This window comes from Streptomyces griseicoloratus (genome assembly GCF_014534645.1).
Taxonomy (GTDB): Bacteria; Actinomycetota; Actinomycetes; order Streptomycetales; family Streptomycetaceae; genus Streptomyces; species Streptomyces griseicoloratus.
The window spans coordinates 1-115,343 of record NZ_JACVQF010000215.1; the positions used below are offsets into that span (position 1 = coordinate 1).

Consider the following 115,343-nt stretch of genomic DNA (forward strand, 5'->3'; position numbering starts at 1 on the left):
ACTGGCCCTAACAAAGCCTCTGGACGTGGCGGTAGGTGATCAGGCAGACGGCGAGGCCGAGGAAGGCCTCGTGGATGTCGTCGCGTCTTTCCCAGCGGATGCGCAGGCGGCGGAAGCCGTGCAGCCAGGAGATCGTCCGCTCGACGACCCAGCGGAAGGTGCCCAGGCCGGTGCCGTGCGGCTGGCCACGTTCGGCGATCACCGGTCGGATGCCCCGCTCGCGAAGGAGCCGGCGGTACTTGTCATGGTCGTAGCCGCGGTCGGCGAAGAGCATGTCCGGGCGGCGTCGTGGCCGGCCGACGACTCCCGCGACCGCTGGAATCTTGTCGAGCAGGGGCAGGAGCTGGGTGACGTCGTTGCGGTTTCCGCCGGTCAGCGACACCGCGAGCGGGATGCCCTGACCGTCGGTGATGATGTGGTGCTTGCTGCCCGGTCGTGCGCGGTCGACCGGGCTGGGTCCGCTTTTGGGCCCCTGCGTGCGGCCCGGACGTGGGAGGAGTCGATCACCGCCCGGGACCAGTCCAGCTGGTTCTTCGACCGCAGCTTGTTCAGCAGCAGCTGGTGCAGCTGGTCCCAGACGCCGGCCTCGTTCCAGGCCGCCAGGCGCCGCCAGCACGTCATGCCCGATCCGAAGCCGAGCTCCTGGGGCAGGTACTCCCACTGGATACCCGTGTGCAGGACGAACAGGATGCCGCACAAGGCCTGACGGTCGGGCAGCCGCGGCCGTCCCTCAACCTGCTTCGGTGCCGGTTCGGGCAGCAACGGCTCGATCAGCGACCACAGTTCGTCCGACACGATCCATGGCCGCGACTGACGCTTCCCCATGCCCCCATCAACGAGCGACCAAGCCGACAGTCACATGATCAACCCGCTTTTGTTAGGGCCAGTTAAGCGTGTAGGGCTCCCTGACCGAGCAACTGGTGACCACGAACCTCAAGCCCTTGTCGGCCTTGAGCAGGATCCCGCCGCGACGCATCGCGCGAAGCCAGGTCGGACGCCATCCGGCCTGCGTGACCTCGCAGTCGATGGACACAGTCTCGGACACGTCGACCGGGAACTCATCCTCGATGAACTCCTCGGTGTCCCTGAACAACCGGGACGAGTCGCTCGCGCTCTTCGCCAGCGGCACCGACGTGCCGAAGACCTCGCGCCACTTCTTGTTGGCGGACGTCTGGCCTTCGTCCGCGATCGCCTCGAGGCATCGGTTGTACGCCTTCTTCGCCTTCGGTTGGAACTGCGCCTTGACGTAAACCCGCTGCCGGCTGCCCAGCGCCAGGTAGTACTCCTGCTCTGGCTGATCCTTGAGGAACTCGAAGAAGTCGCGGGCCATGAGGTCGAACGAGCCTGTGCCCGCTGCGTCGTAGTCGTCGGTCTGGTCGAAGAAGTTGTAGACGAGGGTGTCGATGAGCAGGCCGCCCATGTTCACGCCGTTCGCGTTCTTCCAGGCCCGTGCCATCCGGGCGAGGTGGCGCATGTTCGTCGAGGTGCGGTCGTTGCACTCCTTGGTCGCGGCGATCTCCTCGCGCGGCTTGGTGACCTTCCAGCCCTCAGCGTTCGTGTCCGGGTAGTCGAAGCTGCCGTCGTCGTTCTCGAATGCTGGCTGGACCTCGAACTTGAAGGCGTTGGACGTGAACCGCACTCGGACGACACACTGGTCGACGCGGATCTCAGTGTTCTTGTACCTCGCCTTGAGGTCGTTCCGAACCCTCTCGAGAATTCTCCGCGGGCCGGTGTCCCCGTCGTAGCTTGACCGGATCTTGGGCGGGAGGATGAAGATCATGTCGAGGTCGGACACTCCCTTGATCGCGGTGTGCCGGCCGAACGATCCGACCATCAGCTTGTAGTCGGTGCAGCCGTCCTTGTCGCGGAAGTCCTTGTTGAGCGCCTTCGTGATCTCGTCCCGCCGTGAGGCGACCGTCGTGGCCGTCTCCCCGACCTTCAGGTTCTTCAGCAGTGTCTCGAAGATTTCTGAGGTCTTCATCGTCATGCCTCGCCTCCGCCGAGCCGGAGCGCCTCCGGGAGGAAGAGGTCGATCTCGCGCGAGGTGAACGTCATCTCCTCGTTGTTCTGCAGCCCGCCTTGGGCGCGCGCGAACGCCCTGCTGCTCGTCCTGGGCGCGTCGGCGTAGGCGTCGCGCGCGGCCTGCTGCAGCTCGTTCCGCCGCTCTCGGCCCTCCGCGTTGGAGACGGTGCCGGACATCAGGTCGGCGACGAGGGAGATGTAGGACTCTCGGACGTCCCACAGCCGAGACGCGATGCCGCGGTGGGCCTCGGACTCCTCCTCGAACTTGAAGGTCTTCGTCCCAAGGCTCATCCAGCTGACCAGAAGCGCGATAGAAGAGGTCGCGAGGCTCGTCAGCACTGCGTTGCCGAGCAGGCCGACCACCGCGGCAAGGAAGGTGCCCGAGCTGATCGCGGTGAGAGCAATGAGGACGCCCTGCTGCCACCGGTGCTTGGTGAAGCAGATGTCCGCCTGCTTCTCATGGGTCTTGTGGCTGTAGACCACGCGCCCAAAGGACTCTCGTATCTGCGCCAGAAGGTACGGGTCGCGGTCGGGCACCGCGTCGCTCTCGGGTGTCAATTCGTTCCTACTCGGTCGAGGGCTGGCTCCTGGATATGCGCCTCAAGGTCAGGTGCACGTCTTCTGAGTATGGCGGCGACCACTGACACTCCGACCGACTCGAGCTATCTCCCATTCAGGCCGCGCTTGACCCTGCTCGCGCTGCGGCCCTCTCCTGCTTCGCGCAGGTAGCGGAGAGCAGCGGACACGGTGCCGCGGAGCCGCTCGCCATCCTTCTCCGCGGCGGTCCCGCGAAGCTCCTGGCTCCTGGCCCGGGCGAGAGCGGGGCTCGGAGCAACTGGTGCTGATCCGGGCGGACCGGGGCGGGACCTGGCAGCTCGCCGACGCCTGTGCCGCGTGCACGGTCGCGATTCCGCAGGCGGCGACCACCCCGGAGGCCCCTGCTTCGTGCGACAGTACAGGCCACGAGTCGTCGGCGGCCGACGCCTCCTGTGCTGGAAGAGCCCGGTGAGTGGATCGAATCGTTGTGAGCAGCGCCGTATCGCGGCTGTGGCAGGGACCCGGGGAACCGGCCAGAGGTTCGATGCGCGCGGTATCTGCTCTGGCGGTCGCGGTCCCGTGGTGCCAGTGCGGGCGGTGCGGACGGCCCGGTGAGGTAGAGGGTTGTCGTGGCCACGATCCGGGGGCAGCCAGAAGGAAGCGGGAAGCAGGTTTACTTCGCGGGCCGCCTGATCGAGGTCGGCGACGACCAGCTCCAGGGCTGTGTAGACCAGGTCGCCGCCAGCGGCTATGCAGCGGATGGCGTTCACGTTGGTTCTGGCCCGTTTCGCCACGACAGCTTGGAACCGCAGGCGGTCGCCCTCGTATCCGTAGGCGTCGAGCAGCAGACGCAGGCGTCCGCATGCGGAGGTGGTTCACGGCTGCGGCGGGGACCAGGGCATCGGCACCACGCACGGGCCCGGGTGCGGATCTTCTTCCAGTTGAAGTACTACCTGAACGGTTCCCCGACCACGGCGCACACTCACGTCAAGCATGCTTGGACAGTCCACCAGGGGTGACCTGCTCAACCAGCGACCTGCTGGCCAAGGCCCACAAGACGCCGACATCCGGCACAGCCCGTTTCGGGACCTGGGCGCGCCCATGCCGTTCTCGCGCGTGACCTTCGCTGCCGCAAGGCCGATACTGCCGACAGCAGGGATCCCGACCAAGCCGCACCCGACCGTCCGACGGACCTGAAGAGCCGTCACCGAAGTCAGCATTGAGTCAGCATCAGTACCGCCAGAACCCGCTCCGAGCCGTCACGGAGCGCCAAGATCGAAAATCGCTTCCACCCACTCTGACCAGCAAAGACGCAGGTCACTGACTGGCCTGCTAGGCTTCCCAGGAGGTACCCATGAGGATGCTCATCAACGTCCCGGAGACCGTGGTCGCCGACGCGCTGCGCGGTATGGCGGCGGCCCATCCCGAGCTGGCCGTGGATGTCGAGAACCGGGTGATCGTGCGGCGGGACGCCCCCGTGGCCGGGAAGGTCGCCCTGGTGTCCGGTGGCGGTTCCGGGCACGAGCCGCTGCACGGCGGATTCGTCGGGCCCGGGATGCTGTCGGCGGCCTGTCCGGGTGAGGTGTTCACGTCGCCGGTGCCGGACCAGATGGTGCGGGCGGCCGCCGCCGTGGACAGCGGCGCCGGAGTGCTGTTCGTCGTCAAGAACTACACCGGTGACGTCCTGAATTTCGACATGGCCGCCGAACTGGCCGAGGACGAGGGCATTCAGGTCGCGAAGGTACTGGTCAACGACGACGTGGCGGTGACGGACAGCCTGTACACGGCGGGCCGGCGCGGTACCGGGGCGACGCTGTTCGTGGAGAAGATCGCGGGGGCGGCCGCGGAGGAGGGCCGGCCGCTGGAGCGGGTGGAGGCGATCGCCCGTCAGGTCGTCGAGAGCTCCCGCAGTTTCGGCGTCGCGCTCAGCGCCTGCACCACGCCGGCCAAGGGCAGCCCCACCTTCGACCTGCCGGCCGGGGAACTGGAGCTCGGCATCGGCATCCACGGCGAGCCGGGGCGGGAGCGGCGGCCGATGATGACCTCCGGTGAGATCGCCGAGGCCGCCGTCGACGCGATCCTCACGGACCTCAGCCCCCGCAACCCCGTTCTGGTCCTCGTCAACGGCATGGGCGCGACCCCGCTGCTGGAGCTGTACGGCTTCAATGCCGAGGTTCAGCGTGTACTCGGCGAGCGCGGGGTCGCCGTCGCCCGCACCCTCGTCGGCAACTACGTCACCTCCCTCGACATGGCGGGGGCGTCGGTCACCCTGTGCCAGATCGACGAGGAACTGCTCGGTCTGTGGGACGCGCCGGTGAAGACGCCGGGTCTCAGGTGGGGCATGTGAGAGCCGACGGGTAAGCGACCACCACGTACCTACCAGGCAAGGAGACCCAGTGCTCGACGCCGATTTCTTCCGCCGTTGGATGACGGCGACCGCCGCGTTGGTCGACCGGGAGGCGGAACGGCTCACCGCCCTCGACTCGCCCATCGGCGACGCCGACCACGGCAGCAATCTCCAGCGCGGGTTCACCGCGGTGACGGCCGCGCTGGAGAAGGAGGCACCCGACACGCCCGGCGCGGTCCTGATCCTCGCCGGGCGCCAGTTGATCTCGACGGTCGGCGGAGCGTCGGGGCCCCTGTACGGGACGCTGCTGCGCCGCACCGGCAAGGCGCTCGCAGACGCCGCCGAGGTGAGCCCGGAGCAGCTGGCCGAGGCACTGCGGACGGGGGTGGACGCCGTCAGGACGCTCGGCGGTGCCGCACCGGGTGACAAGACCATGATCGACGCCCTGGTGCCCGCCGTGGACGCCCTCGGCGAATCGTTCGCCGCGGCCCGCGACGCCGCCGACGAGGGCGCCCGGGCCACCACGCCGATGCAGGCGCGCAAGGGCAGGGCCAGCTATCTCGGCGAGCGCAGCATCGGGCACCAGGACCCGGGTGCCACGTCGTCGGCCCTGGTGATGACCGCACTCGCGGAGGCCGCCGGTGAGTGACGGGAAGCTGGTCGGAATCGTGCTGGTGTCGCACAGCGCGGAGGTGGCGGCGTCCGTGGCCGACCTCGCGAAGGCGCTGTCGGGCGGCGGCACCGCGGTGCTCGTGGCCCCGGCGGGCGGCACCGAGGGGGGAGGATTCGGCACCAGTGCGGAGCTGGTCCGCGCGGCTGCCGCGTCCGTCGACCGGGGCGCCGGGGTCGCCGTCCTGACGGATCTCGGCAGTGCGGTGCTCACCGTCAAGGCGCTGCTCGCCGAGGGCGACGAACTCCCGGACAACACCCGTCTGGTCGACGCGCCCTTCGTCGAGGGGGCGGTGGCCGCGGTGGTCACGGCGGCCACGGGCGCCGACCTGGCGGCCGTGGAGGCGGCGGCGGTGGAGGCGTACTCCTACCGGAAGGTGTAGCGGCCTCCTGCCGGAAGGGGTGGCGGGCTCCTGCCGGAAGGTGCGGCGGGCTCGCGGCGGGGCCGGCGGCGTACGCGTGCCGGGACGGTGACGGTGCCGCCCCGGGGACGTGCCGGGCGGGTCAGTCCTCGTCGAGGAAGCGCCGGGCGAGCCGCTCCCCGAGCCGTTCGGCCGCGGCTCGGTCGTCGATGGGTCTGACCCGGCTGTCCTTGAAGACGATGTAGGTGACGCCGGAGGGGGTGCCGCCCCGGCGCGGATCGGGGCGGACGCCGAGGGCGCGCGCGGCGGCGTGGGACGCCTCGCCGATGACGTCGCGCGGGCCGACGTCGCCCACGACGGCGTACCGCAGCCGGTCTCCGCGGACGACGGCCGCCACCGATCCGCCCCGGATCCCGTCCTCGCGGTGGTCCCAGATGCCGCTCGGCTGGGGGACGACGATGTAGGGCAGGCGTTCGGCGTCCAGCGGCCCGCCGTCGGACCCGGGGAAGGCCGTGGCTGCGGTGAAGTACGGGTCGGTGCGGCTGTTGCACAGCCGGCCGGGCCGGCCGTCGCAGTCGATGTCCATGTCGGCCTTCCAGAAGACGGCGTCCTTGGCGCCGCAGACCGGGATGTCCGCCCGCAGCCCGGCGTCGCTGCGGTAGCGCCCGCGCGAGACGGGGCGGCAGTCGCGCACCTTGGCCAGCAGGTCGGCGGCGCGGACGGGCTCCTCCCGCCCGTCCTTGGCCGGCTTGTGTGCCTCCGGACCGGTCCTGACCCGGGACTGCGGGCCGGGCACCGGTGGGGGCGGGGCGTCGGGAAGTGTGGTGGGGGCGAGCAGGGCGGCGCCCGCCGCGACCAGCGTCAGCTGAACACGCACGTGATGGCCTCTCCTGGGGGACGGTGACGGACACTCGGCCGATCTGTCCCCGTATCGGAACACGCGCTCACCGCTGAAACGCTGGAACGATTGCATCCCCCGCGTGTCCCGGGCAGGGGCCGGCGTACGGGATGCGGCCGCCCGGCCGCCGGGCCGGCGCGGTTCCAGCGACGACAGCGTTCCGCGCCAGCGGCCCGAACTCCCCCGAGTGCGAGGGGATTTCGACCGGGCGGACGTTCAGCATACGTAACCCTCGGGGGTGGTCACCAACGCACGCCCTCTTGATGTGATCGCGTCATGGGCGTCATATTGGTCCGGACCATTGTCGTCCTGCCGTCGTCCCCAGGGAGGCAGAGCCGTGCGAGGCGTTCCCTCTCCCGCCGCACCCGCCGCTCGTCCGCACCTGCGCCGCTGCGCCCTGCTCTGCGGAGCACTCGCCCTGGTCGCCTCCTGCGGCTGGGGCATGGGCGGGGACGAGGAGAGCGGCCCGCTCCCGGCGGCGCCGCGGGGCGTCACCGCCGCCGCGGGGAGTGCGACGAGCGTGCACGTCATGTGGAACGCGATCGACGGCGCGGAGGCGTACGAGGTGTATCGCGGCTCCACAAAGGTGCAGGAGGTGCCGTCCTCCGACCACATGGTGGATGTCACCAGGCTCCGCCCGTCGACCACGTACGTCTTCACCGTCCGGGCCCGCGGCGCCGGCGGACGCCTCGGGCCGCCCAGCGAGGAGGTGCGGGCGACGACCCCCGCGGCCGCCGCGGCCGACCGGTCCGCCCCGACGCGCCCGCCGGGGGTCCGCGGCCGGGCGGCCGGGGGCCGGGCGGTCCAGCTCACCTGGTCGGCGGCGCGGGACGACCGGGGCGTGGTGTCGTACGACATCTACCAGGGCGACACGAAGATCCACAGCGTCGGCGGCGGACAGACGGCCACCGCCGTCGGGGGCCTGCGGCCGGGCACCCGCTACGTCTTCACGGTCCGGGCCCGCGACGCCGCCGACAACCTCTCCCCCGCCAGTGCCGCCGTCCGGCTCACCACCCCGGGCACCGACGACGGCCGTGCCACCGCGCCCACGGGGCTGCGGGCCACCACCCACCGCGCCGACGAGGCGTACTACATCGACCTCGCCTGGGTCCCGCCGCGCACGGACGGTGTGGTGACCGAGTACCAGATCCACCTCGACGGCCGCCAGGCCACCTCACTCGTCTACGGCGGCGACGCGCCGCGCGACCGGGCGGAGTACAGCTTCTACGCGGGCCAGGAGCCCGGCGTGACGCACCGGGTGCGGATCCGCGCCAAGCTGCCCGACGGCACCTGGGGCGGCTTCTCGGCGGAGCGGACGGTGACGACGGGCGAGCGGCGGTGACGTCCCGCCGGGCGTCCGCCGGGCCCCGGGACGGGTCACCTGCCCGGTGGCGCTCGGCATGCGGGCCCGGCCGCGGCCCTGTTGGCTGCCTCTGAGGCAGCACGGCCGTTTTCCGATCTCGGCGGCACCCGGGATGTACCGCCGACCGTGCCGCCGGAGGGCAGTCCACATGCGCAAGTCATCGCCACTCCTCCGCTCCGGCCCAGCCGCGGCAGCCGCGGTCGCGCTGCCCCTCGCCCTGACCGCCGGCACGGCCTCCGCCGGACCCGGGATCTCCGTGAGCACCACCGGGTCCACGGTGTCCGTCACGACCACCGCGTGCGCACAGCTCCACGGGAGCTGGGGCAACGCCTCGCTGCTGACCACCGGTCAGGCGTCCTTCACCCAGGGCCGGCAGGTGGCCCTGTCGGGGACGAGTGCCGGCCAGTCCGCCACCTGGTCCGGCGTGAGCCCGGGCACCTACACGGTGATCGTGGTGTGCTCCGACAACAGCACCGCCGGCACGCAGACCGTCCTGGTCTCCCCGGGGCCCTCCCCGGCGGCGGCCCGGCCCGTCCCCACCACGCCGGCCTCGCCCCGCGGCGTCCTGGGCGGCGTCGGCGGTGCCGTGGAGGACCACGGCACGGTCACCCTCGTGGCGGGCGGGACCCTGGTCGGGACCGGTGTCGTCGCCGCGGCCTGGTTCCTGAGGCGCCGCTCGAAGCCGTACCGGTCCTGAGCAGCACCCCCGCCGGCGTCAGGGCAGCTCGGCGAACTCCTCCAGGGCGTGCCTGAGCCACTGCGTCCAGAACGTCTCCAGGTCGATGCCGGCCCGCAGCACCAGGTGCCGCAGCCGGTCCTCCGGGCCGTCCTTCCCCGGCGGGAAGTCCCGCTCCTCGATCTCCTCGTACTCCGCCAACTGCCGCTCGTGCAGCTCCAGATGGCGCCGCAGGTCCGCCTCGATGCCCTCGGTGCCGACCACCGCCGCGGCGCGCAGCCGCAGCAGCATCACGTCGCGCAGCGGTTTGGGGTCGTGGGCGGCGGCCGTCCAGCGGGCCAGTTCCGCACGGCCCGTGGGCAGCACCTCGTAGCTCTTCTTCTGCCCGCGGGCCGGCTGCTCCGCCGGGAGCGCGCGGATCAGCCCCTCGGCCTCCAGTTTTCCCAGCTCGCGATAGATCTGCTGGTGCGTCGCCGACCAGAAGTAACCGATCGACTTGTCGAACCGGCGGGTCAGTTCCAGCCCGGACGACGGCTTCTCTAGCAGGGCGGTGAGGATCGCGTGCGGGAGTGACATGGGCTCATCCTAGGGACGGCCTCCGACGCCGGTGCCCGGCCCTAGAGAGCCGCCGCCAGCTCCGTGCCCTGCTTGATGGCGCGCTTGGCGTCCAGCTCGGCGGCCACGTCGGCGCCGCCGATGAGGTGCGCGGAGCGGCCGGCGGCGACCAGTTCCTCGTACAGGCCGCGGCGCGGCTCCTGGCCCGTGCACAGCACGATCGTGTCGACCTCCAGCACCGTGCTCTCCTCGCCGATCGTGACGTGGAGCCCGGCGTCGTCGATCCGGTCGTAGCGCACGCCCGGGACCATGGTGACGCCGCGGTGCTTGAGCTCGGTGCGGTGGATCCAGCCGGTGGTCTTGCCGAGGCCGGCGCCGACCTTGGAGGTCTTGCGCTGGAGCAGGTGCACGGTGCGCGGCGGGGCGGGGCGCTGGGGCGCGGCGAGGCCGCCGGGCGCCCGGTAGTCCATGTCGACGCCCCACAGGCGGAAGTACGCCGCCGGGTCCTCGTGCGCCTTGGCGCCGCCGTCGGTGAGGTACTCGGCGACGTCGAAGCCGATGCCGCCCGCGCCGAGGATCGCGACCCGGTCGCCGACGGGGGCGCCGTCGCGCAGCACGTCGAGGTAGCCGAGGACGCTCGGGTGGTCGACGCCGGGGATCTCGGGGACCCGTGGGGTGACGCCGGTGGCGACCACGACCTCGTCGTAGGCGTCCAGGTCGGCGGCGGTGACGGGGGTGTCGAGGCGTACGTCGACGCCGTGCTCGTCGAGCCGCGTGCGGAAGTAGCGCAGCGTCTCGTCGAACTCCTGCTTGCCGGGGACCTTGCGGGCGACGTTGAGCTGGCCGCCGATCTCGCTCACGGCGTCGAACAGCGTGACGTCGTGGCCGCGCTCGGCGGCGGAGACCGCGCAGGCCAGGCCGGCCGGCCCGGCGCCGACGACCGCGACGCTCTTGCGCAGCCGCGTCGGGGAGAGGACCAGCTCGGTCTCGTGGCAGGCCCGGGGGTTGACCAGGCAGGAGGTGAGCTTGCCGCTGAAGGTGTGGTCGAGGCAGGCCTGGTTGCAGCCGATGCAGGTGTTGATGGCCTCGGGGCGGCCGGCCGCGGCCTTGGCGACGAAGTCGGGGTCGGCGAGCATCGGGCGGGCCATCGACACCATGTCGGCGGTGCCGTCGGCGAGCAACCGCTCGGCCAGTTCCGGGGTGTTGATGCGGTTGGTGGTGACGAGCGGCACCTTCACCTCGCCCATCAGCCGCCTGGTCACCCAGGTGTACGCACCGCGCGGCACCGAGGTGGCGATGGTGGGGATCCGCGCCTCGTGCCAGCCGATGCCGGTGTTGATGATGGTCGCCCCGGCGGCCTCGACGGCCCTGGCGAGCGTGATCACCTCGTCGAGCGTGGAGCCGCCGGGGACCAGGTCCAGCATGGACAGCCGGTAGACGACGATGAAGTCCTCGCCGACCGTCTCGCGCACCCGGCGGACGATCTCGACGGGGAAGCGCATGCGGTTCTCGTAGGAGCCGCCCCAGCGGTCGGTGCGGTGATTGGTCCGCGCGGCGGTGAACTCGTTGATCAGGTAGCCCTCCGAGCCCATGATCTCGACGCCGTCGTATCCGGCCTCGCGGGCGAGACGGGCGGTGCGGGAGTAGTCGTCGATCGTGCGCTCGACCTCGTCGTCGGTCAGCTCACGGGGCACGTGGGGGCTGATCGGCGCCTGGAGCGGGCTGGGTGCGACCAGGTCGGCGTGGTAGGCGTAGCGGCCGAAGTGCAGGATCTGCAGGGCGATCCGGCCGCCCTCGCGGTGCACGGCCTCGGTGACGGTCCGGTGCCGCTCGGCCTCCTCCGCCGTGGTGAGCTTGGCGCCGCCCGGGTAGGGCCGGCCCTCCTCGTTGGGCGCGATGCCGCCGGTGACGATCAGGCCCACTCCCCCGCGCGCCCGGGCGGCGTAGAACGCGGCCATGCGCTCGAAGCCGCGCTCGGCCTCCTCCAGGCCGACGTGCATGGAGCCCATCAGGACCCGGTTGGGCAGGGTGGTGAAGCCCAGGTCGAGCGGGCTCAGCAGGTGGGGGTAACGGCTCATCGGGCCCTCCGTGCGCGGTGACGTGCCTCTGTTGTAGAGGACGACCACCACCTTTTGCAACTAGTTGCAAAAGGTGGTGGCGCGCACGGCGGGCTCGTTCAGCGGCTCGCCAGCCGGACGTGCAGTTCCCGTTCCTGGTCCCCGGAGGCCATGCTCAGGTCCTGCACGGTGAACAGGGAGTCCAGGGTGGTGCGGAACCGCTCGATCGCCCAGTAGCCCCCCTGCGCGTCGGCGTCCACGGACGCCTGGAGCCGGGTGGGGCCGCACTCCCCCTCATGGGCGTCGGCCACGTCGAAGGTGCCGAGCCACACGGTCGGGCGCACCTCGTCGTACTCCCGGGGCACGTCGTCGGCGCACCGGTCGGACGAGAAGCACGCGCACAGGGCGTCGAAGACGATCCGGGCGTCTTCCTTGCTGCATCCGCTCAGCTCCACCGACACGGACTCCGGGTGCTCCGGGTGCAGTCGCTCACCTTCCATCGTGATCGCTCCTCTCGTGGCCGCGGCGCGGCATCACGAGCGCGCGCCGTACCACGGACGTACCCGTGGAGAACGACCCCATACCCGCAGAAAAGCAGCAGAACAGCGCAGTACGGCACCAGCTCGGCCGAGCACCGGCCGCGCGGCCCGGGCCGGGGTGCCTCAGCCGCGGGTGAGGCGGTAGGTCTTGCTGTCCGTCAGCACGCAGAAGCCCGGCGAGACGACGATCACGCGCAGGGTGCCGGTACGGCGGTCGTAGTCGATGCCCTCGGCCTCGAAGGCCCCGGAGCAGGCGCTGCGCAGCGGCAGCTGCCGCAGGGCGGTGACCCGGCCGGTGACGTCGGCGGTGCCGCCGGGCGCCGCGGAGAGGTCGATCCTCAGCAGCGGCTTGGTGATGCCGAACAGGGTGCCGGCGGGGTCGTCGGAGGAGCACAGCAGGGTGGTCGCGTCGAGGAAGTCGCACCCCTGGACGTCGCGCACGGCGCGGTCGAGGCGGACCGTGGCCGCCTGCGGGAGGTTCGCCGAGGGCGAGGTGGCCGGGTTGACGCCCGGCGTCGGGAAGACCAGCAGCCGGTTCATGGTGCCCCACTCGCCGGACAGCATCCACTGGCCGTCCGGTGAGACGGCGACCCAGGAGTTGTTCAGCGCCTCCCCCGCGCTCAGCGTGTGGACGTACTCCGACCAGCGCCCGTCCGGCGCCTGCACGCGGAACATCTTGGCGTTCCCGTCGTCCCGCTGGTACGGCTCGATGTAGTGGCCGTCGTAGGAGGTGTCGGGGTCGCCGACGTGGTTCCAGCCGCGGCCTGCGACCCCCAAGGGGATGGTGCCGATCCCGGTGTAGCGGTTGGGGCTGCCGGCCGGGACCTCGACCGAGGCCAGGCCCTGGCTCTCGGTGAGCGGGTCGGCCCGGTCGGAGCCCACCTCGGTCCAGGTGTCGGCGGCGGCGCCGGCCGCGGCGGGCGGGGCGGTGGCGAGAACGGCGGCGAGGGCAAGGGCGGCGAGTCCGGTCAGGGCCGCGTGACAACGTTGCCGGGCGCGCAGGGGCATGGACGGGCTCCTCGATGCGGAGGGGGACGGCACGGGCGGCGCGGTGGCCGCGGGGCGTCAGTGTGGACCGCCAGCTAGGGTCATGTACAGACCAAATCAGGGCTCCTCGGCGGGCCGCGCGGAGCGCTCGGCGCCGCGCCGGGAGATGCTGGAAGGAGACGACAAGGGCCTCGGGGAAACGGTCCTGGACACGGTGGAACGCGGTAGAACAGGGTCAGTCGGCATCGCAAGGGCGTGCCGCGCGGATCGGCGAAGGCGGGGCGTGGGATGAGTGCAGCCAGGTCTGCCGGGTTCGAGGGCGACGGGCCGCCGCACGCGTCGGCGGGGCCCAGCGGGCTGCTCGACGTACTGCGCGTTGCCTCGGTCGTCCTGGACGCCGAGGGGCGGATCGTGCTGTGGAGCCCGCAGGCCGAGGAACTGTTCGGCTACTCCGCGCGTGAGGCCCTGGGCGAGTACGCCGCCCGGATCATGGTGCACGAGCAGCATCTCGACCTGGTCGTGAAACTGTTCGCGGACGTCATGCACACCGGCCAGAGCTGGGCGGGCGCCTTCCCGATCCGCCGCAAGGACGGCGGCACCCGGCTGGTGGAGTTCCGCAACATGCGTCTGATGGACGACCGGGGCGACGTCTACGCGCTGGGTCTCGCCGCCGACCAGACGACCGTGCGCCGGCTGGAGCGGGACATGGCCCTGTCTGCGCGGGTGATCAGCCAGTCCCCGGTCGGCCTGGCCGTCCTGGACACAGGTCTGCGCTACGTGTCGGTCAACCCCGCGCTGGAGCGGATCAACGGCGTGCCGTCCGAGGCCCACCTCGGCCGCACGGTCCGCGATGTGCTGCCGATGCTCGACGCCGACGCGCTGGAGAGCCAGGCCCGCGAGGTGCTGGACACCGGTGAGCCGGTCATCGACCGTTCCATGATCGGCCGGACCCCCGCCGATCCGGAGGACGACCACGCCTGGTCGGTCTCGCTGTACCGGCTGGAGGACGCCCTCGGTGCCGTGCTGGGGGTGGCCGTCTCCATCGTGGACGTCACCGAGCAGTACCGGGCGAGCAGGGAGGCCGAGGCCGCGCGGCGCCGGCTCGCCGCCGTCGCCGACGCCTCCACCCGGATCGGCACCACGCTGGAGCTGGACCGCACGGCGCACGAGCTGGCCGACGTGGCCGTCCCCGGTCTCGCCGACATCGCGGCCGTGGACCTGCTGGAGGCCGTGGTGAAGGGCCGGCGCAGCACCCTGGGCCCGGCCGAGCACGCGGTGATCCGGGCCCTGGCCGTCCACGCGGACGACGCCCCGGAGGCGATGCGGGCGGCCGATCCGCCCGGACAGGTCGCCCGGTACGGGCCCGAGCGGCTGGTAACCGAGTGCGTGCGCACCGGGCGTCCGGTGATGGTGCCGCGGGTGACGCAGGAGGACCTGTCCCGCATCGCGCGCTCGCCCGAGGCCGCCGAGTTGCTGGGGCGGGCCGGGGTCCACTCCTACCTGGCCGTTCCCCTGATCGCCCGGGGCGAGGTGCTCGGGGCCCTGGACCTGAAACGCATGCGCAATCCGCTGCCGTTCGGCGAGGACGACCTGCTGCTGGCCAGGGAGCTGGCCGCCCGCGCGGCCCTGCAGATCGACAACGCCCGCTGGTACCAGAACGCCCGGGACGCCGCCCTCACCCTCCAGCGCAGCCTGCTGCCGAGCCATCCCCCGGTGACGGGCGGGCTGGAGGTCGCCTCCCGCTACCAGCCCGCCGAGGCCACGAGCGAGGTCGGCGGCGACTGGTTCGACGTCATCCCGCTGGAGGGCTGCAAGACGGCGCTCGTGGTGGGCGACGTCATGGGCAGCGGCATCACGGCGGCGGCGTCCATGGGGAGGCTGCGTACGGCGACGAACACGCTGGCCTCCCTCGACCTCGACCCCGCGCTCGTGCTCGAACACCTCGACCGCACCGCGACCGGGCTGGACCAGGCCATCGCCACGTGTGTCTACGCCGTCCACGACCCGCGCCGGCGGGAGTGCCGGATCGCCAATGCCGGCCACCTCCCCCCGGTGCGCCTCCGCGCCGGCCGGCCTCCGGAGCTGCTCGACCTGCCCACCGGGGTGCCGTTGGGGGTGGGCGGTGTCGCCTTCGCCACCACCACCGTCGGCCTGGACCCCGGCGACCGGCTGGTCTTCTACACCGACGGGCTCGTCGAGACACGGCAGCATCCGCTCGACGAGCGGCTGAACGCGCTCCTGGAGGTGCTGGACGGCCCGGACCGCCCGCTGGAGGAGGTCTGCGACCTCCTGCTGCGCACCCTGCACGAGCCGGAGAACTCCGACGACGTGGCCCTGCTGATCGCCCGGGCCACGCCGCCCGCATAGGTACCGCGTCCTTACCGGCGGACGCCGATCACCACGTGCGCGTACAGCTCCTCGGAGACGGCGAGGCGGGCCGTCAGGCCGCTGCGGGCGAAGGCGTCGAGCGCCGCCGGCGCCTGCCGCTCGCTCGTCTCGACCAGCACGCATCCGCCGGGTGCGAGCCAGCCGGGGGCCTCGGCGGCGACCCGGCGCAGCACGTCGAGGCCGTCGGTGCCGCCGTCGAGGGCGACCAGGGGTTCGTGGTCCCGGGCCTCGGCGGGCAGCAGGGCGACCTCGTCGGTGGGGACGTAGGGGACGTTGGCGGCGAGTATGTCGACCCGGCCGCGCAGCGTGCGGGGCAGTGCGTCGAACAGGTCGCCGGTGTGCACCCGGCCGCCGGCGGCGGCGAGGTTGCCCCGGGCGCAGCGCACGGCGGACGGGTCGACGTCGGCGGCGTGCAGCTCGGGCCGGCCGAGCCCCGCGGCGAGGGCCGCACCGACGGCTCCGGAGCCGCAGCACAGGTCGACGACGAGGCCGGCGCCGGGCGCGTGGGCGAGGGCCTGGGCCACGAGGAACTCGGTGCGGCGGCGGGGGACGAAGACGCCGGGCTCGACCGCGATGCGCAGGCCCCGGAACTCCGCCCAGCCGAGGACGAGTTCCAGGGGCAGGCCGGTGACCCGGCGGTCCACGAGGGCGGCGAGCTCCTCGGGGGTGCGGGCGGCGGCGAGGATCAGCTCCGCCTCGTCCTCGGCGAAGACGCAGCCCGCGGAGCGGAGCGCGGCCACGACGCGGTCACGCGAAGACGCGGACGGGGCGGACGACGATGGAGCGTGAGAGGAGGAGGTGGAGGACGAAGCGGGAGACGGTGAGGACATGGAAGCCGAGAGCCTTTCGGGAACCGAAGGGCGCTCTCGCGGTCACCTGTCGACGGCGACCGAACTGCCGTGAGGTGAGAGCACCCTGACCGACACAGCGGTAATGGGTCTCACCCCCTCGACGTCCGACGGCCGGGACGATCCGCGGCCGACGGTCACACTACCCCAACGATCAGACCGCGACGGTCTCTTCCGCCTCCTCCTCCGCTTCCTCGCGTGCCGCCTCAGCCTCTACGGGGGTCCGCTCGTCCGGCCTCGCGTGCCTGGGCCGGGCGGCCGCGGGCGCCGTGACACGCTCGCGGAGGGCGGCGACGGCCATGACGACCAGGCCGAGCAGCAGCCAGGCGGCCAGCGTCCAGACGTTGCGGCCCAGACCGTCGCCGTCGAAGTAGAGCAGGCTGCGGGCGCCCTCGACGAAGCCGGCACCGTTCCAGAAGGCGTGCAGCGTGCCGAAGAAGCCGTTCTGCAGCTCGGGCCGGAACAGGCCGCCGGAGGTGGTGAAGTTGAGCATCACGAACAGCACCATCATCGCGAGCGTGGTCCACCGCTTGAGGAAGGTGTGCAGGCCCACACCGATGAACAGGATGCCCGCCGCGTAGAGCCACGCCATGCCCCACAGGCCGGCCAGGTCGTGGTGCGCGAGGTGGAAGACGGGTCCGGCGAGCAGGGCACCGATGCCGCTGACCACGACAGAGACGCCGAGCGTCAGCAGCGCCCGGATCCGCATCGGCTGGGCGGACCCGGCGGCGCCGAGCGCGGCCACGGAGGCGTAGGAGCCGATGCTGACCGCGATGAGCAGGAAGAACAAGCCCTGTCCGGTGGGGTCGTCGTCGACCGGGGTGGCCACGTCGGTCACCTTCAGCGGGACGCCCTGCCGCTCGGCGAGGGGGGTGAAGACCTTCTCGGCGGCCATGGCGCCCATGTCGGAGGCGGCGGTGGCCACGACGACCTCGGGCGCGTCGGCGCCGGGGACGTAGGCACCGGTGATGTCGCGGGCCTTCAGCAGGTCGACGGCCTCGGCCCGGGTCGCGACGGTCCGTACGTCGAGTGCGTCACCGGCCTCGTCCTTGACCGACTGGGCGAGCACCTTCACCTCGGGGCCGGAGCCGACGACGGCGACCGGAAGGTGGTTCGGCTCGGGGGTGACGAAGGCCCCCATGTACGCGAGCCCCATGCCGACGCACATCAGCAGCGGGGTGATCAGGTGCGTGAGCACGTGGCGCAGGGCGTGCGACCTCATCGCTCACATCCTCCAATGGTTGGCTTATACAACTTCTTCTTCAAGTTGTACTATACAACCGACACTGTGAGGGAGGACCCGTGACGACAGCCGAGATGCGCGATGGGACGACCGTCACCCCCGGCGGCTCCGCGGCGGACACGGCCGTGGAGACCATCCAGCGCGAGATGACGGTCTTCGCCCGCCGCGCCCGCGCCTCGGCGGGGCGCATGCATCCCGAGCTGACCCTGGTGTCGTACACGCTGCTCGGCCACCTGGAGGAGCGGGACGGCTGCCGTGCCACCGACCTGGCCGCCCACTACGCGCTGGACAAGTCCACCGTGAGCCGTCAGGTGGCGGCCCTGGAGCGCACCGGCCTCGTCGAGCGGCGCGTCGACCCGGAGGACCACCGCGTCCAGGTGCTGCACCTGACGGAGGCGGGGCGGCGCATCCTGGCCCAGGTCACCGAGAGCCGGCGGACGGCGTTCCGGGAGCGGCTCGCCGACTGGCCGGAGGAGGACCTGACGCGCTTCGCCGCGTATCTGGAGCGGTACAACGCGTGGCCGGGGCCGGGGACCGGTGAGGGCTGAGCCGCCAGGGGCGGCCGCGGCCGTCGCGCCGGGACACGTACGGTTGTCCGCGTACGCACCGATGACGCCGGCCGCGAGCAGTTCGGTCTCCGGCCGGCCCGAAAGGCACCACCGCATGAACATCACCCGAGGCTTCACCGGGCGCCCGCGCGCCGCCCGGCCGGGGCTGCCGCCCGGGCAGTACGACGCGGGCGAGGACTGGCCCGTGCTGTCCGCCGAGGTCACGCCCGACCTGGCACCCGACGACTGGTCCTTCCGCATCGGCGGGCTGGTGGCCGAGCCCCGCGCCTGGGACTGGGCCGAGGCCGGCCGGATGCCCGGGTCGGCGTACTCGGGCGACATCCACTGCGTGACGGGCTGGTCGAAGTTCGGGGTGCGGTTCGGGGGCGTGTCCCTGGACGCCTTCCTGGACGCGGTGCGGCCGCTGCCGTCCGCCACGCACGCCGTCGCCTACGCGCACACCGGCTACACGGCGAACCTCCCGCTCGCCGACCTGACCGGCGGACGCGCCTGGATCGTCCGGGAGTACGACGGGCGGCCGCTCGCTCCCGAGCACGGCGGCCCGGCGCGGCTCGTCGTACCGCACCTGTACTTCTGGAAGAGCGTCAAGTGGATCGCGGGCCTGGAACTCCTCGACCACGACGAGCCGGGCTTCTGGGAGCAGAACGGCTACCACGCGCGCGGCAACCCCTGGGAGGAGCAGCGGTACTCCGGTGACTGAGACGGCGACCGAGACAGTGACCGAAACAGCGACGCCCACGTCCGGGGGGTTCGCTCCGCCGACGCGGTTCGCCGTGCCCGGGCGGATCGAGGTGAGCGGCCGGGTGGCCGGCAGGTGGCAGACGGCCACGCTCACCGAGATCCGCCGCGAGACGCCGCGCGCCGCCACGTTCCGCTTCGCCGTGCCCGGCTGGGCGGGGCATCTGCCCGGCCAGCACCTGATGCTGCGGCTGACCGCCGGCGACGGGTACGTGGCGCAGCGCCACTACTCGCTGGCGTCCGCGCCCGACGACTCCGGGCACATCGAGCTGACCCTCGACCACGTCGCCGGCGGCGAGGTCTCGGGGTGGTTCCACACGGTGGCGCGGCCCGGCGACCGGATCGAGGTGCGGGGGCCGCTGAGCGGCTTCTTCGCCTGGCCGGGCGACCGGCCCGCCCTGCTGCTGGGCGCCGGCTCCGGGGTCGTCCCGCTGATGTCGATGGTGCGGCACCACCGGGCGCGGGGGCTGACGGCGCCGCTGCGGCTGCTGGTGTCCGCGCGCAGTCCCGAGGAGCTGATCTACGCGCGGGAGTACGGCGCGGAGACGACCCCCGTGTTCACCCGGAGCGCTCCGGACGGCACGCCCGTGGGGCGCCTGACGGCCGCGCACCTGGCACCGCTGCTGGCCGATCCGCCCGCCGGCGGCTGGGAGGCGTACGTGTGCGGATCCAACTCCTTCGCCGAGCACGCCTCGCGGCTGCTGGTGGCAGCCGGCCAGCCCGTGGACCGAATCCGCATCGAACGCTTCGGCTGACCCCACGGCCCGCTCCCGTCCCGAGTCCCCCCACCGCCCTGCCGGGCACCTGCCGACCCGGCGCGGCACAACCCGGCCGGCGCGGCACGACCGCCCGGCCGACGGGGCACGACCGCCCGGGGGGCGGCACGATCGTCCGCCCGCCGGCGCCACGATCGTCCCACGGCTGCGGGACAGAGTCCGACGGTGTGGGACGGACGCCCCGCCGACACGTTGACGGCCGCGCCCGGCAGTACGGGCGGCCCCTGGCGGCATGAGACAGGCGCCCGGCAGCGAAGCAGAACGGGCACTCGGCAACGCGACGCAGCCACCCGACCTCACGCCCGCCGCGACGACGCGCAGCGGCTGGACGCCCCCGCAAGACGGGCGGTAACGGCACGAGACAGGCCGGCGACGCGGAGCGAGCACCCGCAGCACCCTCCCGACAGGTGCCCGGCATCGCGCCGCCGCGACGACGCGCAGCCACTCGACGCCCGCGCTCGACGGGCGGCCGGGCGCACGAGACGAACCGGCGACGCGAGAGAAAACCCGACGACGCACGCTGGGCGGCCGACAGCCCGAAGCGCCCGCAGCGCGAGGCAGTCGGCCGGCAACGCGCCCGCCACGACGACGGGCAGCCACTCGCGGCCCGCGCTCGACGGGTGGCCGGGCGCACGAGACGAAACCACCACCGGCCCCCGGCCCGCACCACCGGGTGCCTCCCTCACGTTGCCCTGGGTGAGGGGTGTGGGGGGAGAGTCGCCCACCTTGCAACGGGTACCAGATGTGTGCGGGCACTCGCGCGCGCGTGGCGTGGCGCGGAGGGAGCGGCGGTCCCGGTTTCGCAGGGCGTCGCCCGGCCCTCCGGTCGCGGTGATCGCGAGGAGGTCGAGATGCGAACCCGGGTGCGCGGCTGGCGGTGGCGGCGCAATCCGCTGCGACGCCGGTCGGACGTCGTCGAGGCGTGGACGGTGCTGACCGTCGCGCTCCTGCTTTTCGTGGGAGCGCCGGTGCTGGGAGCCGTCTCCGCCTGGTGGGCCCACGGCCAGGCGCGGGAGGTCGCGGCGGAGCAGCGGGCCGACCGGCACCGCGTCGGCGCGACGGTGGTGGGCAGGACCCCCGACACACTTCCCTCGGTGCAGTCGGGGGGCCCGCACTCGTACCGCGCGACGGTGCGCTGGAGCGAGCCGGGCGGTGCCGAGCGGACCACGACGACGCGGGTCGCGGCCGGCACGCGCCAGGGTGACGTGGTCGACGTCTGGCTCGACTCGCGCGGCCGGAGCGTGGCGCCGCCGACGAGCGACTCCGCCGTCTGGCAGCACACCGTGACCATCGGCGCGTGTTCCGCCCTCGGCGCCTCGCTCGCGGTCCTCCTCGCGAACAGCGTCGTACGCCGCACGGCCCTGCGGCACCGGCTGGCCGAGTGGGAGCGCGAGTGGGCCAGCACCGAGCCGCAGTGGACGCACCGCCGGGCCTGACGCGCCGCGCGCACCCGCCCGGTGCCGCGTCTCCGCGTCCGGTGACCCGACCACCTGTCCCTGACGCCGACCGCTCAGTCGTCCCCTTGCCCGGGCCGGAGACCCGGCCCGCTGCCCTGACCTGCGGTACGCCGGATCAGCGTGCCCGGAGCCACGCGGCCGGCCCCAGGTGAACCCGGCGGAGACCTGGCGAGTCCTCCGACCACTCACGTACGGTGTGATCACCTGATCTTCCTCGCACCGTCCCGTCCCGACTGTCTCTCCGTAAAGGCGGTTCTCGATGGCCCTGTTCGACCTCCCTCTCGACGAACTGCGCGCCTACCGCAGCGAGTCCACCGCACCCGAGGACTTCGACGCGTTCTGGAGCAAGACCCTCCAGGAGGCCCGTGAGTACGACCTGGACGCCCGCTTCGAACCGGTCGACACGGGCTTGTCCACGGTGCGGGTGTACGACGTGACGTTCGCCGGGTTCGGCGGTCACCCGGTGAAGGGCTGGCTGGTCCTGCCGGCGTCGGCCGAGGAGCCGCTGCCGCTGGTCGTGGAGTTCGTCGGCTACGGAGGCGGGCGCGGCCTGCCGCACGAGCACCTGCTGTGGGCGTCGACGGGCCGGGCGCACTTCGTGATGGACACGCGCGGACAGGGCAGCGCCTGGGGCGGCGGCGGCGGTACGGCGGACCCGGTCGGCGGCGCGCCCGCCTACCCCGGGTTCATGACACGGGGCATCGACGCCCCCGAGAACTACTACTACCGCCGCGTCTTCACCGACGCCGTGCGCGCGGTCGAGGCGGCCCGCTCGCACCCGCTGACCGACGCGTCGCGCACGGTGGCCCTCGGCGGGAGCCAGGGCGGCGGCATCACGATCGCGGTCGGCGGCCTGGTGCCGGACCTGACGGCGGTCGCACCGGACGTGCCGTTCCTGTGCGACTTCCCGCGCGCGACGACGCTCACCGACCGGCACCCGTACCGGGAGGTCGGCCTGTACCTCAAGACGCACCGCGGCCGCACCGAGGACGCCCTGCGCACGCTGTCCTACTTCGACGGCGTGCACTTCGCGGCGCGCGGCCGGGCCCCCGCGCTGTTCTCCGCGGCCCTGGAGGACCAGACCTGCCCGCCCTCGACGGTCTTCGCGGCCTTCAACGCCTGGGCGCACGACGACAAGTCGATCGAGGTGTACGAGTTCAACGACCACGAGGGCGGCGGGCCCTTCCAGCAGGCGGCCCGGATGCGCTGGCTGCGGTCGTACGCCTGAGCCGCGGGGCGGCGGGCGGACGGCGGTCTTCGGCCAGTCGCCGTCCGCGGCCCGCGCCGGGCCCGTCGGCCCCGCGGACCGGCACGGCGCCGCGCCGGGCGGGTGCGCCGGAGGCGGGCGCGGTCCGGTTTCGGCCGAACCGCCGGTCCGCCCTTCACAACTGGTTTAGACCAATGGTACTCCTGGTGGCGCACCGAGCCCGCACGGCTACCGAACGTCACCACCAGGAGGCGCGGCATGGCCCGCACCACCCCGTACGACCACCCTCTCGCCGACACGCAGCCCCTGTACCGGCGGATCGCCGTGGAGCTGCTCGGGGAGCTGAACGACGGAACCATCCGGCCCGGCGGGCGGCTGCCGGGCGAGCGCCGGCTGGCGGAGCACTTCGGGGTCAGCAGGGAAACCGTGCGGCAGGCCCTGGAGGTGCTGCGCCGGGACGGCCTGGTCGCCACCGACCGGAGGGGCACCCACGCGACCCTGCCGGGACCGCCCGACCGGGGCCTGTCCCTCGCCTTCCCGGTCGGCGCGCGGGCGGCGGTCCCGGGCTCCGTCGACCGGGCCACGGTCACCTGGGAGCCCCCGTCGCCGGAGCACGCCGAGGCGCTGGGCCTGGCGCCGGACCGGCCGACGCTGGTCCACCGCTACGAGTCCGCCACCGCCGACGGGCGCGGCCGGCGCACGGCCGTCACGTCGTTCTCCGCCGTGGCGCTCGCCGAGGTGGAGGAGCTGGCCCGCTACCGCCACCGCGCCGACGGCGCCGCCTCGGCGCAGCTGCGTCAGGCCTACGACTGGATGCGCAGGGCGGGCCTGACCCTGCATCACCGCGACACGATCAGCCGGCCGGCGAACGCCCCGTCGGTGCGGGTCACTCGGCGGGTGCACGACCAGTACGCCCGCCCCCTGGAGATCACCGACCTCGTCCTGGACGCCCAGCAGGACGCGCTGGTCTACGAGTTCACGCTGCCGGCGGCGGGCTGAGCCACCCGCGCACGGCCGGGCACGGGGCGTCCGGCGGCGCCGCTAGGGGCTTTCCGGGGACCCCGTACCGGCCCGGCGTGCGCGGCGCGGTCCGCCGGCTCGGACCGGGGGTGCCTTGCGGGCGACGACCAGCCGGACGCGCGGACTGCCGTCGGGCCGCCGCCCGAACTCCGGCAGGGCGTACAGGTCCACCCGGAATCCTGCACGCACCAGCTCCCGGCCCACGTCGCCGAGGCGGAACGTCCGGTAGTACATGACGAACGGGGGCCGCCACAGCGCGTTGCGCACCCGCATCACCGCGTCGAAGCCGAGCAGCGCCCAGTACGCCGGGGAGCCCGGGCGCGGCGGCGCGACGACGGGGAAGGCGAAGCAGCCGCCCGGGCGCAGCACGGAGTGCACCTGAGCGAAGAGCCCGGGCAGCTCGCGGGGCAGGAAGTGCCCGAACGCGCCGAAGCTCACCGTGAGGTCGAAGGCGGGTGCGAACGGCAGGGCGCGGGCGTCCGCGCGCACCCAGGAGACCGCCGGCCCCCCGGGCAGGGGCCGGGCGCGCTCGCGCGCGACCGCCAGCATGCCCGCGCTGAAGTCGACTCCCGTCACGCTCCCGCGGCACACCCGGGCCAGCACGTCCATGCCCGCTCCGGTGCCGCAGCACAGGTCGAGGCCCGCGTCGAACGGCCCCAGCCCCGCCAGTGCCGACGCCACCGCGTCCAGCACCGGGTCCGGCGTCCGGTACGGGGTGTGGTCGAACTTGGGGGCGAGCAGGTCGTAGCCGCGCTCGACCGACGACAGCGCCTGGACGGCGAGTTCGCGCAGACTGGGGCCTTCGGGGCTGAACATCGGGTCAGCCTAGAGGAGCCCGTCGCTTCAGCACCGTGAGCACGTGTTCGCACCACCGCACGTTCTCCCGCTCCAGGGTGATCCCGGCCGACAGGGTGAGGTAGGGGCCGACGCGGTCGGCGTCGCGCAGGTACTCCTCCTCGGTGCGGCCGTCGAGGAGGCGTTCACGGACGCGCTCGTACCGGGCGAGCTTCCCCACGGCCCACGCTCTGCGTTCCTCGACCAGCGCGCGGACCGCCTCCGGGTCGACGCCGTCCATGGCCTGGATCTTGATCAGGAACTCGTCGCGGATGGCGGTGGGACGACGGGTCGGCTCCGCCGCGAAGGCGTTCAGGTGCTCCCGGCCGGCCTCCGTGAGCGTGAACAGCCGCTTGTTGGGCCGGCGTTCCTGCTGCACCGTGCGTGCCTCGATCAGTCCGTCCGCCGCGAGGCGCTCCAGCTCGCGGTAGAGCTGCTGCGGCGTCGCGGGCCAGAAGTTGGCGAGCGAGACGTCGAAGACCTTGGACAGCTCGTATCCCGAGGCCTCGCCCTCCAGAAGGGCGGCCAGCACGGCGTACTTGAGAGACATGTCGACACGCTAGCAAGAGATGACTACTCTACTCCGCACCTATTCAATTAGTTCAATAAGGAGATGCCGATGCGCACGTTCCGCGCGGCCGTCGAGGCGCACGACCTCGACGCCGTCGAAGCACTGCTGGCCGAGGACGTGGTCTTCACCAGTCCGGTCGTCTTCAAGCCGTACCGCGGCAAGGCCGTCACCGCGGCGATCCTGCGCGGCGTCGCGCGCGTCTTCGAGGACTTCCGCTACGTGCGGGAGATCGGCGACCCCGACGGCCGCGACCACGCGCTGGTCTTCGCCGCTCGCGTGGGAGACCGCGAGATCACCGGGTGCGACTTCCTGCACCTCGACGAGGACGGCCGCATCGACGAGCTGACGGTGATGGTCCGCCCGCTGTCGGGCGCGCAGGCGCTGGCGGCGGCCATGGGCGCGCAGTTCGACCGGATCGCCGAAGAGGCGGCGGCGCGTTCGCAAGGGTGATTCCGCCGGACCCGCGGAAGACGGAACAAGCGCGGCACCGACCGCGTTGAAGAGGGCGGGACGGAGGTGACGTCCCGCCCCACCGCCACAACACCGCCCTCGGTGGTACAGTGCGGTCAGCACCTGTGTACGCCCCGTTTCCGGGCGCCGGTGCCGTTTCCCTTCGGTTCGCTGATCCGCCCGTCCTGCTGCGACCGGCGCGGTCCGCTTCCCAGCACGACCTCGTGAGCGGGGTTCTCCCCGCTGTTCCCGAGGTGCTGTTCCCGCCGTGCGCAGGCGTGGTCGTACGAGACCGCCCGCGCGGCTTCCCTTCCTCCTTCCGCATGTCCCATGCCCGCGTCCCCGAGAGGACCGATCACCATGACCACCACACTCGAACACCCTCCCCTCCGGCAGTCCCCGCCCGAGATCGTCACCGGCGTCCTCGACATCGACGCGGGCGGGAGGGGCCACCTGCGCGGCGAGAGCCTCCTGCCCGGACCGTCCGATCCTCCCCTCTCCCCCGCGCTGATCCGCCGCCACGGCCTGCGCAAGGGAGACCTGGTCGAAGCGGTGCGCGACGAGCGGCGCACGCTGACGGACGTCGTCCGGGTCGACGGCCGCACGCCCGGCCGGCTGCGCGGCCGCCGGCACTTCCGGGACCTGACGCCCCTGCACCCGCACGACCGGCTCCGGCTCGAACACCCGGCGGCCGGCCTCACCGGCCGCGTCATCGATCTGATCGCCCCCGTGGGCAAGGGCCAGCGCGGACTGATCGTGGCCCCGCCGAAGACCGGCAAGACCGTCCTCCTCCAGCAGATCGCCGCCGCCGTCGCCGGGAACCACCCCGAGTCCCGGCTGATGGTCGTGCTGCTCGACGAACGGCCCGAGGAGGTCACCGACATGCGGCGCTCCGTGCGGGGCGAGGTGTACGCCTCGACCTTCGACCGGGCGCCGCGGCAGCACATCGACCTCGCCGACCTGGTGATCGAACGGGCCAAGCGGCTCGTCGAGGCCGGCGAGGACGTCGTCATCCTCCTCGACTCCCTCACCCGGCTCTGCCGGGCGCACAACAACGCCGCCTCCTCCGGCGGACGGACGCTCAGCGGCGGTGTCGACGCCGGTGCGCTGCTCGGGCCCAAGCGGTTCTTCGGCGCGGCCCGGCAGGCCGAGGAGGGCGGCTCGCTCACCGTCGTGGCCACGGCCCTGGTCGAGACCGGCTCCCGGGCCGACGACTTCTACTTCGAGGAGCTGAAGAGCACCGGCAACATGGAGCTGCGGCTGAGCCGGGAAGTCGCCTCGCGCCGTGTCTTCCCGGCCGTGGACCTCACCGGCTCCGGCACCCGCCGCGAGGAACTGCTGCTCTCGGCCGCCGAGTCGGCCGCCGTACGCGGACTGCGGCGGGCGCTGTCCTCCCGCGACGGGCAGTCCGGCGTGGACACGCTGCTGGAGCGGATGCGCCAGAGCCCCGACAACGCCACGTTCCTGCGCCGGGTCCAGCCCACGCTGCCGGCCGGCTGACGGGCCGTCGGCCGACGGGCGGCCGCCCGTGGCGCATACGGCATCCGGGTGCTCGCGGGCGCGGCTCGGCCCGGGCAGCGGGGCGTTCACGGGGCACGTTCCTACGTTTGCGATATGACTAACAGATTTTCATCTCGCACGGTTCTGTCCACCTGTGTGTTCTGCGCGGCGGGCCTGCTGGCGCTCGCACCCGCCGCCACCGCCGGCCGTACGGAACGGCCGGACCCCGGTACACCCGGCGGACCTCGGGCCATGGCGCCGCCCCCGTCCCTGCTGTACCGCTCCGGCACACAGGTCCGGCTCCACCCGGGGTCGCCGGAGGTCCCGGATGTCTCGGCCCTGTCCTGGGTGGTGGCCGACGCCGGCACCGGCGAGGTGCTGGCCGGGCACGACGCGCATCGCAGACTGCCGCCCGCCAGCACCTTGAAGACCCTGTTCGCGCTCACCGTGCTGCCGGTCCTCCCGGGAGGCATCCCCCATGAGGTGAGCGCGGAGGAACTGTCCGGCGTCGGCCCGGGCAGCAGCCTGGTCGGCGTGGTCGAAGGCCACACGTACCGCGTCTCGGACCTGTGGAACGGCGTCTTCCTCAACTCGGGGAACGACGCCGTCCACGTGCTGGCCTCCCTCACCGGCGGCTGGGAGGCCACGGCCGCCCGGATGCAGGCCGAGGCCCGCGCTCTCGGGGCCCGCGACACGTTCGTGCGGTCGCCCGACGGCTACGACGCACCGGACCAGGTGTCGTCGGCGTTCGATCTGGCGGTGTTCGGCCGGGCGGGGCTGCGCAACCCGGACTTCGCGCGGTACTGCGCCAAGGTCGACGCGCTGTTCCCCGGCTCGGACGGGGAGGTGTACGGGATCCGGAACACCAACCGGCTGCTGACCGGCGCGGACGGTGTCGAACCGTACCCGGGGCTGATCGGCATCAAGAACGGCTACACCAGCAACGCCGGGCACACGCTGGTCGCCGCCGCCCGCCGGGACGGGCGCACCCTGGTGGTGACCGTGATGAACCCGCAGTCGGGCGGCCGCACGGCCGTCTACGAGGAGGCCCGCGCGCTGCTCGACTGGGGTTTCGAGGCGGCCGGGCGGGTCGACCCGGTGGGTTCGCTGGACGCCGGGCGGGCCCGGGCACGGTCGGGTCCCGAGGCCCTGCCCACGACGCCGAAAGCGGCCGAGCCGTCCGGGGACACCCCGGGGTGGCCGGAGACGGGAGCCATCGCGGGCGCCGCCGGGCTCGGCGCCGGCGCCATGGCCCTGGCCCTGCGGCTCGTGGCCGGCCGCGCGGAACGGGACTGACCCGCCGGCAGACGACCGCGGAACCGGTCCCGTGGCGGCACCGGCGGTCCCGTGGCCGTGGCTCGACGGCACCCGGCAGGTGGGGCGAGCCGGTCGCGGGACGGTGGGGCTGGCTACACCCCGCTTCGGGGGCAAACGCCATTCTGTTGACGGAAAGCCGTTCCCATACTGGAGCGCATGGCCAATCCAACGGTGCTCACGGAGAATCCGTCCACGCGCGAGCGGGAAAAGGGAAGCGACTTCTCGGAGCTGTCACGACGCATAACCGAAGCGGGGCTTCTCCGGCGCCGCCCGCTCTACTACACCGTGCGTTTCGCCTCCGTGGCCCTCGCACTCGGCGCAAGTGCCGCCGCCTTCCTCGCACTGGGCGACGACTGGAGCCAGCTGATCGTCGCCGCCGCCCTGGCCGTGGTCTTCGGACAGCTCGGGCTGGCGGCCCACGACCTGGCTCACCGGCAGGTCTTCTCCCGCCGGCGCCCCAGTGAGATCGGCGGTCTGCTGGTGGCCAACCTGCTGCTCGGCATGAGCTACGGCTGGTGGATGAACAAGCACACCCGCCACCACGCCAATCCCAACCACGAGGGAAAGGACCCCGACGTCGCCCCCGACATTCTGGTCTGGTCGCGGCGTCAGGCCCGCAAGGCGGAGGGAATTCCCCGTTTCATCGGAAAACACCAGGCCGCGTTGTTCTTTCCGCTGCTGACCCTGGAAGGTCTCAATCTGAGTTTCAGCAGCTTCAAGGCCCTGCGCAGCCCGTCGATGAAACGCCCCTTTTTGGAGGGGACGCTGCTCGTCGCCCATTTCGTGCTGTACTTCGGCGGCCTGTTCGCGGTGCTGTCGCCCGGCAAGGCGCTCGCCTTCATCGCGGTGCACCAGGGGCTGTTCGGGATCTACCTCGGCTCGGTCTTCGCGCCCAACCACAAGGGCATGCCGATGATCGAGGAGGGCACGCGGCTCGACTTCCTGCGCCGCCAGGTCCTCACCTCGCGCAACGTCAGGGGCGGCGCGCTCATCGATGCCTTCATGGGCGGGCTCAACTACCAGATCGAGCACCACCTCTTCCCCAGCATGCCCACGCCGGCCCTCGGCAAGGCCCAGGTGATCACCGAGCGGTACTGCGCCGAACTGGGCATCCCGTACCACCAGACCGGGCTGCTCGCCTCGCACCGGGAGGCGCTGCGTCATCTGCGGAGCGTCGGGGAGCCGCTGCGCGAGGCACGCTGACGGCGCACGGCCCGGGTGCCGGGCGGCGGAACCGGCGGCCGCGTCACATCCAGAGCGCCTCCGCCAGCGCGACGCCCGCGAACGCCGCCCCCAGTCCCGCCGCCACGCTCGCCGTGACGTTCACGGCGGCGTGCAGCCGGGCGCCCGTCTCGGCCAGCCGCAGCGTCTCGTAGGAGAAGGTCGAGTACGTCGTCAGCGCTCCGCACAGGCCGGTGCCCAGGAGGAGCAGCAGCCGGGAGTCCGCGGCGCCGGCGACCGCCGCGCCGGTCAGCAGCCCGAGGACCAGGGAGCCGACGACGTTCACGGTGAAGGTGCCCCAGGGGAAGACGGAGTCGTGCCGGGACTGCACCGCACGGTCGGTGAGGTAGCGCAGCGGGGCGCCGACCATGGCCCCCGCGACGACCAGCAGCCAGTTCACGACGGCTCCCCGCCTTCGTGTGCACCGGAGCCCGGTGTGCGGCCGGCACGGCGGACCACCTCGCACTCGTCGAGGACCACCAGGCCCTCGGTGACGAGCTCGTCGAGCTGCGGCACGAAGGCCCGTACGCGCTCCTCCGTGTCGACGATCACGATCGCCACCGGCAGGTCCTCGCTCAGCGACAGCAGCCGTGTGGTGTGCACGAGGGACGAGGCGCCGAACCCCTCGACGCCGCGGAAGACGCTGGCGCCCGCGAGGCCCGCGGCACGGGCCCGGTGGACGACCTCCGAGTACAGGGGCCGGTGGTGCCAGGTGTCGTTCTCGCCGATCAGGACGGTCAGGCGCAGTGCTCTGCCGGCCGGCCTCGTCATGGCTGCCTCCTCCGGTTCAGGACACGGCGGGCCGCCCATGCGGCGAGCCACACCGCCGCGAGCGCCGCGAGCGGGGTCGCGGCGAGGTAGGCCATGGCCGTACGGATGTGGCCCGCGGCGAACAGCTGCCGGCCGTCGACGGCGTACGTCGAGAAGGTGGTGAAGCCGCCGAGCACCCCGGTGCCGAAGAAGGGCCGTACCAGGCGGTGGGCGGCCCACACGTCGGTGATCAGCACCATGAACACGCCGATGACGGCACAGCCGACGACATTGACCCAGAAGGTCGTCCAGGGGAAGCCACCCGTCCGGGTGGGCCACCACAGGGAGGCCGCGTACCGCGCGCAGGCGCCCGCGGCTCCGCCGAGGGCCACGACCGCCACGACCGGTGCCTGTCCGCGCCAGTCGGGGCGCCGGGCGGCGGCGGGCCGGACGCCGGGGCTCTGGATCTCCGGGGCTGTCATGGTCGTACGTCTCCTACTCGCCGGGCATGGGGGTGCCCCCGTTCGCAAGTAGGGACCGTTGGCGGCACCTGTGCCGCGGTTCGGGTACGGCGGGCCCCACCGCCGCGCCGCGAGGTGGTCGCGGCCGCAGAACAGGGTAGCGCCGGGCGTGGGGCCGGGGCACTTCGGGGCGGGGCGCCGGAGCCGCGGGAGGCCCCGGCGCCTACCAGCCCTTCTCGAACATCCGGGCGACCTCGGCGATGCGCACCTCGTCGCGCCGGTAGTACGTCCGCCGGCGGACCCGCAAGGTGCGGAGCAGGCCGAGGTCCACGAGCAGATCGAGGTGGGCCTGCGCCACCCGCGGGGGCACGCCGAGTTTCGCGGCGACGTGGGCGGTGCGGACGCCGTGTGCGACGGCGTCCGCGCGGCGCTGCTGCGGGAAGTGCGCGAGCGGATCCTTCAGCCACTCCAGGATCTCCAGCCGCGTGCCGCTCACGGGAGTCCTCAGCATCTCGCCCTCCCTTCGCCGGGGGCGTCCCCGTACCCCCCTGGGCTCCACGGTCCCGCAGCCGGGGCCTGCCCGTCCCGGACTCCGCCGCCCTTGGCCGGTACCGGACCGGCCGCGCCCTTCCGGGGCGTCAGCGGTGGCGGAACCACGCCGTCGCCGGCAGTGCCCTGTCGTCGTAACCGAACAGGGCCTGGTTCTCCCAGCCGTTGCCGGAGGCCGGGTCGGCCGGGTCCCAGCCGTTGCCGGGGACCGCGGTCCAGGTCGCCTCCCAGTAGAAGACACCGAGTCCGCGGCCGTCCGGCACCGCCTCCACGATGTTCGCCACCGTGTTCATCCACGCCGTCTGCCCCGCCGTGGTCGCCGGGTAGCCGGGGACCAGTTCGGCGGCGGTGTCGATGATGTTCTCGTGCGCGTCCTCGCTGTCCAGCCGGAACGGATAGGCCGTCTCGGCGACGAAGACCGGCTTGCCGTAGCGGGCGGCCGCGTCGTCCAGGGTGGTCTGGAAGTCGGACAGCGGACCGTGCCAGTAGCCGTAGTACGACAGACCGATGGCGTCGAACCGCACGCCGTGCGCGACCGCGTTGTCGAACCACCAGCGGGTGCCCGCCAGGTCGCCGCCCTTGGCGAGGTGCAGTGCGACGGGTGTCGACGCGTTGACCTTCTTGACCGCGTCGTATCCGCTGTTGATCAGTCCGGCGAGCCGGGGCCAGTCGTCCGTGGAGCCCTCGCTCCACAGCATGCCGCCGTTGATCTCGTTGCCGACCTGGACCATGTCGGCGGCGGTGCCCTGCGCCTTCAGCGCGCCGAGCACGTCGTACGTGTGGTCGTACACGTCCTTCTTGAGCTGGTCGTAGGAGTGTCCGGCCCAGGCGGCGGGCTTGCTCTGGGCGCCCGGGTCGGCCCAGGTGTCCGAGTAGTGGAAGTCGACCAGCAGCTTCATGCCCTGCGCCTTGACCCGCTTGGCCGTCGCCAGCACGCGTGCCTTGTCGTTGTAGCCGTCGGCCGGGTTCACCCAGACCTTCAGGCGGGCGTAGTTCATGCCGGCGGACTTCAGGATCGCGAGCGCGTCGCCGCCCGCCCCGGAAGCGGTGCGGTAGACGCCGCCCCTGGCCTCGCTCTTGGCGAGGGAGGAGACGTCCGCGCCCTTGACCGGCACTCCGGCGGTGCCCTTCGTCAGGGTCAGGTCGTCCACGTTGATCCAGTTGCCGGCGTTCGCGTCACTGGTGACGCTGACGGTGCACTGGTTGTTCGTCACCTGGACCGGCACGACGATCCGGATCCACCCGGTGGCGGAGACCGGCAGGTCGGTGCGCTGCTCGGCGCCGCCGCAGTTCTTCAGCGCGAGGTACGCGGAGTTCTGACCGCCGCCGGAGCGGACCCAGGCGGTGAGCCGGTAGGAGCCGTTGGCGAGCCCGGACAGGTACTGGTAGGTCTCGACCCGGTAGGCGGAGGAGGACCAGTGGCTCAGGCGGTGGTCTCCGCCGTGGCCGCCGGCCTCGACGTACGAGGCGCCCGTCGAGCCGTACTCCGACCAGCCGCTCGGGGTGGCGGTGCCCGTGCCGTCCGCCTCGAAGCCGCCGTTGGTGAGGGTGCTCGCCGCGTGGGCGGCCGGGGCGGGCAGGGCGGTGAGGGCGAGCCCGGCCACGAGCGGCGGCAGCAGGGCCTTGAGCGTGCGTCTGGGATGGAACATCGTCGTCCGTCGTCCCTTCGACGTTCGGGGTGAGGAAGTGCCGCCTCCCACGGCCTGCGCGAGAGACGGCCCCCTCCGCCCGCGGCTCGTGTGCTCGCACGGGCGGAGGGGAGTCGAGTCGTGGCTCAGCCGTCGAGGCGTACGACCCGGACGGCTCCCGCCGGGACGGCGAGCCGGCCCGCGGCGCGCTCGCCGGTGAGCAGCTCGGTGCCGTGCGCCTCCAGCGGCACCTTGGCGTCCGAGGCGGTGTGGTTGATCGCGAACAGGAAGGTGCCGGACTCGCCGGTGCGGCGCACCACTTCCACGTCGCGGGGCAGGTCGTCGCGCGGGGCGATCCCCGCGTCCTCGGCCGCCCGGCCGAGGATCGCGTCCAGGCCCTCGGGTCCCAGGCGGGTGGAGACGTACCAGGCGGTGCCCTCGCCGAGGCGGTGCCGGGTGACGGCCGGCCGGCCCGCGGTCAGGCCGTCGGCGTACGTCCACACCGGCTCGGCGCCCCGCGGCACGACGAACTCCGTCCAGACGTCACCGCTCAGTTCGGAGCCGTCCGGGCCGGTGACGCGCACCCGCTCCCCCGCCAGCAGGGGCGAGAACTCCTCGACGGTGAGCCCGAGCACGTCCCTGAGCGCGCCGGGGTGGGCGCCCTCGTGCACGGCGTCGTGCTCGTCGACGATGCCGGAGAAGTACGACACGACGAGGGTGCCGCCCCCCTCGACGTACTCCCTGAGGTTGTTCCCGGCCGCCTCCGTCATCAGGTACAGCGCGGGGACGACGACAAGGGGATGTGCCGACAAGTCGGCTTCCGGGTGGGCGAAGTCGACCGTGAGGTGACGGTCGTACAGGGCCTCGTAGAAGGCGTCGGCGCGCTCGCGCGGGTCGTGGTCCTCGCTGGGGCGCCACTGGAGGGTCTGCGCCCACCAGGAGTGCCAGTCCCAGAGCATCACCGCGTCGGCCTCGGTGCGGGTGCCCCGGAGCGGGGCCAGCGAGTCGACCGAGGCGCCCAGCTCCACGACCTCGCGCCACACGCGGGTGTCCGTGCCGCCGTGCGGGAGCATCGCCGAGTGGAACTTCTCGGCGCCGCGCCGGGACTGCCGCCACTGGAAGAACATGGCTCCCTCGGAGCCGCGGGCCACGTGGGCGAGGGAGTTGCGGGCCATCTGGCCGGGGGCCTTGGCGGGGTTGCGGGGCTGCCAGTTGACGCCCGAGGTGGAGTGTTCGAGCAGCAGCCAGGGGGCGCCGCCGGCGACCGAGCGGGTCAGGTCGGCGGCCATCGCGAGGTTGACGTGGGTGCGGCGGCCGTCGGTGATCAGGTAGTGGTCGTTGGTGACCAGGTCGACCTCACGGCCCCAGGCCCAGTAGTCCACCGAGTCGCACTGGCTGAGCGCGGTCATGAAGTTGGTGGTGACCGGTACGCCGGGAGACAGGCGGTGCAGGATGTCCCGCTCCATGCGGAAGTTCTCGCGCATCGTGGCGTCGGCGAAGCGCCGGTAGTCCAGCGCCTGGGCCGGGTTGCCGACGGTGGGCGTCAGGCGCGGCGGGTTGATCTGGTCGAAGTCCGCGTACCGCTGGCCCCAGAAGGCCGTGCCCCAGGCCTCGTTGACGGCGTCGACGGTGCCGTACGTCGTGGCCAGCCAGCGGCGGAAGTGAGCGGCGCAGGAGTCGCAGTAGCAGGCCGAGACGGGGACGCCGTACTCGTTGTGGACGTGCCACAGCGCCAGGGCCGGGTGGGTGCCGTAGCGCTCGGCGAGCCTGGTGGTGATGTCCGCGGCCGCGGCGCGGTAGTCGGCGTTGCTGTGGCAGATCGCGGCGCGGGAGCCGAACTCGTAGCGCACGCCCTCCGCGGTCACCGGCAGGGCCTCGGTGTGGGCCCGGTAGAACCAGGCGGGCGGGGCGACGGTGGGGGTGCCGAGGTCGACGCGGATGCCGTTCTCGTGCAGCAGGTCCAGGATCCGGTCCAGCCAGCCGAAGTCGTGGGAACCCGGAGCGGGCTCTAGCAGGGCCCAGGAGAAGATCCCGACGCTCACCATCGTGACGCCGGCCTCCCGCATCAGCCGGACGTCCTCCCGCCAGACACTCTCCGGCCACTGCTCGGGGTTGTAGTCCCCACCGAAGGCGAGCCCGGTGAGGCCCCTGGGGGTGGTCTCCGGCATGGATGGTCTCCCGTTGTGATCGATCAATTGGGAACGTGCACACACGCTGTCGGCGGTGCGAGGCCAACATAACCGCACAGCAACAACCATTGACAAGTGTCCGGGATGTTTCTCTACTGTGAACGCTCACAGAAGCATGGCAGGTCCTCGCAGCAGGCGGGGACCCAGGTCAGGGGAGAGATCCATGCCGTACACGAAGCGCCGCCGCCTCGTGACTTCCGCCGTCGCCGTCGCGCTCGGCGCCACCACCCTCGCCGCCTGCGGCTCGTCGGACGAGGACGGCGACACCCAGGCCGGGCCCGTGTCGCTGACGTACTGGACCTGGACGCCCGGCATGGACAAGGTCGTCGACCTGTGGAACAAGGGCCCGGGCAAGAGGGAACAGATCACCGTCACGGTGAAGAAGCAGGCGTCCGGCGACACGCTGGTCACCAAGATCCTCACGGCGCACAAGGCGGGCAAGGCGCCCGACCTGGTCCAGGCCGAGTACCAGGCGCTGCCCACACTGGTCAGCAACGACGCGCTGGCCGACATATCGGGCGAGGTCGGCGACGCCAAGGGCAAGTTCGCCGAGGGCGTGTGGCAGCAGACCACGCTGGGCACGGACGCCGTCTACGCCGTGCCGCAGGACATCGGGCCCATGATGTTCTACTACCGCGAGGACCTGTTCAAGAAGTACGGCCTCAAGGTGCCGAACACCTGGGAGGAGTTCGCCGAGACCGCGCGCAAGCTGAAGAAGGCGGCCCCCGACAAGGACCTCACCACCTTCTCCGCCAACGACTCCGGTCTCTTCGCCGGTCTCGCCCAGCAGGCCGGCGCCGAGTGGTGGACGACCGAGGGCGAGAAGTGGAAGGTCGGCATCGACGACGAGGCGACCCGGAAGGTCGCCGACTTCTGGGGCGGCCTCGTCAAGGAGGGCGCCATCGACAACCAGCCGATGTACACCCCGGCCTGGAACAAGGCGCTCAACACCGGCCGGCAGATCGCCTGGGTCAGCGCCGTGTGGGCGCCCGGCACGCTGACCACCGCCGCACCCGACACCGAGGGCAAGTGGGCCATGGCCCCGCTCCCCCAGTGGTCGGACAGCGAGAACCGCACCGGCAGCTGGGGCGGCTCGTCCACCGGCGTCACCACCGACTCCAAGAACAAGGACGCGGCCGCGAAGTTCGCCGCCTGGCTGAACACCGACGCCGACGCGCTCAACGCGCTGGCCAAGGAGGGCGGCATCTACCCGGCCTCCACCTCGGCCCAGCTCAGCGGCGCCTTCACCAACCCGCCGGAGTTCTTCGCCAACCAGCCGGACTTCTACACCAAGGCCGCCGAGATCGCGAAGACGACGGCACCGTCCGCCTGGGGTCCGAACGTCAACGTCGCCTACACGGCCTTCAAGGACGCGTTCGGGACCGCCGCCAAGACCAGGTCGGACTTCGCCTCCGCCCTGGAGACGATGCAGAAGGAGACGGTCGCCGACCTGGAGAAGCAGGGCTTCGAGGTAGCCCGGTGACCGGCACGACGGCACGCCGGAGGCCGTACGGGGTCAAGGGCGCCCCGTATGCCTTCCTCCTCCCCGCGACGGTCCTGTTCCTGCTGTTCTTCGCCCTGCCCATCGGCTACGCGGTCTGGCTCAGCTTCCGCAAGGTGGAGGTGTCCGGGCTGGGCCTGGGCTCCGGCGCCCGCAAGGAGGTCTGGGCCGGCCTGGAGAACTACACCGACGCCCTCACCGACAGCGAACTGCTGGACGGCGCGCTGCGCGTTCTCGGCTACGGCTGCATCGTCGTGCCGGTGATGCTGGGGCTCGCGCTGCTGTTCGCGCTGATGCTCGACTCGGAGAAGGTGCGGTTCACGCCCGTCACCCGGCTCGCGATCTTCCTGCCGTACGCCATCCCCGGCGTGGTGGCGGCGCTGCTGTGGGGCTTCCTGTACCTGCCCGACGTCAGCCCCTTCTACTTCGTCCTGGACCGGCTGGGGCTGCCGCAGCCCGACCTGCTGGACGGCGGGCCGCTCTACCTCGCCCTGTCGAACATCGCGGTCTGGGGCGGCACCGGCTTCAACATGATCGTCATCTACACCTCGCTGCAGTCCATCCCGGCCGAGGTGTACGAGGCGGCCAAGCTGGACGGCGCCACGCCGTTGCAGATCGCGCTGCGCATCAAGATCCCGATGGTGGCGCCCTCCCTGGTGCTGACGTTCTTCTTCTCGATCATCGCCACGCTCCAGGTGTTCAGCGAGCCGACCACCCTCAAGCCGCTCACCAACTCCGTTTCCACCACCTGGAGTCCGCTGATGAAGGTGTACCAGGACGCCTTCGGCAAGGGCGACATCCACGCGGCCGCCGCCCAGGCCGCGATCATCGCGCTCGCCACGCTGGTGCTGTCCTTCGGGTTCCTGCGGGCGGCTAACCGGCGCAGCAAGCAGGAGGCAGCACGATGAGTTCCCTTGCCGTCCGCAAGGCCCGGCCGGCGGCGGGCACCACGCCCGGCACCGCGCAGGGGCCCCCGCTGCGTCGCCGTGTCGCGCTGCTGCCGACGCTCACGCTGCTGCTCGGCGCGGTCTACTGCCTGCTGCCGGTGGCCTGGGTGGTGATCGCGGCCACCAAGTCCGGCCGGGAGCTGTTCTCGACGTTCACCTTCCTGCCGGGCACGGGTTTCGCCGACAACGTCAGCGACCTGAGCGCCTACCGGGACGGCGTCTACTGGCAGTGGATGGGCAACTCCGCCCTGTACGCCGGTCTCGGCGCCCTGCTGTCCACGGTCGTGTCGGCGTTCAGCGGCTACGCGCTGGCGACCTACCGCTTCCGGGGCCGGGAGACCCTCTTCAACGTGCTGCTCGCGGGCGTGCTGATGCCGCCGGTGATCCTCGCCGTGCCGCAGTACCTGCTGCTCGCCGAGGCGGACCTGACGGACTCGTACCTGTCCGTGCTGCTCCCGCAGATCCTCTCCCCCTACGGCGTCTACCTCGCACGGATCTACGCCGCTGCGGCCGTGCCCGCCGACGTGGTGGAGGCCGGGCGGATGGACGGGGCGAGCGAGTGGCGGATCTTCACCCGGATCGCGCTGCCGATGATGGTGCCGGGGATGGTCACGGTGTTCCTGTTCCAGTTCGTGGCCGTGTGGAACAACTTCCTGCTGCCGTACATCATGCTCAGCGACGACGAGAAGTTCCCGATCACGCTCGGCCTGCACACGCTGCTGGAACAGGGCGCCAACACGCCCGCCCTGTACACGCTGGTGATCACCGGGGCGTTCCTCGCGGTGCTGCCGCTGGTCGCCCTCTTCCTGGTCGTCCAGCGCTTCTGGAGCCTCGACCTGCTCTCCGGGGCCGTAAAGTCATGACCATGAGCAACACGGGGGGCCGGCGCCGACCGCCGACGATCCACGACGTGGCCCGCGAGGCGGGGGTCTCGCGGGGCACCGTCTCGCGGGTGCTCAACGGCGGGCACTACGTCAGCCCGGCAGCGCAGGAGGCCGTCAACGCCGCGATCCGCAAGACGGGTTACGTCGTCAACCGGCACGCCCGCTCGCTGATCACCGGGCGTTCGGACTCGGTCGGCTTCCTGCTGACGGAGCCGCAGGAGCGGTTCTTCGAGGACCCCAACTTCAACGTCCTGCTGCGCGGCTGCACCCAGGCGCTGGCCGCGCACGACATCCCGCTGCTGCTGATGCTGGCCGGGACGCGGGACGAACGGCGGCGCATCACGCGGTACATCACGGCGGGGCACGTCGACGGGGTCCTGCTGGTCTCCAGCCACTCCGGGGACCCGGTCGCCGAGGAGCTGCGCGCGGCGGGCGTGCCGCTGGTGGCGTGCGGCAAGCCGATCGGGCTGGGGTCGAAGGTGAGCTACGTGGCGGCCGACGACCGGGACGGCGCCCGGGACATGGTGCGGCACCTGCTGTCGCTGGGGCGCCGGCGGGTGGGCGTGGTCACCGGCCCGCTGGACACCCCGGGCGGTGTCGAGCGCCTGGCCGGCTACCGGGAGGTGCTCGACGAGGCCGGGGTCGGGTTCGACGAGCGGCTCGTCGTCTCCGGCGACTACAGCAGGGCCAGCGGCGAGGCGGGCGCGGAGCGGCTGCTCACGCAGGCCCCGGACGTGGACGCCGTGTTCGTCGCCTCCGACCTGATGGCGCAGGGCGTGCTGGCGGCCCTGCAGCGGGCGGGGCGGCGGGTGCCGGAGGACGTGGCCGTCGGCGGGTTCGACGACTCCCCCGCCGCGGTCGCCGCGAGCCCGGAGCTGACCACCATCCGGCAGCCCTGGGACCGCATCAGCGCGGAGATGGTCCGGGTCCTGCTGGCCCAGATCGGCGGCGAGGACCCGGCAGCGGTGATCCTGCCGACGGAGCTGGTACGACGGAAGTCGACCTGACGAAGCCGAAATCCCTGCCGGACGCCATCGCAAGGCCACCGGCAGCACGCGAGGCGATCCCAGCACGCCGAGCCGATCCGCCACGGCCCGGGGCGCCTGACCGGCGCTCCGGGTACGGGCCACACCCCCGACGCCCCAGACGCACCGAACACCGGCCGCGCCGCCCGCTGGCCGGTGCAGACGGCCACAGGGAGGCGACGGCCCTTCCGAGCGCCACTGCCCGCCAGGGCCCGGGCGCGCTGACCGGCGGTCCGGGTGCGGGCGCACCGGGTGTCCACCGCGCGGTGCCGGTGCCCGGCAAAAGAGGCTCCGAGCGGCGCCGGCCCCCTGGGTGCCGGTGCAGGCGGGCCGTGAGGCCGCGGCTGCGCCGGTCCGAACAGCAATGAGGACGTCCGCGGCCACGGTGCGGCGGCGTCACGTGCATGACCCCGCCGCACGGCGCGCCGGCGGCGAACGCCCTCCGTCCGGACCCGGGCACGCTGACGGCCGTCCGGGGGCCGGTGGGACTTTCGGCCTCGGTGTGCGAGAGGGCCTGTCGTGGCCGGCGGGGGTCTCCACGTTGGCTGCCCTGCGCACTAGTTGCACGGTCAAGGAAATGTCGTTTCGGTGTTACCGTGCAGGTATGGCAGTGAAGACAGCCGATGCCCGGCTGGAGGAACGGTGGCGCGGCATCCTCGCGGTGCACGCGCGCACGATGTGCGAGATCGACCGCGCACTGCACCCGCACGGCCTGGGCGCGAGCGACTTCGAGGTACTGGACATCCTCGCGACCGCGGCGCCCGAGGAGGGCGACCAGTGCCGGGTGCAGAACCTGGTCGGCCGTGTCCACCTCAGCCAGAGCGCGCTGTCCCGGCTCATCGCCCGGCTGGAGAAGGACGGGCTGGTGGAGCGGTCCATCTGCGCCGAGGACCGGCGCGGCGTCTGGGTCGCCCTGACCCGCAGGGGCCGCGACCTGCACGCCGAGGTGCTGCCGCTGCAGCGGGCCGTGCTGGCCCGCATGCTGGGCGACGATCGCGGCGACGCCTAGCGCCCGCCGGCCGGCCGGACGCTAGGGACGGGCCAGCAGGGTGCGCACCCCGTCCGAGGTGAGGGTCAGGCGGTGCTCGGAGCCGGCGTCGATGGACAGCGACAGGTCCTCGGCCGGCCACTGCGCGGCGAGTGCGCCGAGCGGCACCACACGGTAGCGGGAGACGAACGGCAGCAGGCCGGCCATCTCCAGCTCCGAGGTGAACACGGGCACCACCTGTCGGCCGCCCTGCTGTTCCAGTACCGGCAGTGCGAGCATCGCGGGATCGGCGGCGTCCTGGTCGCTCGCGTCGTCGGGCACCGGCACGAGCACGTCGCTGCTCGCGAGCGTGTCGAACGCCGCCGTGTCCTCCGTGTTCTCGGCGAGCGCGTCCAGAGCCCGCTGGGCGGGCGTGACGTTGTTGTCGTTCGCGGGTGTGTCCATGGCAGGTTCCCTGGTAGCAGCGGTCGTGCGGCCCGCCCGGACATGATCGGCGCGGGCGCGGTCCAGCCTCGCGTACCCGGTCGTTCCGTGGGCAATCCTGTTCGACGCGGGACTCTGTGATCGTCCGCACGCGACCGGTTCGTACCGGTATGGCCGGAATGTGATTACCGAGGCTCGGCGGTTACCCGGATGGTCCGGAACGTCCCACCGGGGCCGACACACGGACTGGGAGATGCACTCATGCCCCGCACCACGAGCGCCCGAGAGGTGGTCGACGCCATCAAGGACGTCGACTTCCCGGCGGGCAAGGACGAGCTGATCGAGGCGGCGCGCCGGTCGGGCGCCTCGCAGGACGCCGTAGCGGCGCTGCGCGGCATTCCGCCCGAGAGCTACGCCAACCGCGAGGAGGTGGCCCGGTCGGTGCGGGTGGACCCCGCCTCCGACCTCGGCACGTCTCCCGCGCAGCGGGCCGAACAGGCCCGTGCGGGCGGCAAGCCAGGCCAGTCGCAGCATCTGCGCGAGGTGCCGAAGCCGCCCGTCGAGGAGGAACTGGACCGCTGACTCGCCAGAGTGTCTCCACCAGGAAAGCCGGGAACGCAACCTTTCGGTCAATCAACCCGTCTCAGCCAATACCGGAACATGCGCATCCTGGGGGGACACCATGCGACGCAGCAGAACGGCATGGGTGGCGGTCGTACTCACGGGCACCGCCCTCGGGGCGGCCACGATCTCGGCCGACGCCGCCCCGGCCGCTCAGGCCGCCGCGGCCGCACGGAGCACGACGTGCCCGAGCGGCTGGGGCAGCCTCGACAAGACCCGGGCCACGGCGACGACGGTCCCGGTGCAGAACGTCAGGACCGGTCGCCACGCGTGCTTCGACCGGCTGGTCGTCGACGTGCCCGGCGCGCGGGCCGGCCGGCTCGGTCACACCGTCCGCTACGTCGACCGGCTCCACCAGGACGGCTCGGGCCGCCCGATCCCGGTCGCCGGCGGTGCCGTGCTCGAAGTACGGGTCGCCGCGCCCGGCTACCGGCCCGAGACCGGCGCCCCCACGTATCCCGGGCAGGTGGGCAGGCCGCTGCCGCACGTCGACCTCGCCGGGTACCGCACTTTGAGGGACGCCCGGTTCGCCGGCAGCTTCGAGGGCGAGACGCAGATCGGGCTGGGTGTGCGCGCCCGGCTGCCCTTCCGGGTGCTGACGGTGGACGACCGTCTCGTGGTCGACGTCGCCCACACCTGGGGTACCGCACGCTGACGCTTCGGTGGCCGCGCTCGCCCGGCTCGCGGCCCGAGGCGGGGAGCCCGGACCTGCGCAATTGATCACAGTCGCGCCCACTTGATCGATCACCGAGCGCGGTGGGGTTAGCATATGAGCGCCGCCTAGCTCGAAAGATAGAGACGTGACTGTCAACGACGACTCGTTCACCAACTGGAAGCACCGCGAGGAGATCGCGGAGTCGATGATCCCGATGATCGGGAAGCTGCACCGCGAGCGGGACGTCACCGTCCTGCTGCACAGCCGCTCCCTCGTGAACAAGTCGGTGGTCAGCATCCTCAAGACCCACCGGTTCGCCCGGCAGATCGCCGGCGCGGAGCTGTCGGTCACCGAGACGCTGCCCTTCCTGGAGGCCCTGACCACGCTCGACCTCGGCCCCTCCCAGATCGACATCGGCATGCTCGCCGCGACCTACAAGGCCGACGACCGCGGCCTGTCGGTCGCGGAGTTCACCGCCGAGGCCGTCGCCGGGGCCACGGGCGCCAACAAGATAGACCGCCGCGAGCCGCGCGACGTCGTCCTGTACGGCTTCGGCCGCATCGGCCGGCTCGTCGCCCGCCTGCTCATCGAGAAGGCCGGCTCGGGCAACGGCCTCAGGCTGCGCGCCATCGTCGTCCGCGGCGGTGGTGAGCAGGACCTGGTCAAGCGGGCCTCGCTGCTGCGCCGCGACTCCGTGCACGGCCAGTTCCAGGGCACGATCACCGTCGACGAGGACAACAGCACGATCGTCGCCAACGGCAACGCGATCAAGGTGATCTACGCCGACGACCCGACGAAGGTCGACTACACGGCGTACGGCATCAAGAACGCGATCCTCATCGACAACACCGGCAAGTGGCGCGACCGCGAGGGCCTGTCGAAGCACCTGCGCCCCGGCATCGACAAGGTCGTCCTGACCGCGCCGGGCAAGGGCGACGTCCCCAACATCGTCCACGGCGTCAACCACGACACCATCAAGCCGGACGAGCAGATCCTGTCCTGCGCCTCCTGCACCACCAACGCGATCGTCCCGCCGCTGAAGGCCATGGCCGACGAGTACGGCGTGCTGCGCGGTCACGTGGAGACCGTCCACTCGTTCACCAACGACCAGAACCTGCTGGACAACTACCACAAGTCCGACCGCCGTGGCCGTTCCGCGCCGCTGAACATGGTCATCACCGAGACCGGTGCCGCCTCCGCCGTCGCCAAGGCGCTGCCCGACCTCAAGGCGAAGATCACCGGCAGCTCGATCCGGGTGCCGGTGCCGGACGTCTCGATCGCGATCCTCAACCTCCAGCTCGCCCGCGAGACCACCCGCGAGGAGGTCCTCGACCACCTCCGCGAGGTGTCGCTGACCTCGCCGCTCAAGCGCCAGATCGACTTCATCAGCGCGCCCGACGCGGTCTCCAGCGACTTCATCGGCTCGCGCCACGCCTCGATCGTCGACGCGGGCGCCCTGAAGGTGGAGGGCGACAACGCGATCCTCTACCTGTGGTACGACAACGAGTTCGGCTACTCCTGCCAGGTCGTCCGTGTCGTCCAGCACGTCTCCGGGGTGGAGTACCCGACGTACCCGGCCACGGCCGTCTGACCGGGCTGAGCCGCACCGCGTGAGGGGCGGTGGGGGCGACGGACGCCGTTCGGCGCCGCGGTCGCTCCCACCGCCCCTCGCTCATGCAGGACTCATGCCGGGCCGTCGGCCCGCGTCACATCGTTCAGTTGCCCCTGCGGGCGGCGGCCGACCCGACCGGCGCACCGCTGATCGTGAACTGCGAGCCCGGTTCGATCAGCACGTCGCCCTGGGCCGAGCCGGTGATCGTGACGTTCGTCAGGGTGGCGCTGCCGCGGGCGCCGCCCATCGCGAGGATGCCGGAGCCGTTGTTCGACTTGTCGATACGGACGTCGGTGATCTTGACGCCGGGTGTCGCACCGCCTCCCGTCTTGAACTGGATGCCGTCGTAGGTCGAGTCGTGGATCTCGGTGTCCCGGATGGTGACGCCCGGGATGTCCTGGCCCTGTGCGAACAGGGTGATGGCGCCGAACTCCTGGGCCTCGCCCCAGAACGCGCCGCCCGTCCGGTGCAGGGCGTTGCCCGCGATGAGGGTCTGGCCGGAGAAGGGCAGCGGGTCGTGGTCGGTGGCGAGCATGATGCCCGGGTAGTTCATCGTGTCGGCGACGACGTTGTTCTCGATGGTGTTGCCGTAGCCGCCGTACACCGCGATGCCGTTGGCCCGCCACGGCAGCTGGATGGTGTTGTTGCGGAAGTGGTTGTCGTGGCCGATGTCCACGGAGGTGTCCTTCACGTACTTGCTGGCCCACACCGCGAGCGAGTCGTCACCGGTGTTGCGGAAGGACGAGTTGTACACGGTGGAGTTGCGGGTTCCGTTGGCGAAGTTGATGCCGTCGGCATAGGTGTTGCGGATCCGTACGCCGGTGAACTCCAGCCCGTCGCCGGGGCCCCACAGCTCCGGGATGTTCGAGTAGTCGCGGCCGGCCCAGACGCCGACGTTGGCGTGCTCGATCCACACGTTGCTGATCTTCGTGTCCTTGCCGAAGCGTCCGTTGAGGCCGACGCCGCCCTCGTGGTTGCCGTCGCCGCCGCGGATGGTGCCCGAGCCGAAGATGGCGATGTCGGAGATCCGGGTGTTGTGGTCGATGTCGAAGCCGAAGTTGCCCTCGTGCGGGTGGTTGATGCCGCCCGCCTCGTGCGGCGGGGTCAGGGTGTAGAGCTGGGAGTGCCACATGCCCGCGCCCCGGATGGTGACGTCCCGGATGCCGACCTGGTTGAACTGGCCGCGGTTGTGCGGGTCGTCGGTGAGGATCTTCTGCTCCTGGCGCCACTGTCCGGCCGGGATCCACACGCAGGAGATCTGGCCGTTCTGGTCGGCGGTGACCGCCCGCTGGATGGCGTCGGTGTCGTCGAGTCCGTCGCCCGGTACGGCTCCGTACTCGGTGATGGAGGTGCAGTCCGCCGGCTTGGCCGCCGGGGGCGCGACCTGCTCCAGGTCGACCAGGTCGATGACGTAGAAGGCCGCCGAGTCGCCCGCGTCGCGCTGCAGGCGGAACCGGGTGCCCTGCGGGTAGGTCTGCGACAGCAGCGCGTGGGACTCGTCGAAGAGCCGCCGTGCGTCGCCGCCGGGCCGGTTGGTGAGCCCCTCGGGGTCGTCGGTGTTCCCGTAGAGCCAGCTGTGCTTGGACGACAGGGTCAGCTTCCGTACGAACGTGCCGTCGGCGTAGAGGCTGATCGTGGCCTCCGCTCCCCCGCCGCCGGGGGCGTCGGGGACGGAGTTGCGCACGACGATGGAGTTGGCGGGCGTGGTGGAGGTGAACTCGACGTACTGACCGGTGGAGTCGAGCCGGACGGACTTGCGGCCGGAGGACTCGGTGCCGAAGTTGGTGTGCCCGAAGGTCCTCTTGGCGTCGGTGGTCAGCAGGGTGCCCTGGTAACGCCCGTCCTCCGCCTCGTACTCGGTGTACGGCACGGCGGCACCGCGTCCGACGACGACCGGCTTGGCGAGGACGTTGTTGTCCTCGTTGGTCTCGGTGACGACGCCGGTGGCGTCCGCGGTGGCGGTGAGGGTGACTCCGCCGCCCGTCGCCGTCCAGGTGCCCTCTATCGGCACGTTGACCGTGGCGTCGGGCGCGACCTGGCCGGTCGTGCCGTTCAGCGTGGTGGTGCCGGCCTGGATCCGGGTCACCGAGCCCGCCGGCGCGGCGGTCGTGCCGCGGTTGTGCACGGCGACGGTGAAGGAGACGGGCGCGCCCACGGCCGGGTTGGCCGGGTTGGTGGTGATGGCGCTCACCTCCAGGTCCGGACCCGGTGCCCGGCCGACGACCAGCCGGTCCGCGGCGGTACGGCTGTTGTTGGTGTCGTCCAGTTCGGCGACGGTGTCGCGGGGGTCGGCCACCGCGGCGACGGCGTAGCTGCCGGCCGGGCGGGTGCCGGTGGAGACGGCGACCGTGGCGGACGCGCCCGGGTCGAGGGCGGGTACGGCGGCACTGCCGGCCACCGTGCCCTCCACGCTCACGTCGGCGGTCGTCGCGGCCGAGCGCGCGGTGCCGGCGTTGCGGACCGTGGCGTTCACGGTGACCGGGTCCCGCTCGGAGGGGGCGGCGGGTGACCAGTCCAGGCCGGTGACCGTCAGGTCGGGGGCGGGGGCGGCGGTGCCGACGACCTGGAACTCGGCGACCTGGCCGCCGGGTGCGCCGGTGTTGGAGAAGAACCTGAGCCGTACGTCGGCGGCCCGGCCGCTGACCGGGATGGTCACCGAGTTGCCGGTGGCCGGGCTGAAGGCGTAGTCGGCGCGGTCGCGCAGCGTGGTGAAGCCGCTCGCGGACTGCGCCCGGCCGAGGACCTGGATGCCTTGCGTGCGGGCCGACCACACCTGGTCCGGGTTGAGCTTGACCACCACGGCACTGACGTCCGCGTCGGCGCCCAGTTTGACGGTGAGGTCCGCGGGGTGGCCGGCGGCCTCCCAGTAGGTGGAGGTGGAGTCGTCGGTGGCGTTGGCCGCGACGTAGGTCTGCACGGACGAGGTGGCCTCGACCGGCTTGTTGCGGGCCAGGTTGGTGCCGGTGGGCGGCGGCTCGGTGCCGCCGTCCTCGCCGTACACCTCCAGCTCGGAGAGCTGAGCGGCGTTCCAGCCGGTGTTGCCGGTGACGTGGACGCGCACGTACCGCGCGTCGGAGGGGGAGGCCAGGTCGACGGCGACGGTGTTGGCCTGCGCCGGGTTGAACGCCCGTGCGGCCGAGGCGGAGAGCGTGCGGAAGGTGGAGCCGTCGGTGCTGCCCTGGAGGGAGAGCGTCTGGCTTCGGCTCTCCCAGCCCGTGGGCAGCTTGAGCACCACCCGCTCGACGTCGCGGGCCTCGCCGAGGTCGACCTGCACCCACTGGGGGAAGGAGCCCACCGGGCCCTCCCAGTAGGACGCCTGGACGCCGTCGGTGGCGTTGCCCGCGGGGTACGCGCCGTGGGAGCCGCCTGCCGTGGCCGGGCGGCCGAGCGCGAGATTGACGTCGGCGGCCGTCGCGCGTGCCGTGGCGGCCTGGGCGGAGGTGGCGAGGGGCAGGGGCAGCAGCCCCGCCGACACGAGCGCGGCCAGGACGGCACCGGTCAGCGACCGTCTGCCGGGGGGTCTCCATCTCATAGGGTCCTCGGTTCCATGGGGAGGTGGGGAGCGCGTGACAGGCAGGAGGGGGAGGGCCGGGGAGGAGCATCCCGGGAGAAGAGCACCGGCCATGCACGCCAATTGAGCTGAGCAGTCGATTTTTTGCGGAAACTGCGTCATCAGGTTTCTAGCGTGTCATCAGTTTGTCAACGGTCTTCCATGGCAAGGAAATTGCCGCGTAACCCGCTTGCAAGCCTTGCGGAGCGTTTGCGTGTGCCGCAGGGTCACGCGGGACGTCATCGACCGGCCGACTTCTTGGCAGGGCATACGCGTTCGGATGCGGTCCCGAGGGAGCGGACCGCATCCGATGAGCAATTTCTTGAGCTCTTTACGTAAGATCGTCGCTGCGTCCGGCGCATCCGGCGTCGGCGGTCCGGGTGCCCCGCGGAAGGGAAGGGGCCGTGGTGCGGAAGCGGGCGCGGTAGACGGTCGGGGACACGCCGAGGGCGTGCTGGAACACGCGCCGCATGGTCTCGGACGAACCGAATCCGGCCTCGCGTGCGATCTCTTCCACCGAGGCGGTCCCGGAGGACAGCAGGGCCTGGGCCGACTCCACGCGGACGGCGTCGACGTACTGCCCGGGCGTCATGCCGGTCTCCTGGCGGAAGAGGCGGGCCAGGTGCCGGGCGCTGATGCCGAGCCCCGCGGCGAGACCTTCGGTACCGTGCGGGAACGAGGGATCGGCGGTGACCTTGTCCATCGCCCGGCGCACCAGCGGGTGCCGGGGCTCCTGCGGGGTCATGCGGACACTGAACTGGGACTGTCCTCCGGGGCGTGCCATGAAGACGACCAGTTGCCGGGCCGCCTCCCGTGCGACGTCGGCCCCGTGGTCCTCCTCCACCAGGGCGAGGGCCAGGTCGATGCCCGCGGTCACTCCGGCGGAGGTGACCACGTGGCCGTCACGGACGAACACCGGGTCCGGTTCCACGGCCACCCGGGAGTAGGCGGCCGCGAGTTGCGGCGCCAGCTCCCAGTGGGTGGTGGCGCGCCGGCCGTCCAGGACCCCGGCCTGCGCCAGGAGAAACGCGCCGGCGCAGACCGAGGTGACCCTGCGCGCGCGTGCGGCGAGACCGCCGACGAGGGCGATCAGTTCGTCGTCGGCGGTCGCGCGCCGCCAGTCCCTGCGGCCGGGCACGACCAGCGTGTCCACCGTCCGGGGCACCTCCTCGACGCGCGCGTCCGCCCCGATGCGCATCCCGCAGGAGGTGCGCACGTCGAGTCCCGTCGGGGAGACGACGCGCACCTCGTAGCGGGCGCCGTAACGGTTGGCCGTGGTGAGGACCTCCAGCGGCCCGCTCACGTCGAGGAGCTGCACCTGGTCGAAGGCCACGATCACGACCACCCGGGCGGCACCCGGCCGGGCGGCTGCTACTCCGCCCACGGGGAGTCCAGGATCGTGCGCACGAAGTCCCCTCGCCGGAAACCGGGCACGCAGTGCTGGAGCACGTCGGCCTTGACGTTGCCGAAGGTCGTCTCCGGCTTGTGGCGGACGCCGTCGGCGAATGCGGCGAGGATGCGCTTCTTGAAGCCGGGACGCGGGTGGAGGGACACGACGTCCTCGCGCTCGGAGGCCGGGATGTCCGCGTAGCCGATGCCCAGGACGTCGTACTCCACGCCTGCGGTCACCAAGGCGACCTCCGGCTCCATGAACTCGGGGATGCCGGGTGTGGTGTGGAGGGCGATGGCCGTCCACACCCGGCGGACGCTGTCCTCCGGCAGGCCGTGCGCCTGCAGGAAGCGACGCGCCTCGTCGGCACCGTCGACCTCGAAACGGCGTCCGCTCGTGTGGAACTTCTCGTTCAGCCCCAGGTCGTGGAACATCGCCCCGATGTACAGCAGCTCGGGGTCGAAGGAAAGGCCCCGGTTGCGGCCCTGGAGACTGCCGAAGAAGTACACCCTCCGTGAGTGGTGGTAGATCAGTTCGCTCGTGCTCTCCCGGACCAGTTCGGTCGCCTCACGCGCCGGCTTGGTGTCCGGCACACGCACCCCGGCCCTGATGTCCGCGTCGGTCGCCACGGTGCACTCACCTGTCTTTCCGTCTCGGTTCTGCCCCGTCCCGGGCAGAACCGAGTCTTGTGCCCCGGCGACCTCGCCGCCATGTCCGGCGTGCCAGGTATCCCACAGATACGGACATCGTCCTCGGTCAGGTGGTCATCAGGGTCCATTTCTGGTTGGCGGTGCCCGCGCAGGTCCAGATCTGTGTGCGGGTTCCGTCGGCCGAGGAGTTGTCCCGGACGTCCAGGCATTTGTCCGCGGCCGTGTTGACCACGTCGTGGGTGGCGGCGCTGTACGTCCAGCGTTGGGCCCCTGTGCCGTTGCAGGTGTAGAGCTGGACCGCGGCGCCGTCGGCCGTGGAGCCGCCGGAGACGTCCAGGCACTTGCCGAGGGCGCGGACGGTGCCGTCGGGGGCGAGGGTCCAGCGCTGGGCGGCGGTCCCGTTGCAGGTGTGGAGCTGGACGGCGGTGCCGTCGGCCGTGCCGGCCCCGGCGACGTCGAGGCACTTGCCGGCCAGGCCGGTGAGGGTTCCGGTGGTGCCGCCGCTGCCGCCTCCGTCGCCGGGCGTGCCCGACCAGGTGAAGGTCGCGGTGGTGCGGGCGGGCAGGGTGTAGACGAAGGACTGGTCTCCCCAGTCGACCCGCACCGAGCGGGCGGAGGTGCCGCCGTTGTGGGCGATCAGCGCCTTGGAGCCGTCGGTGTTGCGCCAGGCCACGTTGGGCACGCTGCCGGAGGCGGTGGAGGCGATGCGGTACGCGCCGGGCTTCACGAACTTCGTGAGGTGTCCGGTGGTGTAGTACTCGATCGTGTAGTCGACCTGTCCGGCCCGCGGGCCGCCCTCCTGCACGGTGATCAGCCCGGTGCAGGTGCCGCAGCCGCCGTTGTGCGGGCCCATGTCCTGGTTGAGCGCCAGGCTCCACTTGACCAGGCTGCTGCTCCAGTTGCGGGCGTAGTTGACGATGTCGGCCAGGTCCTCGTTGTGCTGGTTGGCGATCCAGGTGCCGCCGGAGTGCTCGGTGCTGAACTGCCGCACGTTCGGGTACTGGTCGTGGACCTGGGTGCCCACCGCCGGGTCGCCGGAGTAGCCGTGCCAGGCGATGCCGCCGAAGAGCGGGTCGTTGCGCACGCCGGCGTCCGCGAGGACGGGGGCGCCGAAGTTCGCGTAGTCGCCGTAGTTCCAGTCGTGGATCAGGATCTTGGTGGTGATGCCGGCGGCACGGAAGGCCGGGTACACGTGGTTCTTGGTGAACTCGATCAGGCCCGAGGGGTTCCAGCTCATGCCGGGGTAGTTCATGGCGGTCGGATTGCCCGCCTGGCAGCAGTTGGGTTCGTTCTGGACCGACAGGTAGTCCACCTGCACACCGGCGGCCTGGTAGCTCTGGATGTACTTGACCAGGTACTGGGCGTACAGGGGGTAGTACTCCCACTTCAGCCAGCCCATCTGGTCCATGCGGCCGTTGTCCTTCATCCAGCCGGGCGCGCTCCACGGGACGCCCTTCACCCGCAGCGCGGGGTTGAGCTGCTTCGCCTGGACGGTGAGCAGCCGGACGTCGGTGTCGTAGCCGTTGGCGCCGAAGTCGGCGAGGTCGCAGCAGGTGTCGTCGAGCGAGACGTGGCCCGGCCGGGACAGGTCGGAGGCGCCGATCGGGTTGCGTACGAAGGACAGCCCGATGCCGTCGGCCGGCGAGAACAGCCTGCGCATCACGGCGTCGCGGGTGGAGGCGCTGACCGCGCCGCCGCGCAGCAGGTGGGCGGTGGTGTCGGTGATGGACGCGCCACCGCCTTCGAACCGCTGGTAGGTGGTGCCCTCGTCGACGGTGACGGTCTGGTCGGCGCTGCCGCCGGCCGGGCCGAAGCCGACCGGGCTCTGCTGGGCGAGGCCACGGGTCACGTTGCGGCCGGCCGAGTCGGAGGTGGTGGTGAGCCAGACGTCGACGCGTTCTCCCGCGGCCGCGGCCCGCGATGTCACGCCGGGGGCCGCGGTGAGCGCGAGGGCGAGCAGGAGAACGACGGTCAGCGCGGCGAGGAACCGTAACGCGGGCGGTGCGCCGCGGAGCGGGTGGTGTCTGCGTGAAGAAGTCATGACCTGACCTGGCCTTGAGTGACGGGGGGGGGGGAGTGATCCGGGCAGGAAGGCGGGGCTGCGGGGACGCGGGCTTTGCGAATCAACGGGCTTAACTTAAGCCGTGATTGAATCGGGCTGTCGTGCTCTCGTCAATATGCTCGCCGGGGTTTCCGAGTCGCGATCGCCGTGACGCACCGCTCCGCGAGCCCGTCAGCGCCCCGCCGGGACGACGCCTCCCACCCGGCGGGTCAGCTCCCGTGCCGTCTGTGCCACGTGACCCGCGATCCGGTGGCGTTCCGCCTCGTCGGCCGGCTCGCCGGGGAAGGTGACGGAGACCCCGGCGATCGGGTGGGCGTGGTGGTCCAGCACGGGTGCGGCGACGGAGGAGAGGCCGGGGGTCACCTCGCCCTCCTCCGTCGCATATCCACGGCGCCGCACCTGGGCCAGCAGGCCACGCAGCGCCGTCAGCGACGCGGGACCGACGCCGTGCCGCTGCACGAAGGCCGACCGGTCCGGGAAGATCGCCCGCACCTGGGCGGGCGGCAGCAGCGCCAGCACCGCCCGGCCGCTGGCGGTCAGATGCGCCGGCAGCCGCACCCCCACCTCGCTGACGAGCGGCGGCCGGCCCGGGGCGCGCTCCTCGATGACGTAGATGACCTCCCGGCCGTGCAGCACGGCGAGGTTCGCGTTGTGCCCTGTACGGTCCACGAGTGCGGCCAGCGGCGCCCGCGCCAGCCGCTGGAACGGCGCCTGGCGCTCGTACCCGGAGGCCAGTTCGAAGGCGCTGACGCCGAGGCCGTATCGCCGCTCCTCCGGCAGATGGACGACGAAGCCGTCCGCGGCGAGGGTGTCGAGCAGGTGGTACGTCGTCGAGCGGGGCAGACCCACGTCACGGCTGATGGCGGCCGCGGGCACGGGCGCGGCCTGGCGCGCCAGATAGCGCAGCACGGCCAGCACCTGAGCGGCGGCCGGAACGATACTCATGGGGCGAGCGTAGACCAGTGGCCGCCCAAACCTGGTGTCTGGAATCCCAGACAGTTGACCACTGAATTGTCTGGGATACCAGACACTCCCACTCCGGACGCTCTCGCACACCCCCGTCGGCCTGCGGCTTCATAGGGACATGACCGTTGTTGTTGGTGTCGGCGCGCTCTCCGCCGACGAAGTCGTGTCCGTTGCCCGTCTGGGGACCCCGGTGGCCCTCGCCCCGGAGGCGCTGAAGGAGATCGCCCGCAGTCGCGAGGTCGTCCAGGCCCTCGCCGACGACGCCAGGCCCCACTACGGCGTCTCGACCGGTTTCGGCGCCCTGGCCACCCGTCACATCCCCACCGAACTGCGTGCCCGGCTCCAGCGCAGCCTGGTGCGTTCGCACGCCGCGGGCTCCGGTCCGGAGGTCGAGCGTGAGGTCGTGCGGGCGCTGATGCTGCTGCGCCTGTCCACCCTCGCCACGGGCCGTACGGGCGTACGGACACAGACCGCCGAGGCGTACGCCGCGCTGCTGAACGCCGGCATCACCCCGGTCGTCCACGAGTACGGCTCGCTCGGCTGCTCCGGCGACCTCGCGCCCCTCGCGCACTGCGCGCTGGCCGTCATGGGCGAGGGCGAGGTCCGCACCGCCGACGGGGTGCGCAAGCCCGCCGCCGAGGCGCTCGCCGAGGCGGGCATCACCCCGGTCGTCCTGGAGGAGAAGGAGGGCCTGGCCCTCATCAACGGCACCGACGGCATGCTCGGCATGCTCGTCCTCGCCGCCCACGACCTGCGCCTCCTGCTGCGTACGGCCGACATCGCCGCCGCGATGAGCGTGGAGGGCCAGCTCGGCACCGACGCCGTGTTCGCCGGCGACCTCCAGGCGCTGCGCCCGCACCCGGGCCAGGCGGACAGCGCCGGCAATCTGCGCTCCCTGCTCGCCGACTCGGCGATCGTCGCCAGTCACAAGGGGCCGGAGTGCACCCGTGTCCAGGACGCCTACTCGCTGCGCTGCACTCCGCAGGTCCACGGCACGGCCCGGGACACCCTCGCCCACGCCGAACTGGTGGCCTCCCGCGAGCTGGCCAGTGCCGTCGACAACCCCGTCGTCACCCTCGACGGCCGGGTGGAGAGCAACGGCAACTTCCACGGCGCGCCGGTCGCCGCCGTGCTCGACTTCCTGGCCATCTCGGCCGCCGACGTGGCCTCGATCTCCGAGCGCCGCACGGACCGGTTCCTCGACCCCGCCCGCAACCGCGGTCTCAACGCCTTCCTCGCCGACGACCCCGGCGTCGACTCCGGCCACATGATCGCGCAGTACACGCAGGCCGCGATCGTCTCGGAGCTCAAGCGGCTCGCCGTGCCGGCCTCCACCGACTCGATCCCCTCCAGCGCCATGCAGGAGGACCACGTCTCCATGGGCTGGTCCGCCGCCCGCAAGCTGCGCCGCGCCCTCGACGGACTCGGCCGCGTCCTCGCCGTGGAGCTCTGCACCGCCGCCCGCGCCCTCGACCTGCGGGCCCCGCTGGCCCCGGGACCGGCCACGGCGGCGGTACGCGACGGGCTGCGCGAGACGGTCGACGGCCCCGGCACCGATCGCTGGCTCGCCCCCGAGATCGAGGCGACCGTCCAGTACGTCGCCTCCGGCCGCGCCCTGGCCGCCGCGGAGTCGGTCACCGGCCCGCTGGTCTGACCGGGTCGTCGTCCCCCACACCCTGCCTCCCGATCCCGCACGGGCCCGGGAGGCGGGGTCGTCCCCTGCCGGACGCGTTCGGGCGCGGCCCTCGCCGTCGCGGCGGTCACCCGGACCCTTGGCACGGGCCGTCGTAGCGACGTCGGCCGCCTCTCCCCCGGCGCGCGGGCCGGCCTCGTCGTCCTGGAAGCGCCCTCCCATGTGCATCTGGCCTGCCGGCCGGGGGTGCCGCCGGTGTCGGCGGTGTGGCGAGCGGGCCGTTCGTGCCCCGGTGCGTGACGTGCCGTTCGCACCCCGGGCCGGCGTTCGTTCCCGTCGTGAAAGCCGCGGCCGCCAGGCCGCGGCTTTCGTCGCTTCGCACGGCCTGGCGACCTGTTCGGGGGCGGGCGGAATGCACGCCCGCGGGGGTGTCACATCCGGGCGGTCACCATGCGGTGGATCAGGCGGGCGCCGGCGCGGGCCGTGCGCTGGTCCACGTCGAACTCCGGGTTCAGCTCGGCGATGTCGCAGACCGCGAGCTTGCCGCTCGCCGCCACCCGGTGGCAGACGCGCTCGACGACGTCCATCGGCACCCCGTAGGCGGCGGGCGCGCTGACGCCCGGTGCGACCGCCGCCGGGAGCACGTCGAGGTCGATGCTCAGGTGTACGACGTCGCAGCTCGCGAGGAAGTCGACGACGAACCTCTCGGTGCGCGCCAGGTCCGGCAGGCCGCACTCGGTGTCCGGCAGATGGCGCACGCCGAGCGCGTCCGCGGTGTGGAACAGCCGCTGTGTGTTGCTCGGCTGGCTGATGCCCAGCACCCAGTAGTTGAACTCCCGGCCGTGCCGCTTCTCGTCCTGCGCGATCTGCAGGAAGGGCGTGCCGGAGCTGGGCCGGATGTCGTCGCGCAGATCGAAGTGCGCGTCGAGGTTCAGCACCCCGAGCCGCCCGCCCTCGCGCAGCGCACGCGTCTGTTCCAGCCCGCAGTAGCTGCCGTACGCGACCTCGTGGCCGCCGCCCAGCACCATCACCGGGTGGCCGCGGTCGACGAGCGCCGCGACCGCGCGTCCCAGGCGCCGCTGCCCCGCCTCCAGGGCGTCCTCGCCGTCCCCCGTGACCTCGATGTCGCCGGCGTCGAGCGCCCGCAGCGGCTTCGGCAGCGCCATCGACGCGAGGGCGCGGCGCAGGGCGTCCGGCCCGTTCGCGGCGCCCTGCCGGCCCTTGTTGCGGCGTACGCCCTCGTCGCTGCGGAAGCCGACGAAGGCGACGTCCCCCGGTGCCGCCCGCTCCGGATCGAGGTGAACGGCGTTGTGCCAGCGCAGGTTCTCGTCGCCGGGGCCGTCGTCCCGCCCGGTCCACGGCGTGGCCGGGACGTCCGTGCGGAGGTGCCGGGCCTCCTGGTGCGTCCGCACGGCACTCACGCCGCACCGCCCTCGGTCTCCGTCATCGGGATGCGCACGCCGCGCTCCTTCGCCACCGCGGCGGCGTGCTCGTAACCGGCGTCGACGTGCCGGATGACGCCCATGCCCGGGTCGTTGGTCAGGACGCGGGCGATCTTGCGGGCCGCGAGTTCGGTGCCGTCGGCGATGCAGACCTGGCCGGCGTGGATGGAGCGGCCCATGCCGACGCCGCCGCCGTGGTGGATGGAGACCCAGGAGGCTCCGGACGCGGTGTTCACCAGGGCGTTGAGCAGCGGCCAGTCGGCGATGGCGTCGGAGCCGTCGAGCATGGCCTCGGTCTCGCGGTAGGGCGAGGCCACGGAGCCGGAGTCGAGGTGGTCGCGGCCGATGGCGACGGGGGCGGACAGCTCGCCGGAGGCGACCATCTCGTTGAAGCGCAGGCCGGCGCGGTGCCGTTCGCCGTAGCCCAGCCAGCAGATGCGGGCGGGCAGGCCCTCGAACGCCACGCGCTCGCCGGCCATCTTCAGCCAGCGGTGCAGGTGCTCGTTGTCCGGGAAGAGCTCCATGATGGCCTTGTCGGTGGCCTCGATGTCCTTCGGGTCACCGGAGAGGGCGGCCCAGCGGAAGGGGCCGAGGCCCTCCTCGAACAGCGGCCGGATGTGGGCCGGCACGAAGCCGGGGAAGTCGAACGCCCGCTGGTAGCCGGCCTTGCGGGCCTCGTCGCGGATGGAGTTGCCGTAGTCGAAGACCTCGGCGCCGGCGTCGAGGAAGCCGACCATCGCCTCGACGTGCCTGGCCATGGAGGCGCGGGAGCGCTCGGTGAAGTCCGCGGGGTCCTTGCGGGCCTGCTCGTGCCACTCCTCGACGCTCACGCCGACGGGGAGGTAGGACAGCGGGTCGTGGGCGCTGGTCTGGTCGGTGACGATGTCGATGGGAGCGCCCCGCTCCAGCAGTTCGGGGAAGACCTCGGCGGCGTTCCCGACGAGACCGATGGACAGCGGCCTGCGGGCGTCGCGGGCCTCGACGGCGAGGCGGAGGGCGTGGTCGAGGTCGTCGGCGGCGACGTCGAGGTAGCGGTGGCCGATGCGGCGCTCGATCCGGGTCGGGTCGCAGTCGACGCAGATCGCCACGCCGTCGTTCATGGTGACGGCGAGCGGCTGGGCGCCGCCCATCCCGCCGAGGCCGGCGGTGAGGGTGATGGTGCCGGCCAGGCTGCCGCCGAACTTCTTGCGGGCGACGGCACCGAAGGTCTCGTACGTGCCCTGGAGGATGCCCTGGCTGCCGATGTAGATCCAGGAACCGGCCGTCATCTGGCCGTACATGGTCAGGCCCCGGGCCTCCAGCGACCGGAACTCCTCCCAGTTGGCCCAGTCGCCGACCAGGTTGGAGTTGGCCAGCAGCACGCGCGGCGCCCACTCGTTGGTGCGCATCACGCCGACGGGCTTGCCGGACTGCACCAGCAGCGTCTCGTCGTCCTTCAGCGTCTTCAGCGTGCGGACGATGGCGTCGTACGCCTCCCGGTTGCGGGCGGCCTTGCCGGTGCCGCCGTAGACGACGAGGTCCTCGGGGTGCTCGGCGACCTCGGGGTCGAGGTTGTTCATGAGCATCCGCAGGGCGCCTTCCTGCTGCCAGCCCAGGCAGTTCAGTCCGGTGCCGCGCGGGGCGCGGACGACGCCGGGTGCGTCGGGGGAAACGCTGGTCATGTGCACTCCTCACAGAGGGGTTTGAGCCGTTGCCCCGCCATGACACGGCAGCGGCACAGGCGGAACCAGCGGCGTCCGCGGGGTTTCTCGGATCCGAGACGCTTCCGCGCCCCTCGGCATCGGCCTCTTCGTGGGCGGGACGTCTCCCTTAGGATGCGAGGCGGGTACGGGGCGGCGGAGCGGATGACGAGGACGGTGGGCGGCTTGGTCGTGGATCCGGCGGAACTGGGCCGCTTGTACGAACAGCACTCGGCCGGCTCCACTCCCGCGTACCAGCGCGTCAAGGACCTCGTCACCGGGCAGATCGCGGAGGGCCACTGGCGCGAGGACGACGCCCTGCCGTCGGAGAGCCAGTTCGTCGAGGCGCTCGGCCTGTCCCGGATGACGGTCAACCGCGCCCTGCGCGAGCTGGCCGGCGAGGGCGTCATCCGGCGGGTCATGGGCGTGGGCAGCTTCGTCGCCCCGAGGAAGGCCAGCTCCGCGCTGCTGGAGGTGCACGACATCGCCGACGAGGTGCGCCACCGCGGCCACCGGTACGAGGCGCGGGTGCTGTCCGTGTGCGAGGAGCGGGCCGACGAGAAGACCGGCGCGCACCTCGGTCTCGGCGAGGGACGGCCGGTCTTCCACTCGCGGGTGGTGCACTACGAGGACGGGGTGGCGATCCAGCTCGAGGACCGGTACGTCAATCCGGCCTTCGCGCCCGGCTATCTGGAGCAGGACTTCACCCGGCAGACGCCGTTCGCGTTCCTCTCCAAGGTCGCGCCGCTGGGCCGCGGCGAGCACATCGTGGAGGCGGTGCCGGCGTCACCGGAGGAGTGCGCGATCCTCGGCATCGCGCCGTCCGAGCCGTGCCTGCTGATCCATCGCCGCACCTGGTCGCGGGACGCGCTCGTCAGCATCGCGCGGCTGCTGCACCCCGGCTCGCGCTACCGCCTGGAGGGCGCGTTCGCCACGCACTGACGCTCAGGCCGCGGCCGCCGCTCCCGTTCCGGTCGCCGGCGCGTGGCCCGAGACGGCCGCGGTGAGCCGTGCGGCGCTCTGCCGCAGGGCGTCCCGGACCTGTTCCGCGTCGTGCCGGCAGTGGTGGCGGCGCCAGGTGGTGCTGATCGCCGCGATGGGCCGCCCGTTGTGGTCGAACGCCGCCACGCCCATCGAGCAGAACCCCTGGGTGACGAGTTCGACCTCCTGCGACCAGCCGCGCTCGCGTTCCCGGTCCAGCTCGCCGATCAGCCCCGGCAGCGTCCGCGGTCCCCTGCCGGTGCGGGTGGTCAGGTCCCCGGGACGGGGGAAGAGCGCCCGGAGCTGCGCCTCGGAGGTGTGGGCGAGGATGGCGCGCCCGTTGGCGGTGAGGTGGGCGGGCAGGCGGACGCCGATGTCGGTGACGAGGGCGATGTCGATGTCGCCGGCCCGGCCCGCGGGCGGCCGTTCCTTGAGCAGGTAGACCGTCTCCGCGCCGTGCAGGATCCCCAGGTGCGCCGTCTGGCCGAGGCGGCCCGCGAGGGTGCGCAGGACGGGCCGGGCGAGACGTTCCAGGGGCTCGTGGCGCAGATAGGCGGAGCCCACCTCGAAGGAGGTGACGCCCAGTCCGTACGCCTGCTCCGCCGGCACGTGGGTGACGAAGCCGCGGTCGGCCAGGACGGTGAGGATGTGGTACGCCGACGATCGGGGGATGCCCAGGTCCCGGGCGAGTGTCGCGGCCTGCACCAGCCCGGGGCGCCCGGCGAGGTACACCAGGATGTCCAGCGCCCGGCCGACGGCCGGCGACGCGCTCGACGACGACAACGCACCGGGTGTCGGCTCGCGTTCACTCATCGGACCACCCCTTGACTCTCCTGTATAGACAGGAATATACAGGCTGCCGTCCGCCGCCGGGGGCTCGGACCTTCCTTCCGACGCACACCCGAAGAGGCCCGAAGAGGGAGACACTCGTTTGCGTACCGACACCGCCGGCCTGAGCAGGGGGCTCCGTTCCCGGCACATCCGCTTCATCGCCCTCGGCTCCGCGATCGGCACGGGGCTCTTCTACGGCTCCTCCGAGTCCATCAAGGCCGCCGGGCCCGGCGTGCTCCTGGCCTATCTGATCGGCGGAGCGGCCGTCTTCCTCGTCCTGCGCTCGCTCGGCGAGATGGCCGTGGCCTCGCCGAGCGCCGGCTCCTTCGGCGAGTACGCGACCAGGCATCTCGGGCCGCTCGCCGGGTTCACCACGGCCTGGACGTACGCGTTCGAGATGGTGATCGTCTGCGTCGCGGACGTCACCGCCGTCGGCGTCTACATGGGCTTCTGGTTCCCGGACGTGCCGCGCTGGATCTGGGTGCTGGCCGCCGTCCTCCTCGTCGGCGCGCTCAACCTGGTCAGCGTCAAGGTCTTCGGCGAGCTGGAGTTCTGGCTGTCCCTGGTGAAGATCGTCGCCATCGTCGCGATGATCCTCGTCGGCATCGCCGTGATCGCCTTCGGCCTCGGCAGCGGCGACGGCCACGCCGGCCTGTCCAACCTGTGGAGCAACGGCGGCTTCTTCGCGGGCGGCGCCGACGGCTTCGTCCTCTCCTTCGCCGTGGTCATGTTCGCCTTCGGCGGCACCGAGATCATCGGTGTCACGGCGGGTGAGGCCCAGTCCCCGGAGAAGACCATCCCGAGCGCGGTCAACTCCATCCCGCTGCGCATCATCCTCTTCTACGTCCTGACACTCGCCGTGATCATGTCGATCAGGCCCTGGCAGAACATCGACTCCTCGGGCAGCCCCTTCGTCGAGATCTTCGCCGGCGTCGGGCTCAAGTCCGCGGCCGCCGTGCTGAACCTCGTCGTCCTCACCGCCGCCCTGTCGGCGATCAACAGCGACATCTTCGCCGCGGGCCGCACGATGTTCGGCCTGGCGCAGCGGCGACAGGGCCCAGCGGTCATGCTGCGGCTCACCCGCAACGGCGTGCCGTGGGTGACCACCCTCGTCATGATCGGCGCCCTGCTGACCGGCGTGCTGATGAACGTCCTCATGCCCGGCAGGATCTTCCTGGTCATCTCCTCGATCGCGACGTTCGCCACCGTGTGGGTGTGGCTGATGATCCTGCTCACCCACGTGAAGGCCCGCAGGTCGATGTCCGCCGAGGAGGCGGCGTCCCTGAAGTTCCCCGCGCCCTTGTGGCCCTACGGCCAGATCGCGGCCATCGCCTTCATGGCCGGGGTCATGGTGTTGCTCGGCTTCCACGAGAACACACGGGTCGCCCTGGTCGTCGGCGCCGTGTGGCTGGCACTCCTCGCGGGCGTGCACGCCCTGTGGGTCGGGCCGCGGCGTACCGGCCCGCAGCCGGTGGCCGCAGCGGAAGAGAGGGCGGGCGAGACGCCGGACGCGGACCTGGCGAGTCTGGAGGGGCCGGCCGGCTCTTCGCGATGACGGCCACCGGCGAAACGTCTCCGCCTCGCACCGGCACGCCCCGGCTCAGGACAGGAATCGCCACCCGAGTGCCGGGAGGCTCATGCGGCCGTACCCGCGATCGCGGTCGGGAGTTCGGCGCGGGAGGGGCCCGGATCGCAGTAGTGCGGTGCCTTGCGGCCGAGTTCGGCGACGTTTTCCGCCAGGGCGGGATCGGTGAACGTCTCCTCGGCGGTGGCCAGCAGCGTGCCGGTGTCCGCGAAGGCGCGCAGCCAGTCCCGGATCCCGCAGCTTCGCGGTGTCCGGCGCCCTCTTGAAGTGCCAGTCGCGGTCCTCGGTCTCGTACGGGGCAGGGACGTCGCGTATCGCGGCGTCGATCTCGGCGAGCCGGTGCCGGTCCCACTCCGCCAGTCCCCGCTGCATCGGGGACAGCGAGGCCCGGGTGATCTCGTCGAACCGGAGGGCGAGCTTCTCCGGGTCGCCGGTGCCCTCCGTGCGCAGGAGATCGCGCAGGAGGGTGGCATGCAGGGCACTCATGGACATGCCCAGGCCGAAGAGGGGGTTCGTGGTCGCCCAGGCGTCACCGATGCTCAGCAGGCCGGTCGCCACCGGCAGACCGTCGATCACGAACTGCCGGTGCCTGGTCTCCATGCCGGACATGGCCATGATCCCGCTCATCGGCTCGCCCTCCTCGGCCAGGTGGGCGATGTCGGGGAAGAGCGCCACCGTCCGGTGCCAGGCGCCGGGTTCGCGCAGGGCCCGCAGTGCGCGGTCGCCGCCGGACACCCCCAGGGAGACCGCCCACGTTCCGGCGTCGCCCTCGATGGCGACGGTCGACACGGTGTCGTAGTGGGCCACCCGCCACACCGGCCAGTTCGGCAGCCTGCCGTCGGCGGACCGGAAGTACCGGGTGCAGGCGAGGAATCCGGCCTCGGTCCGCTCCTCCACCGGCCCGGGGGCGCCGAGATCCCGGAGCATCCGGCCCACGGGCGAGTTCCGGCCGCCGGCGTCGACGACCAGGTCGGCGTGCACGACGTCACCGCCCCGGGTGAGCACTCCGGCGACATGCGGCCGTCCCGGCACGCGCTCCCGGCCCGTCAGCAGAGCGGAGACGGCCGTGCAGCGGCGGACGGTCAGCCCCGGGACGCGGGCGGCCACGGCGGTGAGCGCGGCCTCGACGACGGGGCGGCGTGCGGCCATCATGGCGAACTACCGGCGGACCGACACGAGGGAGACCGTCGCCTTCATGACCTGGCTGCGGCTGACCGGGCGGGGCGAGGAGGCCGACGCCGACCCGGTCGTGTCGGCGGCCTGGGACCACGTCGAGAGCAACGCCCCGCTGCGCCCGGGCGAGCATCTCCTGCTCTGCCGCTTCATGGTGGACCCGGAGACGTACGGCGGGATCTCCCACGTCGGCCACCTCATGCAGCTGCGCATCTGTGTCGACTGGATCCGGTCCCAGGGGCTGGGCTGGTCCTTCATCCTCAGCCCCGACGCCACGCTGTGGTCGCCTCTGATGTCCCACCTGGGGCACCGTCCGGTCTTCGACACACCGTGGGACCGAGAGCGCACCTTCACGATGTTCGCCTGCGACTGGCGGGTCACCCCGCTGGAGATCTGGTTCGACCGCACCCAGCCGGGAGCCCTCTCCGACAGGCCCGTGACCCCGGCCGCCGACGGGCCGGCCGGGGAGACCCTGACCCGAACCGGCTTCGACCGGGCGGTCCGGGACGCCCTGCGTGCCCTGCACCACCCCGACGACCTGCGCGCCAACCCGCTGCTGTCCTGCCGTACGGTCGCCGTCGAGGCCGAGTACGGAAGCACCGATCCGGTGGACTCACCGAGGCGCCTGCTCACCGAGACGGTCGCCGCGCTCCTCGACGAACCCCGTGGCGCCAAAGCGCACAGGGCCGTGGTGACGGCCTTCCTGGAACGGCCACGCACCCAGGAGGCGTCCGCACAGCGGCTGGGCCTCCCCTACAGCACCTATCCGCGGCACCTGGCGCACGGCGTGGAACGGGTGTGCGAGCTGCTGTGGCGCAGGGAGAGGAGCGAGGCGTCATCCGGGTGACCGTGCCGGCCGGGGACGGGCCGTTCCCGGGCACCGGGGACGGCCCCTCCCTGTGGCGGCCGCGTGCACTGCGCGGATTCGCCGGCGTTCACCGGCTCGTGTCCTCCCCCAGGGCGATCATCTCGGTGATCTCCGCGGCACGTGCTGTCTCCTCGGCGGCGAACCGTTCCGCGTCCAGCGCCTCGGCGATCTCGTCGTCCTGGCGCATCAGCCGGTCCAGGTCGCTCCCCCGTACGTCCCCGTCACACAGCTCGGCGAACGCCTCCCGGACCTCGGGGCTCCACAGCCCGATGTCCCTGAGGCAGGGCGCGATCCGGGAGAACAACGCCCGGCGGAAGACCCGGAGATGGCCGCTCTCCTCCGCGATGCGGACCGCCGCGGCACGGGGTACGCCGAAGTTCTCCAGCACTTCGGTGCCGCGCAGCCGGTTGCGCATCAGATGGCAGCCCTCGATGACGAACTCCTCGCGCTCGGCCAGTTCGTTCGCGGTCAGGCCGCGGTAATGGTCGCGCAGGGCGATGCGGCCGAACGCGACGTGGCGGGCCTCGTCCTGCATGACGTAGGCGAGCAGACGCCGGGGCAGCGGCCGGCGGGTGGTGTCTCTCAGCAGCCCGAACGCCGCCAGCGCCAGCCCTTCGACGAGGACCTGCATGCCCAGGTACGGCATGTCCCAGCGGGAGTCGCGCAGCGTGTCGTCCAGCAGTGTGCGCAGACTGCCGTTGATCGGGTAGCTCGAGCCGATCTTCTCCCGCAGGAAGCGGGAGAAGATCTCCACGTGGCGGGCCTCGTCCATGGTCTGGGTCGCCGCGAAGAACTTGGCGTCGAGGTCGGGCGCGCATTCCACGATGCGGGCCGAGCAGATCATGGCACCCTGCTCACCGTGCAGGAACTGACTGAACTGCCAGGCGGCGAAGTGCCGCCGCAGTTCGCTTCGCCGCTCGGGCCCCAGGCGTTCCCAGTACGGTGTGCCGTGCAGCGGGAGCGCCTCGTCGGGGGTGCCGAGGGGGTCGGCGGGGTCCACGTCGAGGTGCCAGTCGATCCGGCGTACGGCGTCCCACTGCCGGTCCTTGCCGCGCTGGTAGAGCGTGAGCAGTCGTTCACGGCCGTCGCCGTACTCCCAGGAGAAGGTGCTCGCCGCGCCGGCGGGCACGCTCCAGTGCCCGGACGAGGAGGAGGGGGGCGGGGCGGGGGATGTCATGAGCGCTGTCCTCCCTGCGGCACTACAGCGGCTGGTCGACGTGATCGGGGGTGTAGCGGACGGCATGGGCGTAGGCGTCCAGCAGTCCCTGCAGCGGGCGTTCGGGGAGGCCGGGCTTCCACAGTTCCACCGCCATCTCGCCGTGGTAGAGCATCGGCCAGCGGACGTACAGCCGGGGATCCGCGGCGTCGTTGACGGCGTGCGACCGGGCGACGGTGTCGGCCGCCACGTCGGCCATCAGGTCGGTTCCGCAGCCGAAGCCGTACGGGTACAGCTCCCGGTTGGCCGGTACCGACTCGATCACCGCGGCGTCGGCCCAGCCGACTCCCACGTGGGCGTGCACCCCGCCGCGGATGAGCGGGGCCGTGCGTTCACCGTCGGGGTCCACGACCCAGTGCCCGCTCGCCGACCGCCCCAGACGGACCGTGGGCACGGCGGCGAGCAGGGCGCACACCTCCCATGCCTCCACCGACGGTCCCTTCGGGTCGACGCCCTCCGGGGCGAGGACCCGCAGGCGGTCGCCGCGGCTGCGGGGGTGGAGCACGGTGACCTCGTCCTCGCGCAGGTCGCGCTTGTCGACGTCCCAGCTGCCGGAGGCGGTGACCACGACGGCGTCGAGGCCGGGGTCGTAGAGGAACAGCATGCCCTCGCTGAGGCGTTTCCAGCCGAGGTACTCGCGGTACAGCGAGGCGAGGCCGTCCGAGACGTAGCGGTCGACGCGGACCGGTTCGGGAAGCAGCCCGAGCCGGCCCATCCGCCGCCCGGCCGACGCCAGGTGCCGCGGTGCCTCGCAGGCCGCCCAGACGGTGGCGGGCAGGGCGTCGCGGACCACTTCGTAGCGGTCCCCGACGTCTTGGGCGCAGGCGGCGGTGACCAGCCGGTCGCGGATCCGGTCGGCCAGTCGCCCGGTCTCGGTGGGATGGCCTCCTTCCAGGGTGAACAAGGTGGCTTCCCGCCCTTCGCGGTCGACCAGGACCACGCGGGGGGCCGCGGTCCGCGCCATGACGGTCCGCCCGATCTCGACCGCCTCGGTGTGCCGCAGGCCGGCGAGGCTCTCGGGGACCTGGGCGATCACCACCGTCTGGCGCGAGCCCACGCGCAGTCCGAGTTCGGCGCACGTCCGGGCGCTCAGCGGAGGGCTCTGCTCGGGAACCCGGTCGGGCAGGGGCTGCGGTCCGGTGGGGATGTGCGTGACGATCAGCAGCAGGTCGACGTCGCCGTGCGACTCCTCCACGACGGCGTGTCCCTGTTCCTCGAAGGCGGCGGTGAGCTGGCGGACGAAGACGCCCAGCGCGGTGTCGTCCGGGTGCGGCCGCCCGGCGACCTGCACCACCAGTGGCCGCCACCACGGCAGTTCGTCGAGTTTCACCGCCGGGCGGTCCGGGAGGCCGGTCATCGGCCGCCTCCGGCGACCAGCGGCAGGACGCGGCGTGCCAGGTCGTCGAGGCAGCTCGCCGCGATCAGTTCCAGCGCGGGGATGTTGCATCCCAGGGCGCGGTCCACGGCGACGGACAGTTCGACGACCATGAGCGAGTCCAGTCCCAGCTGGTCCAGCCTGCAGGTGCGGTCGACGCGCTCGGGGGTGGTCTGCACGACCTCGGCCACGAGCGCCGCCAGCTCCGCGGCGACCGCTTCCACCGCCTCGTCGTCGCGGAGCCCGGCGAGCCTGGAGCGCAGCGCCTCGGCGCGGCTGACCCCGGCGCGGCCGGCGGCTCGGCGGCACGCGGCGAAGGCCGGCCGGTTCAACCCGGCGAGCAACTGCCCCATCCTCTCCCAGTCCACCCTGCCGAACACCCCGACGTGGGGCCCGTGTCCGAGTTGTCTTTCGAACGCCTGCCAGACCTCCGCCGGCGAGACCGAGCCGAACCCCATGCGGTGCAGCGTCTGTTCGAAGCCGGTACGGACGACGAAGCCGGTCTCGGCGACGCCGCCCAGAACCTGCGCGGATCCCGGCAGGCCGTGGGCGCGTCGCCGCCGGACCAGGGCTTCCAGGTAGGCGTTGGCGGCGACGTAGGCGCTCTGGAGCTTGTTGCCGCCGAGGGTGGCCACCGACGAGCACATGTGGAAGAAGTCCAGTTCGCGGTCCATGGTGAGCTCGGACAGTACGGCGGCCCCGCGCACCTTGGGGTGCAGGACGGCGTCGAAGCGTTCGGCCGTCAGCTCGGCGAGCAGGGCGTCGTCGAGGACCATCGCCGCGTGCAGGACGCCCCGCACCGGATGCCCGGCGTCGTCCGCGTCGGCGATCACCTGCCGCATCGTCTCGCGGTCCGCCACGTCCGCGGCGAGCGCCGTCACCCGCGCCCCGGCCGCCGCCAGCCGCTTCAGCAGCGCCGGAGCCTCGGGAGAGTCCGCGCCGCGCCGGCCGGCCAGGATCAGGTGCCGGGCTCCCCGTCGCACCAGATGCTCCGCCAGCGCCGCACCGAGTCCGCTCAGACCTCCGGTGACCAGGTAGCTGCCGGTGGCGTCCGGGTCCGCCGGTGGCACCGGTTGTTCCACCGGGACCGGCTCGCCCAGTTCGACGACGATCTTGCCCAGGTGTCTGGAGTGACGCAGGGAGCGGAACGCCTCGGGTACCGCGTCGGCGGAGTGGACCTGGTGCGGCAGCGGGCGGTAGCGGCCGTCGGTGACCCGGCGGCAGAGTTCGGTGAACTCCTCGGCCGCGACGTCGGGCAGCTGCACGGGGAGGGTCGCCACGTCGACGCCGAAGTAGGCGATGTTGCGCCGGAAGGGACCCAGGAGCACCGGCGCGTTGGCGTAGAGGTCGCGCTTGCCGAGTTCGACGAACCGGCCGCCGGGGCTCAGGCACTCCAGGCCGCGTGCGATGGCCTCACCCGCCAGCGAGTTCAGCACCACGTCGACGCCGCGGCCGTCGGTCAGCTCGCGGACGTCCTCGGCGAAGCGCAGGTCCCGCGAGTTCAGGACGTGCCGCACACCGAGCATCCGCAGCAGGTCGCGCTTGGCCGGCGTACCCGCGGTGGCGATGACCTCGGCGCCCACGGACCACGCGTACTGCAGGGCGGCCAGACCCACTCCCCCGGCCGCTCCGTGGACCAGCACCCGCTCTCCGGCGCGCAGGCGGGCCAGACGCCCCAGCCCGTACTGGACGGTGAGGAAGACCGCGGGCAGCGTGGCCGCCTCGGCGAAGGACATCCGCTGCGGGACCCGGCCCAACTGCTCGGCCCGGACGACGACGTGCGAGGCGAACCAGCCGGCTCCGCTGCCGAAGACGCGGTCCCCGGGGGCGAGGCCGGTCACCCCCGCTCCGACGGCGACCACTTCACCGGCGCCCTCCAGCCCCAGGGCAGGGCCCTGGAGACCGGGTACCGGCTGGTCGTCCGGGATCAGCCCGGTGGCGAGCATCACGTCACGGTAGTTCAGGGCGGCGGCCCGTACCGCGACCAGCACCTCGCCGGCCGAGGGAACGGGGACGTCCTGCGGTTCCCAGACCAGACGGTGGGCCATGCCGGGGTCGCGCAGGCTCAGCCGGTATCCGTCGGTCTGCCGGCGTACCGGTGGCGCGGCCGTGGTGAACCGGGGGACGAAGCGGCCGGCCCCGGTCAGAATGATCTCCCGTTCGGTCCCGGGGTCGTTCAGCTCGGCGAGCAGCCGCGCCGAGTCCCGGCCGGTGTCTTCCGAACGCTCCAGCGAGATCATCCTCACCTCCATCGCGGGGTACTCGCTGGCCACGGTGCGGCCGAGCGCCCAGAGGGCGGCGGCCTCGGGTGCCTCGGGGCGCTCCGGGGGCGGGAAGAGACCGGTCGGGGGCAGGACCAGCCACAGCGAGGCTTCCCGGCAGGTGCCGAGGGCGGCCACCACGTCCCGGATGCGGCAGGCGGCACGGGTGATGACGGCGGCCGGATCGGACGCCGGGGCGGGGGAGCCGGCCGGGGCGGGGGAGCCGGCCGGGCCGGCGGAATTCAGCAGGAGGGCCATGCGCACGGAGGAGTCCGGTTCGGACGGCACCGTCGCGGCCCAGTCCGGCCCGTCGAGCGGCAGGGACCGGGTGCCGAGCGCCTCGGCGAGCCGGCCCGAGAGCGCGTCAGGGGTGGCTGCCGCCACCAGCCACCGGCCGGACGGCTGCGGCACCGCGGCGGGCGGCTGGGGCATCGTGTCGGGCGGCTGCGGCGCCGCGGCGGACGGCCGGCAGGTGGATGCGGGTGCGGTCGCGCGCTGGGCGAGGATCACCGAGTCGCTCGCGCGCTCCACGTCCGGTGCCTCCCCGGTGCAGGCCACGGCGTCGAATCCGTGCGCGCCGAGCAGTGCCTTCCACTGCTCACGGGCCAGGAGGGGGGAGTCCTGCCGCAGGTCGGTGTCCGTGTAGTCCCAGTAGTCGTCCAGCACGCCGAAGAACGTGGACACCCAGTCGCTGTCGTGGCTCTCCAGCGCGAGCAGCATGCCCCTGTCGGCGAGCAGCACGGCGAGCCGGTCGACGGCGGCGGCCAGGTCCTTGGCGGTGTGCAGCGCGTTGGCGGCGATCACCACGTCGAACTGCTGAGCGTGCAGGCCCTGGTCGGCGGGGTCGCGGTCGAGATCGAAGGTGGCGTACTCGACGAAGTCGTACGCGGAGAACCGGGCTTTCGCCTTCGCCAGGAAGCCGGCCGAGCGGTCGGTGAACAGGTAGCGGGTGCGCTCGGGGGGCAGCGCGGGCAGCAGCGCGCCGGTCATGCCACCGGTCCCGGCGCCCACTTCCAGGATGCGCAGCGGCCGGTCGGCGGGCCAGTCCTCGACCATCGCCCCCAGCAGCGTCCCGGCGTAGGCGTTGTGCAGGCGCAGGTGGGGCGCGCTGCCGTAGAGCTGGGTGAGGAAGTGCTGGTCGGCCTCGCCGAAGAGGACCTCGCGGGGATCGTCCTCTCCCCGCAGCAGGCGGGCGAGCCGCAGCCCGCACCGCAGACCCGGCAGGGTCAGGGTCAGTGCGTCGGGCAGGTCGGCGAGCAGGGGGCGGATGAGCTCCAGCGGGCCTGTGGCGGCCTTCCTCCCGGTCAGCCGCCAGCGCTCACGGGCGGTCTGCTCGGCGATGCCGAACGCGCACATCGTCCTGGCCAGCCGGCGGAGGTAGGGCCGGTACTTCGGCAGCGCACCGGCTGCGCACAGGTCGTCGAGCCCGAACTCGGTCCTGCCGGGGAGGAGTGTCTCGACGGCGCGCCGGGCGAACAGCGCCGCGATTTCCCCGGTCCGGGCCGTCACCTGCTCGTAGTGGTCGTCGATGCGGTCGCGCAGGCGCGCCCGGGCGGGGGCCGTCCGGGTCATCAGCTCGGCGGGAGCGGGCAGCCGCACCGGCGCGGCGGCGCCTCGTGGCGCTGCCCGGAGCACCAGTTCCTGCAACGCGGCGGGGGTGCCCCCGTGCTGGTCGAACCGACGCAGCCGGCAGCCCTCCAGCTCCATGCAGACGCGGCCGTCCCGGTCCGTCAGCGACACGTCCCAGACGGCTTCCCGCCCGGTCGCCCTGATGAGCCGCAGGTGCAGATGGCCCTCGGGTGCCGGCGGGTGCCACAGGCGTACGGCCGTCAGCTGGGCGGGCAGGAAGAGCGCGTTCCCCGTCAGCTCGGCCAGGAGCGGGGCCCCGGCCTGGAGGGCACCGTCGGTCACCACCGGGTGGGCGAGGTAGTCGTCCGCGTTCTGGTCGGTGCGGTAGGAGGCGAGGAGTTCCCCCTCGCCGAGCCGGAACTCGGTGAGGACCTGGAACGCCGGACCGTGCGTGATGCCGCTGTCGGCCAGGCCCTGGTAGTGCGCGTCGGCGGGCAGGGGGTCGGGGCGGAGCCGGCCGCGCAGCGCGGCCAGGTCGAGGGGGGCGGGTTCGGGGCGCAGGAGGCGGCGCACCCGTCCCTGCGCGTGGTGCTGCCAGGGCGAGTCCGGTCCGGTGCGGCCGGCGATGGTCACGGTCCCGGTCCGTGGTTCCAGGCCGGTCTGGAGCAGCAGGTCGTCGGTGCTGTCCTCGCCGGGCAGGACGCAGGCACTGGTGAGGGAGAGGTCGGTGACTTCCAGCGCGGTCGTGTCGAGGAGCTGACGACCGGCGGCGAGAGCGACTTCGAGGTGTCCGGTGGCCGGCAGCACGCTGGTCCGGCCGACCCGGTGCTCGGACAGCCACGGGCTGCGCACCGTGCTCAGTACGCCGTGCCAGGCGGGTCCGGCCGTGACGGCACGCTGGCCGAGCAGCGGGTGCAGGGCCACACCGTCGCTGGCGATGCCGGACCACCAGCTGGGCTCGGCCTCCCAGTACCGCTCCCGCTGCCACGGGTAGGCGGGCAGTTCCACCGGCGGTGCCGGCCGGGGGAAGTGCACGCCGGTGTCGACCGCCGCTCCGGCGGCCAGCAGATGGGCGACGGTGCCCCTGAGAGCGGCCGGGCCGTCGGCTCGCCGGGAGCCGGTTCTCACCACCGCGACGGGCGAGGAGCCGCCTTGGGCCAGGCGGCGCAGGTAGGGGCCGAGAACGGAGTGCGGACCGATCTCGACGAAGACGTCGAAGCCCTCGGCGGCCAGCGCCTCGACGGCCGGGGCGAACCTCACCGGCTCGCGAACGTTCCGCCACCAGTACTCGGCATCCAGCGGCCCGGCGTCCAGGAGCCGGCCGGTCACCGTGGAGGCGAACGGCAGCGCGGGTTCCGTGGACGGGAGGCCGGCCAGGCCGGTGAGCAGGGCCTCCCTGATCGGGTCCATGGCGGCGCTGTGGAAGGCGTAGTCGAGATCGAGTTCTCGTGCGAACACCCCGCGCTCCTGCAGTCGTTCGCTGAGTAACGCCACGTCGGTGACCGGCCCGGCGACCGTGGTGTCGGTCCCGCTGTTGACACCGGCCAGTTCGAGCCGGCCGTCGTACGGGGCGAGTTCGGCCGTCAGCTCCTCCTCGGCCAGTCCGACGGCCGCCATGCGCCCCGTGCCGGCCGTGGCCTCCTGGGCCCGGCTCCGCGCGGCGACCACACGGGCGGCGTCCGCCAGGTCGAGCGCTCCGGCCACGCAGGCCGCGGCGATCTCCCCGACGCTGTGACCGACGACGGCCTGCGGCCGCACACCGTGCGTGCGCAGTACCTCGACGACACCGAGCTGGTAGGCGAACAGCAACGGCTGGGCCACTTCGGTGGACTTCAGCCGCTCCGCGTCACCCGCCGCCAGCGCGTCGACGACCGACCATCCGAGCAGCTCGTCGAGTACGTCCGCGACGTTCTCCACGGCCCGCCGGAAGGCCGGCTCGGTGCGCAGCAACTCGGCACCCATGCCGGGCCACTGCGACCCGTTCCCCGAGAAGGCGAACGCGACACGGCCGTGCGCCACCGCCCTGGCCGTGGCCGAACCCGGCGCCGGGCGTTCACCACGGGCCGCGGCCGTCAGGGCGGACGCCGCCTCCTGCGCGGTCTCGGCCAGAACCACGGTGCGGTGGTCGTGCCGGGCCCGACGGCGTGCCGTGGTGTGGGCGATGTCGTAGAAGGTGCTCGCGTCGGCCTCCTCGAGTCGCTCGGCCAGCCGGCCGCACGCCTCGGTGAGGGCGACCTGGCCCCGGGCGGTGACCATGACGGGCAGCGGGCCGTCCGCTGCGGCCCCCCTCGGGCCGGGACCGGAGGGGGCGGGGCCCAGCAGCACATGGGCGTTGGCGCCGCCGAAGCCGAAGGAGTTGACACCGACCACGGCGTCGGGGGACACCTCGACACGGTGCGGCCGGACGGTGGGGCTGAGGTTGAGGTCCTGGAAGCCGATGCGCGGGTTCAGCGGTTCGGCGTGCAGGGTGGGCGGCACCAGGCCGTGCCGCAGGACCAGGATGGCCTTCAGCAGGCCGGGCACCCCGGAGGCCGGTTCCAGGTGGCCCAGATTGGTCTTCACCGAGCCGATGGGCAGGGGGCCGACGGTGCGCCGGGACCCGAGTGCGCGGCCGAGGGCCTCGCACTCGATGGGGTCCCCGATCGCGGTGCCGGTCCCGTGGGCCTCCATGTAGACGAGGCGGTCCGGATGCACCGACGCGGCGGCGTAGGTGGTCGTCAGCAGGCTCTGCTGTGCCTGCCCGTTCGGCAGGGCGAGGCCCGGGGTGCGGCCGTCGTTGTTGGCGCCGCTGCCGAGGATGACCGCGTGGACGCGGTCGCCGTCGGCCAGGGCGTCGGGCAGCCGTTTGAGCAGCAGCAGACCGCCGCCCTCGGAGCGGACGTAGCCGTCCGCGTCCGCCGAGAAGGCCCGGCACCGGCCCGTGGGCGACAGCATCGACGCGGAGGAGAACCCGGCGAACACCCGGGGGTCCAGCAGGATGTTGATACCGCCCGCGAGGGCCAGCCGGGTACGGCCGGCGCACAGGTGCTCGTACGCCCGGTGGACCGCGGTCAGGGCCGAGGAGCAGGCGGTGTCGAGCGCGAAGCTCTCCCCGTGCCAGTCCAGCAGGTGCGAGATGCGGTTGGCGGTGTTGGCCAGGGCGATGCCCGTCATCGAGTGGACGTCGCCCATGGCGGGCCTGGCCTGCGCGAGGCGGCTGAAGTCATGGCTGGAGCAGCCGACGAAGACGGCGCCGTCGGACCCCGCGCAGGTCGCCGGGTCCACACCCGCGTCGTCCAGCGCCTCGACCGCCAGTTCCAGCAGGAGCCTCTGCTGCGGATCCATGTGCTGCGCCTCCCGTGGGGAGATGCCGCGGAAGTACTCGCAGTCGAAGCCCTGGACGTCGGGCAGGAAGCCGCCGGCCACGGTGTAGGACCGTCCGGGCCGGCGCCGGCCGCCGTCCAGGAAGTCCGCCGCGTCGAACCGGTCCGGTGGGACCTCTCCGATCAGGTCGTCTCCTTTGATCAGAGCGGTCCAGAGTCCGTCCAGGTCACTGATGCCACCCGGCAGTCGGCAAGCGGTGCCGATCACGGCGACGGCTTGAGCCAGCTCGGCCATGGAACTCCTCATGATGCGTTGTCGGAAGGCCGGAAGGTCGGAAGAAGAGCGCCGGCGTGGTACCGGTGGCCGGTCCCGGACCCGTCCGGATCCGGGCCGCGGTCACCCTGTCTCCCCCTCGGCGGGACGTCGTGCGGGAGCGGGGCGTCGGCGCAGCGCCGGCGACCACCAGTTGGCCCGGCCGGCCAACTGCATCACCGCCGGAACGAGGACGCCCCGCACGACGGTGGCGTCGAGGACGACGATCGCGGCCATCGTCGCGCCGAGGACCACCAGCAGACTGACCTGGGACAGCATCAGGGCGCCCATGCTGACGGCGACCACCAGCGCGGCGGCGGTGAACAGCCGGCCGGTGTGCTCCACACCGAACACGATGGAGGCGGTGTTCCGGCGCGTGCGTCGCCACTCCTCCGCCATGCGGGAGACGAGGAAGACCTCGTAGTCCACACAGAGGCCGAATGCCAGAGCGGCGGCGAGCAGCGGCATCGTGATCTCCAGCACGCCCTCGCCCCCTCCGGCCGGCGGCCCCAGGATCTGCCACCGCTGGAAGAGCAGGACCATCAGTCCGATCGCCGCACCGATGGCGAGAGTGCCCAGGACATCTGCCGGACCGTCCCTTCGGATGGCCAGTTGAAGGGGGGATGGGACGCGAGGCGGCGTCCCTCGCATCCGGCTCCCACGGTCGCCGTCCGGCGTGCGCCGGCCTCGGCATCGGTGGTGGTGAGACGGTCGCGGACGGCTCGGCCGGTGGCCGCCGGCCGAGGGGGGTCTCATGCGTCACCCGAGGGGGCGGCCTCGGACGCCCCGTTCTCGAGCGCCCGCAGGAGCAGCTGGAACCTGCTGTCGCGGATCAGAAGGCGATCGCAGAGGGGATTGACCATGCCACGCAGGATCCCGACCGGCTGCCAGCGACGGGGAACCGTGATGCTCGCGGTACGCCGCTCGATTCCTTTCACCACGCGTCTCGCAACGGCTTCCGCGGGGATCGCGGCGGCGAAGGGACGGGGAAAGCCGACTTCGCGCATCCTGGTGGCCAGATCGTCCCCTCCGAAGGCCAGTCGGGTCATCCCGGTCTCCACCCACCCCGGGTAGAGGACGCCCGCGGTGGCCCCATGGGGGCTCAGCTCCACTCGCAGAGCACGGGTCATCTGCTCGACCGCGGCTTTGGAGGCCGCGTAGGCGCAGTTCACGGCGCCGTTGATGTAGGCGTAGACGGACGCGTTGACCAAGACATGACCGCGATGGGCGATGACCTGGGGCAACACCGCTCGCACGGTGCGCCATACGCCCAGGAGGTTCACCTCGATCACGCGCTCGAACGACACGGGATCGACGGTGGCGACGGTGGCGGGACGCACCGGGGCGATTCCCGCGTTGGCGAAAACGACGTCGAGCCTTCCGAAGCGGTCCACGGTACGCACCACCGCGTCGTCCAGTGCTGCCCGGTCCGTCACGTCCACGCTCAGGGACAGCGTTCCTTCTTCCCCCAGTTCGCGCGCCAGCGTCGCGACCGAGGAGGCGTTGCGGCCGGCCAGCACCAGGTTCGCGCCCCGGGCACGCAGCGACCGCGCGCAGGCTGCTCCGATGCCACCGGCGGCGCCGGTGATGAGCACGGTCTTGCCGGCGAGTGAGTAGGGGGGCATGGACGACGTCCTCATCCATGCGGGCGGCGCTTCACGCCGGCGGCTGCCGGCGTCATGGGCTCGGACTCCTCATGCCGAGTCAGGTACATGCCCCCGCCCTTCTCGTCGCTTCGCGTACTGCGGACCGCGCGACTCAGGGGAGCACCCGAGGTCGCTGCCACTGGCGCGCCGGTCGCCGCTCCATCGTCGAAGAGAAGAAGTCCGTCGCGTGGCGATCGGCCCCTGCGGCCCCCGATGGTGTGAATCGGAGGCGCGAGTGGCACGGGGCAGCGCATCCAGGCGCACACGGGCGGGCGACGTGGCGGACGGCTCGGCCACCGGAAGCTCTGGGCTTGCTCAAGACGCGCTTCGGGCCGCCGGACCGCGGGGCATCCTGCGGGCAGTCGGTGCGCAGGCCCGGCGGAAGGGGGACGTCATGTTGATCGCGTTGGTGCTGGTGGGTGTGTGCGTACTGGCCCTCGTCACGGTGGCCACCTGGATGGTGCGCCGGGCGTGGCGCCGCGCCTGGGACGATCTCGGCACGTGGGCGAGCGCGCCCGACCCGAGTGCCGTGCCCGGCCGTGGAGCGTGGCCGACCGGGACCGGCACGCACGGCGGAACGTCGGCGCATGACGCCGGCAGCCCCCTCACCCACTCGTCCTGGTGGGAAGCGGGCGCGAGCGGAGGATCGTCGAGCGACTGCTCCGGCGGCAGCTCGTCGTCCTGCGGGAGCAGCTCCTCGTCGTGCGGGAGCAGTTCCTCGTCGTGCGGCAGCTCGTCGTCCTGCGGCAGCTCCTGCTGACTCGGGAAGCGGGTCACCGCCCCCGGTCAGTTCTCCTGAAGCACGGAAAGGACGTTCCCGGCCGGGTCGGTGAACCACGCGACCGCCGTGGGGCCGTCGCCGCCGACCCGGACGATGCCCTTGTCGTCGTGGTCGAATTCCGCGTAGCGCTCCAGGGTGACGCCGCGCCGTTCCAGTTCGGCGACGGCGGCCTCGATGTCGTCGACGGGGAAGTTGAGGATCGTGAACGTCGCGGGGGTGTGCGTCTCCTTCGGGTAGACGAAGACCTGCGCACCGCTGCCGAGCGTGAGGGTCAGCATCCGCATGTCCCCCTGCCCGGTCTCCTCCACCTGGAGGCCGAGCGTCTCGCCGTAGAACCGGCGGGCCTCGCCGAGGTCGTCGACCGAGAAGCCGCTGAACGCCTGCGCCTGACCGAACATGCTCCGTGTCTCCTCCGTGGGTGGACCGTCCTGCATGTCTCCAGGCCACACCACGCGCGCCACCGTGCCGGGGCGCGCCGCGCGGGCGGCGGCCGGATGGTCGTGTGCCCTTCACCCGCCGGGTGCCGGCCGCCCGAGCGCCGGCCGGGTGCGTGCGTCATGACGACGGCGTGCGGCTCCGACGAACAGGCGCGTGACCTGCGGCGACTTCGACCGTTTATATGAGCGGGCTGCTGTACCGGCCCGGTCCGAACACCCGCGTCCCCGCGAGGAGCACCTACCGTCATGACCGCCCGTCGTACCTTCCGGCGCGCTGCCGTCGCCGCCGCTGTGATCACCGCCTCGCTGCTGACGGCGCACTCCCCCGCGCAGGCGGTGGAACTGCCTGCCGCGTGCCGGTCGGCCATCACGGAGGCCCGGGACAAGTTCCCCGTCCAGCAGTTCACGGTCCCCGACAAGGTCGAGACCGCCCTTCTGGACGAGCTGGCCGCGCTCGGCGAGGCCGACCAGCAGGCGTTCACGGAGACCGCGTGCGCGGCGTGGAACAGGTGGGCCACCGCGAACGGGGCGGCCGTGGCGCGGGACCTGGACACGCGCTACCAGAACGCCGGCGGCCTGGCGTGCAGCAAGTTCACCACCGCGGCCGTCGGAGCCCTCAAGAAGTACGCGCCGGGCATCCCCGCGGAGACCCGGGGTCTGGAGGCCGTGGCCAAGAAGGTCTGGCGGAACGCCATGCAGCGGCTCTCCGTCGAGGCGACCAACGCCACCTGCCGGCAGTCGTACGACAGCGCGAAGGCCGGCTGGTGACGGACCGCTCCCTGGTGAGGCCCCTGTGTCTGATGATTCCGCTCTGAAGTCGGCCGGCATCCTCGCGTCCCTGGAACCGGTCGTGGCGCGGCTGCTGGACCGCCATCTCGCCGCCGCCAAACCCTGGTTCCCGCACGTCTACACCCCGTGGAGCGAGGCCACCGACTACGACGGTCCCCTGGACGGCGAGCCATGGCGGGCCGGCCAGTCCGTGATGTCGCCGGCCGTGCAGGACTCCTTCACGGTCAGTCTGCTGACGGAGGACAACCTCCCCAGCTACCACTTCGAGATCGCCACTCGCTTCGGCCGGGACGGCGCCTGGGGCACCTGGGTGCACCGGTGGACCGCGGAGGAGGACCGGCACGCCCACGCACTGCGCAGCTACCTGCACGCCCGCCGGGCCCTCGACCCGGTCGTCCTGGAGGAGCAGCGCATGGCACACCTCTCACGCGGCTTCGACAGCGGCCGGCCCGGCGTGCTGCACAGCCTGGCCTACGTCACCGTGCAGGAGATGGCCACCCGGGAGGCCCACCGCAACACCGGCAAGGCCTGCGGGGACCCCCTCGGCGAGCAGCTGACCGCCCGCATCGCCGCGGACGAGAACCTGCACATGCTGTTCTACCGCGACCTGTACCGGGCGGCGCTGGACCTCGATCCGGACGCCGCCGTCACCGCCCTGGCCGATGTCGTCTGCGACTTCCGGATGCCCGGCGCGACACTGCCCGGATTCCAGGAGCGGTCCCTCAGGATCGCCGCGGCCGGCATCTACAACCTCGACGTGCACCGTGAGCACGTGCTGCTGCCGCTGCTGCGCACCCTCGGCGTGTGGGACCGCACCGACCTCACCGCCGCCGGCGACCAGGCGCGCGAACGCATCGGGCTGCACCTGGAGCAGGTGGAGCGGAACGCCGCCCGCTTCCGCTCGGTCTTCGCGCGGATGAACGCGGACGGCGACATCGGCGTGTGACCGTCCGCCGTACCGGCCCGGCCCCCGGCGCCCTCAGCGGCCGCGGGCCGGGCCGAGCGCGTCCCGCAGGTCCCGGGCGAGACTGCGCGCGATGTCGGGCCACCGGTCGTCGACGTAGAAGTGCCGGCCGGGATAGACGCGGTTGCGGACGCGGCCGTTGCTCAGGTCGGCCCACGCGCCGAGGGCACCCTCCAGGACGACGGCGTCCTCGCGTCCGCCGAACACGCTGATCGGACAGTCCAGCGGGGCCTCGTCCTGGTGCCGGTACCGCAGATAGACGCTCACCTCGCGCTTGACGACCGCGTTCGCGCTCGCCAGGTGCAGCCCGCGCTGTGCGGCCAGTTCCCGGAGCACGGGCGCCAGCCGGTGCAGCGGTCGTGCCCTCAGCTCGGCGGTCATCAGGTGCCACTGGTGGGGCGGGTGGGTGGCGGAGACGGCGAGCAGCGCCGGCTGCGGGCAGGACCGGCGCCGGAGCTCCCGCGCCGCCTCGAAGGCGAGCAGCCCGCCGGCGCAGTGCCCGAAGAACGCGAACGGCCGGCCTTCCGTGTCCCGGCGGACCGCCTCGGCCAGCAACCGGGCCAGCTCCGGCACGTCGCGCACGGCGGACTCCCGCAGGCGCCGTCCGTAGCCGGGCAGTTCGACGGGGCACGGCTCCACCCAGTCGGGGAGTTCCCGCACCAGGGGCAGGAAGAAGTCGGCGGGCCCGCCCAGGAAGGGCAGGCAGTACAGGCGTACCTCGGCGCCCGGGCGTCGTACGGCACCCGCGGTCCACGGGGAGGGGGCCGCGGCGGCCTTCGTGCCGTCGTGCAAGGTCACCTCGGGCTGTCCTTCCGGTCGGAGTGGTGGTGCGGGCCTGCGCGGGGACGGGCCCGGCACGCCCGGTGTCAGCGTCCCCGGGCGGATGCGGACACCGGGCGTGGCTTCATGGCCGTACGGCCGGTGCGGCGGCCTGCCGGGGGCCGGTCTGCTGGGGTGGCAGCGTCACGGCGGCGGCCCGGGCGGCCTGCTGTTTGAGGACCAGGTCGGCCAGCGCGATCAGGGTGGGGTTGGCGACCGCCTCGATGGTGGGGATCTCGCAGTCGAAGTGGCGCTGTACCAGCACCGCGAGCTCGGCGGCCATCAGCGAGTCCATTCCCAGTTCGCCCAGCGGCCGCTCCATCGGCACCCGTTCCGGCACGGTCTGCAGGACGGTGGCGGCCAGCTCCGCCAGTGCCTCAAGCGCCAGTTCGCGGGCCTCCTGCGGCGGCAGTACGGCCAGTTGCCGGCGCAGGTCGTCGCCGCTGTGCCCGGCCACGTCCCCGGCGGGCGCCAGGACCAGGCTCAGCCGGGGGGCGTCCGCGGCGGGGCAGAACGAGCGCAGCGCGTCCCACGTCATCCGGCCCACGGCGACGACCTCGGCCGGTTCCGTGAGGAGCCGGCCCAGGCGCTCGTGCGCCAGGCGGGGGGCCAGCAGACCCATGCCCTTGCTCTCCAGCATCTCGGTCAGGCCCAGCCGCGCCACATAGCCGGCCTCGTCGATGCCGCCCCACTGCACGGCCAGCGCGGCCTCCCCCCGTCGGCGGCGGGCCCGGGCGAGGGACTCCAGGGCGAGGTTGGCGCCGGCGTACGGGGCCTGGTGGGGGTTGCCGATGAGCGCGGCGGCCGAGGAGTACAGGACGAACAGGTCCAGCCGCCTGCCGCGGGTCAGTTCGTCCAGGACCAGCGCCCCGCCGATCTTCGGGGCGAGCACCGCCGCGACGCGCGCGTCGTCCAGGTCGGCGAGGGGGGCGTCGTCCAGGTGCATCGCGGCGTGCACGACACCGCGCACCGGGTGCCCGCGGTCGTCGGCGTCCCGGAAGACGGTGCGCATCGCCTCGATGTCGGCCGCGTCGGCGGCGTACGCCGTGGCCCGCACGCCCTGGGCGCGCAGGTCCTCCAGCATCTCGGGGGCGCCGGGGGTCCGTTCGCCCCGGCGCCCGACCAGGGCGAGGTGGCGGGCGCCGCGCTCGGCGAGCCACTGCGCGGTGGCCGCGCCGAAGCCGCTGAGCCCGCCGGTCACCAGATAGGTGCCCTCCCGGTCGAGCGGCCGGCGCACGGGATACGGGGTGAGGGGCGGCGGCTGGTCGAAGGTGAGGACGAGCTTGCCGACGTGGTGCGAGTGCTGGAGCAGCCGGAACGCCTCCGCGGCCTCGGCGGCGGGCCGTACCCAGTGCGGCACCGGCCGGATGTCACCGGCGGCGATGCCTTCGGCGAGCAGGCCGACGTGGTGCCGTACCCGGTCCGGGTCCTCCAGGACCATCTCGTTGAGGTCGACGGCGGAGAAGGTCAGGGCGCGCTGGAACGGGCCCAGCAGCAGGCGTTCGTTGGCGTACAGATCCCGTTTGCCGAGTTCCACGAAGTGGCCGCCGGGCTTCAGGAGTTCCAGGCTGCGGGTGACGGCCTCCCCGCTGAGCGAGTTGAGGACCACGTCCACGCCGCGCCCGCCGGTGGCGTCGAGGACCTGTTCGGCGAAGCCGAGGGTGCGCGAGTCGGCGACGTGGTCGACGCCGAGCAGGCGCAGCAGGTTCCTCTTGTGCGCGGTGCCGGCGGTGGCGATGACGCGGGCACCGGCCCGCTGGGCGTACCGGACGGCGGCGAGGCCGACGCCCCCGACGGCCGCGTGGACGAGGACGGTCTGCCCCCGGCTCAGCCGGGCGACGTGGCCGAGGCCGTACTGGGCGGTGAGGTGGGCGAGCGGGACGGTGGCCGCCGCGGTGAGGTCCATGCCGTCCGGAACGCGGACCACGGCCCGCGCGTCGACGGTCAGGTGGGAGCGCAGCGCGCCGCGGGCGAGGACGCAGACCCGGTCGCCGGGGGCGAGGGAGGAGACCTGCTCGCCGACGGCGGTGACGATCCCGGCGCACTCGTAGCCGACGGGGTGTTCCCCGGTGCCGTCGGCACCGGGCTGCGGCGGGAGCACGGCCTGCGCCTGGAGGACGTCCCGGTAGTTCAGGCCGACGGCGCGGACCTCGACGGACACCTCGCCGGGGCCGGGCGGCGCGGGCGGCGGAACGGGCCGCCACACCAGGTCGTAGGCCGGGCCCGGCCGCCTGACGCGCAGGGCGTAGGCGCCCGGCTGCGGCGGGGCGGCGGCCTCGGGCGCGGCCGGGCGGTCCGTCACGCGGGTCACGAACCGGCCGTGGCGCGTGGTGACGATCTCGTCCTCGTCACCCGGGTCCAGCAGCTCGGCCACGATCCGCCGCACGGCGTCCGCGCCGCCGCCGTAGTCGGCCGCGAGGCGCCGCACCGCGATCCGGGGGTGCTCGTTGGCGAGGGAGCGGGCCGTGCCCCAGGTCGCGGCGGCGGGGACGGTCGCGGGCTCGGGCTGGGGCGTGGCGCCGTGGGTCGGTGCCACCAGCCACAGCGAGCGGGAGATGTCCGAGGGCAGACGGGACAGCATGGCCGACGCGTCCCGCAGGGCCGCCGCGTAGCGCACGGAGCGGGTGGTGGCCTCCAGCGGGGTGAGCTCCGACGCGCCGGGGTCGGTGTCGGTGACCAGGACGGCGGTGACCGACGTGGCGTCCGCGCCGCCGCCGGGCAGGCCGGCCCAGGCCCCGGCGGGGGCGTCCGGCCCGGTGCGGTGCACCGTGCCGCCGGCCGCGGTCAGCGCCGCGGCCAGCCCGGCCGAGAGGTCGCAGTCCGGTTCTCCTGCGACGATCCACGCGGAGTCCGCGGGCGCCTGCGGCGGCGGGGGCACCGCGACGGCACCGGGGCGGGGTGTGCGCCGCGCGCGGAGCACCGAGGCCACCCGGGCCAGCTCGCCGCCGGCGTCGGCGTGCGCGACGTCGCCGAAGCCGGTCTCCGTCAGCAGCTCGCGCCAGCGCGCTTGCGGCAGCAGCGGTGTGTGGGGGCGTTCGGCGAGGTCGGTGCGGTTCCAGAAGCTCTTCAGCACCCCGAACACCAGGGCGCAGGCCGCGGTGTCGTGGATCTCCTGCACCAGCAGGTGGCCTCCGTCCGCGAGCAGGTAGGACAGGCGGCCCAGGGCGGCGCGGACGTCCTCGGTGGCGTGCAGGACGTTGGAGGCGAGGACGAGGTCGAACGCCCCCTCCGCGCAGCCCTGTTCCTGCGGATCGGCGTTGAGGTCCAGCGTCCGGTACTCGATGAAGTCGTGGGCGGTGAGCCGGGCCCGGGCCCGGGGGAAGAAGGACTCCGAGACATCGGTGAAGACGTACTGGGTGCGCTCGCGCGGCAGGTGGGGCGCCACCGCCCGGGTGGTGGCGCCGGTGCCGGCGCCGACCTCCAGCACGCGCAGCGGCCGGTCGGCGGGCCATGCCCCGGCGAGGGCGCGTACGCAGGACCGGATGGCGCGGTGGGCGGCCTCGGACTGGAGCGAGGAGGTGTACAGCTCCTCGGTCAGGTGCCGGCCGGACTCGGAGAACAGCAGCTCCAGCGGGTCGCAGCGGCCCGTCAGGATGTCCGGCAGCCGCTGACCGCACATGCCGTACGCGGTCAGCTCCGGACCGCGCCGCAGGGGACCGTCCGCCAGGGAGCGCACCGTCTCCCCGGGACGGCCCGGGGCGAGGACCCGGCAGGCGTCCCCGGAGCGGAAGGCGTCCGCGCCCGCCACGAGGCCGTGCTCCTCGGCCACCTCCAGCAGGACGCCGAGCAGCGGTTCGTACTCGGGCAGGACCCCGGCGCCGCTCAGCTCGGCCCAGGTGAAGCGGGCGCTGCCCGGCAGGATCTCCTCGACGGCGCGTACCGCGAAGTGCGCCGTGACGCGCTTGAGCGCGTCCATGAGGTCCCGCCCCCGGCGCGTCTCGGACTCGGACAGGACCACTGCGGGCGGTGTCGCGCCGCCGGCACGCGGGTGGGGCAGCGGGAACGCCTCGCCGGTGCGGCCCGGGCGCGGTGCGGCGCGCAGTTCGGTCACGCACTCGCTGACCGACGGCCCGGCCGCGGTGTCGAAGCGGCGCAGCCGGCAGCCGAGGAGTTCCACGCAGACCGTGCCGTCCTCGTCGACGACGGTGACGTCCCAGACGGCCTCGGCGGCGGTGGCGGACCGCCCGCGCACCCGGACGTGTCCGGTGGCGGCCGGGGGCCGCCAGGCGCGGACCGTGTCGACGGCCGCGGGCAGGAACGTCGCGCCGTCCGTGTCGTCGAGCAGCGCGGCACCGGCCTGGAGGGCGCCGTCGAGGATCGCGGGGTGTGCCAGGTAGCCCGCGGTGTCGAGGTGCTCGGCGCGGTAGTGGGCGACCGCCTCGCGGCCGTCGGTGCGGACGTGGTCGAGCACGCGGAAGCTGGGGCCGTAGTCCAGTCCGCCGCGGCGGGCCCGGTCGTAGACCTCGTCCGCCCGGGCGCGGTGCGGGAACTGCCGGCCCAGCGTGCCGCCGTCCAGGGTTTCGGGGGCCCGGCCGAGCAGGCGCCTCACCCGGCCGCGGGCGTGGGGCCGCCAGGGCTGTCCGGGGCCGCCCGCCCGGCTCGCCACGCGGACCACCCCGTCCTCGTCCGACAGGGAGGTGTGCAGCCAGACGTTCATGTCCGGGTCGTCCCAGGGCAGGGTGAGCGGCTGGAAGGTCAGCGCGGTGACCTCCACGGGCCCGTCGAAGGCCCGGCTCCCGGCCGCCAGGGCCGCCTCGACGTACCCGGCGGCGGGCATCAGCACCGCGCCGGCCACCTTGTGGTCGGCCAGCCACGGCAGCCTCACCGGGTCGAGGCGCTGGTGCCAGCCGGGCTCCAGGGCGGCGGCCCGTTCGCCGAGCAGGGGGTGGTCGAGGGTGCCGTCCCCGCAGGTGCGGGTCCAGGTCGCGGCCGGCGGCATCGGGTGGGCCGCGCGCTGCCAGGCGTACGGGGGCAGGCCGGTGACCTTTCCGGGCACGGGGAAGAACGCCGTCCAGTCCCCGGCCCCTGCGGCCAGGGCGCCGCCGACGGTCTCGTCCAGCGCGTCCGTGCCCCGCCGGTGGCGGCGCAGGGTGGGCAGGACCGCGGCCGGCACCCCCGCCGTCTCGGCGGCCCGGCGCAGATAGGAGGTGAGCACCGGGTGCGGGCCGATCTCGACGAGTGCGCCGCAGCCCTCCTCCAGCGCCGCGGCGGCGGCCTCGGCGAACAGCACGGGGCGCCGCAGGTTGCGCCACCAGTACCCGGCGTCCAGGCCGGTGCCCTGCTGCCCGTGCCGGAGTCCGCCGGTGACGGTGGAGGCGAACGGCAGCCGCAGCGCGCCCGGGCGCAGGCCGGCCAGTGCCGCCTTCATGGGCTCGGCGAGCGGGTCCATGAGCCGGCTGTGGAAGGCGTAGTCCAGTTCCAGCGGGCGGAAGAAGACGTCGCGGTCGGCCAGGTGGTGGCCGAGATCCTTCAGCGCCCGCTCGTCGCCGCTGACGGTGACGTCGCGCACGCTGTTGACGGCGGCGATCTCGAGTTTCCCGCCGTACGGCAGGAGCAGGACGCGGGCCTCCCGCTCGGGCAGTCCCAGTGCCGCCATCCTGCCGCTGCCGGCGGTGGTGCCCTGGAGCCGGCTGCGTTCGGCCACCACCCGGGCGGCGGCGGGCAGGTCCAGCGCGCCGGCGGCACAGGCGGCGGCGATCTCCCCGACGCTGTGTCCGAGGACCACGTCCGGGCGCACCCCCTGGTCGGCGAGCGCGGCGACGAGGCCCATCTGGAGCGCGAACAGGGCCGGTTGGGCGATCTCCGTGCGGTCCATGCGGGAGTGCTCGCCCGGTGCGGCCAGTTCCTCGGCCACCGACCAGCCGAGCAGCGGGGTCAGGGCGGCGTCGGCCTCCGTCACGGCGGCGCGGAACGCGGGCACCGCGGCCATGAGGTCGGCGCCCATGCCGTGCCACTGCGACCCGTTGCCGGAGAAGGCGAACACCACCCTGCCGCTCGCGGCCCGGCCGGTGACGGGCGGCGGAGGTACGGCCGGGGAGGCCGCCCGCTCCCGGAGCCGGTCGGCGGCCTGCTCCGGGGTGCGGGCCAGCACCACCGCGCGGTGCGGGTGGAGGCGCCGGCGGCGGCAGGCGGTCCAGGCGGTGTCGTAGAAGGCGTCCGGTGCGACGGTCTCCAGGTGGTCGGCCATCCGGTGCACGGCGGTCGTCAGGGCGTCCTCGGTGTGGGCCGAGACCAGCACGGGCAGCGCCGCGCCCTGCGGCCGGGCGGGGGCCTGCTCCGCCGGGACGGGGTCGGGCGGCGCTTCGAGCAGGACGTGGGCGTTGGCGCCGCCGAAGCCGGCGGAGCCGACCCCCACCAGTGCGCGTCCCTCGCAGGGGGGCACCGGCCTGGCGGTGACGGCCGGTTCGAGTCCGAGCCCGGCGAAGTCGATGCCGGTGGCGAGCGGTTCGGCGTGCAGGGTGGCGGGGATGTGCCGGTGCCGCAGCACCAGCAGCGCCTTCAGCAGGCCGGGCATGCCCGAGGCCGCCTCCAGGTGCCCGAGGTTGCTCTTGACCGATCCGATGGGCAGCGGTCCCCGGGTGCGGGCCGCGGCGAGCGCCCGTCCGACGGCCTGGCATTCGGCGCGGTCCCCGGCCTGGGTGCCGGTGCCGTGCGCCTCGAAGTACACCAGTTCGTCGGGGGAGACTCCGGCGTCCCGGTAGAGCGTGCGCAGCAGTTCCTCCTGCGCCTCGCTGCTGGGCAGGGCCATCCCCTGGGTGTGCCCGTCGCTGTTGACGCCGCTGGCCCGGATCACCGCGTGCACCCGGTCGCCGTCGGCGAGGGCGTCGGCGAGCGGTTTGAGGACGACCAGTCCGCCGCCCTCCGCCCGTACGAAGCCGTCGGCGGCGGCCGAGAAGGCCCGGCACCGGCCGGTCGGGGACAGCATCGACGCCTTGGCGAACCCGATGTAGGGGTGGGGGTCGAGCAGCAGGCCGATGCCGCCCGCGAAGGCCATGCGGCTGCGGCCGGCGCGCAGCGCCTCGCAGGCCTGGTGCACCGCCGTCAGGGCCGACGAGCAGGCGGTGTCGACGGTCATGCTCGGGCCGCGCAGGTCGAAGACGTGCGACAGCCGGTTGGAGACGATGGAGTTCGCCCCGCCGGTCATCGTGTAGGCGTCCGTCTCGTCCGGCAGGGCGCCCATCATCGCGAGGGCGGACGAGCCCGCGCAGCCGATGAAGACGGCGATGTCCGACCCCGCGATCCGGTCGGCGTCCATCCCGGCGTCGTCCAGCGCCTCGACCGCCATCTCCAGCAGCAGCCGCTGCTGCGGGTCCATGCGGGCGGCCTCGCGCGGGGAGATGCCGAAGTAGTCGGCGTCGAACCGGTCGTAGTCCCGGAGGAACCCGCCGGCGACGGTGTAGGTCCTGCCGGGACGGTGGGGGTTCGGGTCGAGGTACCGGGAGGAGTCGAAGCGGTCCGGGGGCACCTCGGTGACCAGGTCCCGGCCCTCGCTCAGGGCCGCCCACAACTCGTCCGGGGAGGTGATGCCGCCGGGCAGGCGGCAGGCGGCTCCGACGAGGGCGATGGGCATGTCGTGCCGGGGGGCAGGCGGCGTGCGCAACACGGTCTCCTTGCGGTCGTGAGGGAAGGGAAGGTCCGGGAAGGGGGCGGCCGTCTCGGGCCGGGCCCGGTCAGTGCAGGGCTGCCGCGACGTAGTCCCGGTCGACGACGGGCCGGGCGGGGCAGGCGAGGCCGAGCCGGGCCAGGCCGGCGCCCTCGTAGGTGCGGGAGAACGACAGCCAGTAGGCGTACGCGGGCAGCGTGCGCCGCATGTCCTGCGGCGCCCGCGAGGAGCGCCAGCTGGTGTCCACGGGGACGCCGAAGTGGTCGCCGAGGGCCGCGATCACCTCGGTCATGGGCAGGTTGCGGCGGTTGACGACGTGGTGGATGCGCGGCCGGTCGCCGGTGTGCCGGGCGGCCGCCTCCACCATCGCGTACGCGGCGTGCTCGACCGGCAGGACGTTGGTGCCGGCGCCCGCGGGCACCGGCAGTGCCATGGGCCCCGGCGTGCCGGTGAGTTCGGGGTGCCGGCGGAGCATGGCCCCGACCTGCCGCGCGAGCACCTGGAGGGGGTGGTGGGGGCGGTCGGGGTGTGCGGGGCGGTGGGTGGCCAGGCAGCTGGGCCGGAAGACCAGGGCCCGGCCGCCGTACTCGGACACCCAGCGGTGGACGAGGCCCTCGGCCTCGAACTTCGACTGCTCGTAGGGGGTGTTGAAACCGAAGGACGCGTCCAGCTCCTTCTCCTCGACGACCCCGTCGGGACGTGCCCCTGCCACGGCGACGGTGCTGACGTGGCACAGCAGGGGCGCCCGCTCCCCGGCCGTCAGCAGCCGCAGCACGTGCCGGGTCCCGTCGACGTTGGTGCGCCGCGCCTGCTGGAGGGAGGAACCGAAGGAGATGTCGCCGGCGCAGTGCCACAGGACGTCGATGCGGTCCGCCAGCCGCTGGAAGCCCTCCCGGCCCAGCCCCAGGAAGCCGTCCTCCAGCGCGATCTCCCGCGTCTGCAGGTGCGTGCGCGCCACCCGCAGTTCCTCCGCGTCCGCGCCGCAGGTCCGCAGGAACCGCTCGACGCGCACGGGCGCCGGCAGCGGATGCGGGCGGGCGAGCAGCAGCAGCCGTCGCCGGCGTGCCAGCAACTCCCGTACCAGGTGCAGGCCGAGGAACCCGGTGGCACCGGTGACCGCGGTCAGCACATACGCCCCTGGGCGTCGGCGACCGTCCTGCCGGTGACGGAGTCGGAGGCGATCGACGGCGTCCGGTCCGGATGGGGACGGGGTGCAGCGGAGGGCATCGCACGGATCACGCGTCGGACAGTAGCCGAATCGGCGCACACGGTGACGATCACGGGAGGCGTTCACCCGTCGGGGTGATCACCCGGTTCCGGGCAACCGGCGGCCCGGGGTCGTGCGCCGCTGCGGACGACCGCCCGGCGGAGCCGCCGTCAATGCACCCGCTCCCCCACGCCACTCCTTCGTGTCATCGCCGTCCGGTGACCCCGCGGGCCGGGCCCCCTTGCACCGTCCGGCCGATCACGGTCTCCGGGCGGGCGGCGGGCGGTCGCGGTGTCCGGAACGTCCCTGTCCGACTGTGATAGCCAAAGGGCCCTCGTCAGCCTGTGGGAGGGAGGCGCGGGTGCGCCACATCGGGACGCTCGTGGTGCGGTACCGGTACGCGGTGATGACCGTGTGGCTGGTGCTGGCCGTGGCGGGGCTCGCCGTACTGTCCGCCCTGCCCCGGATGCTGCAGCCGCCGGACATCACGGTCGACCGGTCGGCCTCGGCCACCGCCTCCGAGCTGATCGCCGAGCGGTTCCCGGACATCGGCGGACGGCAGGTGATGCTGGCGTTCACGTCCCGCACGCTGCCGGCCGACGACCCGGCGTACCGGCGTGCCACCCGGGCCGTCACCTCCGCGATGGCGGAGCACCCGGGGGTGGGGGCCGCCCTGCCGGTCCCCCGCACCGGGGATCAGCACGCCCGCCACGCGTACGTGATGCTCGGGGTGCGCGGCGACCCGGACACCGCCCGCCGGGTGCTGCCGGAGCTGGACGAACGGGCCCGGAACGTCGCCCGCGACCGCTCGGACGGGGCGGTGTCGGTCGCCCTCGTCGGCCTGGACCCGGTCCTGGCGCAGCTGGCCCGCACCACGACCGAGGACGTACGGTCCGCCGAGGTGTACGCCGTGCCCGTGGCGGCCCTGCTGCTGGCGCTGGGGCTCGGCTCCCTGGGGGCCGCCGCGCTGGTCCTGCTGCTCGCCGGCACGGCGATCGTGCTCGGTCTCGGCATCCTGACGCTGACCGGGCTGTCCCACGGCGTGGACACGACCGCGGTGACCGTGGTCGCCACCGTCGGACTCGGCGTGGGCCTGGACTACGCCCTGCTGCTGACACTGCGTCACCGTGACCGCCGGGCCGCGGGCCTGCCGCCCGACCGGGCCGCCGAGCAGGCCACCGTCACCGCCGGCGCCACGGTCGTCCTGGCGGGTACGGCCGTCGTCGCGACCGCCCTCGGCCTGCTGCTGACGGACATCACCTACATGCGGACCCTGGCACTGGCCGCGGTGCTGGCCGCCTCGACCGCGACGCTCGCCGCGCTCACCCTGATGCCGGCGCTGCTCACCTCCTGCGACCGGGTCCTGGGATGGGGTCCGATGCCCTGGACGCGGCCGGGACGGCGCCGCCCGAAGACCGGCCCCACCGCCTGGGAGCTCTGGACCGGCCACCTGCTGCGGCACCCCGGACGCTACGCCACGGCCGCGGTACTGCTTCTCCTGCTGGCCGCGGCCCCCGTGCTCGGGCTGCGCACGGCGCTGCACTTCGACCGGTCCGTCCTGGCCGGGACCAGCCTCGGTGACGGTCTGACCAGGATGGAGGACGACCGGATCGCGAGCCTCACGCTGGTCGCCCTGCCCCACCCGGTGGACGCCGGGCCCGTCGACACCGAGCCCCTGTCCGCCGCGCTGGACGGGGACCCGCGGGTGTCCGTGTCCGCCGCGCTCGACAACGGCCACGACCTGACGCTGCTGCTGATCGGTGAGAGCCAGGCGCCGGACACCGCCGCCGCGGCCGCTCTCCAGCGGCATCTGCGCGAGGACCTGGTGCCGCGTCTGCTGCCCGCCGGGCAGCCCGTGCGGATCGCCGGTCCGGCCGCGACCGTCCACGACCTGAGCACCGAGGTCGGCGACCAGGTGTGGCTGGTGCTGACGGTGATCTGCTGCGGCACCTTCGTGCTGACCTTCCTGGTCTTCCGGTCGGTCGTCGTCCCGCTCAAGGCGATCGCGATGAACCTGCTCTGCGTGGGCGCCGCCTTCGGCGTGCTCGCCCTGGTCACCCCCGCGCTCGGCTACCCCGCCGTCAATCCCCTGCTTCCGCTGATCGCCCTCACGCTGGTGTTCGGCCTGTCGATGGACTACGAGGTCTTCCTCGTCCACCGCATCGCCGAGCACTACCGGGCCCACGGCGACAACGCCGCGGCCGTCCTGCACGGACTGCGACGCACCGCGCTGCCGATCAGCCTGGCCGCGGGCGTGCTCGTGGTGAGCCTCACCGGCCTGCTCGGCGCCCACCGCCAGGATCTGCGCCAGATCGGCTTCGTGGTGATGACCGCCGTGGTGCTGGACGCCACCGTCGTCCGCATGGTGCTGGCGCCCGCCCTGATGCGGCTCATGGGCCGCGCCAACTGGTGGCTCCCCGCCTGGTGCGGCCGCCTGCTGCCGTCCCGGACCGGCGACGCGCGCGTGCCCGCGCAGTCCGGCGCCGCCGACACCGCCCCCTCAGCCGACCGGCCACGGGTGTGACGCACGCCGTCCCGCCCCGTTCCCGTCCGATGTGATCCGAGGAGTTCCGCCATGTCCCACCCGACCGCACGCCGTCCGGTGCACCGCGTCGTTCCCGCGGTGGCCGCCCTTCTGCTGGGCACCCTCGTCCTTCCGCAGCAGCGGGACGCCGCTCCCGTGCCCGCGGCGCGGGCCGCCGACGCCGCGCTGCTCGACTGCGCCATCCGCACGGCGCCCGGCCGCCCGGTCACCATGACGCCGGCCGTCACCGCGGACGCCCGCACGATCGGCGTACGGGCGACCATGCGGCTCACGGACTGCCGGGCCTCGACGCGCGCCGGACGGCACGTGCGCACGGGTACGGCGCACATCGACGGCAGGGTGCGCGCCGACTGCTCCAGCGTCACCCCGCTCGGCGGCAAGGCCACCGTCACCTGGCGGGACGCCTCCGGCCACCGCGTCGGCACCTCCACGATCCGGGCGGTGCGCCGCACCCTCCACACGTCCAACGTCAGCGACGGCCTCCTCAACGGGAAGGTCACGAGCGGGCTGATGTCGGGCGCCAAGGTCAGGGGCAGCATCACGCCCACCAGCCGCATCTCCCGGTGCACGGAATCGGGCCTGCGCAGCCTGTCGGGCGCGGGCAGGATCGCCCTGTACCGGTGAGGCCGCCGGGCCGGCCGGTGCCCGTGGCCGGCACGGGCCGCCCGGGCCATCACCCGTCGGTGAGGAGTCGACGAGCGAGGGGTCGCCGATCGGGTCGGCGGGCAGCCGGGCGGCGCCCCGGTAGCAGACCCGCGGGCCCTTCGGCCCAACGCAGGCTGCCGGAGGGCGAGTTCTCGCCCTCCGGCGCCGGCCCGAACGGGGAGAGGGGCGGCTCAGGACGCGGAGGGCTCGATCTCTCCCGCGAAGACGATGACCTGGTCGATGAGGCTCCGCCGCAGATGGACGACGTCCGTTCCCGCCAGGCGCGGGCCTCCGCCCGGCGTGGTGAAGACCCACTGGTACCGGGCCCACTCGTCCGGCATGTCCACCGCCGAGCAGCGCACCATCGTGCCGGCCCCCGCGGGGTGGCGCCGGATGTCGAGCACGAACCGTTCGACCGCCTCGATCCCCTCACTGCGCCCCAAGGGCCCCCAGAAGACCACGTCCGAGGTCAGGGCCTGGGAGAGCAGCCCGGTCACATAGCCGTCGTCCGAGGCGTTGAACGCAGAGATGAACGTATCGATCGCGGACCGCGCGGTCTCTTCATGCATGCACCAGTAATACCAGTCCGTTTCGCCGAGCGTGTCCGGCCCGTGAACGACGCACGTCGGTCATGTTGACGGCGGTGAGCTCGTTGCGTCACCTCACCGATCGAATGACGCGCCCTCACATCTTGACCACAAATTACACACGTCCCCTTCTTCATCCTGGCCTCGATGGTCTAGATTGACCGTGCTTCAGCTGATCGGCAACAAGGCGACCGTTAATGATCTTTAGTTCCGGCGCTGGGGAATGCCAGCAGTCGCGTCCACGGGACCAGACGTGGGCGTGATCAATTCCTGGGGTCTCGTGCCGCCGGGGTGCGTCGGGTCGTGCAAGTGGCTCTGAATTAGCCGGGGTGTCATGCGCAGGGGGGCGGGGGCCTCCCGAGGGGAACGGCGCGGCGGGGGGCTGGGGGCCTCCCGAGGGGGAGCAACAGTGTTGGGCGACCACGTCGAACCACTGGGGACCTGGGGGGTTCTGTGCGGCAGGGGGAATTACTCGGCCCTTTTCCGTCGGCGCGCGGGCGTCCGGCGAACGGGGCGATCAGCCAGCCCGCGATCGAATGGGAGCAGCGGTACCGCCGTACCGTGATCACCAGCGATACCGTGACCACCTCCTTCGTGGTGGCGGCGATCGGCAACTTCTTCGGGGCCAGGGACGCGGCCAACTGGCACGAGAAGTGGGGAATTCTCGCATTCGGCACCGAGCTGCTGGTGCTGGGGGCGCTGGCGGTGAGCCGGTCGTGGGCTCCGGCCGTTCTCGGCCAGGGCGCGGAGGAATTCCGCCGGCTCGGACGCTCACTGTTCATGGCGACCGTCGTACTGGCGCTCGGCGGGATCGCCCTCACCTCGCGCAACATCAAGCTCTGGATCTTCGTCGCGGTCCCCGCGATCGCGCTCATCACCATGACCGAGCGGTATCTGCTGCGCCTCTGGCTGCACAGACAGCGCAAGGAAGGCCGGTGCCTGAGACCGGTGCTCGCTGCCGGGAGCCCGGCCACCGTGCGCGACCTGATCGCCCGGACCCGCAGGTTCCCGCACCTCGGCTGGCGGGTGGACGCGGTGTGCACGACGGACGGTCGCGGGCTCGACGGTGACCAGCTGGACGGAGTGCCGGTCGTCGGCCCCCTCGCGGACGTCGCCGACCACGTCCGCCGCGACGGCTACCGTGTCGTGGCGGTCACACCGGACTCGCACTGGACACCGCACCGGCTGCAACGGCTGGCCTGGAACCTCGAAGGCAGCGACGCCGAGATGGTCGTCGCCCCCGTGCTGATGGAGGTGGCCGGCCCGCGGCTGCACGTCGACGCGGTGCTCGGGATCCCGCTGCTGCGGGTCAGCATGCCGGCCTTCACCGGGGGCCGCCGGGCGGTCAAAGGGATCGTCGACCGGCTGGGCGCGGCGATCCTGCTGATGCTGTTCGCGCCGTTGATGGTGTTCGTCGGGCTGCTCGTGATGGCGGACAGCAGGGGCGGGGCGTTCTACCGCCAGCGCAGGGTCGGCAAGGACGGCCGTGAGTTCACCATTCTCAAGTTCCGCACCATGGTCGTCGGGGCCGACCGGGCGCGTGCCGAGCTGGCCGGCCTCAACGAGGGTGCCGGCCCGCTGTTCAAGCTGCGCCGGGATCCGCGGGTGACCCGGGTGGGGGCGGTGCTGCGCCGGTACTCGATCGACGAACTCCCCCAGCTCTTCAACGTGCTCACCGGATCGATGTCGCTCGTCGGTCCGCGGCCTCCCCTACCGGAGGAGTCCGCGGCGTACGGCCCGGACATCCGGCGGCGGCTGCTGGTCAAGCCCGGACTCACCGGCCTGTGGCAGATCAGCGGACGCAGCGACCTGTCCTGGGAGGAGGCGGTCCGGCTGGACCTGCGGTACGTGGAGGACTGGTCGCTCGCTCTGGACACAGTGATCTTGTGGAAGACGCTGCGTGCGGTGCTCCGAGGGCAGGGGGCCTACTGATGCGCGGGGATCGTCGTCCGGCCGGTGCACGGACCGCAGGCCGACAGGGCCTGCCCGGGGGGAGGAACGGGTCATGAAGGTCAGCGTTTTCGGGCTCGGCTACGTGGGCTGTGTGTCGGCCGCGTGCCTGGCCAGCATGGGTCACGAGGTCATCGGGGTGGACGTGAACCAGGTGAAGGTCGACCTGGTCAACGACGGCAAGGCCCCGCTGGTCGAGGAACGGATCGGCGAGCTCGTCGCCGACGTCGTGCGGACCGGAGCATTACGCGCCACCTGCGACGTCCGTGAGGCGATCGCGGGCAGCGAGGTCTCACTGGTCTGCGTGGGCACGCCGTCGGAGCCCAACGGCAGCCTGTGCACCACGTACTTGGAGCGGGTCACCGAGCAGATGGGCGCCGCGCTGGCCGAGCGGGGCGGGCGGCACACCGTGGTGTTCCGCAGCACCATGCTCCCGGGCACCTGCCTGAACCTGCTGGTGCCGATCCTGGAGAAGTCCGTCGGCGGCACGGCCGGCGTGGACATCGGGGTCGCGGTCAACCCTGAGTTCCTGCGCGAGGGCACGAGCGTGCGGGACTTCTTCGACCCGCCCAAGACCGTCATCGGCGAACTCGACCCCGCGAGCGGCGATGCGGTGATGGCCCTGTACGACGGCCTGCCCGGCGAGGTGTTCCGTGTGCCGATCCCGACGGCCGAGGCGATCAAGTACGCGGACAACGCGTTCCACGGCCTCAAGATCGGCTTCGCGAACGAGCTGGGCGCGGTGTGCCAGGCGCTCGGGGTGGACTCGCACCAGGTGATGGACGTGTTCCTGGCCGACCGCAAGCTGAACATCAGCCCCGCCTACCTGCGTCCCGGCTTCGCCTTCGGCGGCTCCTGCCTGCCCAAGGACCTGCGCAGCCTGGTCCACGCGGCGCAGCGGGCCGACGTCTCGGTGCCGATCCTCTCCCATGTGCTGGCCTCCAACTCCGACCATCTGCAGCGCGCGGTGGACCTGGTCGAGCGCACCGGCAAGCGCCGGGCGGGCCTGTTCGGACTGTCCTTCAAGCCCGGCACCGACGACCTCCGCGAGAGCCCGCTCGTCGAGCTGGCGGAGAAGCTCTACGGCAAGGGGTACGACCTGAAGATCTACGACGCCAACGTGAGCCTTTCCCGGCTGCTCGGCGCGAACCGCGAGTACATCGAGACCCGGCTGCCGCACCTCGCGCAGCTGCTCGCGGATTCCGTCGACGAGGTGCTCGAGCACGCCGAGGTGTGCCTGGTCGGGACCAGGGATCCGGCCGTGCTGTCGGCGCTGCCCCATGGCGCCGACCCGGTGATCATCGACCTCGTCCGCCTTCCCGACGCCGAGACGCGCCGGGCCGAACCGGGATACCTGGGCCTTGCTTGGTGACACGACCAGCGGCGGCCGGCCGAACCGGCGCGCGCTGATCCTGGTGGAGAACCTGTCCGTGCCGTTCGACCGGCGGGTGTGGCAGGAGTGCACGACGCTGCGCGACGCGGGCTGGGAGGTGCACGTCATCTGTCCCCGCGGGAGCAAGCGGGACGCGGAGCCGGAGGCGGTGATCGACGGGGTGCGGATCCACCGCTACCCGTTGCGCGCGGCCACCGGAGGCCCGGCCGGCTACCTGCGGGAGTACGGATCGGCGTTGTGGCACACGGTCCGGCTGGCCCGGACGGTGGGCCCGGTCGACGTGGTCCACGCCTGCAACCCGCCCGACCTGCTGTTCCTGCCGGCCCTGTGGCTGAAGCGGCGGGGCGCGCGGTTCGTGTTCGACCAGCACGACCTGGTGCCCGAGCTGTATCTCTCCCGGTTCGGCCGCGGCAAGGACCTGCTCTACCGCGGCGTGTGCGCGCTGGAACGGATGACCTACCGGGCCGCGGACGTCGTGCTCGCCACGAACGAGAGCTACCGGGACGTCGCGGTGCGCCGTGGCGGCCGGCGGCCGGAGGACGTCTTCGTGGTGCGCAGCGCGCCCGACACCGACCGGTTCCGCCCCGTACCGCCGGAGCCGGAGCTGAAGCGCGGCAAGCCCCATCTGCTGTGCTACCTCGGCGTCATGGGCCCGCAGGACGGCGTCGACTACGCCTTGCGGGCTCTCGCGAAGCTGCGCGACGAGCTCGGGCGGACCGACTGGCACGCGGTGTTCGTCGGCGCCGGCGACACCTTCGACGCGATGGTGGAGCTGTCCCGGCGGCTCGGGCTGTCGGAGCAGGTGCAGTTCACCGGGCGCATTCCGGACGCCGACCTGGTGCGCTACCTGTCCACCGCGGACGTGTGTCTCTCCCCCGACCCGCACAATCCGCTCAACGACGTGTCGACCATGAACAAGGTCCTGGAGTACATGGTGATGGGCCGGCCGATCGTCTCGTTCGACCTGAAGGAGGCGCGCGTCTCCGCCGGTGACGCCGCCCTCTACGCGCCCGCCGACGACGAGGCCCGGTTCGCCGGGCTCATCGCACTGCTGATGGACGATCCGGAGCAGCGGGCCCGGATGGGCAAGATCGGTCAGGAGCGGATCAACGGGCCGCTGTCCTGGCGGAATTCGCAGACCTCGCTGCTCGCCGCCTACACCGCTGCCTGCCGTGGCCGCGCTCCGGTGTCGGCGGGCGGCCCGGACGGGGCAGGGACGAGGCCGCGCCGTTGAGCGATGACACGATACGCCTGGTCACGATCGGGCGGATTATCCGTCGGCGCCGGCGGCTCCTCACCATCCTCGCCGTGGTCGGTGCGCTCGTCGGCTACGGCACCTCCGTGGTGTTTCCGCCGCGCTACACGACGTCGGCGTCGGTGCTGCTGCCGGGGGCGTGGGAGCAGCGCGAGCTGCTGACCCAGACGGAGATCGCGACCAGTTCCGTGGTGATCGACCGCGTGGCCGCCACGCTCGGCTGGACCGGGGTCACCGGCACCGAGCTGCGGGACCGGGTGAGCGCCAAGGCCGCCGACGGGAACATCATCAAGATCTCGGGCACGGCCGACACCCCGGAGCGGGCGCAGCGGCTCTCCGACCAGGTGGCCCGGGAGTTCGTCGCCTTCGCCGCGCGGCTCGCGGGCGACGACCCCGAAGCGGCGGCCGAGCCCGAGGCACTGCGCAAGCGGGTGGAGGAGACCAACCGCCGCATCACCGACCTGGCCGAGGCGGCCGATCCGGGGCGGACCGTGGAGAGCGTGCAGGCCCGCACCGAGCTGGAGAAGCTGCGTACCGCGCTGCAGGAGGCCATGAAGAAGCTGGACGAGGCCGACCCGGCGACCGACAGGGCCACCATGGTCGTCATGGGGCCGGCGGCCCGGCCGGCCGGCGAGGCACCGCCGACGCGGGTGCAGCTCGTCGTCGCCGGGGCGCTGTTGTTCTTCCTGCTCGCGGTCATCGGCCATCTGACCGCCGCCCGGATGAGCCGCCGGCTGCGTACCGAACCGGAGATCGCCGCGGCGCTGGGCTCGGAGCTGCTGGGTACCGTCGACGTGCCCGGTGAGCGGCCCGTGCGCCGGCCGGAGGGCCGTGACCCGCGGGCCTGGATCCGCTGGCTGCTGGGCGTCGACACCCGGTGGGACGTGCCGGCCCCGCAGCCGTCCGGCGACGAGGCCGGCCGGCAGATCCGCTACCGGCGGGTGTGCGCCCGTCTCCGGGAGCAGCTGCCGGCCCCCCGGCGGCTGCTGGTCGTCGTACCGGACGGCGACGAGGTCGCCCGCAGGGCCGCCGGGCAGCTCGTCGCCGAGGCCGGGAGCGATCCGCTGCTGCGGGTGGTGGGGGTCTCGGTGTCCCGGCCGCTGGTGCCGGACCGCGACACCGAGTCGGGTGCCCTGGTGGTGCTCAGCGCGGGCAGCTGGACCGCGGCGGAGCTCGCCGGCGTCGCCGAGGCGTGTGCGGACGCGGAACACGAGGTCGTCGGCATCGTCGTCGCCGGCCCGGTCCAAGCCCGTCCGGCACGCTCTGCCGCCCGTCCTCCGGACGAGGCCACTGCGGCGCTCGCGGTTGGCGGCCACACGACGGGAGGTTCGGTGTGACGACGAGCAGGACTTCAAAGCCGTCGGCCGCCGCTCCGCTGCTGGATCTGCAGGCGCTGGTGGTGGCGGTGCGCAGGCGCCGCCGCTTCTGGGGCGCCTTGGCGCTGCTGGGGCTGCTGGCCGGCGTGGCGGTGGCGGTCCTGCTGCCGCCGCCGCCGACCGCGGTGACCAAGGTGCTGGTCGCGCACCAGGAGGACCAGCCGAACGACACCGGAACGCTGATCCGCACCGATGTCGCGCTGCTGCAGACCACGCGGATCGCCAGTGAGGCCCTGCGGTCACTCGGGTCCCGGGAGAAGCCGGAGGACTTCATGCAGGACTACGGGGGCCTCGGCCTGACCAACAACCTGCTGCAGATCACTGTGACGGGTGGCAGCGACGCGGAAGCGGTGGCCCGCGCCAAGGCGCTGGCCGACGCGTTCGTCGCGGACCATGTGAGGCGGATTCAGGAGGCCGCGGACGCCGAGGCCAAGGCCCTGCTCGACCAGCGGGACCGTATGCGAAAGGAACTCGCGCAGGTCAACGAGGCGATCGGGGACGGACCGCCGCAGACCGACCCGACGGCGTCGGCGGACCTCGAGTCGCTCTTCGCCCGCCGGGCCGAACTCACCTCGCGGATCGCCGATTTCGACCAGCGTGCCGCCGAGGCGCGCATGGGCACGCCCCGGCTCATCGCCGGCACCCAGATCGTGGACGCACCGCGCGCGGTGCGGCACTCCCTGCTCAGGACCGCTGCCACCGACGCCGCGATCGGGCTCGTCCTCGGGCTCGTCCTCGGGCTCGCGGTGGCCGCGGTCGGCGCGGTGGTGGCGGACCGCCCCGTGCTGCGCCGGGAGATCGCGGCGAACCTCGGCGCCTCGGTCATCGCGGAGCTGCCCCGCACGCGCCGCCGGCCGCCCCGGCCGTGGCAGCGCCGAAGGACCCGGGCGGCGCGCGAACGGCTCACCGCGTCCCTGGCCCGCACCGTGCGCGGCTCCGCGGAACCGGTGTCGCTGCTGGAACTGGGCTGTGCGCGCAGCACGAGCGTCATCGCCCTGGACCTCGCCGGGGCACTGGAGGCGGACGGGCCGGTGGTCGTCGTCGACGGTCTGCCCGGCCCGCAGCTCTCGGGCCGCCGCGCAAAGCCGGGAGACCCGACCGTGGTCGGCGGCGAGCGCGCCGCGGCCGTGTCGCCACAGGAACGCACGCTCGGCGTCGGCTCGGTGGCGCCCGGCACGGCGTGGACCGACCTGCAGTACCTCGGCACTCGGACCGTGCTCGTCGTGCGAGCCGGGCACGGCAGCGCCGCATGGCTGCACACCGTGGCACGGCAGCTCGCGGACCAGCGCATCGAGGTGATCGGCGTGGTGCTGATCGACCCCGATCCGCGTGACCGGACCGACGGCACCCTGTGGGACGGGCTGCACACCGCACTGCGCGGCCGGATGGACCGGCCGGCCCGGCACAACGGGACCGACCGGCGGCGGACGGAGCGGCTGCCGCTGCCGGCGGCACGGGTCCCGGACAGCGACCAGGAGGCACGGTAGGACATGTGTGGCATCGCAGGCACTTACCGGTGGCCGGACGGGAAGGTCGTGACCGACCGGCTCACCGACACCCTCGCCCACCGGGGTCCGGACGGGGCGGGCCGGTACAGTCATCCGGCCGGTGACGGGGACGTGCACCTCGGGCACCGCCGGCTGGCCATCATCGACCTGTCCGAGACCGGCGCCCAGCCGATGGTCTCGGGCGGCCTCGCCCTGACGTACAACGGCGAGCTGTACAACGCGCCCGAGCTGCGTGCCGAGCTGACCGCCGCCGGCGTGCGCTTCCGCGGTACCTCCGACACCGAGGTGCTGCTGGAGGCCTGGCGGCGCTGGGGCACGGACTGCCTGCCCCGCCTGCGCGGCATGTTCGCGTTCGGGATCTTCGACGAGCGGACCGGTGACCTGGTGCTCGCCCGCGACCAGCTCGGCATCAAGCCGCTGTTCCTGCTCCGGCGCGGCGAGGGCCTGGTGTTCGCCTCCGAGCTCAAGGCGCTCGCCGCCGCGACCGGCGGGTCGCTGGAGGTGGACCACGCGGCGCTGGTGGCCTCGCTGCTGTACTACTGGGTGCCGGACTCGCGGTGCGCGATCCGCGAAGCGGAGAAGCTGCCGCCGGGGAGCTGGCTGAGGTGCCGGCCCGACGGCCGGGTGGAGCGCGGCCGGTACTGGCACCTGAAGGACGTCGCCGCCGAGGGCCGAGAGCGGGCCCGGGCCGGCGAGCGGCCGGACCTGGCCGCCGTCGTCGAGGAGTCGACCCGGCGCCACCTGCTCTCCGACGTCCCCGTGGCGACCTTCCTCTCCGGCGGCCTCGACTCCAGCTACCTGACCGCGGTGGCGGCCCGCCACCGGCCGGGGATCTCCGCCTACACGATCGGATTCCGCGCCGAGGACGCCAGGTTCGAGGCGATGCCCGACGACCTGCGCTACGCCCGGCAGGTGGCCGCGCGGTTCGGCGTCGACCTGCACGAGATCGAGATCGCCCCGGACGTGCTCGACCTGCTGCCGCGCATGACGTACCACCTGGACGAGCCGATCGGCGACCCGGCCGCGATCAACACGTTCCTGATCTGCTCGGCCGCCCGGGAGGCCGGGGTCAAGGTGATGCTCTCGGGGATGGGCGCCGACGAGCTGTTCGCCGGGTACCGCAAGCACCTGGCCAACCTGCTCGCGCTGCGCTACCAGCGCGTCCCGCGCCCCCTGCGCCGCGGGGTGTCCGGGGCCGTGGACCGGCTGCCGGTCGCCACGTCCCGCCGGGGGTACCGGTCGGTGCGCTTCGCGAAGCGGTTCCTCTCCTTCGCGGAGCTGCCGGAGGAGACCGCGTTCCGGCGCAGTTACACCATGTACGACCGGGACGAGCTGCTGGCCCTCATCGATCCGGACCTGGCCGGAACGGTCGACGACGTGCTGACCGAGCACGCGGACGTCTACCGGGACAACGACCTCGACGACTTCGTCAACCGCATGTGCCTGGCCGACGCCCGGCTGTTCCTGCCGGGCCTGAACCTCACGTACACGGACCGGTCCAGCATGGCCGCGTCGACCGAGGTGCGCGTGCCGTACGTGGACGTCGAGGTGGTCGAGGCGGCGTTCGCCGTGCCCGGCGAACGCAAGATCGCCGGGCGGCAGGGCAAGGCCGTCCTCAAGGAGGCGGCCGCCTCGGTCCTGCCCCGGGAGATCGTGTACCGGCCCAAGGGCCTGTTCAGCGCCCCGCTGCGCGCCTGGATGAGCCGGGACCTGGCACCGCTGGTGCGCGAGGTGGTGCACGACGGCGAGCTGGTCCGTTCCGGGTTCCTGCGCCGCGACGCGCTGGCCCGCATGGTCGCCGAGGACGCCGCCGGGCAGCGGGACTTCTCCAAGCATCTGTGGCATGTGCTGACCCTCGAGTACTGGTATCGCGACGCGGCCTCTGGGTCCGGCCAGAGCACTCGGTTGACGGCTTAGGAATCAGAGGAGTTCGGGTGAAGCAGGTCGTACAGAACTACAAGAGCGGCGAGCTGGCGGTGCTCGACGTGCCGGTGCCGGGGTGCAAGCCGGGCGGTGTGCTGGTGCGCAGCGCCTACTCGCTGATCTCCACCGGGACCGAGCTGATGAAGGTGTCCGAGGCCGGCATGTCGATGCTGGGCAAGGCCCGCTCCCGCCCGGACCAGGTGGCCAAGGTCATGCAGAGCGTGGCCACCAACGGGGTGCCCGCCACCTACCGCAAGGTGATGGGCAAGCTGGACTCCTACACGCCGCTGGGGTACTCGCTGTGCGGGGTGGTCGAGCAGGTCGGCGCCGGGATCGACGATGTGAAGGCCGGCGACCTGGTGGCCTGCGCCGGCAATGAGCACGCGTTGCACGCCGAGCTGAACTGGGTGCCGAAGAACCTCTACACCCCGGTGCCGGACGGGCTCGCGCCGCGGCACGCGGCCTTCGGCACCGTCGGGTCGATCGCGTTGCAGGGCGTCCGCCGAGGTGAGCCGCAGCTCGGCGACGTGGCGCTGGTCATCGGCCTCGGGCTGATCGGCCAGCTGGTGGTGCAACTCCTCGCCGCCTCGGGAGTCCGCGTCGTCGGCGCCGACCCCGACCCGGCGCGCTGCGAGCTGGCGGAGCGCTTGGGGGCCGCGGCCTGCGGCGATCCCGCGTCCGCGGCCGTGGAGACGGCCGTCGCCGAACTCACCGGCGGCCTGGGCGTGGACCAGGTGTACCTGGCCGCCGGCGGCGGCAGCAACCAGCCCGTCGAGCTGGCCGCCGAGCTGAGCCGGGACCGCGGCCGGGTCGTCGACATCGGCAAGTGCCGCCTGGACCTGCCGTGGAACGCGTACTACGAGAAGGAGCTCGACGTCCGGTTCTCCCGCAGTTACGGCCCCGGGCGCTACGACCCGGAGTACGAGCTGGAGGGCCGGGACTATCCGATCGGCTACGTGCGCTGGACCGAGCGCCGCAACCTGGCGTGCTTCCTCGACCTCGCCGCCCGCGGCAGCGTCGACGTGGAGCCCCTGATCTCCCACGTCGCCGACTTCGACGACGCCGTCGAGACGTACCGGAGCCTGAAGGACGGCGACCTGAAGGCCGTGGCGGTGCTGTTCCGGTACCCCGGACAGGCGGGGGAAGCGCAGGAGGCGGCGGCCCCGGCGGTGACCGTGCCCGCGGTGAACGTGCAGCGCAGTCCGGCCCGGGCCGCCAGGACGCCGGTGCGCCTCGCGTTCGTCGGCGCGGGCAACTACGCGACCTCGATGCTGCTGCCGCACCTGGCACGGCGCGACGGAGTCGAGTTGTCGACCGTCGTCACCACGACGGCGCTGTCCGGGGCCAACGCGCAGCGGAAGTTCGGCTTCGCCCGGGCGACCACCGACCTCGACGCCGTACTCGGCGACAAGTCCGTCGACGCGGTGTTCGTGGTCACCCGGCACAGCTCGCACGCCGAACTGACCCGGAAGGCGCTGCTGGCCGGCAAGACCGTGTTCGTGGAGAAGCCGCTGGCCCTCACCGAAGACGAACTGGCCGGGGTGCTCGCGGCGGTGGAGGAGTCCGGCAACGACCGGCTGCAGGTGGGCTTCAACCGCCGGTTCGCGCCGCTGCTGCGGGAGGCCAGGCAGCGGTTCGGCGCCCGGACCGGTCCGGCGAGCCTGCGCTACCTGGTCAACGCGGGCCGCCTCGACCACGGCAGCTGGTACCTCCGGCAGGGCACCGAGGGCTCGCGGTTCACCGGCGAGGGCGGACACTTCATCGACACGGCGAGCTGGCTGCTCGGGGCCGACCCCGTCTCGGTGTACGCCATCGCCCCGTCCGGCAACGAGGACCTGCAAGTCGTGCTGCGCTACCCCGACGGGTCCACCGCCACCATCAGCTACGTGACCACCGGCCCGTCAGGCTTCCCCAAGGAGACGCTGGACCTGGTCGCGGACGGCAAGGCGCTGCGGCTCGACGACTTCGTCCGCGCGTCGGTGTACGGCCGCAAGCGGTGGGTCAGCTCCCGGCTGCCCAAGGCCCGGGACAAGGGCCAGAACGCCGAACTGGCCGCGTTCGTCAAGGCCGTGCGGACCGGCGGGCCGATGCCGGTGCCGCTTCAGTCGCTGGTCGCCACCACGGCGGCCACCCTCGCCGTACAGACCGGCCTGGCGGCCGGTGCCCCGGTGACGTTGGCGGGGGCGCGATGACCATGAGCGCGGGCTGGTACCTGCGGCGGCTGTCCCGGATGGGACCGCAGGAGGTCGCGGGCCGGGTGGGCGACGCGGTGCGCAGGAGGCTGTGGCGGTCGGCACGGCCCGACTGCCCGAGCGTGACCGGCGCCGGGTTCACCGCGGTCCTGCCCGCCGGGACGACCGCCGCGGTACCCCCGGACGCCGCGAAGCGTCTCGTCGCCGAGGCGGACCGGCTGATGTACGGGCACGCCGAGTTCTTCGGGGTGGTCCGCGACGACCTGGCCGATCCGGACTGGTGGTACGACCCGAAGACCGGACGCCGGGCCCCGTGGGGCTACGCCTTCGACGTGCCGTACCGGGACGAGGACGCGGTCGGGGACATCAAGCAGATCTGGGAGCCGTCCCGGCATCAGTACCTCACCCAGCTCGCCGCCGCCTACGCGATCACCGGGAACGAGCGGTACGCCGAGCGCGTCGCCGATCACCTGCGGTCGTGGTGGGCGGCCAACCCGCCGCTGCGCGGCGTGCACTGGATCAGCGGCATCGAGCTGGGCATCCGGCTGCTGTCCTGGGTGTGGATCCGCCGGCTGCTCGACGGCTGGCCGGGCGCGGCCGGGCTGTTCGAGGGCAATCCGGTGGCGGTGCGGCAGATCTGGCACCACCAGCGCTGGCTGGCCGCCTTCCCCAGCCGGGGGTCGTCGGCGAACAACCACGTCATCGCCGAGGCCGCCGGGCAGCTGGCCGCGGCCTGCGCGTTCGACTGGTTCCCCTCGTCGGCGCGCTGGCGAGCCGACGCGCTGCGGTCGCTGGAGCGGCATCTGCGCAGCAACACCTTCGCCTCCGGCCTCAACCGCGAGCTGGCCACCGAGTATCACGGACTGGTGCTGGAACTCGGCCTGGCCGCGGTGGCCGAGGCGGATGCCGCGGGCGTGCCGGTCCCCGCGACGGTCCGGCTGGTGCTGCTGCGGATGACCGACGCGCTCGCGGCCGTCGTGGACAGCCGGTTACGGCCGCCGCGCCAGGGGGACGCGGACGACGGGCACGGTCTGGTCGTGGACGGCGCGGGCACCGACCGCTGGGCCTCGCTGCTGGCCACCGGGGAAGCCGTGTTCGGACGGCTCCCCTGGTGGCCGGCGGTGACCGGCACCGATGTGCGCACCCCGCTGCTGGCCGCGCTCATCCGGCCGTACGCCGGGACCGGAACCGCACCGGCCGTGAAACGCCCCGCGAGCCGGCCGGCCCGCTTCGCCGACGCGGGGCTCACCATCCTGCGCGGTCCGGGCGAGATCTGGTGCCGCTGCGACGGTGGTCCACACGGCTTCCTGTCGATCGCCGCGCACGCCCACGCGGACGCACTGTCCGTGGAGGTCCGGCACGACGGGGTCGACGTGCTCGCCGACCCGGGGACGTACTGCTACCACGGGCAGCCCGAGTGGCGGCGGTACTTCCGGTCGACCCTCGGCCACAACACCCTTCAGCTGGACGGCGAGGACCAGTCCCTCTCCGGCGGCCCGTTCCTGTGGACCCGGCATGCCAGGAGCCGTGTCCTGGCCGTGGACACCTCCGACGAGGGCGTGGCGCGCTGGTCTGCCGAGCACGACGGCTACCAGCCCTCCGTGCACCGCCGCCGGGTGGAACTGACGGCCGCGAGCGGGGAGTTGAGGATCGTCGACGAGGTGCGCGGCCCGCGCCGGGCCGTGCGGCTGGCGTTCCACCTCGGCCCGGCGATCGCCGCGGACCTGACGGACGGCCGGGCGGCGCTCACCTGGACCCGGGACGGCGAGGACCGCTCCGCGGTGCTCGACCTGCCCGGCCGGCTGTCCTGGCGGGCGCATCGTGGCGAGACCGACCCGCCGCTGGGCTGGTACTCCGCCGGGTTCGGACGCAAGGAACCCAGCACCACGCTGGTCGGCACCGGCTTCACCGACGGCGCGGAGGGCTTCACCACCGTGCTCAGGTTCCACGGCTAGGGGGGAGGGGAAGCGTGGGGACGAAGTGGCGGCACCGGGCGTTGCCGGCGGCACCGCTGGTGCTGGCGCTGCTGGCGGCGGCCGGCTGTACGGGCACGCCGGACGCCAAGCCGGGGCCGACCGCTTCGCCGTCCGCGTCCGGGGCCCGGTCCGTGGCCCAGGTGTGCGCCAAGCCCACGGCCGGGCCCGCGAAGGCGCCGGCGGGCGCGGTGCCGGTCGACCCCGGGGTGGTCGGTGACCTGGCCGCGAAGACCAGGAGCAACCCGCCGAACACCACGTTCTGGCTCCGGCCGGGCAAGCACCGGCTGGAGCCGGACCGCTACGCCCAGGTGATGCCCAAGGAGGGGAACCGCTACCTCGGCGCGCCGGGCGCGGTGCTCGACGGACGCGAGACCAACCAGTACGCGTTCAGCGGCACTGCCCGCAACGTCACCATCCGCCACCTGACCGTGCAGCGTTTCGTCGCACCGCACGACGAGGGCGTGGTCAACCATGACATGGCCGACGGGTGGGTGATCGAGCACACGAAGATCCAGTACAACTCCGGCGCCGGGCTGATGGCAGGCGCCCGCCAGCAGGTCCGCGCCAGCTGCCTGCGCGGCAACGGACAGTACGGGATGAACGCGTACAAGACCGGCAACTCCATCCGTGACCTGGTGGTCGAGGGCAACGAGATCGTGGGCAACAACACCGGCGACTGGGAGCGGCGCAGGCCGGGCTGCGGCTGCACCGGGGGCATCAAGTTCTGGGCCGTCGACGGCGCCGACATACGCGGCAACTGGGTGCACGACAACCGCGGTACCGGGTTGTGGGCGGACACCAACAACAACGACTTCCGCATCGAGGACAACCTGATCGAGGCCAATGACGGTGCCGCGCTGATCTACGAGATCAGCTACAACGCGGTCATCCGGAACAACACGATCCGGCGGAACAACTGGGTCGAGGGCCGCAGGTCCGCCGAACGCGGCGACGACTTCCCGTTCGCGACCGTCTATCTGTCCGAGGCCGGCGGCGAACCACGGGTCCGCGCCCGCACGGACAGGATCGAGGTCTACCGGAACGTGCTGGAGAACAACTGGAACGGGATCACCCTGTGGGAGAACGCCGACCGGTTCTGCAACAGCCCGGCCAACACCTCGTCCGGTGACTGCACGTTGCTGGTGAAGGACAAGGACCGCTGCGCGAGGCCGGGGATCGCCACCGCACCGCTCTACGCCGACTGCCGGTGGAAGACCCAGCGGGTGGACATCCACGACAACCGCTTCGTGCTGGACAAGTCCGTCGTCACGTGCACGGTCAAGTGCGACCGCATGGCGGTGCTCGCCAACTACGGCACCTACCCGCACTGGTCGCCGTACAAGGGCGGGCGGGTGGCCGAGGCGATCACGCTGGAGCAGCACAACCGCTGGCACGACAACGTCTACCGCGGGCCGTGGAAGTTCGTCGTCCGGGACCCGAGCCGGGTGCTCGAACCCGGGCAGTGGCAGGGCACGCCGTACCGGCAGGACGCGGGCAGCACCTTCCAGGCACGGGACGGTGGTTGAGGTGGGCGGCGAGCACACACCGAAGGCCGTCGGGATCGTCTGGGGACTGCTGGGCCTCAACACGCTCGGCTCCACCGGGGCGAAGACCATCGTCGCGCTGCCCCGCTCCCTCATCCAGATGGTCACCATGGGAGCGCTGGCCGCCGCGTTCGCCCTGGCGCTCGCGCTCAATCCCCGGCTGCGCATCCGGGCCAGCGCGTTCGTGTTCCTGCTCACCCTGCTGCTGGTGCCGAGCGTGATCTCCAGCGCGGACCTGGAGTCCGGGTTCGGCGCGCTGTTCCGCTGCGCACGGTTCGCCCTCTTCGTCGGCACGCTGTGGCTGCTCACCCGCTGGTGGGACGGCAGTGTGACGTTCGTCCGGTACCACATCCGGATGTACTTCGCGGTTCTCGTGTCGGTGGCCGCCGGCCTGGCCATCTCACCGGGCGCGGCCATGCCCGAGCTCTACGGCGGACGCCTCGTCGGCGCGTTGTGGCCGCTCACCCCGCCGCAGATCGGACAGTACACCGCGGTGATCATCGGGCTCACCGTCCTGCTCCTCCTCGGCCGCCGGACCGACGGGGTCAGTGCGGCGGTGGTCGTCGTGCCGTCACTCGTCCTGCTCGCCCTCACCCATACCCGGACGGCCACGGTGGGCCTGCTCGTCGGGCTGGCGCTCGCGATCGGCTCGCTCGTCCTGACCAGCGCCGCCGCCCGCCGGCTCTTCGCGTGGGCGGTGCTGGTCGCCACGGTGGCCGCCGTGGGGTTCGCCTCCGCGCTGCGGACGTGGTTCCTGCGCGGACAGAGCCAGGAGAACTTCACCAGCCTCACCGGACGGGCCAAGGTCTGGGACGCCCTGCTGGCGGCCCCCCGGACCACTGCGGAGCAACTGTTCGGCACGGGCCTGGGCGACAAGTCGTTCGGGGGGCTGCCGATCGACAACAGCTGGCTGGCCGTCTACAACGAGCAGGGTCTGACCGGCGCCGCCGTCGTGGCGGCGGTCATCCTCGTGCTGGGCGGCGTCGCGCTGCTGCGGCCGCCGTCGCTGCCGAGGGCCTGCGCGATCTTCTTGATCAGCTACGTCGCGATCTCCTCCTACACCGAGGCCGGCCTCGGCGACGCCTCGCCGTATCTGCTGCACCTGGCCCTGGCCGCCTCGCTGCTTGCGGCACCGGCCGCGGACACACCCCTCCCGGCGCCCGCGGTCCCCCGACGGCGTGTCCCGCGCTGGGCCCGGAACGAGAGGTGAGCTGACCATGCACGTCCTCGTGGTGCACAACCGCTACTCCTCGGCGCAGCCGAGCGGGGAGAACAGGGTCGTCGATGAGGAGGTGGGGCTGCTGCGCGCGGCCGGCCACCGGGTCGACGTGTTCGAGCGGCGCAGCGACGACATCGCCGGGCGGTCCCTCGTGGCCAAGGCCGCGGTGCCGCTGCTGGTGCCGTGGAACCCGGCGGTCCGCGCGGAACTGGCCGCCCGGCTCCGCGCCGAGCGGCCGGACGTGGTCCACGTCCACAACGTCTTCCCGCTCCTGTCGCCCGCGGTCCTCGCCGCCTGCGCCGACGCCGGCGTGCCCGCCGTCGCCACACTGCACAACTACGCCCAGATCTGCCCGCCCGGCACGCTGCAACGGGACGGCCGGCTGTGCACCGACTGCGTCGGGTCGGCGGCACCGCTGCCCGCCGTCCGGCACGGCTGCTACCGCGGCTCCCGCCTCGCGACGGTGCCGCTCGCGGTCAGCCTGTCGGTCAACCGGCGGCGCTGGTGGTCCGGCGTGGAGCGGTTCTTCTGCATCTCCGCGGCGCAGCGCGATGTCCTGGTGCGGTCGGGCATGCCGCCCGAGCGGCTGACGGTCAAGCACAACTTCGTGCCCGACCCGGGCGCCCGCCGCGCGGGCGCCGGCGAGCAGCTGCTCTTTCTCGGCCGGCTCGCGGAGGCCAAGGGTGTGCGGTTGCTGATGGCCGCATGGGACGAGATCACCGCGGCCGGCGGTGTGGGCGTGCCGCTCGTGCTCGCCGGCGCGGGGCCGCTGGAGCGGGAGGTGACCGCCTGGGCGGCGGGCCGGGACGACGTGCGGTACGTCGGCCTGCTCGATCCCGCTCAGTGCCGGGAGGCCGTCGCGCGGTCGGTCGCCGTGGTGGCTCCCTCGATGGCCCTGGAGACCTTCGGCCTGGTGGTCGCGGAGGCGATGGCGGCGGGGGTCCCGGCCGTCGCCGCCGGTCACGGCGCCTTCGTCGAACTCGTCGAGGACCGAGTGACCGGGCTGCTGCACCGGCCGGGCGAGACCGCCTCGCTCGCGTCCTGCATGCGCCGGATCGCGACCGAGCCGGCCCTCAACCTGCGGATGGGGCTGGCGGCCCGGCGCCGTTACGAACAGGCCTTCAGCCCGGCCGTCGGGCTGGAGCGCCTGCTGGAGGAGTACCGCACCGCGATCGCGGGTCGGACGGAACGAATGGGGGGCAGGAGATGACACGATGCCGACTCTGCGGCTCGGCGGCGCTGGCGAGCGTCGTCGATCTGGGGGCGACCCCGCCGTGTGAGAGCTTTCTCGCCGCGGACCAACTGGATCTGCCGGAGCCGGCGTACCCGCTGCACCTGCGGGTCTGCACCGACTGCTGGCTGGCGCAGATCCCGCCGCTGATCACGCCGGAGGAGACGTTCAAGGAGTACGCGTACTTCTCCTCGTACTCGGCCTCGTGGGTGGAGCACGCGCGCACCTTCGTCGACGACGCCGTACAGCGGATGGGTCTCGGCCCCGATTCCTTCGTGGTGGAGGTCGCGAGCAACGACGGGTACCTGCTGAAGCACGTGGTGGACCGGGGGATCCGCTGCCTCGGCATCGAGCCGTCGGTGAACGTGGGCGCGGCGGCGCGGGATGCGGGCGTGCCGACGCTCACGGAGTTCCTGGACCCGGACACCGGCGCCGCCGTCCGCGAAGAGCACGGCCCGGCGGACCTGGTCGTGGCCAACAACGTGTACGCGCACATCCCCGACGTGGTCGGGTTCACACGGGGGCTGCGCGCCCTGGTCGCCGACGACGGCTGGGTCTCCATCGAGGTGCAGCACCTGCTGACCCTGATCGAGGAGAACCAGTACGACACGATCTACCACGAGCACTTCCAGTACTACACGGTCGCGTCCGCGACCCGGGCGCTCGCGAGCGGCGGACTCGCGCTCGTGGACGTCGAGCTGCTGCCCACGCACGGCGGCTCCATCCGGCTGTGGGCCCGGCCGGCCGAGGCGGCCGGCGAGCCGAGCCCGCGGGTGACCGACGTACTGGCCCGGGAGAAGGCCGCCGGGCTGCAGGAGCCGGCCGGGTACACCGAGTTCTCCGCCCGGGTGGCCAAGGTGCGCCGGGACCTGCTGCGGTTCCTCATCGATGCGGCCGAGCGCGGCGAGACGGTCGTCGGCTACGGCGCCCCGGGCAAGGGCAACACCCTGCTCAACCACTGCGGCATCCGGCCCGACCTGCTCCCGTACACGGTCGACCGCAACCCCTACAAGCACGGCAGGTTCACCCCGGGCACCCGCATACCGATCCTGCCGCCCGAACGGATAGCCGCCGACAAGCCGGACTACGTCCTCGTCCTCCCGTGGAACCTGCGGGCCGAGCTGGTCGAGCAGCTGTCCTTCGTGCACGACTGGGGCGGTCGGCTGGTCTTTCCCATCCCGGAACTGAGCATCGTCGAGGTCGCGTCTCGAAAGGGCACAGCATGAAGGTCGTTCTGTTCTGCGGCGGTTACGGGATGCGGATGCGCAACGGAGCCGCCGACGACGTGCCCAAACCGATGGCGATGGTCGGGCCCCGGCCGCTGATCTGGCACGTCATGCGCTACTACGCGCACTTCGGGCACACGGAGTTCATCCTCTGTCTCGGCTACGGGGCTCACCACATCAAGGACTTCTTCCTCAACTACGAGGAGACGACGTCCAACGACTTCGTGCTGCGCAGGGGGCGGACCGAGCTGCTGTCCACCGACATCGCCGACTGGACGATCACGTTCGCGCAGACCGGCATCGACTCGCCGATCGGTGAGCGGCTGCGCCGGGTGCGGCACCACCTGGAGGGGGACGAGATGTTCCTCGCCAACTACGCCGACGTGCTCACCGACGCCCCGCTGCCGGAGATGATCGACCGGTTCGCCCGGCGCGACGCCGGGGCGTCGATGATGGTGGTGCCGCCGCAGTCGTCGTTCCACTGTGTGGAGCTGGGCGAGGACGGCCTGGTGGGCGGCATCACCCCGGTGAGCGAACTGCCGCTGTGGGAGAACGGCGGCTACTTCGTGCTCCGTCAGGAGGTCTTCGACCACATACCGGAGAACGGGGACCTCGTCGCCGACGGATGCGCCCAGCTGGCCAAGCGGGGGCGTCTCGTGGCGCACCAGCACCGCGGCTTCTGGAAGCCGACCGACACCGTGAAGGAGCGGGCCGCGCTCGACACCGCCTACGCCCGCGGCGACCGCCCGTGGGCCGTGTGGGAGCGGGACGGCGCGGAGGTGAGCGCGTGATCCGGCTCGGGGCGGGGCGCCCGGAGAGGATCGCCGCGGTGGGCGCGCACTGCGACGACATCGCCATCGGCGCCGGCGGCACGCTGCTGACGCTGTGCCGGGCGCGGCCGGGTATCCGTGTCGACGCGCTGGTGCTCTCCGGCGGGGGCAGCGAGCGGGAGCAGGAGGAGCAGGCCGCGCTCGCCGCCTTCTGCCCGGGCGCCGACCTGCGGCTGACCGTGCACAAGCTGCCGGACGGCCGGCTTCCCGCGCACTGGGAGGAGGCCAAGTCCGCCGTCGAGGAGCTGCGTGAGCGGACCGACCCGGACCTGGTCCTCGCCCCGCGTACCGACGACGCGCACCAGGACCACCGCGGCCTGGCGCAGCTGATACCGACCGCGTTCCGCGACCACCTGGTACTCGGCTACGAGATCGTCAAGTGGGACGGCGATCTCGGCCGGCCGGCCGCCTACCAGCCGCTGTCGCCGGAGACCGCCGAGCAGAAGGTGCGGCTGCTGCAGGAGCACTACCCCTCGCAGCGGCACCGGCCCTGGTACGACCGGGAGGCCTTCCTCGGCCTGGCCCGGATCCGCGGCATCGAATGCCACGAGCGCTACGCAGAGGCGTTCGCCGTCACCAAACTCACTCTCAGTCTGGGGGATTGAACCTTGCGCGTACTGCTCACCGGACACCAGGGCTACCTGGGCACCGTCATGGCCCCGGTCCTCGCCGCCGCCGGGCACGAGGTCGTCGGCCTCGACGCCGGCCTGTTCGCCGACTGCGTGCTGGGTCCGGCGCCCGCCGACCCGCAGGGGCACCGGGTGGACCTGCGCGACGTCACGGCCGACCACGTGGCCGGGGTGGACGCCGTGATCCACCTGGCCGCCCTGTCCAACGACCCCCTGGGATCGCTGGCGCCGGAGCTCACCTACGACATCAACCACCACGCGTCCGTACGGCTTGCCCGGCTGGCTCGCGACGCCGGAGTGCGGCGCTTCCTGTACGCGTCGACCTGCTCGGTGTACGGCGCCGCGGGCGGCGACGACCTGGTCGCCGAGGACGCCCCGCTGCGCCCGGTGACGCCGTACGCGGAGTCCAAGGTGCGGGTGGAGGACGACCTGCACGCCCTGGCCGACGGCGACTTCAGCCCGGTGTACATGCGCAACGCCACCGCCTTCGGCTACTCGCCCCGGCTGCGCGCCGACATCGTGCTGAACAACCTGGTGGGTCACGCGCTGCTGTCCGGCGAGGTCCTCGTGCTCTCCGACGGCACGCCCTGGCGCCCGCTGGTGCACGCCGCCGACATCGCCCGGGCCTTCACGGCCGCGCTGACCGCGCCGCGCGAAGCGGTGCACGACCGGGCCTTCAACATCGGCAGCGAGATCAACAACGTCACCGTCGCCGAGATCGCCGGGCAGGTCGCCGAGGCGGTGTCCGGTTCGAAGGTGGTGATCACCGGGGAGACCGGTGCCGATCCGCGGTCGTACCGGGTGGACTTCTCCCGGTTCCGCGCCGCCGTACCCGGCTTCGACTGCGAGTGGACGGTGAAGCGGGGCGCGCTCGAACTCGCCGACGCCTACCGGGAACACGGGCTGACCCGGGAGGACTTCGAACAGCGCTTCACCCGGCTCGCCGTGCTGCGCACGGCGTCCGAGTCCGGCGCCGTCGACGACACCCTGCGGTGGCGCCCGTGACCGAGTCCGGCGAGGAGATGTACGCGCTGGTGGAGCGGATGTACCCGCTGTGCCGGAGCATCACCGGCGACGGTGTGCGCGCCACCTTGGACATCGTCGGGGAGTACATCCCGCTCCTCAGGCACGAGGTGCCGACCGGCACGCAGGTGCTCGACTGGACCGTGCCGCAGGAGTGGAACATCCGCGACGCGTACATCGCCGACACCGCCGGGAACCGGGTCGTCGACTTCGCCGCGTCCAGCCTGCACGTGCTCGGCTACAGCGTGCCGGTGGCCGCGACCATGCCGCTGGCCGAGCTGCGGGAACATCTGCACACCCTGCCGGAGCACCCGAGCTGGGTGCCGTACCGCACCAGTTACTACAAGCCGGACTGGGGGTTCTGCCTGGCCCAGGAGACCCTGGACGCGATGCCCGACGGCGACTACGAGGTGCGCATCGACTCCACCCTCGCCGACGGCCACCTCACCTACGCCGAGCACGTGGTCCCCGGGCAGGTGCCCGACGAGGTGATCGTCTCCTGCCACGTCTGCCACCCGTCGCTGGCCAACGACAACCTGGCCGGCATCGCGGTGGCGACGTTCCTGGCCCGGGCGCTGGCGGAGCGGACGCCGTACCACACCTACCGGTTCGTCTTCGCGCCCGGCACCATCGGGGCGATCACGTGGCTCGCCCGTAACGCGGAGCGGGTGGACCGGGTCAAGCACGGCCTCGTGCTGGCCTGCGCCGGCGACCCGGGCAGCCTGACGTACAAGCAGAGCAGGCGCGGCGACGCCGGGATCGACCGCGTGATGCGGCACGTGCTGACCGCCTCCGAACGCCCGCACCGCATCGCCGAGTTCACGCCGTACGGCTACGACGAGCGGCAGTACTGCTCGCCCGGGTTCGACCTCGGCGTGGGCTCGCTCACCCGGACCCCGTACGCGGGCTATCCCGAGTACCACACCTCGGCGGACGACCTGGACTTCGTTTCCCCGGAGGCGATGGCCGACACGCTCGCCGTCTGCCGCGAGGCGTTCTCCGTCCTCGACCGCAACCGGCAGTACGTCAACCTCAGCCCTTACGGCGAACCGCAGTTGGGCCGGCGCGGGTTGTACGACGCGCTCGGCGGGCGCAGCGACACCAAGCAGGCCCAGATGGCCATGCTCTGGGTGCTCAGCCTCTCCGACGGCGAGCACAGTCTGCTGGACGTCGCCGAGCGGTCCGGGCTGTCGTTCGACACCGTCGCCGCCGCGGCCGACGCCCTGCACGACGCCGGACTGATCAAGGCATGACACCCGTGACCACCGAGGGGGAGACGACGAAGCCGAGGGCGGCGACCGCCAGGCGGGCCCTCGTCGGGCGGCTGTCCTGGGGGCTGGCCGACCAGGCGGCCTCCAGCATGTCCAACTTCGCGGTGGGCATCTACGTGGCCCGCTCGCTGGGGGTGACCGCCTTCGGCGTGTTCAGCCTCGCCTGGGTGACCTACGGTGTGGTGCTCAACGTCTCCCGGGGCCTTGCCACCGACCCGCTGGTGGTGCGCTTCAGCGGAGTGCCGGACGCGTCCTGGCGCGGGGCGGTGGCCCGGTCGTCGGGTACCGCGCTCGGCGTCGGCGCCGCCCTCGGCGCGGCGTGTCTGGTGGTCGGCCTCGGCGTCGGCGGCCGTGTGGGGCCCGCCTTCGCCTGCCTCGGCGTCGTCCTGCCCGGGCTGCTGCTGCAGGACGCGTGGCGGTTCGCGTTCTTCGCCGCCGGCGCCGGGCGGAAGGCGTTCGTCAACGACCTCGTGTGGGGCATCGCGCTCGTCCCGGCCATGGTGGTGGCGGCCCGCGTGGGCAGCGTGTCCGCCTTCGTGCTCGCCTGGGGCGGGTCCGCCGCGGTGGCCGCCGTGTACGGCTGCCTCCAGTCCGGGATCCGGCCCCGGTCGACCGGTGCGCGCGAGTGGCTTCGCGCGCACCGCGACCTCGGCTACCGGTACCTGGTCGAGAACGTCAGCAACAGCGGCGCGGGCCAGCTGCGGGCGTACGGCCTCGGCGCGATCGTCGGGGTCGGCGCGGTGGGCGTGATCCGGGGTGCCGAGCTGCTGCTCGGCCCGTTCCTCGCTCTGCTGATGGGCCTGTCGCTGGTCACCGTCGCGGAGGCGGCGCGGGTGCTGCGGCGGGCCCCGCACCGCCTCGGCACGTTCTGCCTCCTGCTGGGCGGCGGGCAGGCCGTCGCCGCGCTGCTCTGGGGCGGGGCCCTGCTGCTGGTGCCCGGCCGGCTCGGCGAACTCGTGCTCGGCGGCGTGTGGAGCTCCGCCTCGGAGCTCATCGTCCCGGTGACGCTCGGCGTCGCGGGCGCGGGACTCGGCACCGGCGCGGCGGCCGGGCTGCGCGCGCTCGGCGCGGCCCGGCTCAGCCTGCGCAGCCAGCTGATCGCCTCCGCCTGTTACCTCGTCGGCGGGCTCGGCGGGGCGGCCGTGGCCGGCACGGCCGGCTCGGCGTGGGGCGTCGCCGCCGCGACCGTCTGCAGCTCGGCCGTGTGGTGGCTGCAGCTGCGTTCCGCCCTGCGCGAGCACAACCAGAACACCATCCGCGAAGTGAGGACGTCATGACCGCCCATCCCCGGCTGAGCATCGGCCTGCCCGTGTACAACGGCGAGGAATACCTCGCCGAGGCCCTCGACGCCCTGCTCGGTCAGACCTACGAGGACTTCGAACTGGTCGTCTCCGACAACGCCTCGACGGACGGGACCCAGGAGATCTGCCGGAAGTACGCCGCGCAGGACTCCCGCATCCGGTACATCCGCCTGCCCCGGAACATCGGCGCCGCGCCGAACCACAACTACGTGTTCACCGAGTGCCGCGGCGAGCTGTTCAAGTGGGCCTCGCACGACGACCTGTACGCCCGGGACCTGCTGCGGCGTTGCGTGGAGGCGCTGGACGAGCGGCCCGACGTGATCCTCGCGCACGCCGACCAGGCGGTCATCGACGGCGACGGCAGGGTGAAGGTGCCGTACGAATACACCCTCGCCACCGCCTCGCCGAGCGCGCCGGAGCGTTTCCGCAGCATGCTGTTCGAGCCGGGCGGCGACGACTTCTACGGGGTGATGCGGGCCGACGTGCTGCGCCGGGTGAAGCCGCACGACAGCTACCACCACGCGGACCGCACGTTCGTCGCCGAGATCGGCCTGCACGGGCCCTTCCACCAGGTGCCCGAGCTGCTGTACTTCCGCCGCGACCACCCCACCCGCGCCGAGCGGGCCAACCCGTCCAAGCGCTCCCGGTGCGTCAATCTCGACCCGCGCCGGGCCGGGCTGCTGCACCCGACTCCCCGGCTGCTCGCCGAGTACGTCGGGGGCTTCGTCTCGGCGATCCGGCGGGCGCCGTTGTCCTCGGCCGACCGGCGCGCGTGCTACCGCCACCTGGCCGCGTGGATGGCCAGCCGGGCCCGGCCGGGCGCCGGCGAGCGGGTCGAGGACCGCACCCCGGTCGACCCGGCCAGGCTCACCGTCTCCGTCGACGCCCTCGTCGCCGGCCGTGAAGGCCGTGACGGTCTCGCAGGGGGGCAGGCGTGACGTCCGCGGACGGAACCCCGGTGCGCGTCGGGGTGTTCGGCCTGCTCGGCTCCGGCAACCTCGGCAACGACGGGTCGCTCGAAGCCGTGCTCGGGTACCTCCGCGCCGAGCACCCGGAGGCGGCCGTGGACGCGCTGTGCGGCGGCCCCGAGGTCGTCGCCGCCAGGTACGGGATCCCGGCGACGCGGCTGCACTGGTACCGCGGGGAGTACCGGACCGCGTCGCGGGTGGGCGCGATCGCGGCGAAAGGGCTGGGAAAGTTCGTCGACGCCGTCCGCACCGCGGCCTGGGTGCGCCGGCACGAC

The 115,343-nt window shown here is 72.9% G+C and carries 89 protein-coding genes and 2 pseudogenes (1 of these 91 running past the window's edge); 52 read left to right on the forward strand and 39 right to left on the reverse strand.

Annotation, left to right across the window (positions count from 1 at the left end; all coding sequences use genetic code 11):
* Positions 1-7 precede the first annotated feature (7 nt).
* From H0H10_RS26000 to H0H10_RS26010, 3 genes and pseudogenes are all read right to left on the reverse strand, one after another.
* Positions 8-825 (reverse strand): annotated as a pseudogene (locus tag H0H10_RS26000) (IS5 family transposase).
* Positions 826-877: 52 nt separating this feature from the next.
* Positions 878-1,987 carry an SMODS domain-containing nucleotidyltransferase gene (locus tag H0H10_RS26005; protein WP_223180440.1) on the reverse strand — a complete coding sequence of 370 codons (1,110 nt, stop codon included), beginning with the start codon at positions 1,985-1,987 and terminating at the stop codon, positions 878-880.
* Positions 1,984-2,580, reverse strand: coding sequence for an SLATT domain-containing protein (locus H0H10_RS26010; protein ID WP_188183546.1), 597 nt, complete (start codon positions 2,578-2,580; stop codon positions 1,984-1,986). Before H0H10_RS26010 ends, H0H10_RS26005 begins: the two co-directional genes overlap by 4 nt.
* A gap of 1,333 nt (positions 2,581-3,913) precedes the next feature.
* Here H0H10_RS26010 and dhaK point away from each other — a divergent pair.
* Genes dhaK through H0H10_RS26025 form a run of 3 tightly spaced genes read left to right on the forward strand, consistent with a single transcriptional unit; the run spans position 3,914 to position 5,958 of the window.
* Positions 3,914-4,906, forward strand: coding sequence for a dihydroxyacetone kinase subunit DhaK (gene dhaK, locus H0H10_RS26015; RefSeq protein WP_188183547.1), 993 nt, complete (start codon positions 3,914-3,916; stop codon positions 4,904-4,906).
* A gap of 49 nt (positions 4,907-4,955) precedes the next feature.
* Positions 4,956-5,555, forward strand: coding sequence for a dihydroxyacetone kinase subunit DhaL (gene dhaL / locus H0H10_RS26020; protein WP_188183548.1), 600 nt, complete (start codon positions 4,956-4,958; stop codon positions 5,553-5,555).
* Positions 5,548-5,958, forward strand: a complete 411-nt coding sequence (locus H0H10_RS26025; protein WP_188183549.1) for a PTS-dependent dihydroxyacetone kinase phosphotransferase subunit DhaM — start codon at positions 5,548-5,550, stop codon at positions 5,956-5,958. The genes dhaL and H0H10_RS26025 overlap by 8 nt, the downstream gene beginning before the upstream one ends.
* 121 nt (positions 5,959-6,079) lie before the next feature.
* Here the strand turns inward: H0H10_RS26025 and H0H10_RS26030 are convergent, their stop codons facing one another.
* The gene (locus H0H10_RS26030; RefSeq protein ID WP_188183550.1) at positions 6,080-6,814 is read right to left on the reverse strand and encodes a glycoside hydrolase family 75 protein; all 735 of its coding nucleotides are present in this window, start codon (positions 6,812-6,814) and stop codon (positions 6,080-6,082) included.
* A 358-nt stretch (positions 6,815-7,172) separates the two neighbouring features.
* Here H0H10_RS26030 and H0H10_RS26035 point away from each other — a divergent pair, with 358 nt between their 5' ends.
* Positions 7,173-8,177, forward strand: coding sequence for a fibronectin type III domain-containing protein (locus H0H10_RS26035; RefSeq protein WP_373566882.1), 1,005 nt, complete (start codon positions 7,173-7,175; stop codon positions 8,175-8,177).
* A gap of 169 nt (positions 8,178-8,346) precedes the next feature.
* Positions 8,347-8,895, forward strand: a complete 549-nt coding sequence (locus H0H10_RS26040) for a hypothetical protein (RefSeq protein ID WP_188183551.1) — start codon at positions 8,347-8,349, stop codon at positions 8,893-8,895.
* 18 nt (positions 8,896-8,913) lie between these two features.
* On the opposite strand, the gene H0H10_RS26045 is transcribed toward H0H10_RS26040, so the two are convergent.
* From H0H10_RS26045 to H0H10_RS26060, 4 genes are all read right to left on the reverse strand, one after another.
* Positions 8,914-9,450, reverse strand: coding sequence for a PadR family transcriptional regulator (locus tag H0H10_RS26045; protein ID WP_188183552.1), 537 nt, complete (start codon positions 9,448-9,450; stop codon positions 8,914-8,916).
* Between the two features lie 41 nt (positions 9,451-9,491).
* The gene (locus tag H0H10_RS26050; protein ID WP_188183553.1) at positions 9,492-11,507 is read right to left on the reverse strand and encodes an NADPH-dependent 2,4-dienoyl-CoA reductase; all 2,016 of its coding nucleotides are present in this window, start codon (positions 11,505-11,507) and stop codon (positions 9,492-9,494) included.
* Positions 11,508-11,605: 98 nt separating this feature from the next.
* Positions 11,606-11,986, reverse strand: a complete 381-nt coding sequence (locus tag H0H10_RS26055) for a hypothetical protein (RefSeq protein WP_188183554.1) — start codon at positions 11,984-11,986, stop codon at positions 11,606-11,608.
* Between the two features lie 162 nt (positions 11,987-12,148).
* On the reverse strand, positions 12,149-13,033 hold the full coding sequence (locus tag H0H10_RS26060; protein WP_188183555.1) for a hypothetical protein: 885 nt from the start codon (positions 13,031-13,033) through the stop codon (positions 12,149-12,151).
* Positions 13,034-13,300: 267 nt separating this feature from the next.
* Here H0H10_RS26060 and H0H10_RS26065 point away from each other — a divergent pair, with 267 nt between their 5' ends.
* Positions 13,301-15,379, forward strand: coding sequence for a SpoIIE family protein phosphatase (locus H0H10_RS26065; RefSeq protein ID WP_188183556.1), 2,079 nt, complete (start codon positions 13,301-13,303; stop codon positions 15,377-15,379).
* Positions 15,380-15,390: 11 nt separating this feature from the next.
* On the opposite strand, the gene H0H10_RS26070 is transcribed toward H0H10_RS26065, so the two are convergent.
* Both H0H10_RS26070 and H0H10_RS26075 read right to left on the reverse strand, forming a co-directional pair.
* Complete coding sequence (locus tag H0H10_RS26070) at positions 15,391-16,230, reverse strand: putative protein N(5)-glutamine methyltransferase (protein ID WP_188183557.1); 840 nt, start codon at positions 16,228-16,230, stop codon at positions 15,391-15,393.
* Between the two features lie 172 nt (positions 16,231-16,402).
* A complete protein-coding gene (locus H0H10_RS26075) occupies positions 16,403-17,470 on the reverse strand; it encodes an ABC-2 transporter permease (protein ID WP_188183558.1) in 1,068 nt (355 codons plus the stop codon).
* A 95-nt stretch (positions 17,471-17,565) separates the two neighbouring features.
* On the opposite strand from H0H10_RS26075, the gene H0H10_RS26080 reads away from it, so the two are divergent.
* The 6 genes from H0H10_RS26080 to H0H10_RS26105 all read left to right on the forward strand — a co-directional run bounded on the left by H0H10_RS26080 (position 17,566) and on the right by H0H10_RS26105 (position 23,237).
* Positions 17,566-18,039 carry a MarR family winged helix-turn-helix transcriptional regulator gene (locus H0H10_RS26080; RefSeq protein WP_188183640.1) on the forward strand — a complete coding sequence of 158 codons (474 nt, stop codon included), beginning with the start codon at positions 17,566-17,568 and terminating at the stop codon, positions 18,037-18,039.
* Positions 18,040-18,154: 115 nt separating this feature from the next.
* The gene (locus tag H0H10_RS26085) at positions 18,155-18,760 is read left to right on the forward strand and encodes a sulfite oxidase-like oxidoreductase (RefSeq protein WP_188183559.1); all 606 of its coding nucleotides are present in this window, start codon (positions 18,155-18,157) and stop codon (positions 18,758-18,760) included.
* Between the two features lie 73 nt (positions 18,761-18,833).
* Positions 18,834-19,553 (forward strand): ferredoxin reductase, encoded by a 720-nt coding sequence (locus H0H10_RS26090; protein WP_188183641.1) that lies wholly within the window; start codon positions 18,834-18,836, stop codon positions 19,551-19,553.
* A gap of 872 nt (positions 19,554-20,425) precedes the next feature.
* Positions 20,426-21,010 (forward strand): Rv1733c family protein, encoded by a 585-nt coding sequence (locus H0H10_RS26095; RefSeq protein ID WP_188183560.1) that lies wholly within the window; start codon positions 20,426-20,428, stop codon positions 21,008-21,010.
* Between the two features lie 280 nt (positions 21,011-21,290).
* A complete protein-coding gene (locus H0H10_RS26100) occupies positions 21,291-22,259 on the forward strand; it encodes an acetylxylan esterase (RefSeq protein WP_188183561.1) in 969 nt (322 codons plus the stop codon).
* Positions 22,260-22,496: 237 nt separating this feature from the next.
* On the forward strand, positions 22,497-23,237 hold the full coding sequence (locus tag H0H10_RS26105) for a GntR family transcriptional regulator (protein ID WP_188183562.1): 741 nt from the start codon (positions 22,497-22,499) through the stop codon (positions 23,235-23,237).
* A 42-nt stretch (positions 23,238-23,279) separates the two neighbouring features.
* Here the strand turns inward: H0H10_RS26105 and H0H10_RS26110 are convergent, their stop codons facing one another.
* Both H0H10_RS26110 and H0H10_RS26115 read right to left on the reverse strand, forming a co-directional pair.
* Positions 23,280-24,074, reverse strand: coding sequence for a class I SAM-dependent methyltransferase (locus H0H10_RS26110; RefSeq protein ID WP_188183563.1), 795 nt, complete (start codon positions 24,072-24,074; stop codon positions 23,280-23,282).
* A gap of 4 nt (positions 24,075-24,078) precedes the next feature.
* Entirely contained in the window at positions 24,079-24,642 is a 564-nt protein-coding gene (locus H0H10_RS26115) for a PadR family transcriptional regulator (protein ID WP_188183564.1), read from the reverse strand.
* 69 nt (positions 24,643-24,711) lie between these two features.
* Between H0H10_RS26115 and H0H10_RS26120 the strand changes: the two genes are divergently transcribed.
* From H0H10_RS26120 to H0H10_RS26135, 4 genes are all read left to right on the forward strand, one after another.
* Positions 24,712-25,113, forward strand: coding sequence for a nuclear transport factor 2 family protein (locus H0H10_RS26120; protein ID WP_188183565.1), 402 nt, complete (start codon positions 24,712-24,714; stop codon positions 25,111-25,113).
* A gap of 360 nt (positions 25,114-25,473) precedes the next feature.
* A complete protein-coding gene (gene rho / locus H0H10_RS26125; protein WP_188183566.1) occupies positions 25,474-26,613 on the forward strand; it encodes a transcription termination factor Rho in 1,140 nt (379 codons plus the stop codon).
* Between the two features lie 114 nt (positions 26,614-26,727).
* On the forward strand, positions 26,728-27,909 hold the full coding sequence (locus H0H10_RS26130; RefSeq protein ID WP_188183567.1) for a D-alanyl-D-alanine carboxypeptidase family protein: 1,182 nt from the start codon (positions 26,728-26,730) through the stop codon (positions 27,907-27,909).
* A 177-nt stretch (positions 27,910-28,086) separates the two neighbouring features.
* Entirely contained in the window at positions 28,087-29,133 is a 1,047-nt protein-coding gene (locus tag H0H10_RS26135; RefSeq protein ID WP_188183568.1) for a fatty acid desaturase family protein, read from the forward strand.
* A gap of 43 nt (positions 29,134-29,176) precedes the next feature.
* Here the strand turns inward: H0H10_RS26135 and crcB (H0H10_RS26140) are convergent, their stop codons facing one another.
* From crcB (H0H10_RS26140) to H0H10_RS26165, 6 genes are all read right to left on the reverse strand, one after another.
* Positions 29,177-29,551: a fluoride efflux transporter CrcB gene (gene crcB / locus H0H10_RS26140; protein ID WP_188183569.1), complete on the reverse strand. Its 375-nt coding sequence runs from the start codon at positions 29,549-29,551 to the stop codon at positions 29,177-29,179.
* On the reverse strand, positions 29,548-29,922 hold the full coding sequence (locus H0H10_RS26145; protein WP_188183570.1) for a DUF190 domain-containing protein: 375 nt from the start codon (positions 29,920-29,922) through the stop codon (positions 29,548-29,550). Before H0H10_RS26145 ends, crcB (H0H10_RS26140) begins: the two co-directional genes overlap by 4 nt.
* A complete protein-coding gene (crcB, locus tag H0H10_RS26150) occupies positions 29,919-30,383 on the reverse strand; it encodes a fluoride efflux transporter CrcB (RefSeq protein WP_188183571.1) in 465 nt (154 codons plus the stop codon). Before crcB (H0H10_RS26150) ends, H0H10_RS26145 begins: the two co-directional genes overlap by 4 nt.
* Before the next feature lie 202 nt (positions 30,384-30,585).
* Positions 30,586-30,873: an ArsR family transcriptional regulator gene (locus H0H10_RS26155; RefSeq protein ID WP_188183572.1), complete on the reverse strand. Its 288-nt coding sequence runs from the start codon at positions 30,871-30,873 to the stop codon at positions 30,586-30,588.
* 127 nt (positions 30,874-31,000) lie between these two features.
* Positions 31,001-32,560, reverse strand: a complete 1,560-nt coding sequence (locus tag H0H10_RS26160) for a glycoside hydrolase family 53 protein (protein WP_188183573.1) — start codon at positions 32,558-32,560, stop codon at positions 31,001-31,003.
* 125 nt (positions 32,561-32,685) lie between these two features.
* Positions 32,686-34,707: a beta-galactosidase gene (locus H0H10_RS26165; protein WP_188183574.1), complete on the reverse strand. Its 2,022-nt coding sequence runs from the start codon at positions 34,705-34,707 to the stop codon at positions 32,686-32,688.
* 184 nt (positions 34,708-34,891) lie between these two features.
* On the opposite strand from H0H10_RS26165, the gene H0H10_RS26170 reads away from it, so the two are divergent.
* The 5 genes from H0H10_RS26170 to H0H10_RS26190 all read left to right on the forward strand — a co-directional run bounded on the left by H0H10_RS26170 (position 34,892) and on the right by H0H10_RS26190 (position 40,094).
* Positions 34,892-36,211 (forward strand): ABC transporter substrate-binding protein, encoded by a 1,320-nt coding sequence (locus tag H0H10_RS26170; RefSeq protein ID WP_188183575.1) that lies wholly within the window; start codon positions 34,892-34,894, stop codon positions 36,209-36,211.
* Positions 36,208-37,137 carry a carbohydrate ABC transporter permease gene (locus tag H0H10_RS26175; RefSeq protein ID WP_188183576.1) on the forward strand — a complete coding sequence of 310 codons (930 nt, stop codon included), beginning with the start codon at positions 36,208-36,210 and terminating at the stop codon, positions 37,135-37,137. Before H0H10_RS26170 ends, H0H10_RS26175 begins: the two co-directional genes overlap by 4 nt.
* The gene (locus tag H0H10_RS26180; protein ID WP_188183577.1) at positions 37,134-38,039 is read left to right on the forward strand and encodes a carbohydrate ABC transporter permease; all 906 of its coding nucleotides are present in this window, start codon (positions 37,134-37,136) and stop codon (positions 38,037-38,039) included. Before H0H10_RS26175 ends, H0H10_RS26180 begins: the two co-directional genes overlap by 4 nt.
* Entirely contained in the window at positions 38,036-39,067 is a 1,032-nt protein-coding gene (locus H0H10_RS26185; RefSeq protein ID WP_188183578.1) for a LacI family DNA-binding transcriptional regulator, read from the forward strand. Before H0H10_RS26180 ends, H0H10_RS26185 begins: the two co-directional genes overlap by 4 nt.
* Positions 39,068-39,689: 622 nt before the next feature.
* Positions 39,690-40,094, forward strand: coding sequence for a MarR family winged helix-turn-helix transcriptional regulator (locus H0H10_RS26190; RefSeq protein WP_188183579.1), 405 nt, complete (start codon positions 39,690-39,692; stop codon positions 40,092-40,094).
* Positions 40,095-40,115: 21 nt separating this feature from the next.
* Here the strand turns inward: H0H10_RS26190 and H0H10_RS26195 are convergent, their stop codons facing one another.
* Positions 40,116-40,517 (reverse strand): SseB family protein, encoded by a 402-nt coding sequence (locus H0H10_RS26195; protein WP_188183580.1) that lies wholly within the window; start codon positions 40,515-40,517, stop codon positions 40,116-40,118.
* Positions 40,518-40,757: 240 nt separating this feature from the next.
* On the opposite strand from H0H10_RS26195, the gene H0H10_RS26200 reads away from it, so the two are divergent.
* The 3 genes from H0H10_RS26200 (at position 40,758) to H0H10_RS26210 (ending at position 43,363) form a co-directional block, all read left to right on the forward strand.
* Positions 40,758-41,078, forward strand: a complete 321-nt coding sequence (locus H0H10_RS26200; protein ID WP_188183581.1) for a DUF2795 domain-containing protein — start codon at positions 40,758-40,760, stop codon at positions 41,076-41,078.
* Between the two features lie 100 nt (positions 41,079-41,178).
* Positions 41,179-41,772 carry an AMIN-like domain-containing (lipo)protein gene (locus H0H10_RS26205; protein WP_188183582.1) on the forward strand — a complete coding sequence of 198 codons (594 nt, stop codon included), beginning with the start codon at positions 41,179-41,181 and terminating at the stop codon, positions 41,770-41,772.
* Between the two features lie 145 nt (positions 41,773-41,917).
* The gene (locus H0H10_RS26210) at positions 41,918-43,363 is read left to right on the forward strand and encodes a glyceraldehyde-3-phosphate dehydrogenase (RefSeq protein ID WP_188183583.1); all 1,446 of its coding nucleotides are present in this window, start codon (positions 41,918-41,920) and stop codon (positions 43,361-43,363) included.
* Between the two features lie 124 nt (positions 43,364-43,487).
* Here the strand turns inward: H0H10_RS26210 and H0H10_RS26215 are convergent, their stop codons facing one another.
* The 5 genes from H0H10_RS26215 to H0H10_RS26235 all read right to left on the reverse strand — a co-directional run bounded on the left by H0H10_RS26215 (position 43,488) and on the right by H0H10_RS26235 (position 51,981).
* Entirely contained in the window at positions 43,488-46,916 is a 3,429-nt protein-coding gene (locus tag H0H10_RS26215) for a CARDB domain-containing protein (protein WP_188183584.1), read from the reverse strand.
* A 349-nt stretch (positions 46,917-47,265) separates the two neighbouring features.
* A complete protein-coding gene (locus H0H10_RS26220; protein ID WP_309141896.1) occupies positions 47,266-48,318 on the reverse strand; it encodes a GlxA family transcriptional regulator in 1,053 nt (350 codons plus the stop codon).
* On the reverse strand, positions 48,306-48,953 hold the full coding sequence (locus tag H0H10_RS26225) for an HD domain-containing protein (protein ID WP_188183585.1): 648 nt from the start codon (positions 48,951-48,953) through the stop codon (positions 48,306-48,308). Before H0H10_RS26225 ends, H0H10_RS26220 begins: the two co-directional genes overlap by 13 nt.
* Positions 48,954-49,080: 127 nt before the next feature.
* On the reverse strand, positions 49,081-51,015 hold the full coding sequence (locus H0H10_RS26230) for an RICIN domain-containing protein (RefSeq protein ID WP_188183586.1): 1,935 nt from the start codon (positions 51,013-51,015) through the stop codon (positions 49,081-49,083).
* A gap of 192 nt (positions 51,016-51,207) precedes the next feature.
* Positions 51,208-51,981 carry an IclR family transcriptional regulator gene (locus tag H0H10_RS26235; protein WP_188183587.1) on the reverse strand — a complete coding sequence of 258 codons (774 nt, stop codon included), beginning with the start codon at positions 51,979-51,981 and terminating at the stop codon, positions 51,208-51,210.
* A 139-nt stretch (positions 51,982-52,120) separates the two neighbouring features.
* Here H0H10_RS26235 and hutH point away from each other — a divergent pair, with 139 nt between their 5' ends.
* Positions 52,121-53,656, forward strand: coding sequence for a histidine ammonia-lyase (hutH, locus tag H0H10_RS26240; RefSeq protein ID WP_188183588.1), 1,536 nt, complete (start codon positions 52,121-52,123; stop codon positions 53,654-53,656).
* Between the two features lie 129 nt (positions 53,657-53,785).
* Positions 53,786-53,935 (forward strand): annotated as a pseudogene (locus tag H0H10_RS40215) (imidazolonepropionase); the annotation flags it as partial.
* Between the two features lie 131 nt (positions 53,936-54,066).
* Here the strand turns inward: H0H10_RS40215 and hutG are convergent.
* Positions 54,067-55,056, reverse strand: a complete 990-nt coding sequence (gene hutG, locus H0H10_RS26245) for a formimidoylglutamase (protein WP_309141897.1) — start codon at positions 55,054-55,056, stop codon at positions 54,067-54,069.
* The gene (gene hutU / locus H0H10_RS26250) at positions 55,053-56,738 is read right to left on the reverse strand and encodes a urocanate hydratase (RefSeq protein WP_188183589.1); all 1,686 of its coding nucleotides are present in this window, start codon (positions 56,736-56,738) and stop codon (positions 55,053-55,055) included. The genes hutG and hutU overlap by 4 nt, the downstream gene beginning before the upstream one ends.
* A gap of 183 nt (positions 56,739-56,921) precedes the next feature.
* Here hutU and hutC point away from each other — a divergent pair, with 183 nt between their 5' ends.
* Positions 56,922-57,698: a histidine utilization transcriptional repressor HutC gene (gene hutC, locus H0H10_RS26255; protein ID WP_188183590.1), complete on the forward strand. Its 777-nt coding sequence runs from the start codon at positions 56,922-56,924 to the stop codon at positions 57,696-57,698.
* A gap of 3 nt (positions 57,699-57,701) precedes the next feature.
* Here the strand turns inward: hutC and H0H10_RS26260 are convergent, their stop codons facing one another.
* Positions 57,702-58,550, reverse strand: coding sequence for an IclR family transcriptional regulator (locus H0H10_RS26260; RefSeq protein ID WP_188183591.1), 849 nt, complete (start codon positions 58,548-58,550; stop codon positions 57,702-57,704).
* A gap of 118 nt (positions 58,551-58,668) precedes the next feature.
* Between H0H10_RS26260 and H0H10_RS26265 the strand changes: the two genes are divergently transcribed.
* Positions 58,669-60,123 (forward strand): amino acid permease, encoded by a 1,455-nt coding sequence (locus tag H0H10_RS26265; RefSeq protein ID WP_188183592.1) that lies wholly within the window; start codon positions 58,669-58,671, stop codon positions 60,121-60,123.
* A 45-nt stretch (positions 60,124-60,168) separates the two neighbouring features.
* Here H0H10_RS26265 and H0H10_RS26270 read toward each other — a convergent pair whose 3' ends face one another.
* The gene (locus tag H0H10_RS26270; protein ID WP_188183593.1) at positions 60,169-61,305 is read right to left on the reverse strand and encodes an NAD(P)/FAD-dependent oxidoreductase; all 1,137 of its coding nucleotides are present in this window, start codon (positions 61,303-61,305) and stop codon (positions 60,169-60,171) included.
* Here H0H10_RS26270 and H0H10_RS26275 point away from each other — a divergent pair.
* Entirely contained in the window at positions 61,304-62,173 is an 870-nt protein-coding gene (locus tag H0H10_RS26275) for a hypothetical protein (RefSeq protein WP_188183594.1), read from the forward strand. The two genes, H0H10_RS26270 and H0H10_RS26275, sit on opposite strands and share 2 nt — an antisense overlap.
* Positions 62,174-62,261: 88 nt before the next feature.
* Here the strand turns inward: H0H10_RS26275 and H0H10_RS26280 are convergent, their stop codons facing one another.
* The 7 genes from H0H10_RS26280 to H0H10_RS26310 all read right to left on the reverse strand — a co-directional run bounded on the left by H0H10_RS26280 (position 62,262) and on the right by H0H10_RS26310 (position 75,055).
* Complete coding sequence (locus H0H10_RS26280; protein ID WP_188183595.1) at positions 62,262-63,371, reverse strand: ferritin-like domain-containing protein; 1,110 nt, start codon at positions 63,369-63,371, stop codon at positions 62,262-62,264.
* A gap of 22 nt (positions 63,372-63,393) precedes the next feature.
* Positions 63,394-64,767: a hypothetical protein gene (locus tag H0H10_RS26285; protein ID WP_223180441.1), complete on the reverse strand. Its 1,374-nt coding sequence runs from the start codon at positions 64,765-64,767 to the stop codon at positions 63,394-63,396.
* Positions 64,764-72,212 (reverse strand): type I polyketide synthase, encoded by a 7,449-nt coding sequence (locus tag H0H10_RS40605; protein ID WP_262506311.1) that lies wholly within the window; start codon positions 72,210-72,212, stop codon positions 64,764-64,766. Before H0H10_RS40605 ends, H0H10_RS26285 begins: the two co-directional genes overlap by 4 nt.
* 102 nt (positions 72,213-72,314) lie before the next feature.
* Positions 72,315-72,773 (reverse strand): MMPL family transporter, encoded by a 459-nt coding sequence (locus H0H10_RS26295; protein ID WP_188183597.1) that lies wholly within the window; start codon positions 72,771-72,773, stop codon positions 72,315-72,317.
* 209 nt (positions 72,774-72,982) lie between these two features.
* Positions 72,983-73,855 carry a short-chain dehydrogenase/reductase gene (locus H0H10_RS26300; protein WP_188183598.1) on the reverse strand — a complete coding sequence of 291 codons (873 nt, stop codon included), beginning with the start codon at positions 73,853-73,855 and terminating at the stop codon, positions 72,983-72,985.
* A 336-nt stretch (positions 73,856-74,191) separates the two neighbouring features.
* Positions 74,192-74,653 (reverse strand): hypothetical protein, encoded by a 462-nt coding sequence (locus H0H10_RS26305; RefSeq protein ID WP_188183599.1) that lies wholly within the window; start codon positions 74,651-74,653, stop codon positions 74,192-74,194.
* Positions 74,654-74,662: 9 nt separating this feature from the next.
* Positions 74,663-75,055 (reverse strand): VOC family protein, encoded by a 393-nt coding sequence (locus H0H10_RS26310; protein WP_188183600.1) that lies wholly within the window; start codon positions 75,053-75,055, stop codon positions 74,663-74,665.
* A 285-nt stretch (positions 75,056-75,340) separates the two neighbouring features.
* Between H0H10_RS26310 and H0H10_RS26315 the strand changes: the two genes are divergently transcribed.
* On the forward strand, positions 75,341-75,862 hold the full coding sequence (locus tag H0H10_RS26315; protein ID WP_188183601.1) for a hypothetical protein: 522 nt from the start codon (positions 75,341-75,343) through the stop codon (positions 75,860-75,862).
* A gap of 25 nt (positions 75,863-75,887) precedes the next feature.
* Positions 75,888-76,829: an acyl-ACP desaturase gene (locus H0H10_RS26320; RefSeq protein WP_188183602.1), complete on the forward strand. Its 942-nt coding sequence runs from the start codon at positions 75,888-75,890 to the stop codon at positions 76,827-76,829.
* Positions 76,830-76,862: 33 nt separating this feature from the next.
* Here H0H10_RS26320 and H0H10_RS26325 read toward each other — a convergent pair whose 3' ends face one another.
* The 3 genes from H0H10_RS26325 to H0H10_RS26335 all read right to left on the reverse strand — a co-directional run bounded on the left by H0H10_RS26325 (position 76,863) and on the right by H0H10_RS26335 (position 86,398).
* Positions 76,863-77,645, reverse strand: a complete 783-nt coding sequence (locus H0H10_RS26325; RefSeq protein ID WP_188183603.1) for a thioesterase II family protein — start codon at positions 77,643-77,645, stop codon at positions 76,863-76,865.
* A gap of 106 nt (positions 77,646-77,751) precedes the next feature.
* On the reverse strand, positions 77,752-85,266 hold the full coding sequence (locus H0H10_RS26330; protein ID WP_223180442.1) for a type I polyketide synthase: 7,515 nt from the start codon (positions 85,264-85,266) through the stop codon (positions 77,752-77,754).
* Between the two features lie 70 nt (positions 85,267-85,336).
* Positions 85,337-86,398: an SDR family oxidoreductase gene (locus H0H10_RS26335; protein WP_188183604.1), complete on the reverse strand. Its 1,062-nt coding sequence runs from the start codon at positions 86,396-86,398 to the stop codon at positions 85,337-85,339.
* 439 nt (positions 86,399-86,837) lie between these two features.
* On the opposite strand from H0H10_RS26335, the gene H0H10_RS26340 reads away from it, so the two are divergent.
* On the forward strand, positions 86,838-89,000 hold the full coding sequence (locus H0H10_RS26340) for an MMPL family transporter (protein WP_188183605.1): 2,163 nt from the start codon (positions 86,838-86,840) through the stop codon (positions 88,998-89,000).
* A 51-nt stretch (positions 89,001-89,051) separates the two neighbouring features.
* Positions 89,052-89,645, forward strand: a complete 594-nt coding sequence (locus tag H0H10_RS26345; RefSeq protein ID WP_188183606.1) for a hypothetical protein — start codon at positions 89,052-89,054, stop codon at positions 89,643-89,645.
* A 212-nt stretch (positions 89,646-89,857) separates the two neighbouring features.
* On the opposite strand, the gene H0H10_RS26350 is transcribed toward H0H10_RS26345, so the two are convergent.
* Positions 89,858-90,235: a nuclear transport factor 2 family protein gene (locus tag H0H10_RS26350; RefSeq protein ID WP_188183607.1), complete on the reverse strand. Its 378-nt coding sequence runs from the start codon at positions 90,233-90,235 to the stop codon at positions 89,858-89,860.
* 471 nt (positions 90,236-90,706) lie between these two features.
* On the opposite strand from H0H10_RS26350, the gene H0H10_RS26355 reads away from it, so the two are divergent.
* From H0H10_RS26355 to H0H10_RS26445, 19 genes are all read left to right on the forward strand, one after another.
* Positions 90,707-92,185, forward strand: coding sequence for a sugar transferase (locus H0H10_RS26355; protein ID WP_188183608.1), 1,479 nt, complete (start codon positions 90,707-90,709; stop codon positions 92,183-92,185).
* Between the two features lie 73 nt (positions 92,186-92,258).
* The gene (locus tag H0H10_RS26360; protein WP_188183609.1) at positions 92,259-93,575 is read left to right on the forward strand and encodes a nucleotide sugar dehydrogenase; all 1,317 of its coding nucleotides are present in this window, start codon (positions 92,259-92,261) and stop codon (positions 93,573-93,575) included.
* Positions 93,565-94,830, forward strand: a complete 1,266-nt coding sequence (locus H0H10_RS26365; protein ID WP_188183610.1) for a glycosyltransferase family 4 protein — start codon at positions 93,565-93,567, stop codon at positions 94,828-94,830. Before H0H10_RS26360 ends, H0H10_RS26365 begins: the two co-directional genes overlap by 11 nt.
* Positions 94,827-96,188, forward strand: coding sequence for a Wzz/FepE/Etk N-terminal domain-containing protein (locus H0H10_RS26370; RefSeq protein ID WP_188183611.1), 1,362 nt, complete (start codon positions 94,827-94,829; stop codon positions 96,186-96,188). The genes H0H10_RS26365 and H0H10_RS26370 overlap by 4 nt, the downstream gene beginning before the upstream one ends.
* Positions 96,185-97,714, forward strand: a complete 1,530-nt coding sequence (locus H0H10_RS26375; protein ID WP_188183612.1) for a Wzz/FepE/Etk N-terminal domain-containing protein — start codon at positions 96,185-96,187, stop codon at positions 97,712-97,714. Before H0H10_RS26370 ends, H0H10_RS26375 begins: the two co-directional genes overlap by 4 nt.
* A 3-nt stretch (positions 97,715-97,717) precedes the next feature.
* Complete coding sequence (asnB, locus tag H0H10_RS26380) at positions 97,718-99,652, forward strand: asparagine synthase (glutamine-hydrolyzing) (protein ID WP_188183613.1); 1,935 nt, start codon at positions 97,718-97,720, stop codon at positions 99,650-99,652.
* Positions 99,653-99,669: 17 nt separating this feature from the next.
* Positions 99,670-101,850 (forward strand): bi-domain-containing oxidoreductase, encoded by a 2,181-nt coding sequence (locus tag H0H10_RS26385; protein WP_188183614.1) that lies wholly within the window; start codon positions 99,670-99,672, stop codon positions 101,848-101,850.
* Positions 101,847-103,805 (forward strand): heparinase II/III family protein, encoded by a 1,959-nt coding sequence (locus H0H10_RS26390; protein WP_188183615.1) that lies wholly within the window; start codon positions 101,847-101,849, stop codon positions 103,803-103,805. The genes H0H10_RS26385 and H0H10_RS26390 overlap by 4 nt, the downstream gene beginning before the upstream one ends.
* Positions 103,806-103,819: 14 nt before the next feature.
* Entirely contained in the window at positions 103,820-105,352 is a 1,533-nt protein-coding gene (locus tag H0H10_RS26395; protein WP_188183616.1) for a right-handed parallel beta-helix repeat-containing protein, read from the forward strand.
* A gap of 1 nt (position 105,353) precedes the next feature.
* Complete coding sequence (locus H0H10_RS26400) at positions 105,354-106,580, forward strand: O-antigen ligase domain-containing protein (protein WP_188183617.1); 1,227 nt, start codon at positions 105,354-105,356, stop codon at positions 106,578-106,580.
* A 7-nt stretch (positions 106,581-106,587) separates the two neighbouring features.
* Positions 106,588-107,799: a glycosyltransferase gene (locus H0H10_RS26405; protein WP_188183618.1), complete on the forward strand. Its 1,212-nt coding sequence runs from the start codon at positions 106,588-106,590 to the stop codon at positions 107,797-107,799.
* Complete coding sequence (locus tag H0H10_RS26410) at positions 107,796-109,046, forward strand: class I SAM-dependent methyltransferase (protein ID WP_188183619.1); 1,251 nt, start codon at positions 107,796-107,798, stop codon at positions 109,044-109,046. Before H0H10_RS26405 ends, H0H10_RS26410 begins: the two co-directional genes overlap by 4 nt.
* Positions 109,043-109,837, forward strand: coding sequence for a glycosyltransferase family protein (locus H0H10_RS26415; protein ID WP_188183620.1), 795 nt, complete (start codon positions 109,043-109,045; stop codon positions 109,835-109,837). The genes H0H10_RS26410 and H0H10_RS26415 overlap by 4 nt, the downstream gene beginning before the upstream one ends.
* Positions 109,834-110,481, forward strand: coding sequence for a PIG-L deacetylase family protein (locus H0H10_RS26420; protein ID WP_188183621.1), 648 nt, complete (start codon positions 109,834-109,836; stop codon positions 110,479-110,481). Before H0H10_RS26415 ends, H0H10_RS26420 begins: the two co-directional genes overlap by 4 nt.
* A 3-nt stretch (positions 110,482-110,484) precedes the next feature.
* A complete protein-coding gene (locus H0H10_RS26425) occupies positions 110,485-111,510 on the forward strand; it encodes an NAD-dependent epimerase/dehydratase family protein (protein WP_188183622.1) in 1,026 nt (341 codons plus the stop codon).
* Positions 111,498-112,781: a DUF4910 domain-containing protein gene (locus H0H10_RS26430; protein WP_188183623.1), complete on the forward strand. Its 1,284-nt coding sequence runs from the start codon at positions 111,498-111,500 to the stop codon at positions 112,779-112,781. The genes H0H10_RS26425 and H0H10_RS26430 overlap by 13 nt, the downstream gene beginning before the upstream one ends.
* Positions 112,778-114,076, forward strand: coding sequence for an MATE family efflux transporter (locus H0H10_RS26435; RefSeq protein ID WP_188183624.1), 1,299 nt, complete (start codon positions 112,778-112,780; stop codon positions 114,074-114,076). Before H0H10_RS26430 ends, H0H10_RS26435 begins: the two co-directional genes overlap by 4 nt.
* Complete coding sequence (locus tag H0H10_RS26440) at positions 114,073-115,038, forward strand: glycosyltransferase family 2 protein (protein ID WP_188183625.1); 966 nt, start codon at positions 114,073-114,075, stop codon at positions 115,036-115,038. The genes H0H10_RS26435 and H0H10_RS26440 overlap by 4 nt, the downstream gene beginning before the upstream one ends.
* Positions 115,035-115,343: the start of a polysaccharide pyruvyl transferase family protein gene (locus tag H0H10_RS26445; protein WP_188183626.1), read on the forward strand. It continues 930 nt past the right edge of the window; 309 of the gene's 1,239 nt are visible here — the first part of the coding sequence; it begins with the start codon at positions 115,035-115,037; its stop codon lies beyond the right edge, outside the window. Before H0H10_RS26440 ends, H0H10_RS26445 begins: the two co-directional genes overlap by 4 nt.

Coding starts and splice junctions, on each gene's coding strand:
- H0H10_RS26005 (WP_223180440.1), bottom strand. CDS start 1,987: ATGACGATGAAGACCTCAGAAATCTTCGAGACACTGCTGAAGAACCTG.
- dhaK (WP_188183547.1), top strand. CDS start 3,914: ATGAGGATGCTCATCAACGTCCCGGAGACCGTGGTCGCCGACGCGCTG.
- H0H10_RS26040 (WP_188183551.1), top strand. CDS start 8,347: ATGCGCAAGTCATCGCCACTCCTCCGCTCCGGCCCAGCCGCGGCAGCC.
- H0H10_RS26045 (WP_188183552.1), bottom strand. CDS start 9,450: ATGTCACTCCCGCACGCGATCCTCACCGCCCTGCTAGAGAAGCCGTCG.
- H0H10_RS26050 (WP_188183553.1), bottom strand. CDS start 11,507: ATGAGCCGTTACCCCCACCTGCTGAGCCCGCTCGACCTGGGCTTCACC.
- H0H10_RS26055 (WP_188183554.1), bottom strand. CDS start 11,986: ATGGAAGGTGAGCGACTGCACCCGGAGCACCCGGAGTCCGTGTCGGTG.
- H0H10_RS26060 (WP_188183555.1), bottom strand. CDS start 13,033: ATGCCCCTGCGCGCCCGGCAACGTTGTCACGCGGCCCTGACCGGACTC.
- H0H10_RS26065 (WP_188183556.1), top strand. CDS start 13,301: ATGAGTGCAGCCAGGTCTGCCGGGTTCGAGGGCGACGGGCCGCCGCAC.
- H0H10_RS26070 (WP_188183557.1), bottom strand. CDS start 16,230: ATGTCCTCACCGTCTCCCGCTTCGTCCTCCACCTCCTCCTCTCACGCT.
- H0H10_RS26075 (WP_188183558.1), bottom strand. CDS start 17,470: ATGAGGTCGCACGCCCTGCGCCACGTGCTCACGCACCTGATCACCCCG.
- H0H10_RS26080 (WP_188183640.1), top strand. CDS start 17,566: ATGCGCGATGGGACGACCGTCACCCCCGGCGGCTCCGCGGCGGACACG.
- H0H10_RS26085 (WP_188183559.1), top strand. CDS start 18,155: ATGAACATCACCCGAGGCTTCACCGGGCGCCCGCGCGCCGCCCGGCCG.
- H0H10_RS26095 (WP_188183560.1), top strand. CDS start 20,426: ATGCGAACCCGGGTGCGCGGCTGGCGGTGGCGGCGCAATCCGCTGCGA.
- H0H10_RS26100 (WP_188183561.1), top strand. CDS start 21,291: ATGGCCCTGTTCGACCTCCCTCTCGACGAACTGCGCGCCTACCGCAGC.
- H0H10_RS26105 (WP_188183562.1), top strand. CDS start 22,497: ATGGCCCGCACCACCCCGTACGACCACCCTCTCGCCGACACGCAGCCC.
- H0H10_RS26110 (WP_188183563.1), bottom strand. CDS start 24,074: ATGTTCAGCCCCGAAGGCCCCAGTCTGCGCGAACTCGCCGTCCAGGCG.
- H0H10_RS26115 (WP_188183564.1), bottom strand. CDS start 24,642: ATGTCTCTCAAGTACGCCGTGCTGGCCGCCCTTCTGGAGGGCGAGGCC.
- H0H10_RS26120 (WP_188183565.1), top strand. CDS start 24,712: ATGCGCACGTTCCGCGCGGCCGTCGAGGCGCACGACCTCGACGCCGTC.
- rho (WP_188183566.1), top strand. CDS start 25,474: ATGACCACCACACTCGAACACCCTCCCCTCCGGCAGTCCCCGCCCGAG.
- H0H10_RS26130 (WP_188183567.1), top strand. CDS start 26,728: ATGACTAACAGATTTTCATCTCGCACGGTTCTGTCCACCTGTGTGTTC.
- H0H10_RS26135 (WP_188183568.1), top strand. CDS start 28,087: ATGGCCAATCCAACGGTGCTCACGGAGAATCCGTCCACGCGCGAGCGG.
- H0H10_RS26145 (WP_188183570.1), bottom strand. CDS start 29,922: ATGACGAGGCCGGCCGGCAGAGCACTGCGCCTGACCGTCCTGATCGGC.
- crcB (WP_188183571.1), bottom strand. CDS start 30,383: ATGACAGCCCCGGAGATCCAGAGCCCCGGCGTCCGGCCCGCCGCCGCC.
- H0H10_RS26155 (WP_188183572.1), bottom strand. CDS start 30,873: ATGCTGAGGACTCCCGTGAGCGGCACGCGGCTGGAGATCCTGGAGTGG.
- H0H10_RS26160 (WP_188183573.1), bottom strand. CDS start 32,560: ATGTTCCATCCCAGACGCACGCTCAAGGCCCTGCTGCCGCCGCTCGTG.
- H0H10_RS26165 (WP_188183574.1), bottom strand. CDS start 34,707: ATGCCGGAGACCACCCCCAGGGGCCTCACCGGGCTCGCCTTCGGTGGG.
- H0H10_RS26170 (WP_188183575.1), top strand. CDS start 34,892: ATGCCGTACACGAAGCGCCGCCGCCTCGTGACTTCCGCCGTCGCCGTC.
- H0H10_RS26180 (WP_188183577.1), top strand. CDS start 37,134: ATGAGTTCCCTTGCCGTCCGCAAGGCCCGGCCGGCGGCGGGCACCACG.
- H0H10_RS26185 (WP_188183578.1), top strand. CDS start 38,036: ATGACCATGAGCAACACGGGGGGCCGGCGCCGACCGCCGACGATCCAC.
- H0H10_RS26190 (WP_188183579.1), top strand. CDS start 39,690: ATGGCAGTGAAGACAGCCGATGCCCGGCTGGAGGAACGGTGGCGCGGC.
- H0H10_RS26195 (WP_188183580.1), bottom strand. CDS start 40,517: ATGGACACACCCGCGAACGACAACAACGTCACGCCCGCCCAGCGGGCT.
- H0H10_RS26200 (WP_188183581.1), top strand. CDS start 40,758: ATGCCCCGCACCACGAGCGCCCGAGAGGTGGTCGACGCCATCAAGGAC.
- H0H10_RS26205 (WP_188183582.1), top strand. CDS start 41,179: ATGCGACGCAGCAGAACGGCATGGGTGGCGGTCGTACTCACGGGCACC.
- H0H10_RS26215 (WP_188183584.1), bottom strand. CDS start 46,916: ATGAGATGGAGACCCCCCGGCAGACGGTCGCTGACCGGTGCCGTCCTG.
- H0H10_RS26230 (WP_188183586.1), bottom strand. CDS start 51,015: ATGACTTCTTCACGCAGACACCACCCGCTCCGCGGCGCACCGCCCGCG.
- H0H10_RS26235 (WP_188183587.1), bottom strand. CDS start 51,981: ATGAGTATCGTTCCGGCCGCCGCTCAGGTGCTGGCCGTGCTGCGCTAT.
- hutH (WP_188183588.1), top strand. CDS start 52,121: ATGACCGTTGTTGTTGGTGTCGGCGCGCTCTCCGCCGACGAAGTCGTG.
- hutU (WP_188183589.1), bottom strand. CDS start 56,738: ATGACCAGCGTTTCCCCCGACGCACCCGGCGTCGTCCGCGCCCCGCGC.
- hutC (WP_188183590.1), top strand. CDS start 56,922: ATGACGAGGACGGTGGGCGGCTTGGTCGTGGATCCGGCGGAACTGGGC.
- H0H10_RS26260 (WP_188183591.1), bottom strand. CDS start 58,550: ATGAGTGAACGCGAGCCGACACCCGGTGCGTTGTCGTCGTCGAGCGCG.
- H0H10_RS26275 (WP_188183594.1), top strand. CDS start 61,304: ATGGCGAACTACCGGCGGACCGACACGAGGGAGACCGTCGCCTTCATG.
- H0H10_RS26270 (WP_188183593.1), bottom strand. CDS start 61,305: ATGATGGCCGCACGCCGCCCCGTCGTCGAGGCCGCGCTCACCGCCGTG.
- H0H10_RS26280 (WP_188183595.1), bottom strand. CDS start 63,371: ATGACATCCCCCGCCCCGCCCCCCTCCTCCTCGTCCGGGCACTGGAGC.
- H0H10_RS26285 (WP_223180441.1), bottom strand. CDS start 64,767: ATGACCGGCCTCCCGGACCGCCCGGCGGTGAAACTCGACGAACTGCCG.
- H0H10_RS40605 (WP_262506311.1), bottom strand. CDS start 72,212: ATGGCCGAGCTGGCTCAAGCCGTCGCCGTGATCGGCACCGCTTGCCGA.
- H0H10_RS26295 (WP_188183597.1), bottom strand. CDS start 72,773: ATGGTCCTGCTCTTCCAGCGGTGGCAGATCCTGGGGCCGCCGGCCGGA.
- H0H10_RS26300 (WP_188183598.1), bottom strand. CDS start 73,855: ATGCCCCCCTACTCACTCGCCGGCAAGACCGTGCTCATCACCGGCGCC.
- H0H10_RS26310 (WP_188183600.1), bottom strand. CDS start 75,055: ATGTTCGGTCAGGCGCAGGCGTTCAGCGGCTTCTCGGTCGACGACCTC.
- H0H10_RS26315 (WP_188183601.1), top strand. CDS start 75,341: ATGACCGCCCGTCGTACCTTCCGGCGCGCTGCCGTCGCCGCCGCTGTG.
- H0H10_RS26345 (WP_188183606.1), top strand. CDS start 89,052: ATGTCCCACCCGACCGCACGCCGTCCGGTGCACCGCGTCGTTCCCGCG.
- H0H10_RS26350 (WP_188183607.1), bottom strand. CDS start 90,235: ATGCATGAAGAGACCGCGCGGTCCGCGATCGATACGTTCATCTCTGCG.
- H0H10_RS26360 (WP_188183609.1), top strand. CDS start 92,259: ATGAAGGTCAGCGTTTTCGGGCTCGGCTACGTGGGCTGTGTGTCGGCC.
- asnB (WP_188183613.1), top strand. CDS start 97,718: ATGTGTGGCATCGCAGGCACTTACCGGTGGCCGGACGGGAAGGTCGTG.
- H0H10_RS26390 (WP_188183615.1), top strand. CDS start 101,847: ATGACCATGAGCGCGGGCTGGTACCTGCGGCGGCTGTCCCGGATGGGA.
- H0H10_RS26405 (WP_188183618.1), top strand. CDS start 106,588: ATGCACGTCCTCGTGGTGCACAACCGCTACTCCTCGGCGCAGCCGAGC.
- H0H10_RS26410 (WP_188183619.1), top strand. CDS start 107,796: ATGACACGATGCCGACTCTGCGGCTCGGCGGCGCTGGCGAGCGTCGTC.
- H0H10_RS26415 (WP_188183620.1), top strand. CDS start 109,043: ATGAAGGTCGTTCTGTTCTGCGGCGGTTACGGGATGCGGATGCGCAAC.
- H0H10_RS26435 (WP_188183624.1), top strand. CDS start 112,778: ATGACACCCGTGACCACCGAGGGGGAGACGACGAAGCCGAGGGCGGCG.
- H0H10_RS26440 (WP_188183625.1), top strand. CDS start 114,073: ATGACCGCCCATCCCCGGCTGAGCATCGGCCTGCCCGTGTACAACGGC.